This window comes from Olsenella sp. An188 (genome assembly GCF_002160255.1).
In the GTDB taxonomy this organism is placed as follows: domain Bacteria; phylum Actinomycetota; class Coriobacteriia; order Coriobacteriales; family Atopobiaceae; genus Thermophilibacter; species Thermophilibacter avistercoris.
In genome coordinates this window covers 1-113,904 of sequence record NZ_NFKF01000005.1, presented here as the reverse complement: position 1 = coordinate 113,904, position 113,904 = coordinate 1, and the positions used below count along the sequence as shown (strand labels likewise).

Annotated in this window: 92 protein-coding genes, 9 tRNA genes and 1 other RNA gene (1 of these 102 only partly in view); 21 read left to right on the top strand and 81 right to left on the bottom strand. The window is 70.7% G+C overall.

The features are described from left to right. From carB to B5F23_RS06780, 5 genes are all read right to left on the bottom strand, one after another. A protein-coding gene (gene carB, locus B5F23_RS06800; RefSeq protein WP_087353061.1) for a carbamoyl-phosphate synthase large subunit crosses the window boundary here: on the bottom strand, window positions 1-1,501 show its 5' end (the start). Its footprint begins 1,709 nt before the window's first position; 1,501 of the gene's 3,210 nt are visible here — the first part of the coding sequence; its start codon is at window positions 1,499-1,501; the stop codon falls past the left edge of the window. Beyond that, window positions 1,502-2,770, bottom strand: a complete 1,269-nt coding sequence (gene carA / locus B5F23_RS06795; protein ID WP_241145819.1) for a glutamine-hydrolyzing carbamoyl-phosphate synthase small subunit — start codon at window positions 2,768-2,770, stop codon at window positions 1,502-1,504. A 445-nt stretch (window positions 2,771-3,215) separates the two neighbouring features. Next, window positions 3,216-4,571 (bottom strand): NADP-specific glutamate dehydrogenase, encoded by a 1,356-nt coding sequence (gene gdhA, locus B5F23_RS06790; RefSeq protein ID WP_087353057.1) that lies wholly within the window; start codon window positions 4,569-4,571, stop codon window positions 3,216-3,218. 204 nt (window positions 4,572-4,775) lie between these two features. Further along, a tRNA-Gly gene (locus tag B5F23_RS06785) sits at window positions 4,776-4,849 on the bottom strand. A 6-nt stretch (window positions 4,850-4,855) separates the two neighbouring features. Then, window positions 4,856-4,932 (bottom strand) — tRNA-Pro (locus B5F23_RS06780). A gap of 133 nt (window positions 4,933-5,065) precedes the next feature. On the opposite strand from B5F23_RS06780, the gene B5F23_RS06775 reads away from it, so the two are divergent. Further along, window positions 5,066-5,995: a diacylglycerol/lipid kinase family protein gene (locus B5F23_RS06775; protein WP_087353056.1), complete on the top strand. Its 930-nt coding sequence runs from the start codon at window positions 5,066-5,068 to the stop codon at window positions 5,993-5,995. A gap of 167 nt (window positions 5,996-6,162) precedes the next feature. Here B5F23_RS06775 and ptsP read toward each other — a convergent pair whose 3' ends face one another. From ptsP to B5F23_RS06730, 10 genes are all read right to left on the bottom strand, one after another. Continuing rightward, window positions 6,163-7,866 carry a phosphoenolpyruvate--protein phosphotransferase gene (gene ptsP / locus B5F23_RS06770; RefSeq protein ID WP_087353054.1) on the bottom strand — a complete coding sequence of 568 codons (1,704 nt, stop codon included), beginning with the start codon at window positions 7,864-7,866 and terminating at the stop codon, window positions 6,163-6,165. A 76-nt stretch (window positions 7,867-7,942) separates the two neighbouring features. Continuing rightward, window positions 7,943-8,962 (bottom strand): 1-phosphofructokinase family hexose kinase, encoded by a 1,020-nt coding sequence (locus B5F23_RS06765; RefSeq protein ID WP_087353052.1) that lies wholly within the window; start codon window positions 8,960-8,962, stop codon window positions 7,943-7,945. 151 nt (window positions 8,963-9,113) lie between these two features. Then, a tRNA-Arg gene (locus tag B5F23_RS06760) sits at window positions 9,114-9,190 on the bottom strand. Between the two features lie 22 nt (window positions 9,191-9,212). After that, complete coding sequence (locus B5F23_RS06755; protein ID WP_087353049.1) at window positions 9,213-9,830, bottom strand: NUDIX hydrolase; 618 nt, start codon at window positions 9,828-9,830, stop codon at window positions 9,213-9,215. Next, entirely contained in the window at window positions 9,827-10,612 is a 786-nt protein-coding gene (locus tag B5F23_RS06750; protein ID WP_087353047.1) for a DNA/RNA non-specific endonuclease, read from the bottom strand. The genes B5F23_RS06755 and B5F23_RS06750 overlap by 4 nt, the downstream gene beginning before the upstream one ends. Window positions 10,613-10,940: 328 nt before the next feature. Further along, window positions 10,941-11,016: transfer RNA gene (locus B5F23_RS06745), tRNA-Lys, on the bottom strand. 6 nt (window positions 11,017-11,022) lie between these two features. Next, window positions 11,023-11,098: transfer RNA gene (locus B5F23_RS06740), tRNA-Lys, on the bottom strand. Window positions 11,099-11,111: 13 nt separating this feature from the next. Beyond that, window positions 11,112-11,187 (bottom strand) — tRNA-His (locus tag B5F23_RS06735). Between the two features lie 94 nt (window positions 11,188-11,281). Further along, window positions 11,282-11,431: a hypothetical protein gene (locus B5F23_RS09740; RefSeq protein WP_158096141.1), complete on the bottom strand. Its 150-nt coding sequence runs from the start codon at window positions 11,429-11,431 to the stop codon at window positions 11,282-11,284. 2 nt (window positions 11,432-11,433) lie between these two features. Continuing rightward, window positions 11,434-12,183, bottom strand: coding sequence for a Fic family protein (locus B5F23_RS06730; protein ID WP_087353044.1), 750 nt, complete (start codon window positions 12,181-12,183; stop codon window positions 11,434-11,436). A gap of 144 nt (window positions 12,184-12,327) precedes the next feature. On the opposite strand from B5F23_RS06730, the gene B5F23_RS06725 reads away from it, so the two are divergent. Next, complete coding sequence (locus B5F23_RS06725; protein WP_087353043.1) at window positions 12,328-13,401, top strand: M42 family metallopeptidase; 1,074 nt, start codon at window positions 12,328-12,330, stop codon at window positions 13,399-13,401. A 393-nt stretch (window positions 13,402-13,794) separates the two neighbouring features. Here the strand turns inward: B5F23_RS06725 and B5F23_RS06720 are convergent, their stop codons facing one another. The 3 genes from B5F23_RS06720 to B5F23_RS06710 are packed head-to-tail and all read right to left on the bottom strand — an operon-like array spanning window position 13,795 to window position 17,359. Beyond that, a complete protein-coding gene (locus tag B5F23_RS06720; protein WP_087353040.1) occupies window positions 13,795-14,805 on the bottom strand; it encodes an aspartate-semialdehyde dehydrogenase in 1,011 nt (336 codons plus the stop codon). 47 nt (window positions 14,806-14,852) lie between these two features. Further along, window positions 14,853-16,184: an aspartate kinase gene (locus B5F23_RS06715; protein WP_087353038.1), complete on the bottom strand. Its 1,332-nt coding sequence runs from the start codon at window positions 16,182-16,184 to the stop codon at window positions 14,853-14,855. Between the two features lie 8 nt (window positions 16,185-16,192). After that, window positions 16,193-17,359 (bottom strand): homoserine dehydrogenase, encoded by a 1,167-nt coding sequence (locus tag B5F23_RS06710; protein WP_087353036.1) that lies wholly within the window; start codon window positions 17,357-17,359, stop codon window positions 16,193-16,195. Between the two features lie 105 nt (window positions 17,360-17,464). On the opposite strand from B5F23_RS06710, the gene thrC reads away from it, so the two are divergent. Together thrC and thrB are read left to right on the top strand one after the other, a co-directional pair. Further along, window positions 17,465-18,949, top strand: coding sequence for a threonine synthase (gene thrC, locus B5F23_RS06705; protein WP_087353034.1), 1,485 nt, complete (start codon window positions 17,465-17,467; stop codon window positions 18,947-18,949). Beyond that, complete coding sequence (gene thrB / locus B5F23_RS06700) at window positions 18,946-19,854, top strand: homoserine kinase (protein WP_241145818.1); 909 nt, start codon at window positions 18,946-18,948, stop codon at window positions 19,852-19,854. Before thrC ends, thrB begins: the two co-directional genes overlap by 4 nt. Before the next feature lie 337 nt (window positions 19,855-20,191). Here thrB and B5F23_RS06695 read toward each other — a convergent pair whose 3' ends face one another. The 14 genes from B5F23_RS06695 to B5F23_RS06630 all read right to left on the bottom strand — a co-directional run bounded on the left by B5F23_RS06695 (window position 20,192) and on the right by B5F23_RS06630 (window position 37,563). Then, entirely contained in the window at window positions 20,192-21,259 is a 1,068-nt protein-coding gene (locus B5F23_RS06695) for a hypothetical protein (protein WP_087353031.1), read from the bottom strand. A 558-nt stretch (window positions 21,260-21,817) separates the two neighbouring features. Then, window positions 21,818-22,528 (bottom strand): ABC transporter ATP-binding protein, encoded by a 711-nt coding sequence (locus B5F23_RS06690; protein ID WP_087353029.1) that lies wholly within the window; start codon window positions 22,526-22,528, stop codon window positions 21,818-21,820. Continuing rightward, complete coding sequence (locus B5F23_RS06685) at window positions 22,529-23,383, bottom strand: ABC transporter ATP-binding protein (RefSeq protein WP_087353026.1); 855 nt, start codon at window positions 23,381-23,383, stop codon at window positions 22,529-22,531. Beyond that, window positions 23,370-24,542 carry a branched-chain amino acid ABC transporter permease gene (locus B5F23_RS06680; protein ID WP_087353164.1) on the bottom strand — a complete coding sequence of 391 codons (1,173 nt, stop codon included), beginning with the start codon at window positions 24,540-24,542 and terminating at the stop codon, window positions 23,370-23,372. The genes B5F23_RS06685 and B5F23_RS06680 overlap by 14 nt, the downstream gene beginning before the upstream one ends. An 11-nt stretch (window positions 24,543-24,553) precedes the next feature. After that, window positions 24,554-25,426: a branched-chain amino acid ABC transporter permease gene (locus tag B5F23_RS06675; protein WP_087353162.1), complete on the bottom strand. Its 873-nt coding sequence runs from the start codon at window positions 25,424-25,426 to the stop codon at window positions 24,554-24,556. Between the two features lie 124 nt (window positions 25,427-25,550). Then, window positions 25,551-26,741 carry an ABC transporter substrate-binding protein gene (locus B5F23_RS06670; RefSeq protein ID WP_087353024.1) on the bottom strand — a complete coding sequence of 397 codons (1,191 nt, stop codon included), beginning with the start codon at window positions 26,739-26,741 and terminating at the stop codon, window positions 25,551-25,553. Window positions 26,742-26,874: 133 nt separating this feature from the next. Continuing rightward, entirely contained in the window at window positions 26,875-27,354 is a 480-nt protein-coding gene (locus B5F23_RS09735) for a VanZ family protein (protein ID WP_158096140.1), read from the bottom strand. Further along, entirely contained in the window at window positions 27,351-28,481 is a 1,131-nt protein-coding gene (locus tag B5F23_RS09730) for a hypothetical protein (protein WP_158096139.1), read from the bottom strand. Before B5F23_RS09730 ends, B5F23_RS09735 begins: the two co-directional genes overlap by 4 nt. Window positions 28,482-29,192: 711 nt before the next feature. Beyond that, the gene (gene rho / locus B5F23_RS06660) at window positions 29,193-31,109 is read right to left on the bottom strand and encodes a transcription termination factor Rho (RefSeq protein ID WP_087353019.1); all 1,917 of its coding nucleotides are present in this window, start codon (window positions 31,107-31,109) and stop codon (window positions 29,193-29,195) included. A gap of 210 nt (window positions 31,110-31,319) precedes the next feature. After that, window positions 31,320-31,979: a MarR family transcriptional regulator gene (locus tag B5F23_RS06655; RefSeq protein ID WP_241145816.1), complete on the bottom strand. Its 660-nt coding sequence runs from the start codon at window positions 31,977-31,979 to the stop codon at window positions 31,320-31,322. Window positions 31,980-32,216: 237 nt separating this feature from the next. Beyond that, on the bottom strand, window positions 32,217-34,061 hold the full coding sequence (locus B5F23_RS06650) for an arginine--tRNA ligase (RefSeq protein WP_087353014.1): 1,845 nt from the start codon (window positions 34,059-34,061) through the stop codon (window positions 32,217-32,219). A gap of 532 nt (window positions 34,062-34,593) precedes the next feature. Further along, complete coding sequence (locus B5F23_RS06645) at window positions 34,594-36,384, bottom strand: ABC1 kinase family protein (protein ID WP_241145815.1); 1,791 nt, start codon at window positions 36,382-36,384, stop codon at window positions 34,594-34,596. A 39-nt stretch (window positions 36,385-36,423) separates the two neighbouring features. Next, window positions 36,424-36,768, bottom strand: coding sequence for a hypothetical protein (locus tag B5F23_RS06635; RefSeq protein ID WP_087353012.1), 345 nt, complete (start codon window positions 36,766-36,768; stop codon window positions 36,424-36,426). A gap of 120 nt (window positions 36,769-36,888) precedes the next feature. Beyond that, entirely contained in the window at window positions 36,889-37,563 is a 675-nt protein-coding gene (locus B5F23_RS06630) for an HAD family hydrolase (protein ID WP_087353011.1), read from the bottom strand. Window positions 37,564-37,697: 134 nt separating this feature from the next. Between B5F23_RS06630 and B5F23_RS06625 the strand changes: the two genes are divergently transcribed. The 3 genes from B5F23_RS06625 to B5F23_RS06615 are packed head-to-tail and all read left to right on the top strand — an operon-like array spanning window position 37,698 to window position 41,929. Beyond that, the gene (locus B5F23_RS06625) at window positions 37,698-38,951 is read left to right on the top strand and encodes a DUF1015 family protein (RefSeq protein ID WP_087353009.1); all 1,254 of its coding nucleotides are present in this window, start codon (window positions 37,698-37,700) and stop codon (window positions 38,949-38,951) included. 36 nt (window positions 38,952-38,987) lie between these two features. Beyond that, the gene (locus B5F23_RS06620) at window positions 38,988-41,255 is read left to right on the top strand and encodes a hypothetical protein (protein WP_087353007.1); all 2,268 of its coding nucleotides are present in this window, start codon (window positions 38,988-38,990) and stop codon (window positions 41,253-41,255) included. After that, a complete protein-coding gene (locus B5F23_RS06615; RefSeq protein WP_087353005.1) occupies window positions 41,252-41,929 on the top strand; it encodes an HAD family hydrolase in 678 nt (225 codons plus the stop codon). The genes B5F23_RS06620 and B5F23_RS06615 overlap by 4 nt, the downstream gene beginning before the upstream one ends. 185 nt (window positions 41,930-42,114) lie before the next feature. On the opposite strand, the gene B5F23_RS06610 is transcribed toward B5F23_RS06615, so the two are convergent. From B5F23_RS06610 to B5F23_RS06540, 15 genes are all read right to left on the bottom strand, one after another. Next, window positions 42,115-43,431: a transcription antitermination factor NusB gene (locus B5F23_RS06610; RefSeq protein WP_158096138.1), complete on the bottom strand. Its 1,317-nt coding sequence runs from the start codon at window positions 43,429-43,431 to the stop codon at window positions 42,115-42,117. Next, complete coding sequence (gene fmt, locus B5F23_RS06605; protein WP_087353159.1) at window positions 43,431-44,342, bottom strand: methionyl-tRNA formyltransferase; 912 nt, start codon at window positions 44,340-44,342, stop codon at window positions 43,431-43,433. Before fmt ends, B5F23_RS06610 begins: the two co-directional genes overlap by 1 nt. 37 nt (window positions 44,343-44,379) lie before the next feature. Next, window positions 44,380-44,931 carry a peptide deformylase gene (gene def, locus B5F23_RS06600; RefSeq protein WP_087353001.1) on the bottom strand — a complete coding sequence of 184 codons (552 nt, stop codon included), beginning with the start codon at window positions 44,929-44,931 and terminating at the stop codon, window positions 44,380-44,382. A gap of 50 nt (window positions 44,932-44,981) precedes the next feature. Further along, a complete protein-coding gene (gene priA / locus B5F23_RS06595; RefSeq protein ID WP_087352999.1) occupies window positions 44,982-47,285 on the bottom strand; it encodes a replication restart helicase PriA in 2,304 nt (767 codons plus the stop codon). A 101-nt stretch (window positions 47,286-47,386) separates the two neighbouring features. After that, window positions 47,387-48,250, bottom strand: a complete 864-nt coding sequence (locus tag B5F23_RS06590; RefSeq protein WP_087352997.1) for a protein phosphatase 2C domain-containing protein — start codon at window positions 48,248-48,250, stop codon at window positions 47,387-47,389. A gap of 24 nt (window positions 48,251-48,274) precedes the next feature. Continuing rightward, window positions 48,275-49,441: an LCP family protein gene (locus B5F23_RS10040; protein WP_087352995.1), complete on the bottom strand. Its 1,167-nt coding sequence runs from the start codon at window positions 49,439-49,441 to the stop codon at window positions 48,275-48,277. A 122-nt stretch (window positions 49,442-49,563) separates the two neighbouring features. After that, on the bottom strand, window positions 49,564-49,857 hold the full coding sequence (locus B5F23_RS06580) for a hypothetical protein (protein WP_087352992.1): 294 nt from the start codon (window positions 49,855-49,857) through the stop codon (window positions 49,564-49,566). A gap of 8 nt (window positions 49,858-49,865) precedes the next feature. After that, a complete protein-coding gene (locus B5F23_RS06575; RefSeq protein WP_206392307.1) occupies window positions 49,866-50,402 on the bottom strand; it encodes an InlB B-repeat-containing protein in 537 nt (178 codons plus the stop codon). Between the two features lie 182 nt (window positions 50,403-50,584). Then, a complete protein-coding gene (locus B5F23_RS06570) occupies window positions 50,585-51,214 on the bottom strand; it encodes a recombinase family protein (RefSeq protein WP_087352988.1) in 630 nt (209 codons plus the stop codon). Between the two features lie 137 nt (window positions 51,215-51,351). Next, the gene (metK, locus tag B5F23_RS06565; RefSeq protein WP_087352986.1) at window positions 51,352-52,638 is read right to left on the bottom strand and encodes a methionine adenosyltransferase; all 1,287 of its coding nucleotides are present in this window, start codon (window positions 52,636-52,638) and stop codon (window positions 51,352-51,354) included. Window positions 52,639-52,943: 305 nt separating this feature from the next. Further along, complete coding sequence (locus tag B5F23_RS06560) at window positions 52,944-53,993, bottom strand: ABC transporter permease (RefSeq protein WP_087352984.1); 1,050 nt, start codon at window positions 53,991-53,993, stop codon at window positions 52,944-52,946. Between the two features lie 12 nt (window positions 53,994-54,005). Next, window positions 54,006-55,517 carry a sugar ABC transporter ATP-binding protein gene (locus B5F23_RS06555; protein ID WP_087352982.1) on the bottom strand — a complete coding sequence of 504 codons (1,512 nt, stop codon included), beginning with the start codon at window positions 55,515-55,517 and terminating at the stop codon, window positions 54,006-54,008. Between the two features lie 151 nt (window positions 55,518-55,668). After that, on the bottom strand, window positions 55,669-56,775 hold the full coding sequence (locus B5F23_RS06550) for a substrate-binding domain-containing protein (RefSeq protein WP_087352980.1): 1,107 nt from the start codon (window positions 56,773-56,775) through the stop codon (window positions 55,669-55,671). 105 nt (window positions 56,776-56,880) lie between these two features. After that, the gene (locus B5F23_RS06545) at window positions 56,881-57,801 is read right to left on the bottom strand and encodes a sugar phosphate isomerase/epimerase family protein (RefSeq protein WP_087352978.1); all 921 of its coding nucleotides are present in this window, start codon (window positions 57,799-57,801) and stop codon (window positions 56,881-56,883) included. Between the two features lie 33 nt (window positions 57,802-57,834). Beyond that, window positions 57,835-58,875 (bottom strand): Gfo/Idh/MocA family protein, encoded by a 1,041-nt coding sequence (locus B5F23_RS06540; protein WP_087352977.1) that lies wholly within the window; start codon window positions 58,873-58,875, stop codon window positions 57,835-57,837. Window positions 58,876-59,189: 314 nt separating this feature from the next. Here B5F23_RS06540 and B5F23_RS06535 point away from each other — a divergent pair, with 314 nt between their 5' ends. Next, window positions 59,190-60,212 carry a LacI family DNA-binding transcriptional regulator gene (locus tag B5F23_RS06535; RefSeq protein ID WP_087352975.1) on the top strand — a complete coding sequence of 341 codons (1,023 nt, stop codon included), beginning with the start codon at window positions 59,190-59,192 and terminating at the stop codon, window positions 60,210-60,212. Here B5F23_RS06535 and B5F23_RS06530 read toward each other — a convergent pair. Beyond that, window positions 60,209-60,838: a TetR/AcrR family transcriptional regulator gene (locus B5F23_RS06530; RefSeq protein ID WP_087352973.1), complete on the bottom strand. Its 630-nt coding sequence runs from the start codon at window positions 60,836-60,838 to the stop codon at window positions 60,209-60,211. The genes B5F23_RS06535 and B5F23_RS06530 overlap by 4 nt on opposite strands. Before the next feature lie 181 nt (window positions 60,839-61,019). Between B5F23_RS06530 and B5F23_RS06525 the strand changes: the two genes are divergently transcribed. From B5F23_RS06525 to gltX, 3 genes are all read left to right on the top strand, one after another. Continuing rightward, window positions 61,020-63,614 carry a YhgE/Pip domain-containing protein gene (locus tag B5F23_RS06525; RefSeq protein WP_087352971.1) on the top strand — a complete coding sequence of 865 codons (2,595 nt, stop codon included), beginning with the start codon at window positions 61,020-61,022 and terminating at the stop codon, window positions 63,612-63,614. Continuing rightward, on the top strand, window positions 63,611-65,839 hold the full coding sequence (locus B5F23_RS06520; RefSeq protein ID WP_087352969.1) for a YhgE/Pip domain-containing protein: 2,229 nt from the start codon (window positions 63,611-63,613) through the stop codon (window positions 65,837-65,839). Before B5F23_RS06525 ends, B5F23_RS06520 begins: the two co-directional genes overlap by 4 nt. A gap of 336 nt (window positions 65,840-66,175) precedes the next feature. Then, on the top strand, window positions 66,176-67,660 hold the full coding sequence (gene gltX / locus B5F23_RS06515) for a glutamate--tRNA ligase (protein WP_087352967.1): 1,485 nt from the start codon (window positions 66,176-66,178) through the stop codon (window positions 67,658-67,660). 242 nt (window positions 67,661-67,902) lie between these two features. Here the strand turns inward: gltX and pcp are convergent, their stop codons facing one another. The 3 genes from pcp to B5F23_RS06500 are packed head-to-tail and all read right to left on the bottom strand — an operon-like array spanning window position 67,903 to window position 70,348. Beyond that, entirely contained in the window at window positions 67,903-68,547 is a 645-nt protein-coding gene (gene pcp, locus B5F23_RS06510; protein ID WP_087352965.1) for a pyroglutamyl-peptidase I, read from the bottom strand. Between the two features lie 50 nt (window positions 68,548-68,597). Next, complete coding sequence (locus B5F23_RS06505; protein ID WP_087352963.1) at window positions 68,598-69,557, bottom strand: DUF979 domain-containing protein; 960 nt, start codon at window positions 69,555-69,557, stop codon at window positions 68,598-68,600. Then, on the bottom strand, window positions 69,557-70,348 hold the full coding sequence (locus B5F23_RS06500) for a 5-oxoproline transporter, DUF969 family subunit (protein ID WP_087352961.1): 792 nt from the start codon (window positions 70,346-70,348) through the stop codon (window positions 69,557-69,559). Before B5F23_RS06500 ends, B5F23_RS06505 begins: the two co-directional genes overlap by 1 nt. 248 nt (window positions 70,349-70,596) lie before the next feature. Between B5F23_RS06500 and sdaAA the strand changes: the two genes are divergently transcribed. Beyond that, on the top strand, window positions 70,597-72,201 hold the full coding sequence (sdaAA, locus tag B5F23_RS06495; RefSeq protein ID WP_087352959.1) for an L-serine ammonia-lyase, iron-sulfur-dependent, subunit alpha: 1,605 nt from the start codon (window positions 70,597-70,599) through the stop codon (window positions 72,199-72,201). 484 nt (window positions 72,202-72,685) lie between these two features. Here the strand turns inward: sdaAA and B5F23_RS06490 are convergent. The 4 genes from B5F23_RS06490 to B5F23_RS06475 all read right to left on the bottom strand — a co-directional run bounded on the left by B5F23_RS06490 (window position 72,686) and on the right by B5F23_RS06475 (window position 74,633). Next, window positions 72,686-72,762 (bottom strand) — tRNA-Glu (locus tag B5F23_RS06490). A gap of 3 nt (window positions 72,763-72,765) precedes the next feature. Next, window positions 72,766-72,842: transfer RNA gene (locus B5F23_RS06485), tRNA-Glu, on the bottom strand. A 24-nt stretch (window positions 72,843-72,866) separates the two neighbouring features. Continuing rightward, window positions 72,867-72,940: transfer RNA gene (locus tag B5F23_RS06480), tRNA-Gln, on the bottom strand. A gap of 298 nt (window positions 72,941-73,238) precedes the next feature. Beyond that, complete coding sequence (locus B5F23_RS06475; protein WP_087352957.1) at window positions 73,239-74,633, bottom strand: CCA tRNA nucleotidyltransferase; 1,395 nt, start codon at window positions 74,631-74,633, stop codon at window positions 73,239-73,241. A 154-nt stretch (window positions 74,634-74,787) separates the two neighbouring features. On the opposite strand from B5F23_RS06475, the gene B5F23_RS06470 reads away from it, so the two are divergent. After that, window positions 74,788-76,146, top strand: coding sequence for an aminopeptidase C (locus B5F23_RS06470; protein WP_087352955.1), 1,359 nt, complete (start codon window positions 74,788-74,790; stop codon window positions 76,144-76,146). A gap of 10 nt (window positions 76,147-76,156) precedes the next feature. Further along, window positions 76,157-77,602 carry an aminopeptidase C gene (locus B5F23_RS06465; RefSeq protein WP_087352954.1) on the top strand — a complete coding sequence of 482 codons (1,446 nt, stop codon included), beginning with the start codon at window positions 76,157-76,159 and terminating at the stop codon, window positions 77,600-77,602. 349 nt (window positions 77,603-77,951) lie between these two features. Here the strand turns inward: B5F23_RS06465 and B5F23_RS06460 are convergent, their stop codons facing one another. Next, window positions 77,952-78,593, bottom strand: a complete 642-nt coding sequence (locus B5F23_RS06460; protein WP_087353157.1) for an IMPACT family protein — start codon at window positions 78,591-78,593, stop codon at window positions 77,952-77,954. Then, window positions 78,590-79,126 carry a PTS sugar transporter subunit IIA gene (locus B5F23_RS06455; protein ID WP_158096137.1) on the bottom strand — a complete coding sequence of 179 codons (537 nt, stop codon included), beginning with the start codon at window positions 79,124-79,126 and terminating at the stop codon, window positions 78,590-78,592. Before B5F23_RS06455 ends, B5F23_RS06460 begins: the two co-directional genes overlap by 4 nt. Before the next feature lie 117 nt (window positions 79,127-79,243). Between B5F23_RS06455 and rnpB the strand changes: the two genes are divergently transcribed. From rnpB to B5F23_RS06440, 3 genes are all read left to right on the top strand, one after another. Then, window positions 79,244-79,598: RNase P RNA component class A (gene rnpB / locus B5F23_RS06450), an RNA gene on the top strand. 109 nt (window positions 79,599-79,707) lie between these two features. Then, entirely contained in the window at window positions 79,708-81,138 is a 1,431-nt protein-coding gene (locus B5F23_RS06445) for a putative DNA modification/repair radical SAM protein (RefSeq protein WP_087352950.1), read from the top strand. Beyond that, window positions 81,110-82,090: a TIGR03915 family putative DNA repair protein gene (locus tag B5F23_RS06440; protein WP_158096136.1), complete on the top strand. Its 981-nt coding sequence runs from the start codon at window positions 81,110-81,112 to the stop codon at window positions 82,088-82,090. Before B5F23_RS06445 ends, B5F23_RS06440 begins: the two co-directional genes overlap by 29 nt. A 146-nt stretch (window positions 82,091-82,236) precedes the next feature. On the opposite strand, the gene B5F23_RS06435 is transcribed toward B5F23_RS06440, so the two are convergent. The 19 genes from B5F23_RS06435 to B5F23_RS06345 form a co-directional block, all read right to left on the bottom strand. Then, window positions 82,237-82,908, bottom strand: a complete 672-nt coding sequence (locus B5F23_RS06435; protein ID WP_087352945.1) for a DivIVA domain-containing protein — start codon at window positions 82,906-82,908, stop codon at window positions 82,237-82,239. Between the two features lie 57 nt (window positions 82,909-82,965). Beyond that, entirely contained in the window at window positions 82,966-83,229 is a 264-nt protein-coding gene (locus B5F23_RS06430; RefSeq protein WP_087352944.1) for a YggT family protein, read from the bottom strand. 22 nt (window positions 83,230-83,251) lie between these two features. Next, entirely contained in the window at window positions 83,252-84,067 is an 816-nt protein-coding gene (gene proC, locus B5F23_RS06425) for a pyrroline-5-carboxylate reductase (protein ID WP_087352942.1), read from the bottom strand. Between the two features lie 11 nt (window positions 84,068-84,078). Next, on the bottom strand, window positions 84,079-84,738 hold the full coding sequence (locus B5F23_RS06420; protein ID WP_087352941.1) for a cell division protein SepF: 660 nt from the start codon (window positions 84,736-84,738) through the stop codon (window positions 84,079-84,081). Between the two features lie 49 nt (window positions 84,739-84,787). Then, entirely contained in the window at window positions 84,788-85,513 is a 726-nt protein-coding gene (locus B5F23_RS06415) for a YggS family pyridoxal phosphate-dependent enzyme (RefSeq protein ID WP_087352938.1), read from the bottom strand. Continuing rightward, on the bottom strand, window positions 85,510-86,328 hold the full coding sequence (locus tag B5F23_RS06410; RefSeq protein WP_342586920.1) for a polyphenol oxidase family protein: 819 nt from the start codon (window positions 86,326-86,328) through the stop codon (window positions 85,510-85,512). Before B5F23_RS06410 ends, B5F23_RS06415 begins: the two co-directional genes overlap by 4 nt. A 25-nt stretch (window positions 86,329-86,353) precedes the next feature. Then, on the bottom strand, window positions 86,354-87,508 hold the full coding sequence (ftsZ, locus tag B5F23_RS06405) for a cell division protein FtsZ (protein ID WP_206392306.1): 1,155 nt from the start codon (window positions 87,506-87,508) through the stop codon (window positions 86,354-86,356). Window positions 87,509-87,708: 200 nt separating this feature from the next. Then, window positions 87,709-88,884 carry a cell division protein FtsQ/DivIB gene (locus tag B5F23_RS06400; protein WP_087352934.1) on the bottom strand — a complete coding sequence of 392 codons (1,176 nt, stop codon included), beginning with the start codon at window positions 88,882-88,884 and terminating at the stop codon, window positions 87,709-87,711. 13 nt (window positions 88,885-88,897) lie between these two features. Further along, on the bottom strand, window positions 88,898-89,809 hold the full coding sequence (murB, locus tag B5F23_RS06395) for a UDP-N-acetylmuramate dehydrogenase (RefSeq protein WP_087352932.1): 912 nt from the start codon (window positions 89,807-89,809) through the stop codon (window positions 88,898-88,900). After that, on the bottom strand, window positions 89,806-91,236 hold the full coding sequence (murC, locus tag B5F23_RS06390) for a UDP-N-acetylmuramate--L-alanine ligase (RefSeq protein WP_087352930.1): 1,431 nt from the start codon (window positions 91,234-91,236) through the stop codon (window positions 89,806-89,808). Before murC ends, murB begins: the two co-directional genes overlap by 4 nt. A gap of 421 nt (window positions 91,237-91,657) precedes the next feature. After that, window positions 91,658-92,785 (bottom strand): UDP-N-acetylglucosamine--N-acetylmuramyl-(pentapeptide) pyrophosphoryl-undecaprenol N-acetylglucosamine transferase, encoded by a 1,128-nt coding sequence (locus tag B5F23_RS06385; protein ID WP_087352927.1) that lies wholly within the window; start codon window positions 92,783-92,785, stop codon window positions 91,658-91,660. Between the two features lie 10 nt (window positions 92,786-92,795). Next, on the bottom strand, window positions 92,796-94,331 hold the full coding sequence (locus B5F23_RS06380; RefSeq protein WP_087352925.1) for an FtsW/RodA/SpoVE family cell cycle protein: 1,536 nt from the start codon (window positions 94,329-94,331) through the stop codon (window positions 92,796-92,798). Window positions 94,332-94,334: 3 nt separating this feature from the next. Then, window positions 94,335-95,747 (bottom strand): UDP-N-acetylmuramoyl-L-alanine--D-glutamate ligase, encoded by a 1,413-nt coding sequence (murD, locus tag B5F23_RS06375; RefSeq protein ID WP_087352923.1) that lies wholly within the window; start codon window positions 95,745-95,747, stop codon window positions 94,335-94,337. A 13-nt stretch (window positions 95,748-95,760) separates the two neighbouring features. Then, a complete protein-coding gene (gene mraY, locus B5F23_RS06370) occupies window positions 95,761-96,792 on the bottom strand; it encodes a phospho-N-acetylmuramoyl-pentapeptide-transferase (RefSeq protein WP_087352921.1) in 1,032 nt (343 codons plus the stop codon). Next, window positions 96,789-98,228 (bottom strand): UDP-N-acetylmuramoyl-tripeptide--D-alanyl-D-alanine ligase, encoded by a 1,440-nt coding sequence (locus B5F23_RS06365; protein WP_087352919.1) that lies wholly within the window; start codon window positions 98,226-98,228, stop codon window positions 96,789-96,791. Before B5F23_RS06365 ends, mraY begins: the two co-directional genes overlap by 4 nt. A 17-nt stretch (window positions 98,229-98,245) precedes the next feature. Continuing rightward, window positions 98,246-99,946, bottom strand: coding sequence for a peptidoglycan D,D-transpeptidase FtsI family protein (locus B5F23_RS06360; RefSeq protein ID WP_241145814.1), 1,701 nt, complete (start codon window positions 99,944-99,946; stop codon window positions 98,246-98,248). A gap of 98 nt (window positions 99,947-100,044) precedes the next feature. After that, window positions 100,045-100,536: a cell division protein FtsL gene (gene ftsL / locus B5F23_RS06355; RefSeq protein ID WP_087352915.1), complete on the bottom strand. Its 492-nt coding sequence runs from the start codon at window positions 100,534-100,536 to the stop codon at window positions 100,045-100,047. Between the two features lie 223 nt (window positions 100,537-100,759). Then, on the bottom strand, window positions 100,760-101,746 hold the full coding sequence (gene rsmH / locus B5F23_RS06350; RefSeq protein ID WP_087352913.1) for a 16S rRNA (cytosine(1402)-N(4))-methyltransferase RsmH: 987 nt from the start codon (window positions 101,744-101,746) through the stop codon (window positions 100,760-100,762). 12 nt (window positions 101,747-101,758) lie between these two features. After that, window positions 101,759-102,220: a division/cell wall cluster transcriptional repressor MraZ gene (locus tag B5F23_RS06345; RefSeq protein ID WP_087352911.1), complete on the bottom strand. Its 462-nt coding sequence runs from the start codon at window positions 102,218-102,220 to the stop codon at window positions 101,759-101,761. 452 nt (window positions 102,221-102,672) lie between these two features. On the opposite strand from B5F23_RS06345, the gene B5F23_RS06340 reads away from it, so the two are divergent. Then, window positions 102,673-103,284, top strand: coding sequence for a hypothetical protein (locus B5F23_RS06340; protein WP_087352910.1), 612 nt, complete (start codon window positions 102,673-102,675; stop codon window positions 103,282-103,284). Here B5F23_RS06340 and B5F23_RS06335 read toward each other — a convergent pair. The 5 genes from B5F23_RS06335 to B5F23_RS06315 form a co-directional block, all read right to left on the bottom strand. After that, window positions 103,281-105,698, bottom strand: a complete 2,418-nt coding sequence (locus B5F23_RS06335; RefSeq protein WP_087352908.1) for a tetratricopeptide repeat protein — start codon at window positions 105,696-105,698, stop codon at window positions 103,281-103,283. The two genes, B5F23_RS06340 and B5F23_RS06335, sit on opposite strands and share 4 nt — an antisense overlap. A 98-nt stretch (window positions 105,699-105,796) precedes the next feature. Further along, the gene (locus B5F23_RS06330; RefSeq protein WP_087352906.1) at window positions 105,797-106,696 is read right to left on the bottom strand and encodes a site-specific tyrosine recombinase; all 900 of its coding nucleotides are present in this window, start codon (window positions 106,694-106,696) and stop codon (window positions 105,797-105,799) included. A 40-nt stretch (window positions 106,697-106,736) separates the two neighbouring features. Beyond that, window positions 106,737-108,389 (bottom strand): CTP synthase, encoded by a 1,653-nt coding sequence (locus tag B5F23_RS06325; RefSeq protein ID WP_087352904.1) that lies wholly within the window; start codon window positions 108,387-108,389, stop codon window positions 106,737-106,739. Between the two features lie 247 nt (window positions 108,390-108,636). After that, window positions 108,637-109,281, bottom strand: a complete 645-nt coding sequence (locus B5F23_RS06320) for a response regulator (RefSeq protein ID WP_087352902.1) — start codon at window positions 109,279-109,281, stop codon at window positions 108,637-108,639. Next, entirely contained in the window at window positions 109,266-110,426 is a 1,161-nt protein-coding gene (locus B5F23_RS06315) for a sensor histidine kinase (RefSeq protein WP_143786379.1), read from the bottom strand. The genes B5F23_RS06320 and B5F23_RS06315 overlap by 16 nt, the downstream gene beginning before the upstream one ends. A gap of 89 nt (window positions 110,427-110,515) precedes the next feature. Between B5F23_RS06315 and B5F23_RS06310 the strand changes: the two genes are divergently transcribed. The 3 genes from B5F23_RS06310 to B5F23_RS06300 are packed head-to-tail and all read left to right on the top strand — an operon-like array spanning window position 110,516 to window position 113,826. Next, window positions 110,516-111,454, top strand: coding sequence for an ABC transporter ATP-binding protein (locus B5F23_RS06310; RefSeq protein ID WP_087352898.1), 939 nt, complete (start codon window positions 110,516-110,518; stop codon window positions 111,452-111,454). Window positions 111,455-111,464: 10 nt separating this feature from the next. Continuing rightward, window positions 111,465-112,649 (top strand): ABC transporter permease, encoded by a 1,185-nt coding sequence (locus B5F23_RS06305; protein ID WP_087352896.1) that lies wholly within the window; start codon window positions 111,465-111,467, stop codon window positions 112,647-112,649. Further along, window positions 112,636-113,826 (top strand): ABC transporter permease, encoded by a 1,191-nt coding sequence (locus tag B5F23_RS06300; protein ID WP_087352894.1) that lies wholly within the window; start codon window positions 112,636-112,638, stop codon window positions 113,824-113,826. The genes B5F23_RS06305 and B5F23_RS06300 overlap by 14 nt, the downstream gene beginning before the upstream one ends. Window positions 113,827-113,904: the final 78 nt, after the last annotated feature.

Genomic DNA, 113,904 nt, shown 5'->3' with positions numbered 1-113,904 from the left:
GTCCGATCTGCGCGTCCGAGAAGCCCAGCTGCTTGGCGGCCATCATGCGGTCGGCCGTGAGGCCGGCGAGGCCGAGCTCGGCGATGGCCTTCTCGGCGGTCACGACGTCGGCGATGCGGCTGAGGAACCAGCGGTCGATCTTGGTGAGCTCGAAGACGCGCTCGACGCCCCACCCGCGACGCAGCGCCTCGGCCACGTAGAGGATGCGGCCGGGCGTGGGCGTGGCCACGTGCTCCTCGAAGGCCTCCTCGTCGAAGTCGTCCGCGCCGTCAGCGCCCAGACCGGCGTGACCCTGCTCGAGCGAGCGCATGGCCTTCTGCATGGCCTCCTCGAAGGTGGCGCCGATGGACATGACCTCGCCGACGGCCTTCATGCGCGTGGTGAGGGTCTCGTCGGTGCCCTTGAACTTCTCGAAGGCGAAGCGCGGGACCTTGACCACGCAGTAGTCGATCGACGGCTCGAAGCACGCTGGGGTCTCGCGGGTGATGTCGTTCTCGATCTCGTCGAGCGTGTAGCCCACGGAGAGCAGGGCCGCCATCTTGGCAATCGGGAAGCCCGTGGCCTTGGAGGCGAGCGCCGAGGAGCGGGAGACGCGCGGGTTCATCTCGATGACGATGACGCGGCCGTCGTCGGGGTTCACGGCGAACTGCACGTTGGAGCCGCCGCAGGCCACGCCCACGCGCTCGAGGATGGCGATGGAGTAGTCCCTCAGGCGCTGGAGCTCGAAGTCGTTCAGCGTCTGGCACGGCGCCACGGTGATGGAGTCGCCGGTGTGCACGCCCATGGGGTCGAGGTTCTCGATGGAGCAGATGACGACGCCGTTGCCCGCGGAGTCGCGCATCACCTCCATCTCGATCTCCTTCCAGCCCTCGACGGACTGCTCCACGAGGACCTCGCTCTCCGGGGAGAGCGCGATGCCCTGCTCGGCAATGCGCAGCAGGTCGTCATGGGTGTAGGCCATGCCGCCGCCAGCGCCGCCGAGGGTGAAGGCCGGGCGGATCACCACGGGGTAGCCGAGCTCGTCGGCGATCTTCTCGCACTCCTCGACCGTGTGGGCGATGCCCGAGCGGGCCACCTCAAGGCCGATGTCGCGCATGGCGTTGGCGAAGAGCTCGCGGTCCTCGCCGGTCTCGATGGAGTCGATGTCGCAGCCGATGACCTCGACGCCGTACTTCTCGAGCACGCCGGCCTTGGCGAGCGCCACGGCGCAGTTGAGGCCCGTCTGGCCGCCCATGTTGGGCAGCAGCGCGTCCGGGCGCTCCTTCTCGATGACCTTGGCCACCGAGGCCGCGGTGATGGGCTCCACGTAGGTGCGGTCGGCGGTCTCCGGGTCGGTCATGATGGTGGCCGGGTTGGAGTTGACGAGCACGACCTCGTAGCCCTCCGAGCGCAGGGCCTTGCAGGCCTGGGTGCCGGAGTAGTCGAACTCGCAGGCCTGGCCGATGACGATGGGGCCGGAGCCGATGATAAGGATCTTCTTGATGTCGGTGCGCTTGGGCATCTAGAAGCGCCTCCCCTCGCGGACGTCGATGGCGAGGTAGTCGTCCTCGCCGCGCATGAGCTTGGCAAACGCCGAGAAGGCGTACGTGGAGTCGTTGGGGCCGGGCTTGGCCTCCGGGTGGTACTGCATGGAGAAGGCCGGCACGTCAAGGAACTGGATGCCCTCGGGGGTGCCGTCGTTGAGGTTCACGTGCGTGAGGCGGATGCGGCCGTAGCGCTCGTTCTGGACGACCGGGGCGATGCGGCGGGAGGACCAGAAGCGCAGGTCCTCGTCGGCCGGGTGCTCGGACACGCCGCCCGAGAGCTCGGGCACGAGCGGGCCGAAGGTCGAGAAGACCGGTCCGTAGTTGTGGTTCTGCGCCGTGATCTCCACCTTGCCCGTGAGCAGGTTCATCACCGGCTCGTTGCCGCCGTGGTGGCCGTACGGGAGCTTCTCGATGGTGGCGCCGGCCGCCATGGAGATGACCTGGTTGCCGAGGCAGATGCCAAAGACCGGCACGCGGCCCAGGCACGCGCGGACGGCCTCGGCCACGGACGGGACGCTCGACGGGTCGCCGGGGCCGTTGGAGAAGAACACGCCGTCGGGGTCCTTCGCGAGGGCCTCCTCCACCGGGGTGTCCCAGGGCACCACGGTGACCTCGCAGCCGGCCGCGGAGAGGCGCCGGGCGATGCCGCGCTTCTCGCCGCAGTCGTAGGCGACGACGGAGAGGCGGGGCTGGCCGTCGGCGTCCTGGCCGGGCACCACGTAGGGCTCGTCGCAGGAGACGTCGGCGACGTAGTTGTGGTCGGCGATCGGCGCGGAGGCGCGGACGCGCGCGACGAGGCTCTCCGGGTCGAGGTCGGTCGTGGAGATGGCCGCGCGCATGGCGCCGCCCTCGCGGATGGCGATGGTCAGGGCGCGGGTGTCCACGTCCTCGATGGCCACCACGCCGCGGCTCGCGAGGAAGTTGGGCAGGCTCTCGACGCTCTGCCAGTTGCTCGGCTCGTAGCACATGTCGTGCACGACGAGGCCGGCGAGGTGCAGGCGGTCGGCCTGCATGTCCTTCTCGTTGATGCCGTAGTTGCCCACCTGCGGGTAGGTGAGCGTCACGATCTGGCCCGCGTAGGACGGGTCCGAGACGATCTCCTGATAGCCCACCATCGAGGTGTTGAACACGACCTCGCCGAAGGTCTCCCCCTCGGCGCCGGCCGAGCGCCCAAAGAAGTGCATCCCGTTCTCAAGCGCGAGAAGCGCCCTCGGATGCCGGCCGCCATCCACCAACAGGTTCACAGCAACACCGCCCTTTCGTCCGCGCGCCCAGAGGCAGGCCGCAGCTACAAAAAACGGAGCCCGTGCAAGCGAGACTCCGACTAAGGCTGCGACATATGTTGTGGACGCCTTTTCGGTCTCTCGTACCGTCTTAAAGGTCTTGGATAGCATAGCAGTAAAGGCGTTGCTTGTGTCACGACATAACGGCTTCGCAAAAATCGCGCGCCGCGAGGGGCGCGCGCCCTTCTCGCCGGCCTGCGGTCCTGGCGATAGCCCCTCTTATACCTACGTTTTTGCTCGGGAAACGTAGGTTAGGGAGGGTTCAGGTTGCTTAATCCCTCCCACGCCAACACTTCTCACCTGATTCCGTAGGTTTGGGAGGGGTGAGCGAGAAGGACCTCAAGAAGAAAGTGGCCCCGGTCTCGCCACGAGACCGGGGCCACCCCCAGCTACAGGTTCTTCTCGCCTAGCAGACGCCCTGGGCCATCATGGCGTCGGCCACCTTGGTGAAGCCGGCGATGTTGGCGCCCATCACGAAGTTGCCCTCGTGGCCGTAGGCGCGGGCGGTGTCGTCCACGTTGTGGAACATGGAGCGCATGAGGTGCTCGAGCTTGCCGTCGACCTCCTCGAAGGTCCAGGACAGGTGCTCGGCGTTCTGGCTCATCTCGAGGCCCGAGACGAGCACGCCGCCGGCGTTGGCCGCCTTGCCGGGCATGAAGGCGACGCCGTTGTCCATGAGGTAGGCGGTGGCATCGGGCGTGGTGGGCATGTTGGCGCCCTCGCCCACGACCTTGCAGCCGTTTGCCACGAGCGCCTGGGCGTCCTCGAGGTGCAGCGTGTTCTCGCGGGCGCAGGGCAGCGCGATGTCGCAGGGGAGCTGCCAGACGCCGCGGCCGTCGCCCTCGTGCCAGGTGGCGCCGGGACGCTCGTCGACGTACATGGCCAGGCTCACGCCCTGGTCGTGGCCGGAGCGCTTCTTGTTGTAGATGTGCTCGAGGACCTGGTAGTCGATGCCCTCGGGGTCCTCAACCCAGCCCTTGGTGTCGGAGCAGGCGATCGTCTTGCCGCCGAGCTGGGCGACCTTCTGGATGGCGTAGATCGCCACGTTGCCGGAGCCGTGGACGACGACCTTCTTGCCCTCGAAGGAGTCGCCGTTGCTCTTGAGGTACTCGTCGACGAAGTAGACGAGGCCGTAGCCGGTGGCCTCGGTGCGGGCGAGCGAGCCGCCGAAGGTGAGGCCCTTGCCGGTGAGGACGCCGGTCCACTCGTTCTTGAGGCGCTTGTACTGGCCGAACATGTAGGCCACCTCGCGGCCGCCCACGCCCAGGTCGCCGGCGGGGACGTCGGTGTTGGGGCCGATGTGGCGGAAGAGCTCGGTCATGAACGACTGGCAGAAGGCCATGACCTCGCGGTTGGACTTGCCCTTGGGGTCGAAGTCGGAGCCGCCCTTGCCACCGCCCATCGGCAGCGTGGTCAGGCTGTTCTTGAAGATCTGCTCGAAGCCGAGGAACTTGAGCATGCCCACGGTGACGGTGGGGTTGAAGCGCAGGCCACCCTTGTAGGGGCCGATCGCGGAGTTGAACTCGACGCGGTAGCCGCGGTTGACCTGGACCTTGCCGGAGTCGTCGACCCACGGCACGCGGAACATGATCACGCGCTCGGGCTCGACGATGCGCTCGAGCAGGCTCGCCTCCTCGTACTCGGGGTGGGCGTCCAGCGCCGGCTGCAGGGTCTCGAGGACCTCCTTGGCAGCCTGGATGAACTCGGTCTGCTCGGGGTAGCGCCCCTCGAGCTCGGCGATGACCCTCTCGGAATACGTCATGTTCGCTCCAATCTCTGGACGGCACGAGGCCGGTTTAAGACGCCGTGAACAGGATACGTTCGGGAAACCAAAAGGCCCCGAAAGAGAATGCCACGTGTAACGGCATCGAACCGAGCGCGTAACGAGGTGTACACATGGGGCGAGAAGGACCTCGCGGACAAAAAAGCGGCCCGGGGAGCCATGTCCTCGGGCCGCGCGCTCTCATGGAGCGGGTGACGGGAATCGAACCCGCGTCATCAGCTTGGAAGGCTGAGGTTCTACCATTGAACCACACCCGCGTGCGGTGGTCGGGGCGACTGGATTCGAACCAGCGACCCTCTGCTCCCAAAGCAGATGCGCTACCAAGCTGCGCCACGCCCCGGTCGCAAGCTAGAAGTATAGGCGAGCGGGCCGCGCGGGGCAAGCGGGCACACAAAGCGCCCTTCCCAGGGCCGAGCCGCGGGCGACGCCTGGCGTAGAATGGTTGGGCGACAGACCACGCGAGAAAGGCCGCCATGTCCACATCGCCGCTCGGACGCACGCTCGTCATCGCCAACCCCGCCGCGCACAGCGGGCGCGGGGCCCAGGGCGCCACGTTCGCCGAGCGCTTCCTGGCAAGCTACTCCTCGGCCACGCGCGGCTACGAGCTGCGCCTCACCACCGCGCCCGGGGACGCCGAGCTCATGGCCGCGGAGGCAGACGGCTTCGACACCGTGGTGGCCCTCGGCGGCGACGGCGTGATCCACGAGGTGGCAAACGGCCTCATGCGGCGCCCGGCCGAGGGGCGCGCGCAGCTCGGCGTCATCCCGCTCGGGTCCGGCAACGACTACGCCCGCACGCTCGGCATGGCGAGAAACGACGTCGAGGCGGCGCTCGCCCAGCTCGTACGCGGCGTCTCGCGCCCGGTCGAGGTCGGGAGCGTGAACGGGACCCACTTCGTCCAGACGCTCTCCTTCGGCCTCGACGCGGCCATCGCGCTCGACACCACGGACCGCCGCGCACGAGACACCTCGCAGGAGGGCGAGGCGCTCTTCGTGACCTCGGGGATCAAGATCCTCTCCCAGGCGCGGGGAGGCTACGCCTGCGCGGCGCGCTTCGACGGCGAGCCGGCGCGCGAGCTCTCCACGCTCGTCTTTGCGATTCAGGTGGGGCCGAGCTACGGAGGGGGCTTCAGGATCTGCCCGGACGCGAGCCCGTGCGACGGGGCGCTCGACGTCTGCTACAACGTGCGCGTTCCGGCCCTCCCCCACCTGCTCGGCCTCTTCGGCCTTGCGCGCCGCGGGCTGCACGCGCGCTCGTCCGTAGTTCGGCTGCGCCGGATTCGCCGCGCCGAGCTGGACTTCGAGGTCGCGCCGCCCTGCCAGGTCGACGGGGAGCGGCTCGAGGGCTCGCACTTCTCGGTGGAGGTCGTCCCGCAGGCCCTGCGCGTCATCTTCCCCCGGTAGGCGCACGGTCTTCTCGCCCCTGAGCGCAAGCCCGGACCGCGCGCACGGTCCGGGCGCCTTTTCCGTGCGAAGGGCTCGGGCCATCCCCTCGCCGCACGCAAGACGGCGCCCCGGACCCTGAGGTGGGCCCGGGGCGCCGCAAGGGGTCTCTCAGCGAGACGCAGACGCTAGCGGGCGGCCGCCTGGAGCATGGCCTTGACCTCGGTCGCGGTCTTGAGCGCCATGACCTTCTCGGTGAGGGCGTCGGCGTCGGCCTTGGTCCACTCGGAGATGATGCGGCGCGTGCGCAGGATCGACGGGGCGCTCACGGAGAACTCGTTCAGGCCGAAGGAGATGAGCACCGGGATGAGCAGCGGGTCGGCCGCGGCCTCGCCGCACATGCCGACCATGATGCCGGCCTTGTTGCCCTCCTCGATGATGCGCTTGAGGGAGCGCAGGACGGCCGGCTGGTAGACGTCGTAGAGGTAGGCGACCTTGTCGTTGCCGCGGTCGGCGCACATGGTGTAGCCGATGAGGTCGTTGGTGCCGATGGAGAAGAAGTCGCACTCGGCGGCGAGGTCGTCGGCGATGAGCGAGGCGGCGGGGGTCTCGATCATCGTGCCGACCTCGATGTCCTTGTTGTAGGCGACGCCGCGGGCGTCAAGCTCGGACTTGCACTCCTCGACGAGGGCCCTGACCTGGCGAATCTCGTCGATGTTGGTCACGAGCGGCACCATGATCTTGATGTCGCCGAAGGCGGAGGCGCGCAGCAGGGCCGTGAGCTGGACCTTGTACTGGTCGGGGTTGGCGAGGCAGTAGCGGACCGCACGGTACCCCATGAAGGGGTTCTCCTCCTTCTGGAGGTTCATGTACGGGATCTCCTTGTCGCCGCCCACGTCGAGCGTGCGGATGATCACCGGCTGGTTCTTCATGCGCAGCGCGACCTTCTGGTACGCGGCGAACTGCTCGTCCTCGCTCGGGAGCTCCTTGGCGTCCATGAACAGGAACTCGGAGCGGAACAGGCCGACGCCCTCGCAGTCGTGCTCGGCCGCGACGTTGGCGTCGTCGGGGTTGCCGATGTTGGCGACGAGAAGGACCTTCTCGCCGTCGCCGGTCACCGTCTCCTTGCCGCGGTAGGCCTCGAGCGCGAGCTTCTCCTCGGCGTACTGCTTGGCCTTGGTGCGGTAGTGCTCGAGGTCGGCGTCGGAGGGGCTGGCGAGCACGCGGCCGCGCGAGCCGTCGACGATGACCATGTCGCCGCTCTTGATGTTCTTGGTGCAGTCGGCCACGGAGAGGACCGCGGGAATCTCGAGGGCGCGGGCGATGATGGCGGAGTGGGAGGTGCGGCCGCCCGTCTCGGTGACGATGCCGGCGACGTTGTCCTTGTCGATGTCCGCCGTCATGGACGGGGTGAGCTCGTGCACCACGACGATGGAGTTCTCCGGCAGGGTGGAGAGGTCGACGACCTCCTTGCCGAGAAGGTCGGCGAGAAGCCCCGTCTTGACGTCGGCGACGTCGGCGGCGCGCTCGCGGAACAGCTCGTCCTCCATGTTGGAGAACATGTTGTAGTACATGTCGTAGGCCTCGGAGACGGCCTGCTCGGCGCACATGCCGCTCTCGATGGAGCCGTTCACCATCTCCTGGATGCCCTCGTCCTCGGCGAACTCGATGTGGGCGCCCATGATGGCGGCGGCCTCCTCGCCCACCGTCACCTTCATGCGCTCGATCTGGGCGTTGGTCTGCTCGATGAACTTGGCGACCGCCGCGGCGTAGCGCTGCTTCTCGTCGCCGGCGTCCTCCGGCGCGTGCGGCGTGAAGCTGAGGTCCGGCTCGACGGCGACGCGAGCGACGCCGATGCCGATGCCGTCAGATGCGTTGACTCCCTCGTACATGTTCTCCCCCTACGTTCGGGCCGCGTCGCGGCCAGATCCCAACACGTTCACGCCTCCGTCGGAGGCGAGAAACACCTTATCGGGAGGACTCGCCCTTCTCGGACCCCTCCGCTGCCTCGGCCGCGGCGGCGCGGGCCTTGTTGTTCTCCATGTCCTGGGCGATGGTGCCGGGGATGGCCCTGCCCATCTTCTTGTAGAGCGCGGCGACCACGCGGTCGATCGTGGCGCGCTTGGCGATGCCCTTGCTCGCCGCGGTGGCGGTGCCGCACGCGGAGGCGAAGATCAGCGCCGTCTCGTAGTCGACGCCACGCGTGACCTGCGCGAGGAAGCCCGCGACCATCGAGTCGCCTGCGCCGGTGGCGTTGACGAGCTTGATCTTGGCCGTGGGGACCACGTGCTCCGCGCCGTTCTCGTCGAGCAGCAGCGAGCCGTGCCCGCCGCAGGAGATGATGACGTTGCGCGCGCCCGCCTCCTGGAGCTTGTGCGCGTAGGGCATGCACTCCTCGGGCTCCTCGATGTTGACGCCGTAGATGCGGCCGACCTCGTGGTTGTTGGGCTTGATGAGGAACGGGTGCATCTCGAGGGCCTCCATGAGCAGCTGGCCCGGGGCGTCGACCACGAACTGGATGCCGCGGCCGCCCAGGCGCTTCATGATCTGGGAGTACATGTCCTCGGGGAGGCTGTTGGGGATGGAGCCGGTGAGCACGAGCGTGTCCCCGGCGCCGACGATGTCCATGCGCTCGAGCAGCTCGTCGACCTTCTTCTCCGGGATCTTGGGGCCCATGCCGTTGACCATCGTCATGACGATGCCGTTGAGCTTGATGTTGATGCGGGTGTAGCCGCGGTCCAGGCACACGAAGTTGCTGGCGATGCCCTTCTCCTGGAGGCGCTTGAGCATGTAGTCGCCGGTGAAGCCGGCGGAGATGCCCATGGCGATGCTCGGGACGTCGAGCTCGTTCAGCAGCGTGGAGATGTTGATGCCGTTGCCGCCGCAGTGGAGCTCCTCGGAGGAGGACCGGTTTGTGAAGCCCATGTCGAGCGTCAGGGGGTGCATGACATAGTCGAGGGCGGGGTTCAACGTCATTGTGTAGATCAACGCGCGCTCCTTCCAACGGGCGGCCACACCTAGTTCAGTATGCCTCACGTCACAGCCGACTCGCGCAGAAATACGCGAGCGCGCGCGTCCTTGCGGCCAGAGGTGTCACAGGCCGGGTGCCCTGGGGGTACCCGGCCCGGTCCGAGTCCGCTGGTGCGCCCTGAGGGATTCGAACCCCCGACCTTGAGATTAGAAGTCTCCTGCTCTATCCAGCTGAGCTAAGGGCGCGTGGACGAGCGCGGCACACATTTTAGAGCATCCCAAACGCCTTCGCGGCGAGAATGCCCGTAACGGTCTTGGCATCATCGATCAGGCCGAGCCGTATGGCCTCGAGGGCGACGTCCGCCGGCACCCACACGACGTTCAAAAGCTCGCCCTCGTCCGGGCGCGCCGGCCCCTGGGAGAGCCCGTGGGCGAGGTAGACCGAGGTGTGCTCGTCGGTGAAGCCGGGCGCGCCGTACGACTCGGCGATAAGCTCGAGCTGCTCGGCGACAAGGCCCGTCTCCTCGGTGAGCTCGCGGGCCGCGCACGCCTCGCGCGGCTCGTCGGCGTCCACCTTGCCGGCGGGGATCTCGAGCGTCATGCGGCCGAGCGCCACGCGGTACTGCCGCACGAGGCAGACGCGCCCGCCCATCACCGCGAGCACCCCGGCACCGCCGTGGTGGCGCACGACCTCGCGCCACGAGCGGCTGCCGTCGGAGAGCTCGACCTCGAGGTGCTCGACCGAGAAGATCCTCCCCTCCCACTCGAGGTCACGCCGGGTCACCTCCTCCAGGAGGGCCGGGTCGGGCCCGAGGGCGCGGCGGACGAGCGCGAGGCCGTCGTCCTTCTCGCCGGGGCGTGCGTCGAGCGTAGTGCCTTCCGTCATGCCTGGTCACCTCCTGCGACCGAGAACTCGCCGGTCGCGTAGTCGATGTCGTATCCGCTCGCGGCGTTGAAGACCTCCACCTCGAGGTCGAGCGCCCCGTCGGAGGAGCGCACGTCCACGATGACGCTGCGCGCCACGAGCTCCGCGCCCGCGTAGACGGGAGTGGCGCTGTAGTAGACGGTGCCGTCGGGGTTCTCTCTCAGCCAGTCGCGGGCGAGGCCCTCCGTGTAGGCCATGCCGCCGTCCTGCCCGCGGTTGTCTCCCACGTTCTGCGTGCGCGTGCCGGTGACGAGGTTCTCGGCCGCGTCCGCCCCGCCGAGGGACTTGGCGAGCAGGTGGCTTCTGTTGTAGAGGTAGCCGTGGTAGGTGCTGCCGTCGGGCATGGCGATGTCGACCTCGGCGTTGTGCCCCCACCCGGAGGGCTCGACGTCCGAGATGTCCTCGCGCTCGCGCTCGCTGCCCGCGCGCGCCATCTCCGGCGTGACGAGCGCGGCCACGCGACCGGTGCGCCCGAGCTCGTCGAGGCCCTCGTAGCGAGCCTCGCCGGGGGCGAGGTCGACATCGACGACGGCCGTGCCGAGGACGCGGTAGTAGTCGGGGTAGGCCTGCGCGTCCCACTCCCCGAGGCCTGCCCGGGCCTCGGAGGGGACCGCGGGCTCGGACGGGGGCAGCCAGCCCCAAGGCGAGGGGGCTCCCACGACGGCCGAGACCGCGACGACAAGCGCGGCGAGAAGGGCGAGCGGCCCGCGAGACCGCGTCTTCCCGTGCCTCCTGCGTGCCATGCGTGCCCCCCTTCCGTCCTCCTTCTGGCAGGATACCACGGGGGCCGGACGGAGCGGGGCCCCTGGGCCGCGGTCGCCGCCGACGGCCGCAGGCCCTTCTCGCCCCGCACCTGCCGAGTGCGCGAAATTCGAAGGTTTCTCTTTGGCCCCGGGCCTACGCTCCTTGCCGCCAACTGGGAAAACTTCGGGTTTGTGTCGGTAAACTTGAAAAACTCACGCCGAATATCGCGCACTCGATAAAGGGCGGCCGAGAAACGCCCCGCACCTGCGGGCCCTCTCGGCACAGAAAAGCGGCCGGGCACCTAGGCGCCCGGCCGCGTGATTCCGATGGTGGATCGTCAGGGGTTCGAACCCTGGACCTTGGGATTAAGAGTCCCCTGCTCTACCAGCTGAGCTAACGATCCAAAGAATGGTGGATCGTCAGGGGTTCGAACCCTGGACCTTGGGATTAAGAGTCCCCTGCTCTACCAGCTGAGCTAACGATCCGTATTCTGTTGTATGGGGTGGGCGAAGGGGCTCGAACCCTCGACCTACGGGACCACAACCCGTCGCTCTTCCAACTGAGCTACGCCCACCATCCAGCGACCTCTTCAGGCAGCTCGACTATTTTGCACTACCGCGCCGGGCGATGCAAGGACTTTTTTCCCGGATTCCGGTTTCCTCCACGCCTCAGGGGCCGACGCAGCTCAGGAGCGCCCAGAGCACCGCGGCGAGCGCGACGAGAAGAACGAGCGTCGCCGCGCACCCTCCCAGGCACGACCCGCACCCGAGGCGCGGCCCGCGGCCGCTTCGGTCAAGGTCGGAGGAGCTTCTCGCCATGGCTAGCCGAGGACGCCTTCCCACGTGAGCAGCGTCTCGCTGCGCAGGAAGCGGCGGAAGGGGCCGATGTCGCCCTCGAGGTGGAAGACGTCGAGCCCCGCGTGGTACGCGCCGTGGTCCTGCGCGCGGATCACGATGGGCGGCATCCCCATGGCAAGCAGCACGCCGTTCATGAGCAGACGCGCCGTGCGCCCGTTGCCGTCGGCGAAGGGGTGGATCTCGAAGAGGCGCGCGTGAAGGTAGGCGGCTATGGTGAGGTGGCGGCTGCCCTCCTCCAGGTACGAGTTCACGTCGTCCGCGAGGACGCCCACCGCGTGAGGCACCTCGACCGCGGGGATGCCGACGCTTGCCGGGCCGCCCACGTAGTTCTCGAGCTTGAAGGTGCCCGGGCGCTCGCCCGCAAGCAGGAGCTTCTCCTTGTAGGTGCCCATGGTCACGAGGCCATGGGCCTCCTGGATGAGCTCCTCGCTGAGGCACGGATCCTCCGCGAGTCTGGCGCGGGCGAGGTCCCAGGAGATCTTGAGGTTGCGCGCCTCGACGAGCACCTGGACGTCACCCGTGTAGTCCTTGACGGCGTCACCCTTGACGATCTGGCTCACCGTGGCAAACGTGAGCTCCTCGTTCTCGATCTTCTCGGAGTTGTAGACGTAGTCGACCACAAAGTCACGCAGAAGCTCCTCGCGCCGCTCGTCGGAGAGCGCCACCCACGCGGCGACGAGCTGGTCGTAGCGGTCCTTCAACGAGTCTGCCATGGGCACCTCCCCGTCCGGGATAACCTTCCGAGCATTCTAGGGCCCCGCAGGCCGGTGGGCGGCGCCTCTTCCGTCAGAGGCGCTCGGGGCTCGGTGGAGGGGCGGCGGGATATACTGTCCGCGTAGCCGTGCGAAGGGATCGACATGAACATCAACGAAACCGAGGTCGCAGAACTTCTCGGCGCGCTCTCGGACGCGAAGGCGCCGTCCGGCTTTGAGGACGAGACGCTGGCCGTGGTCCGCGAGTTCTGCGAGGGCTGGGCGCGCGTGGACGAGAACACGCTGCGCGACGGCCTCATCACGCCGCGCAGCTTCACCGGCGAGAAGCCCGTGCTCATGCTGGACGCCCACGGCGACGAGGTCGGCGGCATGGTGCGCGCGATCCACGCCAACGGCACGATGAGCTTCGTCGAGCTGGGGCGCTTCTCGCCGGGCGCGCTGGATGGGCAGGACGTGTGGGTCCGCGCGACAGACGGCTCGTGGGTGCGCGGGGTCGTTGGCGTGAAGCCCCCGCACTTCTGGAGCGAGGCCGAGCGCGCCGTCGGGCGCGGATCGCTCGCGCTCGACGTGGGCGCGACGTCGCGCGAGGACGCGATCGGGCGCTTTGGCATGGGGATGGGCGAGCCGTTCGTGCCCGCGACCTCGTTCTCGTTTGACGGGCGCACGGGCGTCGCGCACGGCAAGGCCTTCGACTGCCGCGCGGGCGTGTGCGCGATGCTGCTGGCCCTGCGCGAGCTCTCCGGCCGCGACGACCTGCCGTTTGACGTCGTGGCGTCGGTCTCGGCCCAGGAGGAGGTCGGCGAGCGCGGGGTCGCCGCGGCCGTGCGGCACTTCTCGCCCGCCGTCGCGTTCATGTTCGAGGGCTGCCCGGCCGACGACACCTTTGCCCCCGCAGACGAGGTCCAGGCCGCCCTGCGCCGCGGGCCGATGTTCCGCTATTTTGACCGCTGCATGATCACCAACCCCCGCTACCAGCGCTTCGTTCTGCGAGCTGCAGCCGAGGCGGGGCTCTCCGTCCAGACCTCCGTCCGCGAGGGTGGCGGGACCGACGGCGGGCCCGTCCACCAGCTCGACGTCCCGTGCGTGGTGGCCGGCGTGCCGTGCCGCCACGTCCACGCGGGGACGGCCATCTGCGCGCTCGAGGACGTGCGGACGACGGCCGAGGTTGCCGTTGCGGTGGCGGAGCGCCTCACGCCGGAGGTCGTCGCGGGGTTCTAGGCGCAGGAGGCTCGGGCGACGGGCGATGCCGTGCCGCAAAAGCGGCCCGATTGTGCGTCTCCCCTCCCGCGCGTCGGCAGGACGGCCCCGTCTGCCAGAAACCGCGCGCGATTGGGTGGCATGTTTGATGGCGCTCGCTTGCCATGGCGTTCCGTGACAGCCGCCAACTGGGAAAACGCTGCCAGAGGGGCGAGAAGAACCTCGCGCCGCGAGGTCGCGTATCAAGGATGCCACCCAATCGCCGCGGCTTTACGTCGCGGCGGCCCAACCGAGGCCCGACCGCGGCCCCGCGCCGCAACCCAGGCCGCCGCCGCAAGGCCCGCGGGCACGACGACGGCGGGGCCGGCAACGCGCCGACCCCGCCGTTCTTCTCGCCAGGCCTGAGGAAGTGGCCTACGCCAGGTACTCCGCGATCTGCACGGCGTTGGTGGCCGCGCCCTTGCGGATCTGGTCGCCGCAGCACCAGAACGTGAGCGCGGAGACGCCCTCGGGGGCGGAGAGGTCGCGCCTCAGACGGCCAACGTAGATGAGGTCCTGGTCGGAGGTCTCGAGCGGCATCGGGTAGCGGCTCGCCGCGGGCTCGTCCACGACCTTCACGCCCGGCGCGGCCTCCAGGATCGCGCGCGCCTCCTCCACGGAGAGGGGACGCTCAAACTCGCAGGTGATGGACTCGGAGTGCGAGCGCACCACGGGCACGCGCACGCAGGTGCAGTTAACGCGCAGCTCGGGCAGGTGCATGATCTTGCGGCCCTCGTTCTGCATCTTCATCTCCTCGGAGGTGTAGCCCTCCTCGTTGAAGCCGCCGATCTGCGGAATGAGGTTCTCCGCGAGCTGGTACTGGAAGGGTTTGCTCTCCCCCACAGGCTCGCCGGCGGCCACGCAGCGAATCTCGCGCACGAGCTCGTCGAGGCCCGGCTTGCCCGCGCCGGAGGCGGCCTGATAGGTGGAGACGATCAGGCGCGTGAGGCCGGCGGCCTGGTGAAGCGGCCACACCGGAACAAGACCGATGATCGTGGCGCAGTTGGGGTTGGCGATGATGCCGTGGTGGCCGGCGATGTCCGCGGCGTTGACCTCGGGCACCACGAGGGGAACGTCGGGCTCCAGGCGGAAGGCGTGCGAGTTGTCCACGCACACGGCACCGCGCTTCACGGCCTCGGGGAGCAGCGCGCGGGCAGTGGCGTCGTCGGCGGCACCGAGCACGATGTCCACGCCCTCGAAGGCGTCCTCCTCGGCGAGCTGGCACGGAACCCCCTCGCCACGGAAGGTCACGGGCTTGCCCACGGAGCGCTCGGAGGCCAGCGGCACGAGGCGTCCCACAGGGAAGTCGCGCTCCTCGAGGCACTGGAGCATCTGCTGGCCAACAACGCCCGTGGCGCCCAGGATTGCAACGGTCTTCTCGCTCATTGGCGGGTCCTTTCTGCGGAATGATGAAAAGGGACTGTCTCTTTTCATCAGCTGGCGGTGACCATCTCGTCGCGGACGAAGCGGTCGTAGATCACCTGGATGGCGCGCTCGAAGTCGTCGTTCTCGACGCCCATGATGATCGAGATCTCCTGGGAGCTCTGCGTGATCATGCGGATGTTGACGCCCGCGTCGCCGAGCGCCCCGAAGATCTTGCCCGAGGTGCCGCTGCGCTTGGACATGTTGCGGCCGACCACGGAGACCAGCGCGAGCTTGTCGACCATCGTGATGTCGTCGGGCTCGAGCTCGCGGCGGATGTCGGTGATGATCGAGTAGATGGAGTCGCGCACGTCGGCGCCGTTGACCACCACGGAGAACGAGTCCACGCCCGTGGGGATGTGCTCGACCGAGACCCCGTAGCGCTCGAAGACGGAGAGCGCGCGGCGCACGAAGCCCACCTCGCCCGACATGTGGGCCTTCTTCACGTGCACGGAGATGAAGTCGCGCTTGCCGGCGATGCCGGTGATGAGGTGCTCGTCCTCGCCCGCACGGGCCTTCTCGCGGATGATGGTGCCCTCGTCGCCCGGGCGGTTGGTGTTCTTGATCTGGATGGGGATGTTGACCTCGCGCACCGGGAAGATGGCCTCCTCCTGCAGCACCGAGGCGCCCATGTAGGAGAGCTCGCGCATCTCGTCGAAGGTGATGCGGCGGATGGAGCGCGGGTTCTCGACGATGCGCGGGTCGGCCGACAGGAAGCCCGAGACGTCGGTCCAGTTCTCGTAGAGGCCCGCGTCGATGCAGCGGGCCAGGATGGCGCCCGTGATGTCGCCGCCGCCGCGCTGGAAGAGCTTGATCTGCCCGTCCACCGTGGCCCCGTAGAAGCCCGGCAGGACGAAGGAGCCCTCGCGCACCATCACGTCCTTGAGGCGCGCCGCGGTGCGCTCCATGTCCACGTCCCCGTTGTGGTGGAAGACCACCACGTCGGCGGCGTCGACGAAGGGCATCTGCAGGTACTCGGCCATGAGGTGGGCCGTGAACCACTCGCCGCGGCTGACGATGTACTCGGGAGAGTGCTTCTTGATGTTGTCTGCGAAGATCTGGAAGCGCTCGTGGACCGGCCACTTGAGCCCCAGCTCGTCGGCGATGTCCAGGAAGCGGCGCTCGATGTCGGCGAGAAGCGCGGTGCAGTCCACGTGGTACTGGATGTGCGCGTTCACGAGCAGCAGGAGGTCGGTGATCTTGTTGTCCGAGGAGTCGCGCTTGCCCACGGCCGACACGACCACGAAGCGACGGTCGGGGTCGGACTCGACGATGCCCTTGACCTTGCGGAACTGCTCGGCCGAGGCGACCGAGGAGCCGCCGAACTTTGCGATCTTGATCATGCGGGAACCTAGCCTTCCTGGGTGGGTTCGGCCGTGCGGCCCTCGCCCGTCGGGGGGAGCGCGGCCATAAACGTGGTCGGGTCGGTCGCGAGCGCCTCGGCGAGAAGCGCGCGGGCGGCCTCGGCGGTGAGGCCGCGCACGACCACGGCGCCCTCCCCGAAGGGCTCGGCGTCGCCGAGAAGCGCCTCGGTGCGGTAGACGTAGTCGCCGCGCAGGAGCGCGGGGTCGTAGGCGAGCGGGCGCGAGAAGTCGTAGGTCGGGCGGCGCGCCCCGGTGGCGCAGTCGAGCACGTCCTGGACGATCGCGTTGCCGGTGGGCAGGCTGCCGGCACCCTGGCCGTAAAACTTGAGCTCGCCCACCGTCGTGGCGTCGAGCGTCACGAGGTTGAAGTTTGAGGGCACGCTGGCCTCGAGTGAGCCCGCCGCCACGGCGACCGGCTCCACCGCCGCCGCGTAGCGCTGCGCCTCGCGCACGCCGCGGCCCAAGAGCTTGACCGTGCGCCCGTGCGCGGCGAACAGGGCCAGGTCGGAGGCGCGCAGGTTGCGGATGCCGCTCGTGGGGAGGTTCTTCTCGCACGCCACGCCAAAGGCGACGGAGGCGGAGATGATGGTCTTGTTGAGCACGTCGAGACCGTCGACGTCGGCGGAGGGGTCGCGCTCGGCGTAGCCCAGGCGCTGCGCCTCGGCGAGCACCTCGGCGAAGTCCGCGCCGTCGCGGCGCATGGCGTCGACGATGTAGTTGGTCGTCCCGTTCATGATGCCCGAGAAGGACGTGACCTCGTCGACGCGACGGACCTTCTCGACGCCCGCGATCCACGGGATGCCGCCGCCGACCGCCGCCTCGAGGTACAGGCCCACGCCGTGCGCCGCGGCGGCGCGCGCGAGCTCGCCGAAGTGGGCCGCCACCACGGCCTTGTTGGAGGTCACGACGTGGCGGCCGGACTCGAGCGCGGCCATGAGGTAGGTATGCGCGGGCTCGATGCCGCCCATGCACTCCACCACGAGCTCGACCTGCTCGTCGGCCAGGATGTCGTCGAAGCTCGCGGTCATGCGGGGGTCGGTGAGGCGGTCGGGGAGCTCGAGGATGCGGGCGACCTCAAGCGAGGGAACGCGCGCAGAGATGATCTCGTCCACGCCGCGGCCCACCGTGCCGTAGCCGAGAAGGGCGATCTTCATGTGCGTCCAATCTTTCGAGTGTGTGTCCGGCGCGCGCTCGGGCGCGGGCGGCGGCTATGATTGCATCAGAGATCAGCATACCTGCCCCGGACGCAAGGAGCTACCGTGACCACGTTCTACCACAGCACGCGCTCTTCGGAGGATTCCGTAACAAGCAAGCAAGCAATTCTCGCCGGCATCGCGCCGGACGGGGGCCTCTACGTCTGCGACGCGCTCGGCGAGAAGCCCCTCGACCTCGCCGGCGTGTGCGCCCAGGGCTTCCACGACACGGCGCGCCTCGTGCTGGGCACGCTGCTGGGCGACTACGCAGACGACGAGGTCGCCGCCTGCGTGGAGGGGGCCTATGGGGCGCAGTGGGACACCCCGGCCGTGTGCCCGCTCACCCCGCTCGGGACCGACTGGCTGCTCGAGCTCTACCACGGCCCCACCTGCGCCTTCAAGGACGTGGCCCTGCAGATGCTCCCGCGCCTCATGAGCGTCGCGCGCGGCGGCGACGGCCGCAAGATCATGATCGTCACCGCGACCTCGGGCGACACCGGCAAGGCGGCGCTCGACGGCTTCGCGGGCGTGGAGGGCACGGGCGTCACCGTCTTCTACCCGCACGGCAAGGTCTCCGACATCCAGCGCCTCCAGATGGTGACCCAGCTCGGCGGCAACGTCGCGGTGTGCGCGGTGCGCGGCACCTTCGACGACTGCCAGGGCGAGGTCAAGCGCATCTTCGCCGACCGCGCGCTCGCGGAGCGGCTCGCGGGCCGCGGCGTTGCGCTCTCGAGCGCCAACTCCATCAACGTCGGCCGGCTCGCCCCGCAGGTCACCTACTACTTCGACGCCTACGCCCAGCTCGTGCGGCGCTCCGCGGTCAGGCTCGGCGACGAGGTGACGTTCTGCGTCCCCACGGGCAACTTCGGCGACGTCCTCGCCGGCTACTTCGCCAAGAGGCTCGGCCTGCCCGTGCGCCGGCTCGTGGTGGCCTCCAACGCAAACGACGTGCTCACGGACTTCCTCACCACCGGGACCTACGACCGCCGCCGCGACTTCCACAAGACCATCTCGCCCTCGATGGACATCCTCGTCTCCTCCAACCTCGAGCGGCTGCTGTACTACGCCTCCGACGGGGACTGCGAGCTCGTCTCCTCGCTCATGCGCGACCTCGCCGAGAAGGGCGTCTACACGGTGCCCCCGCGCGTCATGGACGAGATCCGCTCGACCTTCTCCTGCGGACGCGCCGACGACGCCCAGACCCGCGAGACCATCCGCCAGACGTGGGAGGAGCTCGACGTGGTCATCGACCCGCACACCGCGGTCGCGAAGCACGTGCTCGACGGCGTGGAGCCGGACGGCACGGAGCGCGTGTGCCTCTCCACCGCGAGCCCCTACAAGTTCTCCGCCGACGTGCTGCAGGCGCTCGGCGAGGTCACCGACGGCATGAACGGCTTCGCCTGCATGGACGCGCTCGAGCGGCTCTCGGGCACGGCCGCCCCGGAGCAGCTCTCCGGCCTGCGCGCGGGCGAGGTCGTCCACGACGACGTCTGCGACCGCGAGCGCATGGGCGCCTTCGTCGAGGGCGCGTGCGCGCGGGTGTTCCTGTGATCGGCGCCGACGGGCGCGAGCGCCCCATGGTCATCGTGCGCGTGCCGGCCACGAGCGCAAACGTGGGCGTGGGCTTCGACTGCCTGGGGCTCGCGCTCGACCTCACCGCGACCTTCCTCGTGACGCCCGCGGAGCGCCTCGAGGTGGTGGGGTGCGAGGAGCGCTTCCGCGGCGAGGACAACCTCGTGTGGACGAGCTACCTCGACGCCTGCCGCGAGCTCGGGACGGACCCGGTGCCGCTGCACATCACGATCCTCTCCCCCATCCCGCTCTCGGGCGGCCTGGGCTCGAGCTCGGCCTGCGTGATCGCGGGCATCGGTGCGGCGATGGCGCTCAGCCCCGAGGGGTTCGACCGCACGCGCGCGCTCGAGCTCGCCGTGCGCCTCGAGGGACACCCCGACAACGTGGCGCCGGCCCTTCTCGGCGGGCTCGTGAGCTCGTTCGTGGACGGGGGCACGACCACCTCGACGCGCATGGACGTGGCGGGCAACCTGCGCTTCGTCGCGGTGGCGCCCCCCTACGAGGTGCGCACCGCCGACGCGCGGCGCGTGCTGCCGACCGAGGTGTCCCGCGAGACGGCCGTGTGGCAGATGGGCCGCTGCGTGGCCGTGGTGCGCGCGCTCGAGACCGGCGACGCCGCGCTTCTCGCCGCCGCGTGCCACGACCGGCTGCACGAGCCGTACCGCGCCCCGCTCATCGCCGACTACGACGCCCTACGCGAGGCGGCCGTCGATGCCGGGGCCTGCGCGTTCATGATCTCCGGGTCCGGCTCCACGATGCTCGCCGTCGCCGACGGCGACGAGGCGGCCGCGCGCGTGGCGGCCGCGCTCGGGAGGACGTGCCCCGGCTACTGGCTGCAGACCCTCCCCGCCAACACCCTCGGCACGACCGTCGAGGTCCACTAGCCGCCGCGCTTCTCGCCCGCGCTTCTCCCCCGCGCGCGGTCGGGACGGCATCCCTGTCGCGACAGCGCCCCACCCCGGCGCAAACCGGGTGCGGTTGGGTGCCATCCTTGATGTGCGATCGTCCTTCGCATCAAGGATGGCACCCAACCGGGCCGCTTTTGTGGCAGAAGCGCCCCCGGAAAGCCGATGCGGGCCCATCCCCTGGCAAGGGGCATCAAGGATGCCACCCAACCGCGCGGGGTTCGTGACGGATTCGCGCCGGCGAGAAGCGCGACGGGGGCGAGACGCCCAATCGCCCCGGTTTCGCGGCATCCGCCCCACCGGCGCCGCGCCGGCCCTAGCGTCCCTCGAGCTCGAGCAGCAGCTTGCGGCGCAGACGCATCTGACGGGTCCGCACGTCTGCGTCCGGCTCGCGCCAGCGCAGCCCGAGCGTCCGGTAGAGGGACTTCGCCACCTCCTCCATGAGGTCCTGGCGTCCGAGCATCGTGCGGTCCACCCTGACCACGACCCGGTCGTCGGCACCGAGCACGTTTCCCTTGCGCAGGTCGTACGTGTGGCGCGTGCGTAGCTTGTGCTGGGAGCCCTGGTACTCGAGGGCCACGCGCGCCCCGTCCCAGCTCACGTCGCAGACGAATGAGCCCATGCCAAAGAGGTCGGCTGCAGTCCGGCTCAGCCGGACGACGGCGTTGAGCCGGCCGGGCGGCAGCCCGAACCCGCCCAGCCTCCTCGGCGAGAAGAGCACCTCGGAGACGACCGCCTCCTCGGGCGAGGCCGCGCCGTCACGCACGCGCTCCAGGGCCCGGCGCGCGCGACGAAGCCCCGGGGGCATCCCCTCCCCCCGCTCCCGGCGCACCCGCTCGAGGCGGTCGAGGTAGTCCGCGATCCGGGCGCGCGAGGTGAGCGCGGGGCAGTTGCAGAAACCCGGGCCGGCCGCGTCGCGCGCGAAGAGGCCGCAGACCTCGTACCCGTAGGCGACGAGCAGGTCCTCGTCAAGCGAGCGCGCGAGCTGCAGGAACGTGAGCTCGGGCGAGGCCAGCTGGACCCCCTCGCCCAGGAGGCGAAACGAGCCGGCGGGATAGCTCCCCGTCACGAGATGCAGCCGGGCGCCCCGGACGCAATGGCGGCCCGACTGCCGCGACACGCACGCGTCGACCTCGGGCCCCAGCCCCGGGTAGGCGTCACGCAGGGCGAGAAGCGCGCGGGCGCGCACGCTCCCCGGAACCGAGGTGATCCTCGTGCGCGAGGGAAGCGACCTCAGGTCGATGCCCGCGCCGTCCTCGAAAAGGATTCTCACGAGCAGCGGGGCCCGGCCCTCCGACGCCTCGTTGTCCCCCGCGACCGCATGACCCACCTCCCGCCACAGGGCACGTGCGCTCTCGAATCCCACACACAGCCTCTCGCCCACGTCCGGCTCCTCTCCCTCGGTTGCGCGAACGATAGGGCCTTTTGCCGATCCGCGCGGACGGAGTCAGCCGATAGATTCGTGCAAGCGTGCTGGAAGATTGCGTCTTGGCAGCTCAAGGGCCGCGCGCCCGTCACTTGCGCATCATTGTCTCAATCTCTATTTTGATGTCTCTAACTTCTTCACGATAAGAACACGACGAGGGGCGGGTCGGCCGCGCGCCACGAAACCGGGGCGATTGGGCGTCTTGCCCCCGTCGCGCTTCTCGCCGGAGCGAATCCGTCACGAACCCCGCGCGGTTGGGTGGCATCCTTGATGCCCGTCACGGCCCCAAATCCCCTCGCGGCGGCAGCGCGACCGTTCCTGCCACGAAACGGCCGCGACTGGGTGGCATCCTTGATGCGGGGAACGGCCGCATATCAAGGATGCCACCCAACCGCACCCGGTTTGCGCCGGGACACGCACGCCCGGACCGGCGAGAAGAACCTCGCGCACAAAAGAGGCGGCGGACCCGGGAGGAGGTCCGCCGCCAACGACGAGGGGGCTGCCGCGCCGCGGCGGCTAGCCGCCCAGGTACGCCTTCCTCACGTCGTCGTCCACGAGCAGGTCGGCGCCCGTGCCCGTCTTCTTGATCGTGCCGATCTCGAGCACGTAGGCGCGGTCGGCCACGGAGAGCGCCATGTTGGCGTTCTGCTCCACGAGCAGGATCGTGGTCCCCGAGGCGTTGAGCTGCTTGACGATCTCGAAGATCTCCTGGACCAGGATTGGCGCGAGGCCCATCGAGGGCTCGTCGAGCATGAGCAGCCGCGGCCGACTCATGAGGGCGCGCCCCATCGCGAGCATCTGCTGCTCGCCGCCGGAGAGCGTGCCGGCGATCTGGCCGCGGCGCTCCTTGAGCCGCGGGAAGTGCGCGTAGACCCGCTCGAGCGTCTCGCGGTTCTCGGCGTCCGAGCGCGTGTAGCCGCCCATCTCGAGGTTCTCGGCCACGGTCATCTGCGTGAAGACGCGCCTACCCTCGGGACAGAGCGCCAGGCCGCGCTGGAGGACCTTGTGCGCGGGCACGCCCACCAGCGAGGTGCCCTCGAGCTCGACCGAGCCCGACTCGGGCTTGATGAGCCCCGCGACGGTGTTGAGCGTCGTGGACTTTCCCGCGCCGTTGGCGCCGATGAGCGTCACGATCTCGCCCTCGTTGATGTCGAACGAGATGCCGCGCACCGCCTTGATTGCCCCGTAGGAGACGTGCAGGTCGCGCACGGAGAGCAGCGCCGCCATCTACTTCACCTCCTGTTTGCCGAGATAGGCCTCGATCACGCGCGGGTCGTTCTGGATCTGCTCGGGCGTCCCCTTGGCGATGATCTTGCCGTAGTCGAGCACGCCCACGACCTCGCACACGCCCATAACGAGCGACATGTCGTGCTCGATGAGCAGAATCGCGATCTGGAACTCATCGCGGATCTTCTGGATGTTCTCCATGAGCTCCTCGGTCTCGGCCGGGTTCATGCCGGCCGCTGGCTCGTCGAGCAGCAGCACCTTCGGGCTCGTGGCGAGCGCGCGCAGGATCTCGAGGCGGCGCTGGGCGCCGTAGGGAAGGTTGCCCGCCATCGTGTCCGCGTAGCGGCGCATCCCGAAGATGTCGAGAAGCTCGAGGGCGCGCTCGCGGTACTCCGCCTCCTGCCGCCAGTGGCTCGGCAGGCGCAGCATGTCGGCCAGGAGGTGCGTCCTCATCGAGTTGCCAAACCCCACGAGCACGTTCTGCTCGACCGTCATCTTGGAGAAGAGGCGGATGTTCTGGAACGTGCGGGCGATGCCCATGCGGTTGACCTCAGCCACGGACTTGCCCGCCGTGTCGTAGCCGTCGACGAGCACGGTGCCGCGCGTGGGCTTGTAGACGTTGGTGAGCAGGTTGAAGATCGTGGTCTTGCCCGCCCCGTTGGGGCCGATGAGGCCGGAGATCTCGGTCCTGCCCATGGCGATGTTGAAGTCGTCCACGGCGGTAAGGCCGCCGAAGTCGATGCCCAGGTGCTCGGCCTGGAGCACCGGGATGGTACCGAGGTCGCGCTCGGGAATCAGGTTGGGCGTCTCGACCTGTACGAGCACGCTGCGGCGCTTCTTCTTATCGGCCGGCATCGGCGCTCACCCCCTCTGCTTCCGCGTCCTTCTCGGCGTCCCCGCCCCTGCCCTTCCCCCACGGGAAGTCACGGTTCATCACGCGCTCGATGACGCGCGACAGCGAGAAGTCGTAGCTGCCGAGAAGGCCCTGCGGCCGGAAGATCATCACGAGGACGAGCACGACGGCGTAGGCGATCATGCGGTAGTCCGAGAACGCGCGCAGGGCCTCGGGCAGGATCGTGAGGACGGTGGCGGAGAGCACCGAGCCGAGCATCGAGCCCATGCCGCCGAGGACCACCATGACGAGAATCTCGATCGACTGCATGAAGCCGAAGTTGGCCGGCTGGAGGACGCCCACGCACCCCGCGTAGAGCCCGCCGGCGACGCCGGCGAAAAACGCCGAGACGACGAAGGCGAGCGTCTTGTAGTAGGTCGTGTTGACGCCCGTCGCCTCGGCTGCGATCTCGTTGTCGCGGATGGCCAGGATCGCGCGGCCGTGACGCGACTTCATCATCGTATGGACGAGGAAGCACACGACCGCCACGGCGAGAAACACGTTCAGGAAGTTAGAGTAGCTGGGTATGCCCGTGAGGCCGGCGGCGCCGCGCGTGAGCTCGAAGCCGAGCACGTCGTCGATGTTGAGCATGACCACGCGGATGATCTCGGCGAAGGCGAGCGTGATGATAGCGAGGTAGTCGCCCTTGAGGCGCAGCGCGGGGATGCCGATGATGACGCCCGCGACCGCGGCGCAGATGCCGCCGAAGACCACGCCGGCGAAGACGACGAGCGCGACCATGGGTCCCCCGGCGACGATGTCGCGCGCGCCGATGCCGAGCGCCTCGCTCAGGTGCATGACGAAGATCGCGCAGCCGTACGCGCCGACCGACATGAAGCCCGCGTGCCCGAGGGGAAGCTGCCCCAGGTAGCCCGTGGCGATGTTGAGCGAGACGGCCATGATGATGTAGACGCCGACCTGCTGGAGGACGGAGGTCTGGTAGCGCGTGATGGCGCCGCCGTCGACCATGAGCTCCCCCACCACGAGAACCACGAGCACGAGCAGCGCGTTGATGGCGTAGCGCACGGGCATGGGCAGGGTCCGCCTCTTCCCGTCCTGGGCGCCACCGCGCCCTCCCATGGAGATGATGGGGCGCCTCTTGGCCATGAGCTCCTCTTCCATGCTCACACCCCCTAGACCTTCTCGCTCATGGTGCGGCCGAAGATGCCGGTGGGTCGCACGATGAGGACGACGATGAGCAGCAGGAACACGACCGCGTCACGCCAGACGGACAGGCCGATGGCCGAGACGAAGACCTCGGCGAAGCCCACCAGCATGGCGCCGACCACGGCTCCGGGAATCGACCCGATGCCGCCGAGCACCGCCGCGACGAAGGCCTTGGTGCCGAGCATCATTCCCATCGTGGGCGTTGCCTGTGGGTACGCCATGACGTAGAGCACGGCACCGATGCCGGCGAGGGCGGAGCCGACGGCGAAGGTGAAGGTGATTGTGTTGTTGACGTTGACCCCCATGAGGCGCGCAGCGCCCATGTCCTCCGACACCGCGCGCATGGCCTTGCCGAGCTTGGTCTTCTGGACGAGGAACGTCAGGACGATCGTGGACGCCGCGGTGACGAGCACCGTGACGAGCGCGACGAAGGAGAGGGAGAGCCCCCCGACCTGAATGTTCGAGACCGGCGCGAACGAGGGGACCACCTTGGCGTCGGCCCCGAAGACGAGCTGGGCGCCGTTCTCGAGGAAGTAGGAGACGCCGATGGCGGTGATGAGCACCGAGAGTCGCGGGGCGTTTCTCAGCGGGGCGTAGGCGACCTTGTCGATGAGAACGCCGAGCGCCGTGCACCCGAGCACGGCGAGCAGCATCGCGATCACCGGGTTGAGCCCGAGCTGCGCGAGAATGATCCACAGAATGTAGGCACCAGCCATGATGATGTCGCCGTGGGCGAAGTTGAGCAGCAAGATGATGCCGTACACCATCGTGTAGCCCAGGGCGACGAGTGCGTAGATGCTACCGAGCTGCAGGCCGTTCAGGACCTGCGAGACTATCAGCGCGACGCCGTCCACAACATCACTCCTCTCGTGAACGGGGGCGTGCGCGGAGACACGCCCCCTAAGACTGCGAAAAGGGGCACCGAGCACGAGCCCGGTGCCCCGGACGAGGCTGGATGGCGCGTTACGCGGACGCGTCGATGGTCTCGAAGACCTCCTCGGAGCCATCCTCGGCGAAGGTGAGGACCAGGGAGGACTTGACCGGGTCGCCGGTGCCGTCGTAGGCGATCGTGCCGGTGACGCCCTCGACCGAGCCGGAGGCGATGCCGTCGATCACGGCCTGGAGGTACTCGTCGGAGCCGGCCTCGAGCCCGGCTTCCTCGGCGGCCGCGATGCCGCCGGCGAGGACCATGGCGGCGTCATAGCCGAGCGCGCAGAAGTTGGTCGGCGTCTCGCCGTAGGCCTCCTCGTAGTCGGCCGTGAATTGCGCCGCAAGACCCTCGGTATTGGCCGAGGAGAACGCGCAGCAGTAGTAGCAGTTCTGCAGGTCCTCGGCGGAGGCGTAGTCGGCGACGCCCGACCAGCCGTCGACGCCCAGGATCACGCCGGTGTAGCCCTGCTGGCGGGCCTGGGTGACGATGAGGCCGTCGTCCTCGTAGTAGTTGGGGGCGAGAATCGCATCGGGGTTCGTGGCGATGATGGTGGTGAGCTGGGAGTTGAAGTCAACGTCGCCGGCGGAGTAGGACTGCTCGGTGGTGATGGTGATGCCGAGCGCCTGGGCCTCCTCGACGAAGGCGTTGTTGACGCCCTCGTTGTAGTCGTCGCCCTTGAGGTAGAGGGTGCCGACGTTCTTGTAACCCTGCTCGTTGGCAAAGGCGGCCATGATGCGGCCCTGCTCGGGGTCGGTGACGCAGGCGCGGAACGTGTTGTCGCCGTAGGTGACGATCTCGGCCGCCGTGGCGGACGGGGTCACGCAGGGCATGTTGTCGTTCACGGACTGCTGGGCGACGGCGGTGGTGGGGCCGGTGGTGACGTCACCGACGATGCCCACGACACCCTGCTCGACGAGCAGGTTGTAGGCGGTCACGGCCTGGGTGGGGTCGCCCTGCTCGTCCTCGACGAGGTACTCGACCTGCTTGCCGTTGATGCCGCCGTCGGCGTTGAGCTGGTCGAAGTAAAGCTGGGCACCGTTGCGGCAGGCGATGCCGTAGTTGGCGACGTCGCCGGTGTGCGGGCCGAGGATGCCCACCTTGATGGTGCTGCCGTCGCTGGAGGCGTCGCCGCCGCCGTCGCCGCTGCAGCCCGCGAGGCCAAGGCCCGCCGCGAGCACCGCAGAGCCCTGCAGGAAGTTGCGCCTCGATACGTTCTCGAACATGATTGACTCCTCCCGTCGCTTTTCTCGGTTCTCGGTGAAAGCGTGTGGCTACCGTACGCCCTCGGGCAGGCGCGGGTAAGCGATGTGGAGGATTTGTTAACCGAGCCGTGACGCTGCTAACAGCCCAGAAACATTAGCGCGCCCGCAGGCGGGCCACCGCGCGCGTGAGCGCCCATGCGGCCAGGGCGCCGGCGAGCAGCCCGCAGAGGTCTATGAGGACGTCGGTCGGCTGCCCGGAGCGACCGGGAACGCGCAGCTGGATGCACTCGTCCGCCACGGGAACGAGCGCGACGAGAAGAGCGCGGGGCAGCGGCGCCTCGCCCTTCTCGCGCAGGCGCGCGCGGAAGAGGCCGTGCGCCAGGACGCCGAGGACCGCGTACTCCGAGAAGTGTGCGCACTTGCGCACGATGAGCGACATGAGGTCGACGTCGGTGACGCCGAGGGCCTCGAACAGGGGCCGCAGCAGGGCGACGACCGCCCCGCTCTCCAGCGATGAGGCCGGCCCCTGGACGAGGGAGTGCCCCCAGACGAGGGCCACCCAGCACAGGAGCGCCACGAGCCAGCGTCGCGAGGCGCCGCCGCGCGCCGGGGCGCACGCCCTCGGGGACCTCACGCCTCGGCCGCCTCGACGCCGGAGAAGTGCCTGCCCACGTAGCCGCGACGGCTGGGCGCGGAGGGGTCGGCGAGGTGGCGCGAGGTCGCCTGCGTGCCACCCTCCAGCACGCGCAGGAAGCGGCGCGAGCTGCGGCGGGCGGCCGTCGAGGAGTTCTTGGAGAACTCGTCCTCGATGAGGTAGTCGACGTAGGAGTCGGTGTCGACGACCTCGGGGTGGCCGGCCGGCGTCTTGAACGGGATGAAGGAGGTGTCGGGCTCGAGGTTGTCGGGCTCGTCGAGCGTGTCCGCGTCGCCCACGCTGTCGAGGAAGGGGGTCTGGACGGGCGCCTCGGCGGCGATCTTCTCGTCGAGCGAGCGCAGCGCGGCCTCCCAGTCGTCCCTCACGTCGAGGTCGTCGACGGTGCGCCGCTCGGGGTAGGCGCCCTCGTCGACGAGCGCGACGCGCCTCGATATGCCCTCGGCGCGGCGGGCGGCCGCGGCGAGGCGCTCCTCATCGGTGGCGGAGAAGTCCGAGGGGATGGCGACGGTGCCCTCCTCGGCGAAGCCGGAGTCCCTGATGATGGCGTCGGCGCCCACGGCGCGCGTCCACCACGATGTGCCGACGTCGCCCACGGAGCCGTCGGCACGCTCGATCACGGGGACGCCCTCCATCATGGAGGCCCCCATGCGCTCGCGCAGCGTCGCGGCCACGCCCTCGGCGCGGCGCGCCATCCGCGCGCGGAAGCTCGCGCGGCGCGCGTAGTTCTCGGCGATCTGCTCGTAGCTGCTCGCGGCGTGGCTGGGACCGTGCGGCTCCTGGCCCCCACCCCCCTGCCCGTCCTGGGGCTCGGCCTGCTCGCGCAGGTGGCGCGGGCGGTACGCGGGCGCGGGCGGGTCGCCCGCCGGGCCGGACCCGCCGCGGCGCTCGGCACGCTCCGAGGCGCGGTGCGCGACGGCGAAGGTCGTCGCGGCGAAGGCGGTGGCGAGCACGCCCCCGGCGACGCCGGCGGCGAAAGCGAGGGAGGGAGACTCGAAGGTCGCGTCGATGGCCTCCGCGAGGGAGGCTGCGCGCGCGGTGACCGGCACGAGGAGCGTGGAGACGCCCAGCAGCCCGGCGCGCACGGCGGGGTTCCTTCTCTGCATCATATGTCCCGCTCCTCCCAGAGCCAGGAAGACGAGACGAGCTTCAAACCACGAGATTGCGCCCCCGGGAAGGGGACGGATTCGGCGTCAACGGCTTGGGCTTCGTTTCATCTTCGTGTACCGTGACCTGTCCATGTGCGGACAGCTTTGAATATAACCGCTTTGTACCCGGGCGCGCAAGTGAGTACGACCCCAATCGGCACCCGTTCTCGGCGCCCGGCCGCCCGGTCCCGCCGTTCTTCTCGCCGCGCCGTTCTTCTCGCCCCGGTCGCCCGGGCTGTCGCGTCCGCGCGTCGGCCCGCGTGCGCCGCGTGGTCCGCGTCCGCCGCGTGGTCCGTTTTGGCACAAACCCCCTGCGATTGGGTGTCAAGTTTGATGCGAAAGTAAGATGGGGACCACGATTACGTTCGATTGAACGTAATCTGTCGCTATTTAGCTTCGATTGACTATAAATCAATTTCTCATATAAAGAGACGCACCCAATCGCAGGGATTTTGCGCGGCCACGGGGGTTAGCGCGGCCGCGGGGGTTGGCGCAGCCACGGGGCTTTGAGTGACCACGGGGTCTTGCGCGACCACGGGGCCGAGGGATCGGGAGGGCCGCCCAGCCGCAGGGGGTTAGCGCGGCGAGAAGAACCTCGCGGCGCGCCTCTCACACAAGAGGCCCGCCGCGTCACGGGACGCGGCGGGCTCGGACGCGCGATGGCGGGCGGCGCTAGGCGATGTAGCCCGTCTGCGAGGCCTTCTTGGCGCTCTTGATGAGGAAGTCGGTGTTGGAGTCGGTCTCCTTGAGGCCGCGCACGAGCGCGTTCGCGGCGCGCTCGACGTTGTTCATGTTGGCAAGCACGCGCCTCAGGCCCCAGACGAGCGGCTGGAACTCCGCGGAGATGAGCAGGTCCTCGTTTCTCGTGCCCGAGGAGACCGGGTCGATGGCCGGGAAGATGCGCTTGTCGGCCAGGTCGCGGTCGAGCTTGAGCTCCATGTTGCCGGTACCCTTGAACTCCTCGAAGATGACCTCGTCCATCTTGGAGCCGGTGTCGACGAGCGCGGAGGCGATGATCGTGAGGGAGCCGCCGTTCTCGATGTTGCGCGCGGCGCCGAGGAACTTCTTCGGCGGGTAGAGCGCGGCGGAGTCGACGCCGCCCGAGAGGATGCGCCCGCTCGCGGGCTGCGCGAGGTTGTAGGCGCGCGCGAGGCGCGTGATGGAGTCGAGAACCACCACGACGTCCTCGCCGAGCTCCACGAGGCGCTTGGCGTGCTCGATCACGAGCTCGGCGACGTGGGTGTGGTTGTCGGCCGGCATGTCGAAGGTCGAGGCGACGACCTCGCCGCGGATGGAACGCTCCATGTCGGTGACCTCCTCGGGGCGCTCGTCGACGAGCAGGCAGAAGAGGTGCACCTCGGGGTTGTTGGCGGCGATGGACTGGCAGATCTTCTTGAGGACCGTGGTCTTGCCCGCCTTGGGCGGAGAGACGATGAGTCCGCGCTGGCCCTTGCCGATCGGGGACACCAGGTCGATGGCCCGACCGGTGATGGAGCCCTTGCCGCACTCCATGACCAGGCGCTCGTTGGGATAGACCGGGGTGAGGTCGCGGAAGCGCGGGCGGGCCTTGAGGTTCTCGGGCGGCCTCCCGTTGACGGAGGTCACGCTCTGGAGGGGCGGGTACTTGCTGCCCGCGCGGCCCGGCCCCACGGTGCCCGCCACGCGGTCTCCCGGCCGCAGGCCGAGCGAGCGGATGAGCTGCTGGTGCACGAAGGCGTCGTCGTCGCCCTCCATGTAGTTGCCGGTCCGGACCCAGCCGTAGCCCTCGTTGCCGATCTCGAGGATGCCGTCGGCGGTCCTGAAGCCCTCGGCCCGGGCCGCGGCCTCGAAGACAGCCTCGACGAGGTCGCCCTTGCGCACGCCGGCGTAGTCGATGCCGAGCTCGGAGGCCTTGGCCCTCAGCTCCGCGACCTTCATCGCGGAGAGCTCGTCGCGGGAGAGCGTGGGCTCGGCGACGACGTCCTGCCGGCGGTTGCGGCGACGGTCGCGACCGTTCTGGCGACGGCCCTGCCCCTGCTGCTGCCCCGCCGCGCCGCTCGCGTGGTCACCGGGGTGGCGGCGCTTGCGCCCGGGGCGCTGCTCGCCCTTCTCGCCCTTGTCGCCCTGCTCGCCGAGCTGATCGCGCTCCTGCTCGGCGGGGGCGGGCTCGGGGGCGAGCGTCTGCGCGGGGGCGTCACCGGGCTCGGAGCTCGCCACGGTCGCCTCCTGCGTCATGCGCGTCATCTCATCTTGGGCGTCGGCTGCCTTGCGCGAGCGGCCGCGACGGCGACGGGGCGCGGCCTCCTGCGGCGCGGCCTCTGCCGCCGGGGCGTCGGGGTGCGCAGGGGTCGCCTCGACGGCGGGCGCTACGGCCTCGGGCGCGGCGACCTCGGCGGCGACGGCCTCGGACTTGCGCGGGCGGCCGCGACGGCGCTTGGGCGGCCAGGGCTCGCCCGCCGCCTCCGCGGCGGCGCGGGCGGCGGCCTCGGCGGCGCGGGCGGCCTCCATCTCGGCCTTCGTGCGGCGCTTGCGGCGCGGCTTGGGCTGGGCCTCTGCCTCGGGCGCGCTGGCTGCCTCGGCGGCGGGTGCGGAAGTCACATCATCCGACATATGTCTACCTCTCGTTTGTCCTTGCCGCGCACGCGCTCACGACCGCTCTCCCGCGAGGCGGGAGGGGCGTTTTGTGGCACGGCATGAGGGAGCAAAGGTGCTCATATAAGAACATAGGCAGTCTCGCCGGGACCCGCCCGCGAGACTGCCTATGCATTCTACCACGTATCTGGCCCGGCTGCAGCCGGGAGGGCCGCCGCGGGAGGCGAGCTAGCTCGTCGCGCGAAGCTTGCGACGGACGACGAGCGCCTCGATCTTCTCGGCAAGCTCCTTGGCGCACTCGACGCCCTCCGGGGTGAGCGAGACGCTCGTGGTGTGGCTGCCGTCCGCCTCGTGGCTGCGCTCGACCAGGCCGCGCTCGCCGAGGGAGGCCACGGACATGGAGACCGTGGGCTGCAGCAGGCCGAGCGCGTCGACGATCTGCATGATGGTGAGCGCGTCGGCCTCGGCCGCGTACAGGCCGAGCAGCACGAGGTCGCCCGCCTTGCAGAAGAGGGCGCCCATGGCGTCGGCGTACTTCACGATGCGCTCGGGCGAGGTGCGGGAGAGCGCCTTGCCCGTGGGGATCTGGGCGCGCGTGAGCGACGCGAGCTCGGCGACGCGCTCGCGACCGGCCTCGGAGATGGAGCAGACCACGTTGCGGCGGTCGACCTCGCCCTCGGCGCGCTCGATGAGGCCGAGGCCGGAGAGGTGGTTGGTGCGGTGCGTCATCGTCGGCCGCAGGGCGCCCTGGTACTCGGCGATGGCCGACGTCTTAATCGGCTCCTCCGCCTCGGAGAGACGGCAGAGGATGGCGAACTCCTCGAAGGTCAGGCGGTCCTTAGCCTCAACCATCTGACGCACCGTGTTGTATGCCCTTCTGACGGACATGAATTCCTTGAGGTCCACTGCCCCTGCCCCTGTCTATTGTCTGAGTGAATGAGCTCCAGCAAGCCAGCCCCGTAAGGCTGCTTCCTTTATAGGCCCGCAGTATACACAAGTTGAACTGTTGCGAGACCGCGATTTGAGGAGGTCTCAAATCTTTTTTAAAGAACGAACACAGTTGGCCGGAACCCGTGGGCCCCACGTCGCCGCGCGGGGGCCGCTCGGCCCCCGGCGGCGCGAGGACTACATGCTCTGGGGGGCGGAGACGCCGACGAGCCCGAGCGTGAGGGCGAGCACGCGGCGCGTGGCGTCGCACGCGGCGAGGCGCGCGCGGGAGAGGGCTTCGTCCATCGGGCGGCCCTTGCCGGGGAGCACCTGGCAGGCGGCGTAGAACGAGTGGAACTCGCCAGCGAGCTCCTCGGCGTAGTGCGTGAGGCGGAACGGCGCGCGGTCGCGTGCGCAGCTCTCCACCAGGCCCGGGAGCTCGGAGAGCTTGCGGGCGAGCGCGGCCTCGGAGGCGTCGGTGAGCAGGCCCAGGTCGTAGCCCTCGCCCACGGCGCGCGCGGCCACCTCGTCCATGCCGAGCGCCTCGGCCTCCTCGAGCGTGACGCCCGCGCCGCGGCGCAGGATCGAGCAGATGCGCGCGTGCGCGTACTGCACGTAGTAGACAGGGTTGGTGTTGTCCTGGCGCTTGGCCTGCTCGATGTCGAAGTCGATCATCTGGTTGGAGCTCTTGGAGATGAGCGTGTAGCGCGTGGCGTCGGCGCCCACCTCGGCGAGGAGCTCGTCGAAGGTGACCATCGTGCCCTTGCGCTTGGACATGCGCACCGGCGCCCCGTCGCGCAGCAGGTTCACGAGCTGGCCGAGAAGGACCTCGAACTGCGTGGGGTAGCCCAGGGCGTCGCAGGCGGACTGCACGCGCTGGATGTAGCCGTGGTGGTCTGCGCCCCAGATGTCGATCACGTGGTCGACGCGCTGGAACTTGTTCCAGTGGTAGGCCACGTCGGAGGCGAAGTAGGTGTACTCGCCGTTGGTCTTGATGAGCACGCGGTCCTTGTCGTCGCCGAACGCGGTGGAGCGGAACCACAGCGCGCCCGCCTCGTCGCGGTAGAGGTGGCCGAGCTCGTCGAGCTTGGCCAGGGCGCGGTCGACCGCGGAGGTGCCGGACTCGTCCTTCTCGTAGAGGCTGCGCTCGGAGAACCACACGTCGAAGTCGCAGCGGGCCTCGTGGCAGGTGTCGCGGATGGAGTCGAGCATCCAGAGGTAGGCGCGCTCGCGGAAGGTGGCCATGCGCTCCTCCTCGGCCTCGCCGGCGTGGGCGTCGCCGTCCTCCTCCACGAAGCGCACGGCGAGGTCGACGATGTAGTCACCGCCGTAGGCGTTGCCGCCCAGCGCCTCGTTGAAGGCGTCGGTGAGCGGGTGAGTCTCGGGGCGGCAGTCGCCCTCGTCGGCCACGAACGCCTCGCGGTCGGCGAGAAGCACCTCGCGCGCGGCGGGCAGCTCGCAGCCGCGCTCGGCCATCACGGCGAGCAGCTGCTGGTAGCGCATGGAGATGGAGTGCCCGAAGACGTCCATCTGCGAGCCGTGGTCGTTGATGTAGTACTCGCGCTCGACCTCGTAGCCCGCGTGCTCCATCACGCGGCACAGCGAGTCGCCGAGCGCCGCCCAGCGGCCGTGGCCGATGTGCAGCGGGCCCACGGGGTTGGCGGAGACGAACTCCACCTGGACCTTCTCGCCGGCGCCGAAGTCCGAGCGGGCGTAGTCGGCGCCCTGCTCGCGCACCGTGCGGAAGACCTCGTTTGCCGAGGCGGTGGCGAGGTAGAAGTTGATGAAGCCCGGGCCGGCGATCTCGACGCGCTCGACCGAGGGGTCATCGGCGAGGTGCGCGGCGATGGCCTCGGCGATCTGGCGCGGCGCGCGGCGGGCGAGCTTGGCCGAGCGCAGGGCGACCGTGGAGCTCCAGTCGCCGTTCGCCGGGTCGGCGGGACGCTCGAAGCCGAGGTCGCCGACCTCAAAGGGAGGCAGCTCACCGGCCTCCTGTGCGGCGGCGATGGCGGCGCGGACGAGCTCGGCGATCTTCTCGGGCATGGTCTCTCCTTCTGCGCGCCCCGCGCGGCGGCAGGCGCGACGTCTGGCTGATCTTGGTGGTGGTGACCAAAGAAGTGTAGCAAATGGCGCGCGCCACCACCCCCGACGTCAGGTTCTTCTCGCCACGCGCACGGACGCGGGCCCCTCTCGCCGCGCGGCGCCACCCCGGATGCAGGTCCTTCTCGCCGCGCACGGGCGCGGGCCCCTTTCGCCACGAAGTCCGGGCGATTGGGCGGCATGTTTGATGCTCTCGAATCGCAAGGAGTATTTTTACGTTTGAATGGTCATTAGATGGTTCGTTTTATGAACGAATGGTGAGTAAATCAGTTTCTTACATAAAGGATGCCACCCAATCGCGGGCGTTTTGCGCGCCGAGAAGGACATCGGGCCCACGCGGCGAGAAGGACGTCGGGCTCGCACGGCGAGAAGGACGTCGGGCCCGCACTGCGATGGGAACGTCGGGCCCGCACGACGAGAAGGACGTCAGCCCCGCACGCCGAGAAGGGCATCGGGCCCGTGCGCCGGGGGGGCGCTACCTGCGGCGGCGTCGGCGGCTCTCGCGGATGATGTCGACCGCGACCCAGACGCCGAGCACGAAGGCGGCGAGGTAGCCGAGGAAGCCGATGATCGGGATGCCGAAGATGACCGGCTGGATGCGCGCGTAGTAGACGACCGAAGAGCCGATGAACAGGCCGGCCACGATGACGCTCATCGTGAGGCGGTTGGCGATGCGCGCGAGGTCCTCGAGCGGGTCGGCCGTCCCGGCGAGGTCGAGATTGACGCGCAGCTGGCCGCGCGTGAGCATGCGCATCGCGAGCCCCGCGTCGCTCGCGGCCCCGAGCAGGCCGTGCGTGGCGGCGACGGCCTCGCGCGCGAGCCGCTCGCCCTCGCGCCGCGCGAGGTCCCCGGCGCTGCCGTGGGCGCGCAGGTGGGCGTGGATGATCTCGACGATCGACGTTCCCGGCAGCAGGGAGTGCACGGTCCCCTCGAGCGTCACGAGCGACCGCGCGAGCATCGTCACCGAGCTCGGCAGCTCGATGCCGTCCTTCTGCGCCATCGAGATGAGCGAGTTGAGAAACGCGCCCACGTCGAGATCCGAGAGGTCGGCCAGGCCGTAGTCGGCCACGATCGCGTCGAGGTCGGCGAGCAGGTGCGCGTGGTCGACCTCGCCCATGTCGGAGACGGAGAAGCGCTTGAGCCCCTCGGCGAGTCCCGCCGAGTCGCAGGCGGCCACGGCCGTCACCATGTCGCGCATGGCGCTGCGGTCGTGGCTCGAGAGCCTCCCCATGATGCCGAGGTCAAGGTAGACGATCTTGCCCCCGTGGACCACGAGGTTGCCGGGGTGGGGGTCGGCGTGGAAGAAGCCGTCGTCGAGCATCTGGGAGGTGTAGTTGTCGGCGAGCTTGGTGCCGATCTCGGCGAGGTCGTATCCCTCGGCCACGAGCCGCGCGGAGTCGTTGATCGGGATGCCCTCGACGTAGTCCATGACCACCACGTGGCGCGTGCAGAGCGCCGGGTAGGGCTTGGGGCAGTCGACGAAGGCGCACCTGGCGTTGTTGCGCCTGAACTCCTCGAGGCTGCGGGCCTCGACGAGGAAGTCGGTCTCCTCCCGGAAGGACTGCCAGAGCTCGTCGACGACCGACTGCAGGTCGAGGAACTGCTCGTCGCCCATGAAGCGGCTCGCGTAGCGCGCGAGCGAGCGCATGATGGAGATGTCCTGCGCCATGATCTCCTGGACGTGCGGGCGCTGGATCTTCACGGCGACGAGCTCTCCGGTGATGAGGCGCGCCTTGTGGACCTGCGCCACCGACGCCGACCCGAGCGGCCGGTCGTCTATGGCGTCGAAGATGTCCTCGATGGGCCGGTCGTACTCGGCGCGCAGGGCGGACAGGACCGTGTCGCGCCCCATCGGCTCGACCTCGGTCCGCAGCCGACCGAGCTCGCGCATGAAGCTCTCGGGCAGGATCTCCGAGCGCATCGAGAGGATCTGGCCGGCCTTGACGAAGGTCGGCCCCAGCTCCTCGAGCATGCGGCGCAGCCCCTTGGGCGTGAGCCCGTGGAAGATGTCGTAGCGCCGCACGATCGAGACGATCTCCCCGATGCGCGCCAGCCGCGACGCGCGGCTGAGGGAGTAGTCCCCGTCGGGGCGCCCGCCAAAGATCCCGATCGTCTGCCGGTCGTAGACCGAGTCGGCGCGCACGCTCTCGTACCAGGCGTCGAGAAGGTCCTGGGCGCTGCGGCGCGCGGCGGCGAAGCCGCCCGCCCCCTCGGCGTCCGCCCCGCCGGCGGCACCGTCGGCGGGGCGCTCCTCCCTCTCGGGCACGTCGTTTTTCTCGTCCGCTTCCGCCATGCGAGCGCGGGCCTACTCCGCCGCGCCCTCGTCGGCCGCGTCCTCGACCTCGACCTTGACGGCCGCGGCGTCGATGTCGGCGGACATCTGGGCCACCTTGGCGGCGTAGGCGGCGCGCTCCTCGGGCGTCATGGCCTCGAGGCGGGCGCGCAGGGCGCTGTCGGCGGTCCCGTCGATGACCTCCTTGGCCTTGCGGGTGAGCTCCTGGTTGAGGGTCTTGCCCTGCTCGACCGTCAGCTCGCCCTTCTTGACCAGGTCCTCGACGACCTCCTGGGACTTCTCGGCCCCCATGGCCACGGCGCCCACGCTGGCGAGGAAGAGCTTGCGGAGGCCCTCGGTCACGTCAAAGTCTGCCATGTCTGCTCCCATCTCACGTCCGGGCGCGGCGCGCCCCCCTTCATGCTCACCCTTCTACCCCAAACGGCCGACGCCTTTCCCGGCGAGCGGGCCGAGCGGTCGGCGGGCGCGACGCGGGGGCTACGAGCCGAGAAGAACGCGGCGCAGCTCGTCGACCGTGGCCGCGACGGCGCAGGCCCCCGCGCCCTCGAGCTCGCCGGGCGCCGCGGCGCCGCCGTAGGTCACGCCCACGCACGGCATCCCGCAGGCGCTCGCCGCCTCGACGTCGTGGTAGCGGTCCCCCACCATGACGGCGTCTGCCGCCGAGAGCCCGAGGTCGTCGAGCACCTGGGCGATGGTCGTCGCCTTGGCGACCTCCCCGTCGGAGGGCTTGCCGCGGCGCACGTCGAACAGCGCGCTCACGCCGTTGTCCTCGAGGGCGCGCTCGACCATGAAGCCGCGCTTGGACGAGGCGACCGCCGTGAGGCGCCCCGCCGCGCGCAGGTCCTCAAGGAGCTCCCGCACCCCGTCGAAGAGCGGCCATGCCGCGACGCCGAGGCCGTGGTAGATCTCCCGGTACTCCCTCGTTATCTGCATGGCCTCCTCGGGCGAGAACCCGTAGACGAGGCTGTAGGCCTGCGGGAACGGGGGTCCCACCAGGCGCAGGAGGTCCCCGAGCTCGTCCTCGGCGAGCCCGTGGCCGAGAAGAACCGTGCGTGCCGTTGCCGTGATGGCCGGGATCGTGTCGGCGAGCGTCCCGTCGAAGTCGAAGATCACGAGCCTTCTGCCCGTGACGTCCACGCCCGTGAGCGCCATGTCCCTCCCCTTTCGTCGTCGTCCGTCTCAGGGTAGCACCGCCGAGGCGCGCGCAGGCGCCAGAAAGGGGCGTCGCCCTCCGCAGCCGGCACGGGGTATCATGGCACTATGTGGCCACAGACCGAGGAGATGCCATGCACGTCGAGCCCATCACCTGCTACCGGCCCCGCCCCGACGCGGCGGCCGCGTTCTCCGTCCCCCACCGCGTCTCTGACGACCCGGCCGAGGCGCGCGCCTGGGCCGAGGCCAGGGAGGCCTCGTTCGCGGCGATCGCGTGCCCGGGCGCGGCGGGGCCCGACGGCGGCGACGAGGGAGCCGCCCTCGAGCGCGCGCACGACCTTCTCGCCGAGCGCGTCGCCGACGGGACGCTGCTGCGCGACGGGACGCCGTGCTACTACCTCTACCGCCTGCGGCGCTCGGGACGCGAGCTGACCGGCATCGTGGCGGCGTGCTCCGTCGACGACTGCAACAACGGGGTGGTGCGCAGGGTCGAGGCGACCTCGCGCGACCTCGAGGACGCGCACGTCCGCCACATCGCGGCGACGGGCTGCCAGAGCGCGCCGGTCCTTCTCGCCTACCGCGACAACCCGGTGCTCGAGGCGCTCGTCGAGGCCGCCAAGACGGCCGACCCCCTCTACGACTTCACCGACGAAGAGGCCACGCGCCACAGCGTGTGGCGCGTGGCGCGCCCGGCCGCCGTCGAGTCGCTGCGACTCATGCTCGAGCACGTGGGACGCGCCTACGTCGTCGGCGCCCACCATCGCGCCGCCGCGGCCGCGCGCGTCTGCCAGGCGATGCGCACCGAGGGCGGCGAGCGGTCGAGCGGGGCGGAGGCCTACAACTACCTGCTGTGCGCCCTCTTCCCGGCAAGCCAGGTCCGCCTGCTGCCCCGCCACGTCGTGGTGGCGGACACGGCGGGGCTCGACGAGGGGGAGCTCGTGGCCGCGCTCGAGCGCGCCGGGCTCGTCGTGGGCCCACGCCGCGAGGAGCCGGTCGCGCCCGCCGAGCGCGGGCGGATGGGGATGTACGCGTTCGGCGCCTGGCGCGAGCTCTCCCGCGGCGGCGTGGGTGCGGGAGAGGAGACCGACGCCTCCGTCGCGTGGGACAGGGTGGTCGCCGACGTGCTCGGGGCCCGCGAGGACGGGCGCGCGCGGAGCGCCTCGCCCCTGGCCAGCCCCGCCGAGCTCGAGCGGGCCGCGGGCGAGGGCGGCGTGGCGCTCGCCCTCTTCCCGCCCTCGACGGGAGAGGCCATGGCCGTCGCCGACGCCGGGCGCACGCTGCCTGCGGGCTCCACGTGGCTCGAGCCCGCCCCGCGCGACGGGCTCTTCGTCCGACGCGTCAGCCACCGCGCCTCGCTGATCGACGGGGCGCGGCCGCGCAGGGCCTAGGGGCCGTGAGGCCGCAGGAAGCCGAGGGGAGGTGCCATGCCAGGACCTGACGAGCGCGGGGACGAGACGAGGGGCGAGGCGGCCGAGCGCCGCGACCAGGCGCCCGAGGCGCAGCGCGGGCGCCTGGGGAGGCTCTTCGCCGCCCTCGTGAACAGCGAGGGGGAGGACGCCGAGCCGGAGGGAGACGCTGGGTCGCCCCCCGGGGAGACCTCCTCGCTCGACCTCGAGGCGCTCTCCCGCTCCCTCGTGGGCTCCCCCGACCCGATGGGCGCCCTGCGCGGCGTGGTCGCCGACGTGCGGGCCCGCTCCGAGGCGCCCGCCGACGGGGAGCCGGGGCGGGCTGCGCCGAGCGGCTTCGAGCTCTACCTCGCCATGCGCCTCGACGAGGCCGGGCTGCTCGAGCGCGACGTGGCGATGCCGACCGTGAGCGTGGTGCGCCCGCGCACCTCCGACCTCTTCTACCTGCGCGTCATGGAGGAGAGCCTGCCGTGGCTCGCCAAGGTCAAGGTCCTGCGCGTCGAGACCGCCCTCAACTGCGCCCTTCTCGTCGGGCGCGCCCTGGACGACCCCAACGCCGCGAGCCTCGAGGAGCTCGTCCGCTGCGAGCAGCGCGTCTGCCGCTCGATCGTCTCGCAGGCCCCGCGCGCCGCCGCGCGCCTGGGGTCGGAGGCGCGCGGGGAGTGGGCGGTGAGAAGCGCCCTGTCCGCCGGCATCGAGGCCCTCCAGCTGCCCCACCGGCTGACGGCGCGCTTCCGCACGAACGTGCGCACCGGCGTCGCCGCGATCGAGGTCGACCTCGTGCCGCCGCGCGCGTGGGCGTCCTCGGCCTACGTCGACGGCCTCGGCATCGTTGCCGCCACCTCTGAGATGCGCCGGCGCGCGGCGAGCGACTACAACCTCAGGCTCGCGGTCCTTCTCGCCGCCTACGCGCTCGCCGTGGCGCCGCAGCTCTCTCAGGTGTGGGTGGCCGGTGTGGTCGACGGGCCCGCCGGGCACGCGTGCTACTACTCCGCGCGGCTCGACCGCGACCTCGTGGAGGGGATCGACCCCGACGCGCCGGTCGACCCGTGGGCCGTGATGGCGGCGGCGGGCGCGACCATCGAGGAGCGCGACCGCACGCTCCGGGCCGTGCGCCAGGGTTTCACGCTCGACGAGGAGCGCTTCTGCCCGGCACGGCGCTACGACGCCGTCGAGCTCTCCGACCGGGAGCTCTCCGGCGCGCAGGCCGCCGCGCTCGGGTGCGACCGCGCCGACGGGCTCGGCATAGACGAGGCGGCGCGGCGACGCGCGCTGCTGGGCGAGCTGTGCCGGCAGGTCGGCGACTCCACCGCCCAGAGCGTCCGCGCCCTTCTCGCCCACGCGGGGGACGACGAGCCGCGCGACGTCCGCTCCGCCGCGCTGCGCTGCGTCCGCGCCCTCATCGACGGGACGCTCGAGGACGACCCCCTCGCCGTCACCGAGGAGTTCGTGGACGGCGGGGAGCTCGCGCGCGGGACCGACCGGGCCCGGGAGCTCCTCGCGCGTCAGGACTTCGCCGGGGCCGAGCGCGCCGCGCTCGAGGCCCTGGAGTCGCTCGAGCGGGAGGGCGCCCTGCGAGACGAGGGCGACGTCGCCTGGCGCTCGTTTGCCACCTACGCCGACCGGGCGCTCTACAACCGCCTCGTCGCGCCCGCGCACGAGCGCTGCCTCCTCGCCCCCGCCCCCTGCCTGGAGGCCCTGCTCGTGGCGTCCGCCGCCGCGCTCGCCCAGGACCGCCCCGACGACGCGCTCGAGCGGGCCCGGCGCGCCGCGCGCCTGGCGCCGATGTCGGTCCAGGCGAGCCTGCACCTCGCGCAGTGCCTCGAGGCGGCCGACGACGCGAGGGGCGCCTGCGAGGAGCTCTGCCGGGCCCTGTCGGTGGCGCACGACCAGGAGTCGGTTGGGCTCGCCTACCTCATGATGTCGCAGCTCCAGTGGAGGGACGGCCACGTGCTCGCCGCCCAGGCGTGCTACCAGCGCGCCTGTCGCAACCTGCCCGCGCCCGCGCTCGTGGCGGGCATCGCGGTGGTGGCGCTTCTCGGCCAGGTGGGCGAGGCCACGGGAGCGGCCACCGAGGACGCCGCTGAGTCCGCGCTGAGGGGCGCCCAGATCCCCCTCTCCCCCACGCCCGAGACGGGAGAGGCGCTGCTCGAGGCCACGCGCGCCGCCGTCGACGCCGAGCTCTTCGCCCCGGCGCGCGACCTGCTGCGCTCCCTGTGCTCGGTCTTCAGGGACGACGTGCTCTTCGGCGTGCTCCGCTCGATCGAGGCGGAGCCCGACCGATGACGGGGCGCGCCCCCGCGCTGTGGCCGCCGTCCTTCACCGCAGCCGTGTTCGACTTCGACGGGACCCTCGCCGAGACCTGGCACCTCTGGAGGCGCGTGGACGAGATCTTCTTCTCCTCCCGCGGGCTGGAGTTCGACGAGGACGCCTCCGTCACGCTGGCCACCCTCGGGTTCGCCGCCGGGGCGCGATGGTGCCGCGAGCGCTACCGCCTGCGCGACGACGTCCAGGACATCGTGGACGAGTGGAACCGCCTCGGAGCCGCGCTCTACGAGACGCGCGTCACCCTGCGGCCCGGGGCCGGAGAGTACCTCGCGGCCCTGCGCGGCGCGGGCGTGCGCCTGGCGCTCGCCACCACGAACGACCCGCACGTCCTGGGCTCGATGCGCAACGTGGACGTCTACGCGCTCTTCGACGAGGTCGTCTGCGGGAGGGAGGTCGCGCGCGGCAAGGACCACCCCGACATCTACCTCGAGGCGGCGCGGCGCCTGGGGGCGCTCCCGGGGGACTGCGTCGTCTTCGAGGACATCCTCGCGGGGGTGCTCTCCGCGCGGCGCGCCGGGATGGCCGCGGTCGCCGTGCGCTGCGATGACCCGCGCCAGCCCGCGCTCGAGCTCAGGCGCGCCGCGGACCTGTGGATCGACGGCTGGGAGGGGCTGCTCGCGCAGCAGGTGTAGGCGCGGGTGGCCGGTTCTTCTCGGCAGAGTTGCCGGGGGCGCCCGCGGGTCTGGTCTGTAGGCGCGGGGCGTCACTTTGGCGGCGCGCAGTGTCGGCAAGCGCCTACGGCTTGGGACTGTAGGCGCCAACCGACACTTTTCCGATGCAGACTGTCGGCAAGCGCCTACAACGGAGTCGAGAAGGGCTAGCGGCGCCGCAGGGTCGCGCAAAAGTGCGTGTCCGTGCCGGGGCGCGCCTCGGTGAGCCCGGCGTCCTCCAAGACAAACCCCGCGCCCGCGGGACCGGCGAGAAACGCCTCGACCACGCGCCCGTTCTCCTCGGCGAGCACCGAGCAGGTGGCGTAGGCGAGCCGCCCGCCCTCCCCCACGCGCGCGGCCGCGGAGGCGAGAAGCTCCCCCTGGAGGCGCGCGAGCTCGGCCGGGGCCTCCGGAGCGAGCGACCAGGCGATCTCCGGATGGCGCGCGAGCGTGCCCGTTCCGGTGCACGGAGCGTCAACGAAGACCAGGTCAAAGCTACCGTACGAGTCGTCAAGCTCGCGTCCGTCCGCGGAGGCGCAGCGCACGTGGTCAGCCACGCCGGCGGCCGCCATGCGCGCGGCGGCGCGCTCGGAGCGGCGTGCGTCGGCCTCCACGGCCACGATCCGGCACGTCCCGCCTGCAGCCACCGCGGCCCCCTCGAGCAGCACCGTCTTGGTGCCGCGCCCGGAGCCGACCTCGAGCACGCGCTCCCCCGGCGCGGGCGCGCACGCGAGCGCCACCTCCTGCGCCGCGAGGTCGCACGGCAGCACGTCGACGCGCTCCACCAGCCCGGACGGCACGAGCGCCGACGGACGGCCGAGCGAGAAGGACCCCGCCACCGGACCCGGCGCGGGCGCGCAGCCGGCCCCCTCGAGCAGCGCGGCGACCTCGTCGGTCGTGTGGCGCACGCGGTTGGCGGCCACCCAGGCTCCGGCCGGCTCGAGCGCCGCGAGCGCCCACGCGGCGGCACGTCCCGCACCCGTCGACTCGAGCACGCGGACGCACAGCCATTCCGGCAGCGCGCCAACGAGGGCCAGGTCGGCGGCATCAAACGCACCCGCCTCAACACGGCGGCGCGCCTCGGCGAGCGCGGGCACGTCCCTCTCGGCAACGCGGTGCAGGACGGCGTTGGCAAGGCCCGCCGCCCGCGGGGCCACCCCGCGCACGAGCTCCACCCCCTGGCTCACGCAGACGTCCTCGCGACCACCGAGGTAGAGCAGCTCGAAGCTGGCCAGGCGCAGCGCGTCGCGCACGCGCGGCTCCAGGCGGGCGCCGCGGCGCAGGTGCGCGCCTATCGCACGGTCGAGCGCGCCCTCGGCGGCCGTGACGCCCATGACGAGGCGCATGGCGAAGCCGCGGTCGCGCTCGGAGAGGGCGTTCGCCGCCTCGGAGCCGCGCAGCAGGTCGCGCGCCCGCGCCCCGCGGCGCCGGCGCTCGCCCAGAAGCGAGAGCGCCACCCGGCGCGCCTGAGTCGCGCGCGCCACTAGGCACGCTCCCAGGCCAGGCCGTCGCCGCGCAGGCCGGCGGCCCAGGCCGCGACCTCCATCTCGCGCTTGCCGTCCGGCTTCACGCGCACGAGCTCGAGCGCCCCGTCGGCGCACCCCAGCCACACGCGACCGCGCCCCACGGCGACCGCGCCGGGCGCCACGTCCCTCCCAGCACCCACGCGCGCAGCGCAGACGCGCACGCCGCGGCCGGCGACCACGCAGCGCGCCGGGGCAGTGTCGCCGGAGGCCTGCACGCGCAGGGCGTTGACGCGCGCGCCGTCGGCCGGGTCGAGCATGAGCTCGGCCTTCTCGATCTTGGCGGCGTGCGTGACGAGCGCCTCGTCCTGCTCGACCCACTCGACCGTGCCGCCCGCCACCGCCGGCAGCGTCTCCACCAGCAGCTCCGCGCCCATGCGCGCGAGCTCGGCGGTGAGCTCCGCGGTGTCCTTCTCGCCAATCTCCGTGGATGCCTGCGCGCAGTAGGCGCCCGTGTCCACGCCGTGGCCGATCTGCATGATGGAGACGCCCGTGCGCTCGTCACCGGCGAGGATCGAGCGCTGGATTGGGGCGGCGCCGCGCCAGCGCGGCAGCAGGGAGGCGTGCACGTTCACGCAGGGCGCGAGCTCGAGCACCTCGTCGGGCAGGATGCACCCGAAGGCCGCCACGCAGACCACGTCCGGCGAGGCGTCGCGCAGGCGGTCCATGACCTCGGGCGTGATGCGCGAGGTCTCGACCACGGCAATCCCCAGCTCGAGCGCGCGCGCCTTGACCGGCGAGGGCACGAGCGCCCGTCCGCGGCCGCGGACGGCGTCCGGGCGCGTGAGCACGAGCGACACGTCATGGCGCTCGGCGAGAAGCTCGAGGGACGGCACGGCGAAGTCCGGCGTGCCCATGAAGACGACGCGCAGCCGCGCGCCCTGCCTCTGATCTGCCACGACGCGCCCCCTACTCCGCGACCTCGGTCTCGCCCGGGCGCGCGCCGGCGGCAAGCGCCGCCTGGTAGTCGCGCTCGGCCTGGGCGCGCGCAATCGGGGCGAGGTGGTCGAACATCGTCACGCCGTTGACGTGGTCGATCTCGTGCTGGAGGCACACGGCCATGAGGTTGTCGGCCGCCTCGTACTGCATGAGGTCGCCGTCGAGGTTGCGGGCCTGGACCACCACGTGGCTCGGGCGGCTCACCTGGACGCTTACGCCCGGGAACGACAGGCAGCCCTCCGAGCCCTCCTTCTCCGGGCCGTCGGCCGTGACGACGCGCGGGTTGATGAGCACGTAGGGGTTCTTCTTGGTGCCCTTGCCCGCGTAGTCCACGTCGATGACCACGATCTGGCGCATCTCGCCGATCTGCGGTCCCGCCAGGCCGCAGCCGTCCGCGGCGTACATGACCTTGAGCATGCGCTTGGCCAGCGAGCGCACCTCGTCGTCGATGGTCTCGATGGGGGCGCACTCCTGCGAGAGGCGCGGGTCGGGCGAGAGCACGATCTCGCTGAGCTCGTTCATGTGACGGTCCTCCTTCTGCCTGCCGCGGGCGCGCCGCGGCGGCTCCTGGCCTACATCAGGTCGTAGGCGTCTATGTCCACTGCAATGTTAATACCCGCGCGCCTCGGAAGCGATGCGACGAGCGGGGCGAGAAGCGCGCCGAGGTCCGCGCCCGCCGGCGCCTTCACCATGAGGTGGCGGCGGAAGCGGTCCTTCACCCGCGCCTTCACGCAGTCCGCCGGCCCGAGCACCTCCCAGCCGCTCGCGTCGCCCGCGCGCTCGCGAACGGCCGCCGCGAGCGCGTCGAGCGCGGAGCGCACGTCCTTCTCGCCGCGCCCCCACGCCACGACGTTGGCGAGGCGCGCGTAGGGCGGGTAGTGGGCCTCGGCGCGCTCGGCGAGCTCCGCGTCCAGGAAGACGCGCCGGTCGTGGGCGGCCACGGCGCGCATGGCGGGGTGCGTGGCCCAGTAGGTCTGCACGATCACGCGGCCGGGCCGCTCCCCCCTGCCCGCGCGGCCCGCCACCTGCTCGAGCAGGTCGTAGGTTCGCTCGGCGGCGCGAAAGTCCGGCAGCTTGAGCATGGTGTCGGCGTTGATGACCCCCACGAGCGTGACCTCGGGGAAGTCGAGCCCCTTGGCGATCATCTGCGTGCCCACGAGCACCGCGCACTCCGCGGCGTCGAACCGCTCGAGCAGGCTCTGGTGGGCGCCCTTGGCGCGCGTGGTGTCCGCGTCCATGCGGATCACCTCCACGTGCGGGGGCAGCAGCATCGCGAGCTCGTCCTCCACGCGCTGGGTGCCCACGCCAAAGGCCGCCAGGTAGCGGCTGCCGCAGTTGGGGCAGCGCGTGGAGGGGTCGGGGAAGGCGCGCACGGGCCAGGTGCGCCCGCAGCTGTGGCACGCCAGGAGGTGCCCGCGCTCGTGGTAGGTGAGCGCCGTGGAGCAGTGCGGGCACTCGGGGACGCAGCCGCACTCGCGGCACATGAGGAAGTTCGCGAACCCGCGGCGGTTGAGCATGAGCACGGCCTTCTCGCGCCGCTCCGCGACCTCGCGCAGGGCGTCGACGAGCGGGCCCGAGAAGACCGAGCGGCCCCCGGAGCGGAACTGCTCGGCCATGTCCACCACCGTGACGTCGGGCAGGACGGAGGCGCCCGGCCGCTCCGGCATCTCCACGCGCGTCCACGACACGCCGCGGCAGCGCCCCTCGCGGCAGCGCTCGAGGCTCTCGAGCGAGGGGGTTGCCGACCCGAGCACGAGCGCCGCGCCGCGCGCGCGGGCGAGCTCGGCGGCGACCTCGCGGGCGTGGTAGCGCGGGGACTTGTCCTGCTTGTAGGAGAACTCGTGCTCCTCGTCGATGATGACGAGCCCGACCTGGGCGAGCGGGGCGAAGAGGGCCGAGCGCGCGCCGACCACCACCCGGGCCCGCCCGGAGCGCACGAGGTCCCACTGGTCGAAGCGCTCGCCGGCGGACAGGCGCGAGTGGAGCACGGCCACGTCGTCGCCGAAGCGGCTGCGGAAGCGGCCCACGGTCTGCGCCGTGAGCGAGATCTCGGGGACGAGGACGAGGGCGCCGCGGCCGACCGCCAGCGAGCGCTCGATGGCGGCGAGGTAGACCTCGGTCTTGCCCGAGCCGGTCACGCCGTCGACGAGAACCACGTCGCCGCGGGCGGCCTCGCGCGCCGCGTCGATGGCGGCGAGGGCGGCGCGCTGGCCGGCGGTGAGGGCCTCGGGACGGGGGGCCGCGGCCGTCGAGAGCGTGGTGTCCCCTCCCCCGCGCAGCTCCCTGAGGCTCCTCACGGCGACCACCCCGCGCCTCTCCAGGGCCGTCACGGCCGCGCGGGCGCCGGGGATGGTGGCCGAGAGCTCCGAGACGCGCTGGGGTCCCTGGCGCAGCGCCTCGATGACGGCACGCTGGCGGCTTGCGGAGCGCGCGGGCACGAAGTCGTTGGCGGCGGGGGTGAGGGCGGCCCAGCGGGCGTCGACGGCGCCCGTGCGCTCGCAGGCGAGCTCCCAGGGGGCGTCCGGGGCGGCGCGCGTGACCCTGACCTTCTGGCCGGGCGCGAGGAACGGGCGGACGGCGTCGGGCAGCGGGCAGGCGTACTCGCGGGCCATCCAGGCCGCGAGCCCGGCGGCGACGTCGTCGAAGGCGCTCGGGGCGAGGACCTGCGCTATCGGCTGGATCTTCTCGGCGGGCACGCCGGCCGGGGGCTCGTCGGAGGTGCCCACCACGTACCCCACGGCCATGCGGTGCGAGAAGGACACGAGCACGGTGGCGCCCGTCACGGCCTCGCCCTCGAGCGCGGGCGGTATGGCGTAGTCGAAGGCGGCGTCGAGCGCCCGCGTGGGTATGTCGAGCACGACGCTCGCGTAGCGCATGTCGCCTCCGTCTCCTGCGGCGCCGGCGCGCTTGGCCGGCGCGTTCTTCTCGGCAGACCATTGTACCCGGGCAGGCGGGCGAGGGAGCGGCGCGCGTGGCCCTACGGGGCGATCCAGAACATGCTCGCGTCGTCGCCGACCTTGAGGCGCGGGAAGCGCTCCAGGAGCGGGTCGGACGCCTCGAGCTCGCGCATCCTTGCCACGAGCCGGCGGACCGAGCGGGGCGTGAGGCCCGCGAGCTCGTCCTCGAGCCGCGCCATCCCGTACTGGCCGAACGCGCGGAAGAGCCCGTCGCTCATGCCGGCGACCGCCACCACCTCGCGACGCGGCAGCGTGAGGCGGCGGGCGTGCGCGAGCCCGGAGCCGGTGGGGTCGAGGCACCAGTAGCCGCCCTCGGAGTTGCGCAGGCGCCTGTTGGCGAGAACCACGTCGGATACGAGCGAGCGCTTCTCGGGGGCCGTGAGGTCGCGTCCCGCGGCGCGCTCGGCCATGAGCGCGACCGCGCGGCCGTCAAGCTCCTCGAGCGTCTCGTCGGTGGAGACCGCGAGCGAGCCGTCGCGGCGAAGCACCGCGAGCGGCGAGTCGCCGAGGCCCCAGAGCTCCACGTCGTCCTCCCCCACGACCGCGAGGGCGAGCGTGGCGGACGGCACGGCGTCCGGGTCCGCCAGCTCCACGGGGCGCCCGAGCGCGGCCTCGTACTCCGCCCGCGCGGCGAGAACGGCGCGGGAGAGCGCGTCTGCCGCCGACGCGCCCGCCTCGAGCGCGCGGCACGTCTCGCCTCCCACCGTCTGCGCGAGCCACTGTGCGTTGGTGGCGAAGCGCCCCGGGAAGAGCGGCTCGCCGGAGAGCCCCGTGGCGCCGTCGATCACGACGCCGTAGGCGCGTCCGCCCGGCAGCGCCCCCGCGCGGGCGAAGTCCTCGTTGGTCGCGTTGCCGCGGTCCGTGAAGTCGAAGTGCCGGGCCATGCCGCCTCCCCGCGCCCCGGCGGCCTACTCCGCCGAGGGGAGCTGGGACGTCTCGGAGGCGTCGTCCCCCTCGTCCGCGGCGGCCACGTCGTCGGTCGTGAGGGCGGAGGTCTCGGCGAGGTAGGCGTAGTCGCGCGGGCCGGCCGCGTTCGTCGCCGCGCCGAGGCGCTCGTCCGCGAGTTGCTCGGCGGGGATCACGGCGTCCTCGTCGGCCGGGTCGAGCCCGGCGTCCATGCGCTGCATCATGGCGCGCCACTCGTCGTACATGGTCGCGACGTAGGACACGCCGCCCTCGTCGTAGGCGTAGCTCGGGGCGGTGGCGGAGTAGACGTCGAGGGAGCCCTCGAGGCCCTGCAGGCCGAGCGCGTAGGAGACGATGTCCGCGACGCTGAGGTCGGTCTTGACGGACTCGGCCAGCTCCGCGATCACGCCCGGGAGCTCCATCGGGCTGCTCGCCAGGACCTCGCGCGCGATGGCCTCGGCCACCTGGCGCTGCGCCTGGGCGCGCCCGAAGTCCCCGCCCGTCACGCTGTAGCGCGCGCGGGCGTACTTGAGCGCGGTCGCTCCGTCGAGGACCTGCTCGCCTGCCGAGATCGTGAGCTTCGCCTTGGCGTCGTCTATGTCCTCGGGGATGTCCACCGTGATGCCCCCGAGCGCGTCGACCACGTCCTTGAGCCCCTCGAAGTTGATCTCGATGTAGTGGGCGATGTCCACGCCGGCGAACTCGGAGACGGCGCGCACGGTGGCCGCGGGCCCGTAGTTGTACTCGGCGTTGATCTTCTCGACGTAGCCGGACTCGCTGTAGATCATCGTGTCGCGCGGGATGGAGACGAGGCTGACGGCGCCCCCGGCGATGTCCACGCGGGCGAGCATGATCGTGTCGGAGCGGGAGACGGTGTCCCCCTTGCGGGCGTCCGAGCCGATCAGGAGGACGTAGAAGGGCTCCGGGGCGTCGGTGAGCGCCGGCTCGGGGCTGGAGAGGGCCTCGTCGAGCTCCGCCTGCTGCTCCTCGTCGACGCGCATGGAGCGCTCGACGCCGGACAGCCACGCCCAGCCCGCAAGGGCGGCGACCGCCAGGACCGCGACAAGCGCGACGAGCACCTTGGCCGCAAGCGGCACGCGGCGAGGTTGCTCGGCGAGGTGGCGGGCGTTGCCGGCTGCGTTCTTCTCGTCCTCGGGAGGCTGCGTCATGTCTGGGATCCCCTCTGCGCGGTTCTGCTCTTTATAGCACAAGGGGAAGGGCGAGAAGAACCGTGCAGGGGGCGCGGGACGAGAAGGGGGCGCGGCCCTCTGCGGGCCGCGCCCCCGGCGCGTCAGGACGTCGTGCGGTAGACGTTGGCGAGCTGGCCTCCGCTCTCGTCGAAGCGCGGGGCCGAGACTATGGCCCCCTCGCGCCTCAGGCGCTTTATGGCACCGTCGACGGAGCTGACGTCGCAGCCCAGGAGCTCGGCAAGATCGCGCTTGGTGGCGCTGAGGCCGCCCGAGCGCTCGGTCTCGCGCGCGACCAGGGCCAGCACGCGCTCGCGCACGAACGCGTGCCGGCCGCCGACGGTCGAGGCGACGCCGTCCAGGGTGAGGGCGCCGGGCGCCCCGGCCGTGGCGGTCACGCCGGCCCCTAGCGGCGACGCTTCAGCAGCGCGCCCGCGCCGGCGAGGGCAGCGCCGACAAGGGCGATGCCGGAGACCGCGATGGAGGCGTCACCGGTGTTCGGGACGACGTCCTCGGTCTCGTCAGTGGCGTCGGTGGAGTCGTCCTCGGACGGGGTGCTCGGGGTCTCGACGTCCTCGCCCGGGTCGACGGCGTCGGCGTTCTTCTCCCACTTGGCCCAGAGCGTCATGTCCTCGGTCACGGGCGTGGAGAAGTCCCACTCCTGCGTGAGCTCGGTGTCAGAGAACCAGCCGACGAAGGCGTAGCCCTCGCAGGTCGGATCTGCCGGCTTGGCGACGGCCTGCCCGTCCTCAACCACGACAACCTGGTTCTCGGTGCTCTCGAGGCAGTCGTCGAAGGTGACCTTGTGGGTCTCGGCGACGGGGTCGACGACCTTCTCGTAGGAGGCGTAGACATTTGCGAAAGGGAGTGTTGGTCTCTGAAAAGGTGTTGAAGTGAGTCCGTGGAAGCGTCCCCCAACAGGGGTTTCTCGCCAGGGACCCAAAGAGGGGCGACCCCAGGACCAACCCGGGGCCGCCATGCGCAGCCAGTCAGAAAGGTCTACTTTTCTGACAGCTTTCTTTCCGGCTCCTTCACTTTTTCTAGCCTTCGGAGCAGGGAATTATCTTTTTTTAATAACTTGCCAGGATGCACGAAAAGTCGCTCAGGCCATCGAGCCGGACCCTCTCAGCGGCCCGACCCTCCCCCCGCCAGACACTCCCGGTCCTGCGCAAGCCACTTGTCGAAGGTCGCCCGGCTCACGCCGAGGGTCTCGGCGGCCTTGGACTTGGAGAGCTCGCCGCCCGCGTAGAGCCCGACCACCGTCGAGTAGTGCCGCGGGCGCTCCTTGCTCGGTCGCCCAAACTTGATCCCGCGACGGCGCGCCGCCGCTATCCCCTCGGCCTGCCGCTGGCGGATGTTCTCGCGCTCGACCTGAGCCACGTAGGAGAGCACCTGAAGCACGAGGTCCGCGATGAACACCCCCGTCACGCCGCGGGCGGCGTCGCCCACGGCACGCGTGTCCAGCAGAGGCATGTCCAGGACGACTATGTCCACGCCCTTCCGGCGGACGAGGTAGCGCCACTGCTCCAGAATCTCCTCGTAGCTCCTGCCAAGCCGGTCGATGCTCTTCACCACAAGCACGTCCCCCGTCGAGAAGCGCTCCACGAGCTCCTGGTAGCGCGGGCGCTCAAACGTCGCGCCAGAGCAGCGGTCCGCGTAGATGCACTGCTCGGCGACGGGAAACGCTCGAAGGGCGTCCAGCTGTCGATCGAGGTTCTGGTCCTTGCTTGACACCCGAGCATACCCATACTCCATCGGGGCTCCTCCTCGTTTGCTTCGATTGTCTGGTCACGGCGCGACGCCACACAAAAAGGGGCCGAGAAGAACCCGCGCACGCAGGTTCTTCTCGGCCCCTCTTGTTTATTGTCCCGCGCTCTGCGGGGCGTGAAGGCCTAGCCCAGCTCCTCCACAGCCGCGCGGAGCTCCTCCACGCGGTCCGTGCGCTCCCAGGTGAACTCGGGGAGCTCGCGGCCGAAGTGGCCGTACGCGGCGGTCTTCTCGTAGATGGGGCGACGCAGGTCCAGGTCACGGATGATGGCACCCGGGCGCAGGTCAAAGACCTGCTCGACGGCCTTCTTGATCTTCTCGTCCTCCACCGCGCCTGTGCCGAAGGTGTCCACCATGATGGAGAGCGGGTGGGACACGCCGATGGCGTAGGCAAGCTCGATCTCGCAGCGGTGCGCAAGGCCGGCGGCCACCACGTTCTTGGCAACCCAGCGCGCGGCGTAGGCAGCCGAGCGGTCAACCTTGGTGCAGTCCTTGCCGGAGAAGCAGCCGCCCCCGTGGCGACCCATGCCGCCGTAGGTGTCCACGATGATCTTGCGGCCGGTGAGGCCGGTGTCGCCCATGGGGCCGCCCACAACAAAGCGACCGGTGGGGTTCACGTAGATGACGGCGTTGTCCCAGGCGATGCCCACGGCGTCCAGGACCGGGGCGATCACGTGCTCGACCATGTCCTCGCGCACGGTGTCCATGCTGGCGATGGCAGCGTCGTGCTGGGTGGAGACCACGATGGCCGTGACCTCGACGGGACGGTCGTCCTCGTAGCGGACGGTCACCTGGGTCTTGCCGTCCGGGCGAAGGTAGGGCACCGTGCCGTCCTTGCGCACGGCAGCCAGGCGCTCGGCCATGCGGGAGGCCAGGTAGTGCGGCATGGGCATGTAGACGTCGGTCTCGTCGGTGGCGTAGCCAAACATCATGCCCTGGTCGCCCGCACCAATGAGGTCGAGCGGGTCGGTCGTGCGGCCGGCCTGGGCGTCAAAGGACTCGTCGACGCCCTGCGCGATGTCGGGGCTCTGTTCGTGGATCATGTTGATGACGCCGCAGGTCTCGGCGTCAAAGCCGTACTTGGCGCGGTCGTAGCCAATGCGGCGGATGACGTTGCGGGCGATGCTTTGGACGTCGAGGTAGGCCTCGGTGCGGACCTCGCCGGCAACGACGACGGTTCCCGTGGTCACAAAGGTCTCGCAGGCGCAGCGCACGTTGTCGACGTTGGCGGGGGTGCCGTTGGGCGCGATGTAGCCCTCGGCCTGGAGCTGCGCCTCCTTTGTCAGGAGCGCGTCCAGGATGGCGTCGGAGACCTGGTCGCAGATCTTGTCCGGGTGCCCCTCGGTCACGCTCTCCGAGGTGAAGAGGTAGCTGCGAGGCGCAGCGTTGGTGGAACGAGAGGTGTCTTGCATGTGGGTCACTCCTTAGGCGGTTTCCCCGACGGCCGTTACCATTCCGTCGGGCATGCGACAAAGCCCTCTTATCCTACCCGCACCGGCCGAGCGTAACGGGTCAAAGGCCATTCCCCACAAAGTCCCTCGCATTCGCCCGCGCACGGCGCGCGGCGGGCTGCAGGCGGTGGGGAGGCGAGGCGAGACGATCAGTCAAAGGGCACCCCTCCCCCGGCAAAGCCAAGGGAGGGGCGGGAGGAAGGAGACATCGGTCCGCGCTTCGAGCTCTTGAAGCAGCCCGCGGAGCACATGGGAATCACGCGAGGCTACTTTGCCCCGGACCCCTTGTGGCGGCCAAAGAACTCCTTGAGCTGGGGACCTGCCACCTGAATCATGATGACGATGATGAGGATGATGCCCTTGATGGTGTCCTGGATGAGCGCGTCCATCTTGAGCGCGATGATGATCTTGTCGATGACGTCATAGGACATCGCGCCAAACAGCACACCGATCATGCGGCCGCGTCCGCCGCTCATGCTGATGCCGCCGAGCACCACCGAGGCGATGGCGTACATCTCGTAGCTCGTGCCCGTGGTCGCCGGGTCGGCGGAGGCGTTCATCGCCACCCACACAAAGGCGGAGAGGCCAACGAGCGCGCCGGCGATGGTGAAGACGAGGGTCTTCATGAGCGGCACGGAGATACCCGCGAGGTGGGCGGCCTTGGCGTTGGAGCCCACGGCGTAGATCTTCTTGCCAAACTTGGTGGACGAGCACAGGTAAACAAAGACCACCACCATGAGCACCATCACGATGCCCACGATCGGCACGCCCGCCACGCGCGCGTTGCCAAAGGTGTAGAGCGCGTCATAGGACGCGATCTCGTTGGACATGCGGTACACCGAGCTGCCGTTGCCGATGAGCTCGCCGGGCAGGTGCTGGCAGGCGTACTGCGCAACGGAGCGGTAGATGAGCATCGTCGCGAGCGTCACGATGAAGGCCGGCATCTGCACGACGCCCACCAGAAAGCCGTTGACAAGTCCGCACAGCGCGCCGAACACGAGCGCGAACAGCAGCGTCAGCGGAATCGAGCCCGTCATGTTGAACACCACGACGGAGAAGCCCGCCACGAGCGCGAGCATCGAGCCCACGGAGAGGTCGATCTCGCCGGTGAGGCACACGATGCCCATGCCAATGGCAATCGTGCCGATGACGGCGCTGTGGCGCAGGACGTTCATGGCGGCGTTCAGCGTGAGGCCGCCGTTGGCAATCGCGTACACGACCAGGATGGCGAGAAACACCAGCACGAAGCTGTAGCGCTTCACGATGCCAAGCGCGCTCGCCAGGCCCGCCGGCTTAGTTGTCGAGTTCTCGTTCACTATGGATGCACCTCACTCATTCGTCTCAGGAGAAACGTCGTCGCTCACGGAGTTCGTGGAGTAGAGCATGACCGTCTGCTCGTCGATCTGGTCGTGGTCCAGGCGCTTGACGACGCGGCCCTCGTAGAGCACGTAGCACACGTCGGCGACCTCGCGCAGCTCCGGAATCTCGAGCGTGTTGATGATCACGGTCTTGCCCCCGCGCGCAAGCTCGAGGATCAGGTGGTAGATCTCCGCCTTGGCGCCCACGTCGATGCCCTGCGTAGGGTTGTCAAAGAGCAGCAGCTCGGCATCGGTGTTGAGCCAGCGCGCCATGAAGACCTTCTGCTGGTTGCCGCCAGAAAGGGACAGCACGCTGTCGGCGCTCGAGTTTGCCTTGATGCTCAGCAGCTTCTTGTAGTGGTCGAAGCGCTCCTCTTCCTTGCTCTTGCTGATCGCAAAGCTCCTCGCGGAGAGCACGTGCTCGGAGAGGTACATGTTCTCGAGAAGGGACATGTCCGGCACGACGGAGTTCTCCTTGCGGTCGGAGGGCAGCATGGCAACGCCCGCCTTCATGGCCTCGTGGATCGAGCCGCCATGAAGCCTCTTGCCGAGCACCTCGGCCGTGCCTCCCGTGGCGTGCGTGATGCCAAAGAGGCACTGCATGAGCTCGGTGCTGCCGCAGCCCATGAGGCCCGTGAGGCCAATGACCTGGCCGCGGCGCACCTCGAGGGAGACGTCGTCAAAGCCGGGCCCGCTGTAGTGGTCGAGCGAGAGCACGACCTCGCCCGTCTCACGCGGCTCCCAGGCTCCGCGCTCGGAGATCGTGGCGCCCACCATCAGGCCCGTGACCTCGCGCGGCGTGGTTTCGGCGATGCGGCCCTGACCCACGAAGGAGCCGTTGCGCAGCACCGTGTAGGTGTCGCAGAGCTCAAAGATCTCGGGCATCTTGTGCGAGATGAAGATGAACGACGTCCCCTGGTCGCGCAGGTTGCGCACGATCTCAAAGAGGTGCTCCACCTCGGCGGTGTTGAGCGCCGTGGTGGGCTCGTCGAGGATGAGCAGCTTGGCGTTGAAGAAGAGCGCGCGGCTGATCTCAAGGAGCTGCTTTTGGCTCTGCTTGAGGTCCGCAACGAGCGCGGTGGGGTCGATGTCCACGCCCAGGCGCTCAAAGAGCTCGCGCGCCTTGGCGATCATGCTCTTCTTCTTGAGCGAGAAGACGGGACCCGTCTCCTCCTGGCCCAAGAAGATGTTCTCGTAGGCGAGAAGGTCGTTGAAGAGGTTGAGCTCCTGGTGAACAAAGGCGATGCCGGCCTTCTCGACCGCCTTGATCGACGCGCCCGTGATGTCGACGCCGTCAAAGGTGACGGTGCCGGCGTCAGCGGTGTACGACCCGGTGAGGATGTTCATGAGCGTGGACTTGCCGGCGCCGTTCTCGCCGAGAAGGGCGTGGACCTCGCCGCGCCCTACGCGCAGGTCGACGCCTCTCAAAACGGGAACGCCGCTGAACGCCTTGCTGATGCCGCTCATGGTGAGAAGATCCATGGCGATCCTTTCTTGACGCGGCGGTGTGACTTTCAAGGGGCGGGACGTCGCCCGCCAAAGGCATGTGCGCTCGCCAGGTGCGGCAGACCTGGCGAGCGCACACAAGGGGCGTCCGCCCGCACGGGGACCGCGGGCGGACGCCGGGAAAGGCCTACTCGAAGCCGACGTAGTCGGCGACGTTCTCGGCAGTGACGTTCTCGCAGGCGATGACGTGGTCCTGCGGGACCTCCTTGCCGTCGAGGTGATCGACCATGTCCTGAATGGCGGTCTGGATCATGGACGGCGAGTAGGTGGTGGACATGACGCCACCGAGGTTGGCGGTGATGTCGGTGTAGGACTCGCCGGAGATGACGTCGTAGTACTCCTGCAGGCCGCCGCAGCCGGTGATGAAGGGCTTGGTGGCGTAGAAGGCCTCCTTGGCGGAGTCGGAGATGCCACCGCCGTTGAGGGCCTCGAGGATGCCCATGGCAAGCTCGTCGTCCTCGGCGTACCACCACTTGATGGAGGCGTTGGCCTCGTCACCGAGAAGGGCCTCGAAGGCGGCCTTGGTGTCGGAGCGGCTCCAGTTCATGGCACCGGACTTTGTGATGGCGGAGTCGATCTGCTCCTGGGTCCACTTGGCGTCCTCGGGGACGGTGGCGCCGTCAAACTCGAGGTTGCCGAGCAGGTAGTCGGTGAAGCCGTTGTCGCGCAGGGTGGTGACGGAGGAGGTGTCGCCCTGGTAGATGTAGACGGCGTCGCCCGGCTTCATGCCGTTCTCGACGAAGTAGGCGGCGGAGCCGGCGCCGATGCCGGAGTTGTCGCCCTTGACGTTGGCGACGGCGGAGTCCTGGACGGCCTCGATGATGCGGTCGAACGCGACGTAGGCAACGCCGGCGTCGACGATCTGCTGGATGGCGGACTGGACGGTGTCGTCGAGCGGCTGGATGACGATGCCCGCGACGCCGGAGAGGTCGCCGGCGAGGATGTCCTCGACCTGGGCAATCTGGTCGGCGGCAGCACCGGCGGTCTGAAGCTCGGCGGTGTAGACGCCAGCCTCGTTGACCTCGTCGACCTTCTCCTGGGCAAACACGCCGACCTGGCCGGTCCAGCCGTGGTCGGGCGAAGCGGTCAGCACGTAGATGTGGCCGCCGGCAGCGGCCTCGGTGCCCTCACCCTCGGCCGCGGGCTCGTTGGAGCCGGTGCAGCCGCCCAGAAAGACCGCGAGCAGCGAGGCACTCGAGCCTGCCAGGAACGTGCGACGCGAAATGTTGGACATAGCTGTTCCTTCCTCTTGTTCCCAATAGCTTCCCTATCGGTACCCGCCCATCCCCTGTTAGGGCGGGACGTTCCCTCTCTCCTGGCGCGCAGGCGCCCGCTCTTGCTAGATCACAAACTGGTCCATGTAGCGCTTGGCGAGCTCGACGCTCTGGACCAGGCGCTCGCGGCTGCCCTCGAAGAAGCGGTCCTCGATCTCGAGGCAGCAGTCGCCGTCGTAGCCCACCATCGAGAGCTGCGAGACAAACTCGGACCAGTCGACGTCACCGTATCCCGGGATCTTGGGGTCCATGATGTCGAGCGGGTAGGCCATGATGCCGCGGCGGGCCAGCTCCTCGCGCTTGAGCTTGATGTCCTTGAAGTGCACGTGGAAAATCTTGTCGGCAAACTCGCGGATGGCAGCCGAGCAGTCGATCATCTGCCAGACAAAGTGGCTCGGGTCGAGGGCGAGGCCGAGGTTCTTGCTCGGCAGCACCTCGAAGACGCGCTCCCAGTTGGCGGGCGTGGTCATGATGTTCTGTCCGCCGGGCCAGTTGGAGGCGTCAAAGAGCATCGGGCAGTTCTCGATGCAGACGAGGATGCCCTCGTCCTCGGCGACCTTGAGGATGGGCGTCCAGACCTCGCGGGCGATCTCGAGGTTCTCCTCGAAGGTCTTGTTTGTCACGCGGCCGATGAAGGTCGTCACCTTGGGGACGCCGAGCTTGGCAGCTGCGTGGATGCAGGCGACGAGATGGTCGTTGAAGGCGCGACGGCGCTCGAGGTCAGGGTCGAGGTTGTTGGGGTAGTAGGCGATGGCGCAGATGCGCACGTTCTTCTCGGCAGCGTAGTCGAGCAGGTGACGGGCGTAGGCGTCGTCCTCGAGCACGCGCTCGGCCTCGATGTGGGTCACGCCGGCGTACTTGCGCTCGGCCTTGCCCTTGGGCCAGGACGCGACCTCGACGCACTCGATGCCCATGCGGGCGACCTCGTCGATCATCTCCTCGTAGGTCCAGCCGTCGAACAGCGACGTGATGAATCCCATCTTCATGGTCTTGCTCCTTGTCTCTTGCGGCGGCAGGGCCTAGTCCTGCGCGATCTGAATCGTCGTTCCCGTCTTGCTGGACTCCACGCTGGCAAAGACCGCGCGCATGGCGGCGAGCACGCTCTCGCCGGAGACCGCAGGCTCGACATCGCGCTCGAGGCAGTCGACGAACGCGTCGATCACGCCCGAGGCGGTCTGGTTGTCGTTGGTCTGGATGGCCTCGACGTCGTAGTACTCGGTCTCGCCGCACTTGAGGTCGACCTCGATCGAGTGGGCCGGGTCGGCGTAGATGCGCATGATGCCCTTGGTGCCGTAGAGGACCGTGGAGTTGTCCTCGGGGCCGTAGTAGGTCCAGCTCGCGGTCATGGTGCCCATGGCGCCGCCGTCCATCGTGTAGATGACCAGGGCGTTGTCGTCGACGCCCACGAGGTTGCCCTCGGCGTCGCGCTTGTCAAGCGTGGCAACCCTGGCCGTGGCGGAGACGACCCTCTGGCCGATGAGCCACTGCACGAGGTCGGTCTTGTGAACACCGAGGTCGGCCATCGCGCCCATCGCGGCGCGCTTGGGGTCAAAGAACCACGAGCCGGTGCCGGGGTCGACGCTCCAGGTCTCGGGGCCGCCGTGGCCAAAGGTGGTGCGGAAGGTGAGCACGTCGCCGATCTTGCCGGCGTCAAGAAGCTCCTTGGCGCGGACGTGCGCGCGGGCGAAGCGCTGGTTCTGGTCGATCATGAGCTTGAGGCCGGCCTCGCGCGCGGCGGCGACCATGGCCTCGCACTCCTCGATCGTGATGGCCATGGGCTTCTCGCACAGCACGTGCTTGCCGGCCTTGAGCGCGGCGATCGTGCTCTCGGCGTGCGTGGCGTTGGAGGTGCAGACACTCACGGCGTCGATCTTGGGGTCGGCGAGAAGATCCTCGAGGGTGTCGTAGGCACGGCAGCCGTGCTCGGCCGCAAGGGCGCGGGCGCGCTCGACGTTCACGTCAAAGAGGCCGACGAGCTGGGCGTTGGGGTTTGCCTCGTACTCGGGGATGTGGCGGACCTGAGAGATCTTTCCGCAGCCGATGACGCCGATCCTGACCATTGCGACCTCCTCGTCTGGGGCGCCGGGCGCCCCGTCCCGCTGGCTGAAACGAGTTTTCATTCGTAATGCCGCATATCTTTCAGCACCGATGCTATGAGGTTTTCATTCTTCGCGTCGCGGATATTCCCCGAACGTTAGGTTTTTACCGGTGAAATTGCATTTGCTACCGCTTGCCGACGTATGCTCGCGCTCACCCGCTGTTATGAAAGATTCTTTCATTGAGGCTGTTTTAGGAACGCTTCAGCACGGCCCGTTCATAATATACTGATGAGAAGGACCGGCGGGAGCGCCCGCGAGCACGTGGAAGGGGCCCCATGGCCGTCAACAGAAGGGTCACCATCGCGCAGATCGCCGAGAGCGCCGGGGTCTCCCCCGCCACGGTGTCGCGCGCGCTCAACCATCCCGAGCTCGTCAACGACCGCACGCTCGGACGCATCAACTCAAGCATCCGCAACCTTGGCTACGGCGGCCCGGTCGATCAGTATCGCGAGGGGTCCCCGGACTGCCGCGGGCTCGTGGTGGTCAACCTCCCCTGGCTCGACAACCCCTTCTACAGCGAGATCGTCCACGGCGTGCGCGTGGCCGCGAACAACGCCGGCTACGACACGCTCATCTCCTGGGACAACATCACCAACGAGACCGCCCGCTCGTTTTGCTCGATGCTGCGCCGCTGCGGCGCGAGCGGCGTCATCACCACCTCTCCCCTCTCGGCGAGGGCCATCCAGGCGGTCGAGGCCGTGGTGCCGCTCGTGCAGTGCGCGGAGAGCCGCCCGGACGTTGACGCGCCCTACGTCACCATCGACGACCACCTGGCGGCGAGCAGGGCGACGGAGCACCTCATCTCCTGCGGGTGCAAGCGGCTCGCCATCGTGGCGGGCTCCAACGAGTTCAAGTTCTCGCGCGAGCGCCTCGAGGGGTTTCTCGACACCACGGCAAGAAGCGACGTGCGCGTGCTTCCCGGCTGGATCCTGCAGATCCCGGACAACAGCTACGCGCTCGCCTACTCCGCGCTCACGCACCTCTTTGACTCCGGCGAGGTCCCCGACGGCATCTTTGCCGTCTCGGACACCTTTGGCGCGGCGGTTGTTCGCGCGGCCCACACCACCGGCATAGAGATCCCGCGCGACCTCAAGGTCGTGGGCTTTGACAACGCCGAGCTCTCCACGATGCTCACGCCCACGCTCACCACGGTCAACCAGCCGCGCTACCGCATGGGCTACTCCGCCTGCAGGATTCTCATCGACCTTCTCGCCGGATACGAGCTGGGGTCGCGCTCGATGGTCCTCGAGACGGAGCTGATCGTTCGCGAGTCCACCGCGGGCGAGGCGGTCGCCTAGGCGTCAGGGCCTGCCGCCGCGGTCGAGCCCGCGCCCGCAAACCTCTCCCGCCCTGCATTGGTCCCGATCCCGCAGAGCGCGAGGCCCAGGACGTCCTCGGCGGTTGCCCGCACGTCCACCCGCTCAAAGACCAGGAAGGCACCCGCGACCGCCGCCGCGGCGAGGCGCGCGTTGACCTCGGGGCGCACGAGCCCCTCCGCCTTTGCGCGCTCGATCTGGGCCTCCAGCACGTCCACTATGCGCGCGAGGCGCGGCCCCTCGACCGGAGCGGAGCCGGCACCCGCCCCGGCAACGGCCAGCATGAGCGGGCCTCCCGGGCGGGTGGCCTCGGCGAGGGCGTCGAGCAGGCCGGCGATGGAGTCCGCCGCCGAGGGGGCCGTGGAGACGATCCTCTCGACGCTTGCCACCAGGTCGTCCACCGCGCGGTCGAGCACCGCGCGAACGAGCTCAGCGCGGTCGGAGAAGTAGTAGTAGAGCGAGCCCTTGGACATGCCGCAGCGGGCGGAGACCTCCGCCATCTGAAAGTCCGCCGAGCCGCGCTCCGCCATGAGGGAGGTCGCGGCCGCCATGATCTTCTCGCGCGTGGCCGCGCTCTTGGGCGTTGCCGTGCCGGGCCTTGCCGCCATGTCCTTCTCCGTTCCCTCGTGCCGCGCCGCCAGGCGCCGTCGTGCCAACGCTTCAATCTTAGCATCTGTTCAGATGTTTTGAACTTGGCTCAAAATTATTGGACTCCTGAATAAAACTCGCCCCGCGGGGTACCTCTTGAGCCATTGAACGCGTAACACGTCTCGCTCAAGGGAGCCTCTCATGGGAACCATCGCGCGCATCCTCGGCCGCGACCTCAAGCGCCTGGCGGCAAGCCCCGTCGCCCTGGTGGTGGCGGTTGGGGTCTGCCTCGTCCCCGCGCTCTACGCGTGGGTGAACATCCTTGCCAACTGGGACCCGTACCAGAGCACCTCCACCGTGCCCGTGGCCGTGGTCGTGGAGGACAAAGGCGCCGAGGTCCCCGGCATGGGAGAGGTCAACGCCGGCGACATGGTAAGGGAGAGGCTCGAGGAGAACCACCAGCTCGGCTGGACCTTCGTGGACCAGGACGAGGCGCTCGAAGGCGTCCGCGCCGGCCGCTACTACGCCGCCTTTGTCATACCGCCCGACTTCACCTCGACCCTCGCGGGCGTGCTGGACGGCCACCCCACGCAGGCCCGCATTGGCTACTACGTCAACGAGAAGGCCAACGCGGTGGCGCCCAAGGTGACGGACACGGGGGCGACCACGCTCGAGGACCAGATCGCCGGGCAGTTTGTGTCGCTCGCCGGGGAGACCGTCACGCAGAGGCTCCAGGGCGCGGTGGGGTCCGCCGCGGGGGACGTCGACGGGGCGAGGTCGTCCGCGCTGAGGAGCCTCCGCGCCACGCAGGGGCGCCTCGACGACCTGGCGGACTCCCTCGAGGACGCGGGCGGGACCGTGGGTGCGGCCCGCGAGGCCGTGGGCCGCGCGCGTGAGACGCTCTCCGCCACGGCGGACGCGGCGGGAGGGCTCGCCTCGTCGATGGACTCCGCGCTCGGGTCGCTCGCCGGCGCGCGCGAGGGGCTGCGCTCCTTTGCCCGCGGCCTCGACGACAGGCTGGGCGAGGGCGCCTCCGCGATCTCCGGACTGTCCTCGACGGCGAGCCAGGACATCGGCCGCATCGCCGGGGACGTGGGCTGGGCGCAGGGGCGCCTCGACGCGGCGCTCTCGCGCCTGCGGGCGGCAAACGACGACGTGACGGGCATGGCGGAGTCGCTCGGGGCGGCGCGCGACGAGGTCGCCTCCCTAGAGCCTGCCGACGACGCGCAGCGCGCCCTCCAGCAGCAGGTGGTCTCCGCGCTCGACGAGCAGGTGTCGCTTCTCGAGGGGCTTGCCAGCGGACAGGCCTCCGCCCTCGACGAGCTCCAGGGGATAAGCAACGAGGTGAGCGACGGGGCCAAGAGCGTGGACGGGCTCGCCACCTCGGTGAACGACGCCGTCCAGGCGGGCACGGGCTCGATCGACGCCCTGCGGACGGACCTCGCCACGGGCGCGGCGCCCGAGCTCTCCTCCGCGCTCGACGCCCTCGCGGACGCGGGCGGTCGCCTTGCCGGCGGAACCGGCTCGCTCGTGCCGATGATCGAGCAGGCGGACGCCGGGCTGGCCCAGCTCGACGCGCTTCTCGCCCAGAGCCAGTCAACCCTGGCGGACACCGCCGACTCCCTGAGGGGCTCCGCCGATCGCATGGGCGCGCTGGCAGACGACCTCGCCGCCGTGCAGAGCGCACGGGCCCTGCCCGCCGTGGGCGACGTCCTCTCCCTCGACCCCGCCTCCACGGGCGCGGCGCTGGGCTCGCCGGTCCAGATGGTCGACGAGCCGGTGTTCCCCGTTGCCAACTACGGCTCCGGGGTGGCGCCGTTCTACACCAACCTCGCGCTGTGGGTGGGCGGCTTCGTGCTCGTGGCCATCTACAAGCTGGAGGTGGACCGCGAGGGGCTGGGCGACGTCGAGGTCACGCCCACGCAGGCCTTCTTTGGGCGCTGGCTCCTGCTCGCCCTCCTCGGCCAGGTGCAGGCCCTGACGTGCTGCGTGGGCGACCTGGCGCTTGGCGTCCAGTGCGTCTCCCCCGTTGCGTTTGTGCTCGCGGGCATGGAGGCGTCGCTGGTCTACGTGCTCGTGGTCTACTCGCTCGCCGTGGCGCTCAAGCACGTTGGCAAGGCGCTCGCGGTGCTGCTGGTGGTGCTGCAGATCCCCGGGGCGTCCGGCCTCTACCCCATCCAGATGCAGCCCGCCTTCTTCCGAGCGTTGGGGCCGTGGCTCCCCTTCACCTACGGGATCGGCGCCATGCGCGAGGCGGTGGCGGGCTTCTATGGCACAAACTACGCGCGCGACCTCGCCGTCCTTGCGCTCTTTGCCGTTCCCGCGCTGCTTCTGGGCGTGGCTGCCAGAAGGAGGCTCCTCGGGGCAAACGCGCTCTTTGACCGCAAGATGGCCCAGACGGACCTCCTTGTGACCGAGCGTGACGGCGAGAAGGACGCCGGGCGCCTGGCGCTCCTGGTGGACGCGCTCGCCTCCTCCCCCGCCCACCGCGAGGCGTTCCTGGCACGGGCCGCGCGCTTTGAGCTGGCGTACCCGCGCCGCGTGCGGCGCGGCGTCGTGGCGCTGCTGGCCGTGCCGCTGGCCCTTCTCGCCCTGCTCTTTGCCCATCCGGCAAAGCTGTTGCTGCTGAGCCTGTGGGTGGTCTCCCTGGTTGCCGCGAGCGCGTACCTCATCTGGCTGGAGTACGTGCACGAGCGGCTGGCGGAGCGCGCCGGGCTGGCACGGATGGACAGAGACGAGCTGGTCGCGCTGGCCGAGGACGCCGCGCGGGCCGAGAAGGGAGGCGAGGCGCGATGAGAGGGGTCTGGGAGCTTGTGCGCCGCGACGCGCGTCACGTGCGGGCCAACGCCATCGCACTAGTGGTCTTTGTGGGAATCGTCGCCGTGCCGTCCTTCTACGCGTGGTTCAACATCGCGGGCAGCTGGGACCCGTACGGCAACACGGGCAACATCCGCGTGGCCGTTGCCAACGAGGACGAGGGCTACTCCGGGGAGCTGGTGCCCCTGACCGTCAACATGGGCGAGCGCGTGGTGGCCGAGCTGCAGGGTTCCGACTCCATTGGGTACGTGGTCACCTCGGAGGCCGACGCCGTCGAGGGCGTGCGCTCGGGCGAGTACTACGCGGCCGTGGTGATTCCGCCGGACTTCTCGCGCGACATGATGACCACCTTCTCCGCCGATCCCGTCCGTGCCGAGGTGCGCTTCTACCAGAACGAGAAGGCAAACGCCATCGCCACCATAGTCACCGACAAGGCGTCCTCGGCCGTGATGGCGCAGATCGACTCCGGATTTGCCGAGGCGGTGAGCGCCGTTGGCGCGGGCGCCCTCAAGGAGCTGGGCTCCGCGCTCGACGACGACGCGGTGACGGGCCTCGCGGCGCGCCTCGACGCCGCGGTGACGGACTCCGCCGACGCGCTCTCCGGAACGGCGGGCTCCGTGAGGGACTTCGCGGACCTGCTCGAGTCGACGCGCGGGCTTCTGGGCAGCGGCGCGGGGGTGGCCGACGCGGCGCTCTCCCCCACGGCGGACGCCGGCGAGGTGCTCGGCGAGACGGCGTCGGGCCTTGCGGGGGCCGGGTCGGCGATAGACGACGCAGAGACGTCCGTGGCCGGCGCGCTCGAGTCCGCGGGCGCGGGGCTCGACGGAGTGGACGCAGCGATAGACGATGCACTCGACGTCGCGGGCGCGCAGGAGGCAAGGATCCAGAAGGGCCTCTCCGCCGCGCGGGACGCCGTAGGCGAGCAGATCGATGCGCTCGAGCGGCTGGACGGCGCGCTTGGGGAGCAGCTCGACCTCATGCGCGAGCTCGAGGGGACGCTTCCCGAGGGCAGCCCCGTGCGCGAGGGGCTCGGCAGCGCGATTGCGGGCGTGGGCGGTCTGCGCGACCGCGTTGACCGGGCGCTCGTTGAGCTGCGCGACCTCTCTGACGGGCTGGGCCAGACGATGGGCGACCTCGACGCCGGGGCAGCGGACGCCGAGGAGGCGCGCGAGCGGCTTAAGGGCCTCGTGGACGAGGCGCGCACGGCGGTGGGCGGCGCGGGGCAGCTCTACGACGACGAGGTGCGCGGCAGCCTCGGGAACCTTGCTGGGCAGGTGGCCGAGGCCGCCGAGCAGGCGGACGCGATCGAGGGAAACCTCGCCGGGACCCTTGCGGCCGTGGGCTCCGCGGCAAAGGACGCGAGCGACGGGCTCGCCGGGGCGCGCGACGACCTCGACGAGACCGCGGACAGCCTGGACGCGGCGGCCGAGAAGCTCGATGGCCTGCACGAGCGGCTGCGCTCCGCGCTTGACTCGGGCGACGCGCGGCAAGTGAGGGAGGTTCTGGCGTCTGGCCCGGAGGGGCTCGCCGAGTTTGTGGCGGCGCCGGTCTCGGTCGAGCGCACGGCGGTGTTTCCCGTTGAGAACAACGGCTCGGCCATGGCGCCCTTCTACACGACGCTTGCCATCTGGATCGGCGGGGTGGTGCTCGCGGCGCTGGTGCGCGCGAAGCCCTCCGAGGCCGCGCTCGAGGAGACGGGCTGCTCGCACGCGCAGGCCTACGTGGGACGCCTTGCGCTCTTTGTTGTCGTGGGGCTGGCCCAGGCGGCGCTCATCTGCGGCGGAGACCTCTTCTACCTGGGAGTTCAGTGCGAGCACCCGTGGCTCATGCTGCTTGCGTGCCTGGCGTCGTCGCTCGTCTACGTCAACTTGATCTTCTCGCTCACGGCGTCCTTTGGCGACGTGGGCAAGGCCGTTGCCGTGGTGCTCATGGTGGTCCAGGTGGCCGGCTCGGGCGGCACGTTCCCGCCCGAGATGCTGCCCGCTCCGTTCCAGGCGGTCTACTCGTGGCTGCCGTTTGTGCACAGCGAGGCGGCGCTGCGGGCGGCGATGTTTGGGGTCTGGGACGGAGACTTCTGGCGCGAGCTGGGCGTTCTTCTCGCCTACCTGGTGCCGGCGCTGCTCCTGGGCCTGGTGCTGCGCCGTCCCGTGATCCGCCTGAACGAGTGGTTTGAGCACCGCCTGGAGCGCACGCGCCTCATGTGAGGCCGCGCGGGCGACGCGCGGTGCCGGTGGAGCCGAGAAACCCGCTCGGTTGCGACGGACTCGCCGGGCGCGAGCCCAAAATCGGCCATGGTTGCGACGGACTCGCCGGGCGCGAGCCCAAAATCGGCCATGGTTGCGACGAAATCAGGGCGATCGCGTCGCAGCCACGGCGGATTCCAGGCTCATCACGGGCCACGACTGGGCATCACCGTCGCAGTCGCCGCCGATTCCGGGCTCGCGGTTGCCGTGCGGACATCGTCGGGACGTCGCCGTCCTTCTCGCCGGCGCTGTATACTAGGTGCGTATGTGACGATAAGAACCACGGAGAGGAACCTCATGTCCGAGACCCCCGTTCGCGTGCGCTTTGCGCCCTCGCCCACCGGCAAGCTCCACGTTGGCGGCGCGCGCACCGCAATCTACAACTGGGCGTTTGCCCGCGCCAACCACGGCACCTTCATCCTGCGCATCGACGATACCGACCCCGAGCGCTCCACCGAGGAGAACACCCAGATCATCCTGCGCGCCATGCGCTGGCTGGGTCTCGACTGGGACGAGGGCCCGGAGGTGGGCGGCGACTTTGGCCCCTACAAGCAGACCGAGCGCGCCCAGATGTATCGCGACGCCGCGCAGCGCCTCTGGGATGAGGGCAAGGCCTACCCGTGCTTCTGCACGCCCGAGCAGCTGGCCGCCGACCGCGAGGCCGCGCAGGCGCGCAAGGACCCCTTCCAGGGCTACCAGCGCCGCTGCCGCGACCTCGACCCCGAGGAGGCGCGCGCCCGTATTGCCGCCGGCGAGCCCTACGTCCTGCGCATCAAGGTGCCCGAGGACCGCGGCGACGTGGTGGTGCGCGACGCGGTCCACGGCGAGGTGACCTTCAACGCGCGCGAGCTCGACGACTTCGTGATCTTCCGCTCGGACGGCACGCCCACCTACAACTTCGCGACCGTGGTCGACGACGCCGCCATGCAGATCTCCCACGTCATCCGCGGCGACGACCACCTCTCCAACACCCCGCGCCAGGTCATCGTCTACGAGGCGCTCGGCGCGCCGGTGCCCACCTTCGCGCACATCTCCATGATCCTGGGCGCCGACGGCAAGAAGCTCTCCAAGCGCCACGGCGCCACCAACGTGGAGGAGTACCGCGACGCGGGCTACCTCTCGGACGCCTTCGTCAACTACCTGGCGCTTCTCGGCTGGTCGCTCGACGGCGAGACCACCATCGTGCCGCGCGACGTGCTGGCACGCGAGTTCAGCCTCGACCACGTGTCCAAGAACCCGGCCACCTTCGACCCCAAGAAGCTCGACTGGATCCAGGCCGAGTACATCCGCTCCATGTCCGACGCGGACTTTGCCGACAAGATCATGCTGCCGGAGCTCGTGGAGGCCGGGCTCGTCGGCGAGGGCGCCGAGTTCGACGAGGCCTGGGTGGACGCGCTGGCCGCCATCGTGAAGCCGCGCACCAAGATGCCCGCCGACGTGGTGGGCGTGTGCGCGCCCGTCTTTGCCACGGCCGACACGCTGGAGTATGACGAGAAGTCCGTGGCCAAGGGGCTTGCCAAGGAGGGCATGGGCGCTGTGTTGGACGCCGCCCGCGAGGCACTTGAGGCGCTGCCCGCAGAGGATTGGACCCCCACGGCGATCGACGCCGCGCTGGAGGCCCTGCCCGAGCAGCTCGACGTGAAGAAGCGCCTGGTGTTCCAGGCCGTGCGCGTGGCCGTCTGCGGCAACCTGGTGAGCCCGCCCCTCGGTGAGACGATGGCGCTCGTGGGCCGCGCCGACTGCCTGCCGCGCCTCGAGCGCGCTCGCGCCATGGCACTGTAGGAGGCGCAAGCGGCAGGTTCTTCTCGCCCAAACGCAGCCGGCCGGCCCCCGCCCCTGGGAGCCGGCCGCCTTTTGTAGGCGCCTGCCGACAGTTTGCGAGCCCAAAACGTCGTTTGGCTCCTACAAGCCGCAACCTGTAGGAGCCAAACGACACTTCCGGAGGCAAAACTGTCGGCACGCGCCTACGGTCTCTCCGCGGGCGCCGTCGCCTCGGCCCACGCAGGCCCGCGCGGCGAGAAGGACTACTGCTCGGTGCCCTCGCCGGCGCGCAGGCCGTCGTCGGAGCCCGAGACCGCGGCCTCGATCATGGCGGTGAGGCCGGCGACCATCATCTCGACGCTCATCGACGCCGTGCCCTCGCCCATGCCCGTGACCTGCTCGGTGGCAAACGGCACGTGGACGAAGCCGCCCCGCACGCCGGGATGGCGCGTCGCGAGGCAGTGGAGCAGCTCGTAGAGCACCTCGTTGCAGCAGAACGTGCCGGCCGTGTAGGAGACGGCCGCCGGGACGCCGGCCGCGCGGGCGGCGTCCACCATGGCGAAGACGGGCAGTGTGGCGAAGTAGGCGTCCGGGCCGTCTTCCTCGAGGCGGCCCACCGGCTGGTTGCCCTCGTTGTCCGGGATGCGCGCGTTGGCGAAGTTGATGCCCACGAACTCGGGCGTGATGTGGCTGCGCCCGCCGGCCTGGCCCACGCACAGGACCACGTCGGGCCGCTCGGCCTCGATGGCCGCCTCGACGGCCGCCGCGTCCTTGCCAAAGACCACCGGGATCTGCGTGACGGCGACCTCGGCGCCGGCGATCTGGCGCGGCAGGCGGCTCACGGCCTCCCAGGCGGGGTTGACCGTCGCGCCGTCAAAGGGCTCGAAGCCCGTGACCAGTACCTTCATGCGAAACCTCCCTCGTGCGACGGGCGCCGTGCCCGCTGTCCCCTCGTGTCCTACAGGCCGAACGCGATCATGTAGGCGATCTGTCCCACCAGCATGATGAGCGCGATGGGGACCTGCTTCTTGATGACGCCGTAGTCGTCCTTCATCTCGAGGATGGCGACGGGCAGGATGTTGAAGTTCGCCGCCATCGGAGTCATGAGCGTGCCGCAGAAGCCGCAGGTCAGCGCAACCGAGCCCACGAGCGCCGGGTCGGCGCCGAGCGAGAGCACGAAGGGCGCGCCGATGCCCACCGTGAGCACCGTGATGGCGCCGTAGGCGTTGCCCATGACCATCGTGAAGACGGCCATGCCCACGGCGTAGACGACGAGGCCCACCACGACGTTGTCCTGCGGGATGACGCCCGAGACGATGTGGGAGATCACGTCGCCCACGCCCGCGGCGGTGAAGATCGAGCCGAGCGCCGCCAGCAGGATCGGCAGCATGGAGAGCGGGCCCACCGCGTCGAGCATGCGGCGCGTGTCGTTGAGAAAGACGCGCGGGGTGTTCTTGTGCGAGTAGGCGAAGAGCAGCAGGCCGCCCACCACCACGCCGAAGGTGAGGCCCACGAGCGAGCTGATGTTGGTGAACAGGGCAAACACGAGCGCCATGACGCCGAGCGAGAGAGCCGGGATGAAGAGCTTCATGCCGATCTTCTCGAAGTTGCCCTGCATCTCCTCGGCGGTGGGCTCGTCGCCGGTGCCGCGGCCCACCTGCTTGCAGATGGCCGGGATCACCATGATGACCACGAGGGCGCCCGCCACGGTGGTCGGCACCCAGCGGCCCACCACGAAGAGCATGCCGCACACCACCCAGAAGATGGCGGTGCCCAGGCGCTTGGGGTTGGTGCGGTCGGTGGCGTTGCGGATGCCCGCGTAGACCGCGATGAGGCCCATCACGATGTAGGCGACCTCGAGGAGCTTGTCGGAGAGCGTGACGTCGGCGCTCTGGAAGAACTGGACGAACTCGGCCATCAGCGCTCACCGCCCTTCTCGGCGTCCGTGGGCGCGTCGGGCTCGGACGCTGCGACGGGCTCGGCGCCCTTCTCGCCCGCGGCGTCCTTCTCGCCCGCGGCGGCCGCCAGGACGCGCTCGCGGCGACGCATGAGCCTGCGGTCGATCAGGTTGTAGTAGACGATGGCGACGAGCATGGCGACGACGGCCACCGGCACCTGCACGGCGGCGAGGTCCACGAGGCTCACGTCGTAGCCGAGGCCCGCGAGGGTCCCCTGCACGAGCAGGCCGCCCGAGCCGCCCACGAAGAGCACCTGGCCGAAGAACCACGCCACGTTGTCCATGCCGGCCGAGATGCCCTTAAGCTCCTCGAGGTGCTTGTCGGAGATCTTGTTCCCGTCGCGCTCCACCGCCGCCTGCGCCATGGGCATGATGACCGGGCGGATGAAGCCGGCCACGCCGCCGAAGTTGATGTTGAACGCGGCGAAGGCCACGCGCACCAGGCCGTAGGCGGAGACGATGATGCCCGACGTGGCGTTCCTGAGCTTGCGGATGAGCGCCGCGGCGGCCTGGCGCAGGCCGTTTCGCTCCAGCGTGCCCGTGAGCACAAACGTCATGATGAAGATGCACATGCTTCGGTTGGAGACAAAGCTCTCGCCGAGCGTGTCGAGGAATCCCACCGGGTCCATCCCGCCCACCACGGCAGTTGCGACGGCAGCCACCATGATGATGAGGATGGAGTCGAGCTTGAGGGCAAACCCGACCACCACGATGACGATTCCGAGGAGCTTGACGAGCTCTGTGGGATCCATCGGTCCTCCTTCTTGCCAGATGATGCGACTTGGGTATCTTATCCACCCCGGTCGCGGGCGTCCGGCACGGCGAGAAGAACGTGCGCAAACGGAAACATCGCATGCGCGCCCGCGGTCCTTCTCGCCGGCACGCGCGACCCTTACACACGGCACGGCGCACTTGACGTAAGCTAGGGCGAGAAGAACCCGCGGCGCGGCCACGCCGACGCGCCCCGGGGCGCCGCCCGCGCGACCGCAAAGGAGCAGCCATGCCCTCCCGCCCGCAGACCCTCGCCACCACCTCGGCCTTCGAGGTCCTCGGCCCCGTGATGGTCGGCCCCTCCTCCTCGCACACCGCGGGCGCCCTGCGCTGCGCGCGCGTGGCCGCCTCGCTTCTGGAGGGGCGGATCGTGCGCGTTCGCTTCACGCTGTGGAACAGCTTCGCCCACACCTACCGCGGGCACGGCACCGACCGCGCCCTGGTGGCCGGGATCCTCGGCCTCGACACCGACGACGAGCGCATCCGCGACGCCTTCGACCTGGCGCGCGAGGCCGGGCTGGACTTCTCCTTCGAGGAGGCGCCCGACGACTCGTCGGTCCACCCCAACACCGTGGACATCGACATGGCGGACGAGTCCGGCGCGCGCTGCCAGGTCCGCGGCGAGAGCCTCGGCGGCGGCAAGATGCGCATCAGCAGGATAGACGGCGTGGGCGTGGACATCACCGGCGCCTACGCGACGCTGTTCGTGGCGCACCGCGACGCGCCGGGCATCCTGGCGTCCCTCACGCACCTGCTCGCCATGGCCGAGGTCAACATCGCCTTCTGCCGCACCTACCGCACCGAGCAGGGCGGGCGCGCCTACTCGGTCTTCGAGACCGACGGCGCCCCGGCCGACGGCGTGCTGCCCATGGTCCGCAACCTGCGCGACGTTGACTTCGCGACCTTCATCTCCGTCCCGGGCTCGGCCTCGGCGACGGCGCCGGGCGTGACGGCGGCCGAGCTCTTCGACGACGGCGCGCAGCTGCTCGCGGCCTGCGGGGAGCGCGGCCTGTCCATCGGCGGCGTGATGGAGCTGCGCGAGGAGGGCCTGTCCGGCGCCGGGCGCGCCGAGGCGTCGATGCGGCGCGTGATCGAGGTCATGCGCGAGGAGACCACCGCGCCGATCGAGCGCCCCGCGCGGTCGCTGGGCGGCTTCATCGGCGGCGAGGCGCGGCTCGTAGACGCGGGCAAGGGGCGCTGGGGCCACGCGCTTCTCGGCGACACGCAGACCGACGCCGTGGCGCGCGCGATGGCGGTGCTGGAGCGCTCGGCCGCCATGGGCGTGATCGTTGCGGCCCCGACGGCGGGCTCGGCCGGCGTGGTGCCGGGCTGCGTGCTCGCCGTGGCCGACGCCGTGGGCGCCGGCGAGAAGGACGTGGCCTCGGCGCTGTGGTGCGCCGCGGCGGTGGGCCTCAACATCCAGACGCACGCCTGCGTGGCCGGCGCCGAGGGGGGCTGCCAGGCCGAGGTGGGCTCGGCGGCGGCCATGGCGGCAGCGGCGCTCGTGGAGCTGCTCGGCGGCACGCCGGAGCAGGCGCTCACGGCGAGCTCGCTTGCGATCTCCAACCTGCTGGGCCTGGTGTGCGACCCGGTGGGCGGCCTCGTCGAGGTCCCCTGCCAGGCGAGAAACGCCATCGGCGTGGCGGCGGCGTTCTCGAGCGCGCAGCTCGCGCTCTCGGGCGTGCGCTCCCTCGTGCCCTTCGACGAGGTCGTCCACGCCATGGCCGAGGTGGGCCACTCGCTGCCGTCGAGGCTGCGCGAGACCGCGCGCGGCGGGCTCGCCGTGACGCCGAGCGCCCAGGCCGCCTGCGCGCGCTGTGGGGCGTGCGGGTAGGACGCGGCCGGCCGCGCGGGGCGACCGTGACGCCACACGGGGCGACCGCGCCGAGCCGCGAGGCGACTGCGCTGCTACACGGGGTGACCGTGACGCCACACGGGGTGACCGCGCTGCCATAAACAGGGCCCGATTGGGTGTTTGGCCTCCCCCGCGCTTCCGGAGACGCACAAGCTGGCAGAACCAGCGTGCGATTGGGTGGCATGCTTGATGCCCTCCCCCGAGCTGCATCAAGCATGACGCCCAATCGCGTCGAAAAGGTGGTATCTCGCCCCGCCGGGAGGGCACTCGGGGCAGGAGCGCGGCTCTGGACATCAAGGATGCCACCCAATCGCGCGGGGTTGCCGCCAGATGGGCCGACGAACAGACGCGCCCGGGTGCAGATTCCGTGGAGAGCTGGTTCGGACAGGCTCGGCTTTGGGCCAAATTTGGACAAAAAAATCGGCGAAACCGCAGGTAAAACGGTGTTCGCCGAAGTCTGTTTTGGTAGCCCGTACCAGATTCGAACTGGTGATCTCCGCCTTGAGAGGGCGGCGTCCTGAACCGCTAGACGAACGGGCCAAATGGTAGCCCGTACCAGATTCGAACTGGTGATCTCCGCCTTGAGAGGGCGGCGTCCTGAACCGCTAGACGAACGGGCCACATATGCAATTGAGAAGGCAAAATGGCTGGGACTGAGAGAGTCGAACTCCCGTTGACGGAACCAGAATCCGCTGTCCTACCACTAGACGAAGTCCCAATTTGCCATTTCGTGCGCCTCTCAGCGCGAGGAAGTACTATACGGCATTCCGTCGCGGCATGCAACCGAGAATTTTGGAGAGATTGTGCCCGCGGGGCGCCGCGGACGCCACGGCCGCCTCCCCGCACGCCCGAACTCCGACTTATGCTCGAGCAAAACTCGGACTTTGGTGATTCAATATCGTATAAGTGCAGGTAAACGAGTTGCATGGTTCTTCTCGCCAGGCGAGAAGCGACTTTTGCTCGTGCATAAGTCAGAGCTCGGAGCGCCGCCAAGCCAAGACGGGCGCGACGGCCCCCTACCAGCGCAGCCAGGCGAGAAGCGCCGCGCGCTCGTTGGGGACCTCGCCCTCCATGACGGCCGCGAGCAGCTGGGCGAGCACCATGCCCACGCCCGGTCCCGGCTCAACGCCGCGCTCGGCGATCACGTCGGCGCCGCCCACCGCCAGGTCGCGCACCCGCCACACGCCGCCGGCCGCGAGCTCCTCGCGAAGCGCCGCGCCCATGCGGTCGAGCTCCACGGCGTAGCCCCTGCACGCGGGCGCCTTGGACAGCGCGTCGGCGCGCTTGAGGTCGAGAAGCGCAAACGCGAGCGGCCGGGCCTGCCCCGGCGCCGCGGCCTCCAGCTCGGCGAGCATCCGTCGCATGGACGCACGCGTCGGCCTGACCTCCAGGTCGTGCAGGAGGACGAGCGCGGAGGCCGCCCGCGTCACCTCGCCCGGAACGGCGAGCCTCCCCATCACCTCGCGCGCCACGCGCGCGCCGGCCTCCGGGTGCCCGAAGAAGTGCCCCCGCCCGGAGACGTCCTCGCTCCAGCAGGCCGGCTTGGCGACGTCGTGCAGCAAGGCCGCCCACCTCAGGGCCGCGGGAGCCATCCCGCCGGCGAACTCCTCCACGCCCGCGCACACGCGCGCCGTGTGCTCGAGCACGTCGTAGGCGTGGTAGGGGCTCCTCTGGTCGAAGCCGGCCATCGGCGCGAGCTCCGGCACCGCGGCCGCCATCACGACGAACTCGCTGCGCAGCGCCCAGGCCGCGCGCCCCGTGGAGAGGATCCCGTCCAGCTCCTGGCCGATCCGCTCGCTCGCGATGTCCGCCAGACCACCCGCGCACGTCTCGAGCGCGGCCTGCGTGGCCGGCTCGATGGTCGCGCCCAGCCGGCACGCAAAGCGCACCGCGCGCAGCACCCGCAGCGCGTCCTCGCCAAAGCGCCGCTCGGGCTCCCCCACCGCACGGATCACGCGCGCCGCCAGGTCCTTCTCGCCGCCAAAGGGGTCGAGAAGGCCTCGCTCGGGGTGGAAGGCCATGGCGTTGACGGTGAAGTCGCGCCGCGCGAGGTCCTCGCGCACGTCCGTGACGAAGCGCACCTCGTCGGGGTGGCGGTGGTCGGAGTAGCCCCCCTCGACGCGGTAGGTGGTCGTCTCAACAGGACGTCCGTCCGCCACGGCCGTGACGGTACCGTGGGCCGTGCCCGTCTCGTGCACGGCGATCCCGGCCGCGCGCAGCACGCGGGCGGTCTCGGGCCACGGCGCCGAGGTGGTCACGTCCACGTCGTGGCCGGGCCGGCCGAGCAGCGCGTCGCGCACCCAGCCGCCCACGACCCAGGCCTCGTACCCGGCCGCCTCGAGCGCGCCCACCACGCGACGGGCGTATCCGGGCAGCTCGCGCGCCAGGCGCGCCTCGAGCGACGTAGCCATGCCAGACCTCTCCCCTGCCGCGACCTCGTTCTTCTCGCCAGATTCTAGCAGGTCGGCCGGGACGGGAGCCCCCGGGGAGCGCGGCGAGAAAAACGTCCGGCCCGAGTGCTATGCTCGAACGCGTTCAAAGCCAACCACGGAACAGGAGGGACCCATGGACGAGATGACGTCCGTCACCGCCGACGACCTGGCGGCCGCCCGTGCCGACTTCTTCGCCGAGCGCGCCAACGTCGTCGCCAAGAACGCCGTGAGCGCAAGCGGCATCCGCGCCGCCGCGCGCGTTCCCGAGGGCGTGGCGAGAAACGCCATGACCTTTGACGTCGAGGTCAGCCAGGGCGAGCGCTGCAACCAGGAGCGCTCCGGCCGCTGCTGGATGTTCGCGAGCCTCAACACCATGCGCTACCGCGTCATCAAGAGGTACAACCTCAAGACCTTCGAGCTCTCCCAGGCCTACCCGCTGTTCTGGGACAAGCTCGAGAAGAGCAACTGGTTCTTCGAGAACGTCCTGGACACGCTGGGCGAGCCGCTCGACGGCCGCCTCGTGAGCTACCTGCTCGCCGACCCCATCGGCGACGGCGGCCAGTGGGACATGTTCCGCAGCCTCGTCAGGAAGTACGGCGTGGTGCCCAAGGAGGCCATGCCGGAGACCGCCTGCTCGCGCAACACCCACGAGATGGACAGCTACCTCACGCGCTACCTGCGCGGGGCCGCCAAGAGGCTTCGCCAGAGCGCCGAGGCCGGCGTGGGCCGCGAGGACCTCGCCGAGATGAAGAAGGAGATGATGGGCGACGTCTACCACCTGCTGGTGACCTGCCTCGGCGAGCCGCCCGCGTCCTTCGAGGTGCGCCTGCGCGACAAGGACGACAAGCTCGCCCTCTCCGGAACCTTCACGCCTGCCGAGTTCTTCGCGCAGGCCGTGGGCATGAACGTGGACGACTACGTGAGCCTCATCTCCGCCCCCACCGCCGACAAGCCCTTCGGACGCACCTACACCGTGAGCCGCCTGGGCAACGTGGTGGAGGACGGCGGCGTGCGCTACCTCAACCTCCCGATCGAGCGCCTCAAGGAGTGCGCGGTGGCGCAGCTGCGCGATGACCTGCCCGTCTGGTTTGGCTGCGACGTGGGCCAGAGCTACCTGCGCGAGGAGGGCATCATGGACACGGCCGCGCTGGACGTGGACGCGCTCTTCGGCTTTGAGGTCGAGGCCTGCATGGACCGTGCCGAGCGCCTGGACTACGGCGAGTCCCTCATGACCCACGCGATGGTGCTCGAGGGCGTGAACCTCGACGAGGCCGGCCACCCCACGCTCTGGAAGGTCGAGAACAGCTGGGGCGCCGACCACGGCCGCAACGGCTTCGACACCCTCTCCGACGCCTGGTTCGACGAGTACGTCTACCAGGTCGTGGTTGACAAGAAGTACCTGACCGACGAGGAGCGCGCAACCTACGAGGCCGAGGAGCCCACCGTGCTCGCTCCGTGGGACCCGATGGGCTCGCTCGCCCGCACGCGCTAGGGAGGACCGCATGACCGACTACTCCGCCGGCGCCATCGCGCCGAAGACCGCAAACGAGCTCACCGCGTCCTTCTCGGCCGACCGCGCCAACCGCGTGGCGAGAAACGCCGTGACCTCGATGAACGTCCACGCCGCCGCCCGCGACGTGGCGCGCCTGCGCACCTACCACGACACCTTCGGCGTCTCGCGCAAGCGCACGGGCAAGGTCACCAACCAGCGCCACTCCGGCCGCTGCTGGATGTTCTCGGCCTTCAACGTGGCGCGCGCGACCACGATGGAGCTGCTCGACGTCGACGACTTCGAGTTCTCGCAGGCCTACGGCTTCTTCTACGACAAGCTCGAGAAGTTCAACGTGGGCCTCGAGTACGTCATCGAGACGGCCGACCTGCCCTGCGACTCGCGCGAGGTGGCCGCCCTGCTGGAGCACTCGATGGGCGACGGCAACTACTACCCCGCCGCGATGAACATCATCAGGAAGTGGGGCCTCGTGCCCAAGGACGCCATGCCCGAGAGCGCCTGCACCAAGGACGCCGACCAGATGAACGCCCAGCTCGAGCGCCTGTTCCGCAAGAGCGCGATGGAGCTGCGCCGCCTGGTGGCGAGCGGCGCGGACATGGGCGCGGTGCGCGCGGCCAAGGACTCGATGGTGGCGCAGTGCCACCAGGTGCTCGCCGTGTGCCTGGGCGAGCCGCCGCTGACGATCGACGTCGAGATCCCCGTGGGCAAGGCGTGCAAGGTGGACCCGGAGCGCCTCGTCGTGCAGGAGGGCGCCGAGGTGGACGAGAAGGACGGCCCGCGCCGCCTGCTCGTGGACCGCGGCATCACGCCGCAGGAGTTCGCCGCGCGCTACGTGCCGTTTGACCCGAGCGACTACGTGCAGCTCGAGCACCTCCCCGGCGCGAGCCGCCCGTTTGGCACCGTCTACCACCGGCGCTTCTCGGACACGATGGCCGGCGGCGTGCCGGTGAAGTTCCTCAACGTGCCCTTCGAGGTGCTGGAGGACGCGGCGGTGGCGTCGCTCAGGGCCGGCGTGCCGTGCGAGATGGCCTGCGACGTGAGCCAGCAGTTCCCGCGCCGCATCGAGGACTTCCCCGGCGTGCTGGCCTGCGACACCATGGACTTCGAGGGCCTCTTCGGCGTGGACCTCTCCATGAGCCGCGAGGACATGCTCGACGCCCACGAGACGCGCAACACCCACGCGATGACCTTCCAGGGCGTACAGCTCGGCGATGACGGCCGCCCGGTGGCCTGGCGCATCGAGAATAGCTGGGGCGAGGACTCCTGCAAGGACGGCTACCTCGTGGCGAGCGCGGAGTGGTACCGCACCTACGGCGGCGAGGTCGTGGTGAGGCGCGAGTTCGTGCCGGCCGAGTACCTCGAGCTGTGGGACAGCGCCCCCGTCGTGGAGGTCGAGCCCTGGACCAACGTGGGCTGCGCCCTGGCCCCGCGCTCGTGATACAAAGGGACAACCCCCTCCGGACCATTCGGGCCCGGGACCGGCTGCGGTCCCGGGCCCTTCTCGTCGTCTGAGCCGGCCGCGCTCGCGCATCGCACCCCCGCGCGGAAAACCGGGGCGATTGGGTGGCATCCTTGATATCAGGCCGCCCAATCGCCCCCCCTCTTGCCAAAAGCGGCGCGGCGGGCAAAAGGCCTGGCGAGAAATACCTGCTCACGGGCTCGTCACACGGGCGCGGCCTCAAGCGGGCATCAAACATGCCACCCAATCACACGGCATTTCGGCACGGGAGGGACCGACGGCCGACGCGGCGCGGCCCGCACGCACAATCACCCCCGATTCGTGGCGCCTAGAACTCCGAGAAGCGCGCCTCGCCGGCGCGGGCGAGCTCCTCGCCGCCCGCGAGCTCGCGCACGGCCGCCACGAAGCGCCCCTCGTCGCCCGCGCGAAACGCGCACGAGAGCTGCACGTCCTCGGCAAAGAGCGAGTCGCACACCTTGCCGCCCGCGTCCGCGCACAGGCGCGTCACGCGGTCGTAGAGCGCATAGGGCAGCTGGACCGTCACCGGGACCACGAGCGTCATCTCCACGACGTCGCCGTCCCCCTCGGCCGCAGCCACCGCCTCCTGGGCCGCCGCCGTGTAGGCACGCACAAGGCCCCCAGGCCCGAGCAGCGTGCCACCGAAGTAGCGCGTGACCACGCAGCAGACGTCCGCCAGACCCGCCCCGCGCAGCACCTCGAGCACGGGCATCCCGCTCGTTCTGCTCGGCTCGCCGTCGTCGGAGCAGCGCTCGCGGCCGTCCGCGAGGATCCACGCGGGTACGTTGTGGCGCGCGTCGTGGTGGCGCGCCCGCACTGCGGCGAGAAACGCGTCCGCCTCCGCCTCGGTCCCCACGTGCGTGAGCTGCGCTATGAAGCGGCTGCGCCGGTCCTCGAACTCTCCGGTCGCCTCGTGGCCCGCCCTCAGCGTGCGGTAGCCCCCCGCGCTCACCGCGCGCACCGCATCACGACCGAGCCGGCGTCGACCTCGCCCTCGGCGCGCACGCTCTCGACGGCGGAGAAGTCGTCTGCGTTGGTCACCGTGAGCATCACGGTGTCGTCAAGCCCGCGCTCGGCCATGAGGGCGCGGTCGAAGCTCATCACCGGGGCTCCCGCGCTCACGCGCTCGCCCTTCCTCACGAACGTCCTGAACCCAGCGCCGTGCAGGGCCACCGAGTCCAGCCCCACGTGAAGCAGGACCTCGGCGCCGTTGTCGGCGCGGAAGAGCAGCGCGTGCTTCGTCTTGACGTCCGCCGCGACGACGCCCGAGACAGGCGCGTAGGCGACGTCCCCCTCCGCGCGGATGCCCACGCCACGCCCGAGCATCCCCTGCGCGAAGGCGGGGTCGGCCACCTCGTCGAGCGCGACGAGCCTGCCCGTGACGGGGGCGAGCACTGCCTGGGGGTCCTCGGGGGTGGGCACAGGCTTGAGCGTCGGCTTGGCCCGTCCCGGGAGCGGGAGGACCAGCTTGTCGAACAGACCCACGTACCAACCTTTCCAGCGAACGGGCCGTCGGGGGCGGCCTCTCGTTTCCTCTGTTCGTATTGTAGTCCAAGGAGGCGCGCGGGGGCGCGCCGCGCTTCATGGTAGAATCGTCTGCGCGAGGTGGGCCAGGCGACCGCGGGGCGCTTCTGCGCCATGAGGAAAGTCCGGGCTCCACAGGGCAGGAAGCCGGCTAACGGCCGGGCGGGGTAACCCGACGGAAAGCGCCGCAGAAAAGAAGACTCCCGCTGGCGGGCACGTCCCGTTGAGGGAAAAGCTGAAACGGTGGTGTAAGAGACCACCAGCGTCGTGGCAACACGGCGGCTTGGCAAGCCCCTTCCGGAGCAAACGCAAATAGGAGCGCCATGGTGTGGCCCGCACCGCGCTCGGGTTGCGCGCTCGAGGCGACCGGAGACGGTCGTCCTAGATAAATGGCCGCCCACGACAGAACCCGGCTTACAGGCCCACCTCGCGCCTTCCCGCACATCGCACCCCCCTCCAGCCCTTCTCGCCACGTCGAGAAGAACATGTGTCCGTTCACTGTGCTACCCTCCCATCAAACACCCGTTCGATGGGAGGCGCTCATGGACACGCTCGACAGGCTGGGGATCCTCGCGGAGGCGGCGCGCTACGACGCCGCGTGCACCTCGTCCGGCTCCGCCCGGGGGCCGCGCGCCGGCGGCCTCGGCGCCGCCACGCCGGCGGGGTGCTGCCACGCCTTCACCCCGGACGGCCGCTGCGTCACGCTGCTCAAGGTGCTCATGTCAAACGCCTGCACGCACGACTGCGCCTACTGCGTCAACCGCAGCTCGGCCTCCTGCGAGCGCGCCACCTTCGCGCCGCGCGAGCTCGCCGAGCTCACGGTGGACTTCTACCGGCGCAACTACGTCGAGGGGCTCTTCCTCTCCTCCGGGGTCCTCGGCACGGCCGACGCCACCACCGAGCGCATGATCTCGTGCCTGCGCATCCTGCGGGAGGACCTCCGCTTCAACGGCTACGTGCACGCCAAGGTCATCCCGGGCACCTCGCCCGAGCTCGTGTACGAGCTCGGGCTTCTGGCGGACCGCCTCTCCGTGAACATCGAGCTGCCGAGCGCGCCCTCCCTCGAGCGCCTGTGCCCCGAGAAGACCCGCGAGCAGGTGCTCGCCCCGATGGCGCAGATCAGCTCGGGGCGCTCCCGCGAGGAGGGCCGCCTGCTCGAGGAGCGCGGGAGGCGAGGCGGGAGGCTCGCCCCGGCCGGGAGGGGCGCGGGCGGCGCGGCGGCGCCCCGCACCGGAGCCGCAGGCGGTCCCGCCGCCCCGATGCCGCTCTTCGCGGCCGGGAGGGGCTCGGCGCTCGGCCTCACCCTGCGCGGCCGCTCGCGCGTGGGCCCGCGTGGCCGCGCCTTCGCCCCGGCCGGCCAGTCCACGCAGCTCATCGTCGGCGCCACCCCCGAGGACGACAACCGCATCCTCACGCTCTCCAAGGCGCTCTACGACCGCTTCCACCTCAAGCGCGTGTTCTTCTCGGCCTACATGCCGATGCTGGACGACGAGCGCCTGCCCGAGGTGGGGACGCCCGTGCCGCTGCGACGGGAGCACCGCCTCTACCAGGCGGACTGGCTCATGCGCTACTACGCCTTCGAGCCCGGCGAGCTCGTCACGCCCGAGGAGCCGTGGCTGGACCTCGAGGTGGACCCCAAGCTGGCATGGGCGCTGCGCAACCTCGACCGCTTCCCGGTGGAGGTCATGGACGCGCCCCTGGAGCTGCTGCTTCGCGTCCCGGGCGTGGGGCCGGTGGGGGCACGGCGCATCGTGGCCGCCCGCGAGCGCGGGCCCGTCACCTTCGACGACCTGCGCGCGCTGCGCGTCACGCTCAGGCGTGCCCGGCACTTCCTCACGTGCGGGGGGAAGAGGGACGACAAGAGCCCGCTCGACGCGGGGCTCATACGGCAGAGGGTGGTGAGCGATGCCAGGTCAAGCGCGTACAACCGCAGGAGGTCGGAGCTTGAGGGAGGCCAGCTCAGGCTGTTCTGAGGTCGCGGGGACGCCCGGCGAGGTCGGGCGCGCCGTCACGCTCATCCGCGGGGCGGCGGGCGGGGCGGGCGTCCTGCTCCCCTGCCGCCCGAGCGCGGAGGGCGTCGTGGCCTCCGTGGGAGCGGGCTACCTCGCGCACGTGCGGGAGGGCGACCTCGAGCTCTGCCGCCTGGACCGGTGCCAGCCGAGGATCGGCCAGGTCGTGGTCGGGGCGCTCGACGACGCGAGCGACGAGGTGGTCGCGCTCTCGCGGCGCGTGCTGGGCGCCTTCGCGCGCACCACGGGGAGGGAGTGCGCACGGCGGGCGCTGCTCGCCTGCGCCTCGGACGACCCGGAGGCGCCCGAGGCGGTCCACCGCTACCTGCGCCTGGGCTTCTCGCTGCCGCGGGAGCTTCACGCGCGCGCCACCGACGCGCGGGTGCTCGCCGTGGACGAGCTTGCCCGGAGGGTGCTGGGCGAGGTCGAGCGCACCAGGCAGTTCGCCCGCTTCTCGCACCTCGCGGACGGGTCGTGGCTCGCCGTCGTGGGGCCGGCGGCCGACACCGTCCCGCTCGTGGCGCGCCACTTCGCGCGGCGCATGGGCCCCGAGCGGTTCTGCCTCGTGGACCCCCGCCACCGCAGCGCCGCCTTCCACGAGGCGCACGCGGGCGACTGCGCCGTCGTCAGGCTCGACGAGGGGCTCGCGCGGCGGCTCGTCGAGCGCGAGGCGGAGGACCTCGCGGCGGACGAGCGCTACGTCCGCGCGCTCTGGGGGCGCTTCTACGACCGCGTGAGCCTACCGGGCCGCGGGGCCCACGAGCGCGGCTACGACCTGCGCAGCGTCCACGTGCCGGCCCGCCACCGCGCGCGCCTGCCCGAGCTCGACCCGCGCACGCGCGAGGCCCCGGGCCCCGCGCCGAGGCGCTACGGCCCCGCCACCCCTTCGGGCGCCGGGCTCGGGGCGCCCTCGTGAGGCCGAGGCAGGGGCCTCACGCAAGCTGGCCCCGGGCCAAGACCCGGGGCCAGCAGTCGTACGCGAGGCACGAGAGGTGACTGTGCGGGAGGCCCGGGCGAGGCCGGGCCCAAACGCCGCGCCTAGGCGCGGCGGGGTCGGGGAGCCTAGTCCAGGTCCCCGAAGTCGGCGGCGTTCACCGCAGGCGCGGGCGTGGGGATGGGCGCCACGGGCGCGGGGGCGGCGACGGGCACCTCGGGCCTGGTGGCACCGGCGGAGCCGTTGGGCGCGGAGGCAAGGCTCACCTGCGCGGGGAACATCGCCTCGGCGTCGTCCATGAAGTGCTGCAGGAGACGCTTGTACTCGGCGCGGAACTCCTCGCGGGAGGTCTTGAGGCGGTCGATCTCGTCGAGCTCGTTCTGCTTCTCGGCGAGTGCCTGGCGGATGACCTCGCGCGCCTTGGCGTCGGCCTCGTTGCGGATGCGCTCGGCGTTGTCGCGCGCGTCGGCGACGAGCTTGTCGGCGGACTGCTGCGCCACGATGAGCACCTGGGAGATCTGGCGCTCGGAGGCGCTGATGGTGTCGGACGCGGGCGCGGGCGCGGGGACGGCGGGAGCCGGGGCGCTGCCGCGCTCCTCGAGGTTGGCGATCTGCGCCTGGGCGGCAGCAAGCTGCTGCTCGGTGGAGGTCAGGCGGCCCTTGAGGTCGGCGATCTTCTGGAGCATCGCGTCGACCTCGCTGGAGAGCTGCTCGAGGAAGGCGTCGACCTCCTCGGTGTCGTAGCCGTGCTTGGAGGGAGAGAAGGTCTGCTGTTCGATGTCTGCGGGTGTGATTGCCATTCCTGTTCCCTTTCGTTCGCGGTGACGCGGCGCTGCCGCGCTCCTACCCTATCGATTCTACAGAATGAGCGAGAAGAGCACCCGCTCGATGATGCCTAGGGCCAATATCGCCACAACTGGCGAGAAGTCGATGCCTCCCAGCGGCGGGATGAAGCGGCGGAAGATCGCGAGGTAGGGCTCCACGAGCATGCCGAGCGCGCCGCGGATGTCGTCGGCGAGGCCGCCGGGGCGCATCGGGAACCACGACATGACGCACCACACGAGGATGAGCGCCTCGTAGACGTTGAAGAGCCGCTGGATGAGATAGACGAGGTTGAGCAATCGAGGGCCTTTCGCTTGTCCTTTACCGGTCGCCCGCGAGCTCGCGCGTGCGGGCGAGGGCCGCGTCGACGGCCGCGAACGTCCCCTCGGCGAGCGCGGGCTCGAGCTCGCGCAGGGCCGCGGCGGTGGTGCCGCCCGGGGAGGTCACGCGCTCCATATATTCCCTCGGATGCACCCCCTCATTCAGGAGCTGCTCGGCACAGCCGCGCATCGTGGCCTCGACCATCGGGCGCGCGTCCGCGGCCGGCAGGCCGCGCAGCACCGCCGCGCGCGTCAGCTCGTCCACGAACAGCGAGAAGAACGCAGGGGCGGTGCCCACGACGGCACCGGCGACGTCGAGCTGGTCCTCGCGCATGACCGCGACCGACCCCAGGGCCGAGAAGAGCCCGCGGGCGAGCTCGACGTCCTCGGGCGTGGCGAGCGAGCCCGCCGTGAGCGCCGTCGCGCCGGAGCGCACCTGGACGGGCAGGTTGGGCATGACGCGCACCACGCGCGCGCCCGGCATCGCGTCCTCGAGCGCGGAGAGCGGCACGCCCGCGGCGATCGAGATCGCGAGCCGACCCCTCACGTGCGGGGCCGCCTGCTCCATGACGCCGGGGAGCACCTGCGGCTTGACCGCGAGCACCACCACGTCGGGACCCTCCGCCAGGAGCGCCTCGGCGCCGTCGAAGGCCCGCATGCCGAGCGCCGAGAGCGCCGCGCGCTTCTCGGCGTCGAAGTCGGCCACGAGCACGCGCGCCGCCTCGAGCGTCCCAGACGCCACCAGGCCGCGCGCGATCGCGCCGCCCATGGAGCCCGCCCCGACGATGCCGACCGTGAGGTCGAGCGCGCCCGTCATCCCGACCACCCCTACCGGACCAGGTCGCCGTCGGCGACGAGCTTGTCGATGTCGGTCGCGGTGAGGGAGATGCCGGCGGGCAGCACCGCGAAGACGCGGTCGCCCAGCTCCTCGATCTCTCCGTTCACGCCGTAGGAGAAGCCGAAGCAGAAGTCGAGGATGCGCTTGGCCGTCTCGATGTTGGTGTTGCGGAACACGATGACCACGGGCTGGTTGGTGCGCACGCGGCGCACGACGGTCTGCACGTCGTCGTAGGAGACGGGCTTGAGCACGTAGGGCGGAAGCTGGCCGGAGGCCACGCGAGAGATGGTGCGCGGCCCGAGGTCGCCGGGCGTCGGCGCGGGGGCGGGGGCGTCGTAGGGGTTCGGGCGAGCCTCGACCGGTGCCGGCGCGGCGTAGGTCGAGGGCGTCACCGGGCGCGTCTGCTGCGTGCGGTCCGCCGCGAGCGGGCGGCCGGAGCGCGTGTAGACCGAGACGCTCTCGGCCTCGGGGCGCGGCGTGGTGCCGAGCAGGCGCGGGCTGGAGCCGGTGTCGCGGCGGTGCGTGGCGCGCTGATCGCGCTCGTAGCCGCCGTCGTCATCGTAGCCCTCGTCGTAGTAGTCGTCCTCGTCGTAGTAGTCGTCGCCCTGCTGGCCGAGGACCTTCTCCTTGATCGTGTCGAGGAAGCCCATATCTCCTCCTTCTTTTCGCCGCGCGCCCTCCGCGCGCGAGAACCCACGCTTACCTCAGGGCGTAGCCCTGGTCGAACACGCACCTGCCCAGCCTGACGAGGGTCGAGCCCTCCTCGACCGCGAGCTCGAAGTCGTCGCTCATCCCGCAGGAGAGCACCTCGAGCGAAAGCCCCGTCCGCGCGCGCAGCTCCTCGGCGAGCTCGCGCAGGCCGCAGAACGTCCTGCGTGCGGCGTCGGCGTCCCCCGCCGGCGCCATCGTCATCAGGCCGCGCACGCGTATCCCCGGGAGCCCGACCACGCGCTCGACCTCGGCGCGCAGGTCGTCGGGGGCAAAGCCGGACTTCGACGCCTCGCCGGAGACGTTGACCTCGAGCAGCACGTCGCTCACGAGCGAGCGCGCGGCGCTTCGGGTGGACACCGCCTCGGCGAGGTGCGAGGACGAGATCGAGTGGATGAGGTCCGCCCGGCCGAGCACCTGGTTGATCTTGTTCTTCTGGAGGTTGCCGATCATGTCAAAGCGCACGCCCGCCATCTCCGGCTCGCCCGAGAGCGCCTCCGTCTTGCGCACCAGCTCCTGCGGGCGGTTCTCGCCAAAGGCGTCCCATCCCGCCCTCCTGGCGAGAAGGACCTCCCGCTCGGAGACCGTCTTTGAGACCGCGATCGCGCCGACCTCCCCCGCGTCGCGCCCGGCGCGCGCCGCGGCCGCCCCGATCCGCTCGAGGATCTCCTCGCGCCGCCGCACGAGGAAGCGGGCGTAGTCAGCCTCGTCGATCATCGAAGAGTCGCCTCCCCCTCGTCGTCGGCGGACACCTCGCGCGTCCGCTCCCCAAGAAACGCGAGCGCCCCGTGGCGCCCGCACGTGCCGCGCTGGGCACGGTACGAGAAGAACCTCCCGCCCGAGCTCGCCGTCGACGTCTCGCTCACCGCCACGCTCCGCTCGGGGACGCCCGCCTCGGCGAGCGCCGCGAGCACGGCGCGGGAGAGGTCGAGCTGGCGACCGCTCACGACCGACGGGCCGAACTCGTCCGTGAAGCGCCCCGCGAGCTCCTCGGACACCTCGTAGTCCCGCGCGCGGATGTGCGGGCCGACGTAGGCGCGAAGCTCCGAGGCGTCCGCGCCGGCGGCACGCGCCAGCTCCCGGGCCGCCTTGCCGGCGATGCGCGCGATCGTGCCGCGCCACCCGGAGTGGACGACGGCGAAGCCGCCCTCGCAGGCGAGCACCACCGGCACGCAGTCGGCGAAGCACATGAGGACGGGGACCCCCGGCGCCACGCACACGACGGCGTCGCAGCCTGCCTCCGCCTCCACTCGGGCGGCGGCGAGCGCCGATGCCTCGGCGGAGCGCACGGTCACGACGTGGTCGCCGTGGACCTGGTGCGGGCAGACGAGGCGCGCGGAGAGCTCCCCCGCGCCGACGGCGGCGAGGGCGCGCCTGCGGTTCTCGGCCACGGCCGCCGGGTCGTCGCCGCAGCGCGTCCCGAGGTTGAGGCTCGCGTAGGGCCCCTCGGACACGCCGCCGGAGCGCTCGGTGAACGCGAACGTGACCCCGCCCCCGACGTGCTCGTCGGTGAGCAGGGTCACGCCTCCCACGTGATGTCTCTCGAGGGAGGGCATCCTAGAGGCGGCTGCGCTTGAGGAAGTCGGGGATGTCGAACTCCTTGTCGTTGGAGGACGAGGAGGACTGCGGGCGGCTCACGTTGATCGGCATGGACGCCGGCTGCTGCGCAGGGCTCGGCGCGGCGGAGCGACGCTCGCGCTCGGCCGGGCGGGAGACGGGCATCGTCATGGACGGCAGCGTCTGCTGAACGTTGGAGTCTGAGAAGCCCGTGGCGATGACGGTCACGCGGACCTGGTCGCCGAGGGACTCGTCGACCACGGTGCCGAAGATGATGTTGGCCTCGGGGTCGACGTTCTTGGCCACGAGGTCGGCCGCGTCGTTGATCTCCTGGATGCCGAGGTCCTTGTTGCCTGCGATGGAGAGCAGCACGCGGGTGGCGCCGTCGATGGAGCTCTCGAGCAGGCGGCTCGAGATGGCCTCCTCCGCGGCGTCAGTGGCGCGGTTGTCGCCAGAGGCGATGCCGATGCCCATCATGGCCGTGCCGGCGCCCTTCATGATGGTGCAGACGTCGGCGAAGTCGAGGTTGATGAGGCCGGGGACGGTGATGAGGTCCGTGATGCCCTGGGTGCCCTGGCACAGCACGTCGTCGGCCATGCGGAAGGCCTCGAGCATGGTGGTCTTCTTCTCGGAGAGGTCGAGCAGGCGGTCGTTGGGGATCACGATGAGCGTGTCGACGTTCTCGGAGAGGTTGCGGATGCCCTCGGCGGCGGAGTTGTAGCGCTTGCGGCCCTCGAAGGTGAAGGGCTTGGTGACGACGCCCACCGTGAGCGCGCCCACGTCGTTCTTGGCGATGTCGGCCACGACCGGCGCGGCGCCGGTGCCGGTGCCGCCGCCCTCGCCCGCGGTGATGAAGACCATGTCGGAGCCGGCGAGGGCCTGCTTGATCTCGTCGCGGGAGTCCTCGGCGGCCTCCTTGCCGACCTCGGGGTTGGCGCCCGCGCCGAGGCCCTTGGTGATGTCGGTGCCGATGTGGACCTTGATGTCGGCGTCGGAGATGGCGAGGGCCTGCGCGTCGGTGTTGACGGCGACGAACTCGACACCGCGGATGCCCTCCTCGATCATGCGGTTCACGGCGTTGGTGCCGCCGCCGCCCACGCCAACGACCTTGATCACGGCGAGATAGTTGCTGAGGGTGTCGGTGTCCTTGATCATCGTGTCCTCCTTGGTACCTACGTGCGTCGTTCGGAGCGTACAACTCTCTTGCGTTTTTTCCGCCCATCCCGTCGTAGGCAAAACCCTAAAGGTCAAGTTAAGCCCGATGCTTGGGATAAAGCGATGTATATTGGCACACTTGAGGGTCAGGAGTCAAACACTTTGTGCAAACTGTGGAGTCCGCAGGCAGACGGGGTCGACTAACCCTCACCCGAGGCCTGCTCCCCGTCCGTCGAGGCCTCGCCCTCGGACCCTCCGGGGGCTGACGAGGAGTCCGCGCCCTCCGTGCCCTGGTCCGTCGAGCCCTCGCCCTCGGTCGTCGAGAAGACGCCGGAGCCGGACTGGACGTTGTCTGACTTCACGTCGCGAAGCGTGTAGTTGGACGGCACGCGCACGTTGAGGTACCACGTGGAGGGGTGCTCGGCCAGGACGCTCTCGACGACGGCCTCCTTCGTGGAGATGTCCGTCGCGGACCCGAGCGACACCTCGACGCCGCTCTCGAGGATGCAGGAGACGTCGTCGTCCGAGGGGGCCACGTAGCACACGACCTTCGAGGCGAAGTCCTCCGAGAAGCCCTCGCGGAAGCTCCGCACCGCGTCGAGCACCTCGTCGGTCGCCTCGGACCCGGCCACGGGGTCGACGGTCGAGGGGACCCCGGTGACGAGCAGGCAGCCCTCGGAGCGCGCGAGCGCGAGGGCGGCATCGTCGGTCGACTGGCCCTCGGCCGCCTCGATCTTGGTCGGCTCGATCCACACCCCGGCGTCGCCGAGGTACCACGCGACCGAGCCGGAGCTCATGACCACGAGCATGTCGGCGCTCTGCTCGGTGATGACGATCCTCAGCGTGTTGGGAAAGGAGCGCTCGAAGCTCACCGAGCCCACCCAAGGGTTCTTCCTGAGGGAGACCTCGATGGCGGAGGTGTCCACGTCGAGCAGCGTGGAGCCCGACGGCACCTGGACGAGGCTCGAGATGTCCTCGGCGGAGAGGTGCTCGGTGGGCTCGACCTCGACCGAGGTGATCTCGAAGACGGGGGAGCTCCTCAGGGCGAGAAACGCCACGACGCCCACGAGCGCGAGGGCGAGGGCCGCCCCGGCGACGAGCGCGACGAGGCGGGCGGCCTGGCCGCGCTGGTGGCGCTCGCGCGCCTGGCGCGTCCCTGCCGCGACGCCGCCGGGCGCGACGGCGGCGCCCCTGCGGGAGGGCCCCAGGAAGTCGGGTGTGGCGGAGCGGGCCGGGCGCGCGGCGCGGGGGGTGGGCGCGGGTGCCTTCCTCGGGCGGCGCGCAGGGCCCGAGGCGGCGCGCGGGGCCTGGGACGGGCGCCGCTCGCGCTGCTGCTTTGCTCGCGGCGTGGGCCGCCTGCTCGCGTCTCTTGCCATGGGGGTGCCCGCCCTAGAACCCGAGGAGCTTGACCTCGCAGGCGAGGTCGACGCCAAAGCGCCCGAGGACCGCGTCGTGGGCGCGCCTGATCAGGAAGAGGACGTCGGCGGCCGTCGCGCCGCCGCGGTTGACGATGAAGTTGCAGTGCTCGCGGGAGATCTCGGCTCCCCCGCGGCGCTCGCCGGCCAGCCCGCAGAGCTCGATGAGGGCGCCGGCGGAGCGGTCGGGCGGGTTGCGGAAGACCGAGCCGCAGCTCGGGGCCGAGAGCGGCTGGGAGCCGCGGCGACGGCGCAGGCGTGCGTCCATGTCCTGCGCGATGTCGGCGCGCGGGGCGCCCTCGAGCGCGAGCGTCGCCTCGAGGATGATCTCGTTGGTGGGGACGGAGGTCGAGCGGTAGCCCCACTCGACCTCGTCTCCGGAGTAGCGCGCCAGCCCACAGCCCGGGCGCAGGACCACGAGGTCGCGGACGCGGCGCCCGATCCACTCGCGGCGGGTGCCCGCGTTCATCGAGAGCGCGCCGCCCACCGTCCCGGGGATGCCGACGCAGCACTCGAGCCCGGAGAGCTCGGACTTGAGCGCCTCGTTCACCACCCGCGCGAGCGGGCAGCCCGCGCCCACGGTGATCGTGGCCCCCTCGCGGTCCACGGACATGCGGGCGAACTCGTCGTCGAGCACGACCACGCAGCCGTCGTAGCCGGCGTCGGAGGCGAGCACGTTGGAGCCCTTGCCGAGGATGACCCACTCGACGCGCTCCTCCGTGAGCGTCGCCAGGACGCGCACGAGCGCCTCGTAGCTGTGGACGCGCGCGAGCAGGGCGGCGGGGCCCCCGATGCGGTAGCTCGTGTGCCGCGAGAGGCGCTCGTCGCGCAGCACCTCCGCGTCGACCGCGCCCGACAGGCTCATGTAGGCGTTGAACAGGCTCACGAGTCGCGCCCCTCGCGCTCGCGCATCGCCTCGACGAAGGCGGGGCCGACGCTCGTCACGTCGCCGGCCCCCTGCGTGATGAGCAGGTCGCCGGGACGGCAGATGTCGCAAAGCTCGTCGATGAGGGCGCGGCGGTTGGGGACGAAGGCCACGTCGGCCACGCTCCCGCGCTCGCGCACCGAGCTCACGACCGTCTTGCCCGAGACCCCCGGGATCGGCATCTCGCCGGCGGAGAACACGTCCATGACGCGCAGGACGTCGGCGCTGTCGAAGGCGGTGCCGAACTCCTCGGCGAGCGCCTGGGTGCGGCTGTAGCGGTGCGGCTGGAAGACGCAGACGATGCGCTCGAAGGGCAGGTCGGCCGCCGCGGCGAGCGTGACGGAGATCTCGGTGGGGTGGTGGCCGTAGTCGTCCACCACGGTGACGCCCGCGACGTCGCCCACGTGGGTGAAGCGGCGGCGGGCGCCCTTGAACTGCGAGAGCGCGGCCGCGGCGGCGTCGAGGTCGAGGCCGAGCACGTCGGCCACGGCGACGGCGGCGGTCGCGTTGGCCATGTTGTGGCGGCCGGGGTTGGCGGCGATGGTCACGTGCACGCTCCTCTCGCCGGCGCCCGGGCGGCAGGTGACCGAGAAGTTGCTGGCGAGGGCGTGGTGGGCGTCCTCGGGCAGGCACACGTAGTCGCACGAGGGGTCAAAGCCGTAGGTGACGACGCGGCGCCCCGTGGAGCGCGCGAGCTCGACCACGTGCGGCACGTCGCCGTTCACGACGACCGTGCCCTTCTCGCCGACGAGGCCCATGAAGGTGCAGAAGGTCCTCTCGATGTTCTCGAGCGTGCCGTAGTGGTCGAGGTGGTCGGCCTCGATGTTGGTGACGACCACCACGCTCGGGTTGAGGTAGAGGAAGGAGCCGTCGGACTCGTCCGCCTCGCAGACGAAGTGCTCGCCCGACCCGTTGCGGCCGTTGGTGTCGTAGCCCTCCACCACGCCGCCGATGAGGAAGGAGGGGTCGAGGCCCATCTTGTCGAGCATCGTGGCCACCATCGAGGACGTGGTGGTCTTGCCGTGCGTGCCGGCCACCGCCACGGTGCGCTGCGAGCCCGAGAGGTAGCTGAGCATCTTGGCGCGCGGCCAGATGGGGATGCCGAGCTCGCGGGCCCGCACGACCTCGGGGTTGGTCTCGGGGATGGCGGTGGAGGTCACCACGACCTGCGGAGAGGCGGCGTCTATCGTCGCCGCGTCGTGGCCCACGGTGACGTCGATGCCCGCCGCCTCGAGCTCGCGCACGTAGTGGGAGCTCTTGAGGTCGCTTCCGGTGACGTGGCAGCCGCGCTCGTGCAGGACCAGGGCGATGCCGCTCATGCCGGCGCCGCCGATGCCAATGAAGTGGGCGCTTGTGACGTTCGCTATCTCGGTGCTCTTGTCAGGCATGGGAGCCGCTTTCGACGGGGTTTTCCGTGACACCCTACTCTATCCCAATTGGGCGCGGTGGGCACGGACTCCCCAAAACCCCCGCGAGCCGTGGGCGGTCCGGGGCCGAGGGCGTCCGGAGGCCACATGGGCGAGAAGAACGTGCAGGTTGCGGACGTTCTTCTCGACCAAAGCAACCGGAAGCTGCACGTGAGCCCGGCACGTGCAGGTTGCGGACGGTTTCGGGACGCGGACCGACCAGAAGCTGCACGCATTCCGGGCACGTGCAGGTTACGGACGTTCTGGCGGGTCAATCCGACCGGAACCTGCGCGTTCTTCTCGAACATGCAGGTTGCGGACGTTCTTCTCGGCCAAACCGTCCAGAAACTGCACGTGAATCCGAAGTGTGCAGGTTGCGGACGTTCTGGCGGCCGGAGCGCCCCTACCGGCGGGCGGCGGCCTCCACCTCGTCGGCGAGCGCGGCGGCGGCGTCGCTGCCGCCGAGCCCGCGGGCGGCGGCGCGCATCTCGTCGCGGCGGGCGGGGTCGTCGAGCAGGCCGAGCAGGGCGTCCTCGAACTCGGGGGAATCGATCCTGTCGTCGGGCACGAGCACGGCGGCGCCGGCGTCGGTGAGGAAGCGCGCGTTGGTGGTCTGGTGGTCCGCCGTGGCGTGGGGGTACGGGACGAGCAGGCTCGGCACCGCGAGGGCGGCGATCTCTGCGATCGAGGAGGCCCCGGCGCGGCTCACCACGAGGTCGGCGGCCGCGAGCGCCTCCCCCATCCCCGAGATGTAGGGCAGCACCTTCCAGCGGCGCTCCTGCTCTGGCGTGAGCGCGAGGGCCGCCACGGCCTCGTCGAACCCCTCGGCGCCCGTGGACTGGACCACGACGAGCCCCTCGCGCGAGAGCAGCTCCCCCTTCAGGCGCGCGACTCCCTCGTTGATGTGGGCCGCCCCGAGCGAGCCGCCGAAGACGAGCAGCACCGTCTGCCCCTCGCCCACGCCGAGCGCGGCGCGGCCCGCCTCGCGGCTCGCCGTGACGACGCTCCTGCGCACGGGGTTGCCGGTGAGCTCCACCCGGGGCGCGGGCCGCCCCTCGCGCTCGAAGACGGCGCGGGCGGCCGGCACCGAGATGCACACGGCGGCGGCGTGGGGCGCGAGCGCCTTGTTGGCCAGGCCCGGCACCGAGTTCTGCTCGTGGAGCACGTAGGGCACGCCGAGGCGGTGGCAGCAGTTGAGCAGAGCCATCTCCACGTAGGCGCCGAAGCCCACGGCAACGTCGGGGGCGCCCTCGCGCGAGAAGAGCGCGCGGATCTCGCCCTGCGCGCGCCGCATGCGCACGAGCGAGCTCGCGAGCGTCCAGGGACGCGAGCGGTCGAAGCCGCTCACGACGACCGGGACCAGCTCGAAGCCGGCCTCGGGGACGAGGCGCCCCTCGAGCTTGGCCGTCTGCCCGAAGAAGCGCACGTGGTGACCGCGCTCGCGCAGCTCCTCCGCGAGGGCGAGCGCGGGGTTGATGTGGCCGGCGGTTCCGCCGGCAGCGATGGCGACCTCGAGGTTCCTCTCGGCCATGTCCTGCCTCCTATCGCCTGGTCCTCGGGCCCGAGCCGCGCGACGTGCGCAGGCGCTCGGCCGCGCTCGGCCCGAGGTCTATCCTCTTCCTCCCGGACGTCCCCGCGCCGCGCCGGCCCTCGGACGCCCCGCGCGGCGCCCGGGCGCCGCGACGCTCCCCGCCGCCCAGGCGGGCACCGCCCTCGACCACGGTGAAGCCGCGCGACGCCCGGCGTCCGCCGTCCGCGGGCCCGGTCGCGCGCTGCGAGCGCGCCGTGGGCTCGCCCACGAACGAGAGGGCCGGCCCCGCGCCCTCGTCATCTCCCTCCTGGAGCTGCCAGGAGCGGCGCATGCCGTCGTGGGCGGTCTCGGGCAGGCGCGAGTGGCGCGAGACCGACAGGACGAGCCCCAGCAGCACGAAGCTGCCGAGCGTGGACGAGCCGCCGTAGGAGATGAACGGGATCGGCTTGCCCGACATCGGGAACAGGCCGAGCACGCCGCAGACGTTGAGCAGCAGCTGGATGATCACGATCGAGGTGCAGCCCGCGGCCACGAGGCGCCCGGCGAGGTCGGGGGCGTAGCGGGCCACCTGGAAGCCCGCCCACAGGAAGACGGAGAACCCCACGAGCAACCCGATGGTGCCGAGCAGGCCGCACTCCTCGCCTATGACGGCGAAGATGAAGTCGTTGTGGGCCATCGGCAGGTAGGAGTACTTCTGGCGCGAGAAGCCGACGCCCACGCCGAGGAGCCCGCCCGTGCCGAAGGCGTAGAAGCCCTGGACGAGCTGCCAGCCCGCGCCGTAGCGAAACTCGCTGGACTCGGGGTTGAACATGACTATCAGGCGCTGGCGGGAGTAGTCGTCCCTGAGGGATAAGGCCAAGAACCCGACGACGCCGACGACGAGGAGGACGAGCAGCAGGCGCTTGGGCATGCCCGCGAGGTAGCCCATCACCACGAGGGTGAGCGCGACGACCATCGTGGAGCCCTTGTCGGGCTGGATGAGGATGAGCGCGAGCGGCACACCGACTCCGGCGACGAGCAGCTTGACGAACGAGCCCCAGTCGAGCGAGCCCTCGTCGAAGTAGCGCTCCGCGAGGTTGGCCGCCGTCAGGATGATGGCCGCCTTGGCGAGCTCGGACGGCTGCAGGTCAAAGAAGCCGAGGTCGATCCAGCGCGTGGCGCCCATGTCGTTGTCGGTGCCGAGGAAGATGACCGCCACGAGCATGCCCACGGTGACGAGCCAGACGGGCATGAGCAGGCGGCGCACCCACACGTGGTAGTCGACGAAGGCCAGGAAGGCCGCGATGGCCGTGCAGCCCGCGACGAAGATGAGCTGGCGCTTGAGGTAGTAGGCGGCGTCGCCGGTGTCGGAGAGCGCCGAGACGGACGAGGCGGAGTAGACCATGAGCAGGCCGAACCCCACCAGCACGGCGACGGCGGCGAGAAGGACGAGCCGCGGGCGCATGAAGCGCTCCGGCACGCCGAAGATCGTCCGCTCCCCGCGTCCGGCGCGGCCGGGACGGCCCGCGCGGCGCGCGACCGCGCCCTGTGCGCCGAGGCCCCCCATCCGCTAGGCCCCCTCGCCCAGGCGCCTGACGAGCTCCTTGAAGAGCCGCCCGCGCTCGGCCATGTTGGCAAACTCGTCGAACGACGAGCACGCCGGGGAGAGCAGGACCGTCTCGCCCGGGCGCGCCGCGCGCACGGCGGCGTCGAAGGCCTCGCGCAGGTGGGGCGCCCGCAGGACCTCGAGGCGCGCCCCGGAGGCGTCGCGCGCCCGCTCGAGGGCGCAGGCGATGCGCGGCCCCGCCTCGCCGAAGCACACCGCCACGCGGCAGCGCGCGCAGGCGGCGTCGGCGAGCGAGGACAGGTCGGTCATCTTGTCGTGCCCGCCGAGCAGGACCACGACGGTTCCGGCGTCGAAGGCCGTGAGCGCCTTCTCGACCGAGTCGGTGTTGGTGGCCTTGGAGTCGTTCACGTAGCGCACCCCGCCCACCTCGCCGGCCGGCTCGATCCTGTGCTCGATCGGCGAGAAGGACGCGAGGCCGTCGCGGACGCGCTCGGGCGAGGCGCCGAGCTCAAGGGCAACCGACGCGGCGGCGAGCGCGTTCTGGGCGTTGTGCAGGCCGAAGATCTTGAGGTCGGACCTGTCGAGGAGGGCGTGCTCGACGCCGTCGAGGCGCACCACGAGCGTGTCCCGCCGCAGGAAGGCGGCGCAGGCGGAGTCGGGCTCGCGCTCCACGGAGAGCTCGCAGGTGCGCAGGCCCCGCCCCTCGCAGCGCGCGGCGACCGAGCGGCACCACGCGTCGTCGACGGAGACGACGGCGAGGTCGCCCGCGCCCATGTTGGCGAAGGCCCGCTCCTTGGCGGCGGCGTACGCCTCCATCGTGTGGTGCCACTCGAGGTGGTCGGGGGTGACGTTGAGCAGCACCGCCGCACGCGGGCGCAGGCGCTCGGTCGTGGCGAGCTGGAAGCTCGAGAGCTCCGCGACGAACCACTCGCCCTCCCCGCGGTCGGCGAGGGCCTCGGTCGGCGGGGTGCCGATGTTGCCGACGGAGCGCGCCGCCATGCCGGCCTCGCGCATGAGGTGCGTCGTGAGCGAGGTCGTGGTCGTCTTGCCGTTGGTGCCCGTGATCGCGACCCAGCGCCCGGGGCTCTCGCGGAAGGCGAGCTCCACCTCGCCGACCAGCTCGCGCGAGCAGGCGGCCGCCGAGCGCAGGAAGGCCGAGTCGAGCGGGATCCCCGGCGAGGCGACCGCGAGGTCGTAGCTCCCCTCCACCGCCTCGGTCCCGGTGACGACCGAGACGCCCGCGAGCTCGAGCGCGCGCGAGCGCTCGCCGGGGCGTGAGTCGGCACCCCCGTAGAGGGTCACCGAGCTCACCCGGGAGGGCACGAGCGACGCGAGGTGGCGCGCCGCCGACTCGCCGGTGCGGCCGAGCCCGAGCACGAGCACGTCGCCGAGCTGACTGTGCGAGGTCGAGGTCATTCTCGTCACTCCCCTAGCCGAGCTGGAAGTACAGGGCGAAGCCGAGCGCCGCGAAGGCGGCCGACACGATCCAGAAGCGCACCACGACCTTGTTCTCGGCCCAGCCGATCTTCTCGAAGCTGTGGTGGATGGGGGTCATGGGGAAGACGCGCCTGCCCGTGAGCTTGAAGCTCACGACCTGGATGATGACGGAGAGGGCCTCGCAGATGAAAAGGCCGCCCATGACGAGCGAGGTGACCTCGGTCTTGGTGAGCACGGCAAGCGCGGCGAAGGCGGCGCCGAGGGCCAGCGAGCCCGTGTCGCCCATAAAGATCGAGGCGGGGTAGCAGTTGTGCCAGAGAAAGCCCACGCAGGCGCCCGCGATCGCGCCGGCGAAGATGGCGAGGTCGAGCTCGTCGTAGCGGTAGGCGACCATGGCCATGAACAGCATGACGACCATCGTGCAGCCTCCGGCGAGGCCGTCGAGGCCGTCGGTGAGGTTAACGGCGTTGGAGAGGCCCGCCATGAGCAGGAAGACGAAGACGAGGTAGAGCCAGGGGACGGACACCGTGGCGTCGCCGAGCTCGAAGGTGCTCGTGAGCACGCCGAGGTCGACGGCGAGCCCGCCGGGGAAGCTCACGACCGGCGAGATGCCGCAGGCGTTGACCGCCACGAGGCAAAATCCCACCGAGACGAGGATGAGCCCGGCCATCTTCTGCGAGGGGGTGAGGCCGAGCGAGCGGCCGTGCGCGACCGACTCGACGTCGTCGAGCAGGCCAAGCGAGCCGGTGAGCAGCGTGACCGCCACCGCGAGGATGAGCGCGGGCGTCCAGCTCGCGACGAGCGCGGTGGCCACGAGGACGCCCACGAGGATGACGATGCCGCCCATGGTGGGGGTGCCCTGCTTGACGAGGTGGCGCTGCGGGCCGTCGGCGCGGACCTGCTGGCCCACGCCCTCGTGGCGCATGAGGCGGATGAACAGCGGCATCACGAGCCCCGTCACGGCCGCGGCTATCGCGATGGCGAGAAACACCTGGTAGGTGGGATAGGCGGGTATTCCGATCATCGGGCGAGCACTCCCCTCACAAACGCGTCGAGGCCCGCCGCGCGCGAGGCCTTGACGAGCACGACATCACCATCTCCGAGCACGGGCGCCATGACCTCCGTCGCCCTCTCCACGCTGGGGAAGCACTCTATGGCGTCCTCCGAGAGCCCCATCGTGCGCGCGGCCTCGGCCATCTCGCCCGCGAGCTCGCCGCCGACCAGCACGAGCAGGTCGACGCCCTTGGCGGCGGCGTAGGCGCCCACGTAGCCGTGCAGGCGCGCCGCCTCGTCGCCGAGCTCGCCCATCTCGCCGAGGACCGCCACGCGCCGGGTGGCGCCGGGCAGGTCGCACAGCACGTCGAGCGAGGAGGCCATCGAGGCCGGGGCGGCGTTGTAGGAGTCGTCGATCAAGCGCGCACCGCAGGGCGCCTCCACGACCTCGAGGCGCATGTGGGTGGCCGCCATGCGCTCGACGGCGTCCATGGCGACGTCGCGGTCGAGGCCGAGGCGCCAGACGAGCGCGAGGGCGAGCAGCATGTCGTCGACGGCCTTCCTGCCGGGCACGGACGGGGTGACGTGGCGACTCCAGCCGTCCGAGCAGCTCACGAGCGCGCGGAAGCGGCCGTCGCCCACGGCCTCCGCCTCGACGGCGCGCACGTCGTCGCCCTCGGCCGACCCCGCCCACAGCACGTCGACGCCGGCGGGCCCGGCGAAGCCCTCGGCGATGAAGGGGCTGAGGTCCCCCGAGCTCATGAGCGCGAGCGTGGGCGCGAGCTCGCCGTGGGCGCGCATCCCGGAGACGATCTCGGCCTTTGCCCGGGCGATGTTCTCGCGGCTGCCGAGAAGCCCGATGTGGCTCGTGCCGACGTTGGTGACGCAGGCGAGCGTGGGCGTGCAGCAAGCCGCCATGCGCTCGATCTCGTGGAAGTGGTTCATGCCGAGCTCGCAGACGAGCACCTCGCTGTCCTCGGGCGCGGAGAGCACCGTGAGGGGCAGGCCGATGAGGTTGTTGAGGTTGCCGGCCGTGGCGTGGCAGCGGCGCTGCGAGCCGATGGCCGCGGCGAGCATGTCCTTGGTGGTGGTCTTGCCGACCGACCCCGTCACGCCCACGACGACCCACTCGCCGTGGCGCTCGCGCCAGGCGCGCGCCAGGCGAAGGAGGAACTCCTCGCAGTCGCCTCCCTCCGCGCGCAGCAGGGCGCACCCGGCCTCGCGCGCGGCGCTGACGGCCTCGGGGGCGGGCTCAGCGGAGGCCACGACGGCCGCGGCCCCGGAGCGCGCGGCGCCGGCAAGGTAGGCGTTTCCGTCGACGCGCTCCCCGGCGAAGGCGACGAACACGCCCCCCTCGCCCACGGCGCGCGAGTCGATGACGACCTCGCCCGAGACGTCGCGCGTCCCCTCGACGAGAAGCTCCGCGCCCGTGACGCGCGCGATGTCTGGTACGGACATGCTCAGCATGTGGCTACTCCCTGCTCTCACGAAACGGGCTTGACGCCCATGATGCTGACGGTCTGGGCCATGACGTCGTGGAACACCTTCGCCGCCGAGGCCGAGGCGAGGTGCGGAAGGTGGTTCAGACCCACGTAGACGAGCGCCTCGGGGGAGTCGGCGTTGACGAAGCCGCACAGCGACGCAGTGAAGTCGTACGCGCCGTAGCCGCCCTCCTCGGACGCCTGCTCGCCCGTGCCCGTCTTGCCCGCAACGTCGTAGCCCTCCACCTGGCCGTTGCGGCCGGTTCCCTCCTCCATGACGGTGCGCATGACGCTCGTCTCCATGTCGGCCGCCTCGGCGGAGATGACCGGGTCGCCGAGGGGCCAGGAGGCCTCCTCCCCGCCCTTGGAGACGAGGAAGTGGGGCGTCGACGGGACGCCGTCGTTGGCCACCGCGCTGTAGGCGCGCACGAGCTGGACCATCGGGATGGAGACCGCCTGGCCGAAGGCCATCGAGCCCGCCGTCGCGCCGTCGTACTCGTCGAGGGACTTGACGATGCCGGCGGTCTCGCCGGGGAAGTCGATCCCGGTCGCGCTCCCGATCCCGTAGCGCGCCACGCCCTCGGAGAAGCGCTGCGCGCCGATCACGTCCTGGACCAGGAGCGACATGGCCGTGTTGGAGGAGCGCCGCATCATCTCGCGGACGTCCATGTCCTCGGTGTAGTCGCGGTTGTCGTCGTCGGTGACGTAGTCGTCGCCCACCAGGACCGCGGCGGGGACGGTGTAGACGGAGTCGGGGTTGAACAGCCCCAGGTCAAAGCCGATGGAGGTCGTGAGCACCTTGAAGACCGAGCCGGGCTCGTAGGCGCTCGAGACGAGCTTGAGGCTGAGCTCCTCCATGGTGTCGGAGATGTTGGAGAAGTCGGGCAGCGGGGTCGAGCACGCGGCGAGGATCTCGCCGGTCCGCGGGTCGGTGACCATGACCGACCCCGACGCCGCGTCGTAGGTCTCGGGCGCCTCGCGGATGATCTCCTCGCAGGCCTGCTGGAGGTCGATGTCGATCGAGATGACGAGGTCGGTGCCGTCCTTGGCCTCGGTGACGCTCGAGGCCCCTCCCGCGATGGGGGTGCCGTCGGCGCCGGTCTCCATGATCATCTCGCCGTCGGTGCCGGTGAGGACGTCGTCGTAGTAGAGCTCGAGGCCCGAGAGGCCCTTCCCCTCGGTGCCCACGTAGCCGAGCACCTGCGCCCCCACGTTGCCGTAGGGGTAGACGCGCTTCGTGTCGTCGAGGTAGTAGACCCCCTCGAGCTCGAGCTCGGAGAGCCGCTCGGAGATCCTGGACGCCACGTCGGTGTCGACCTGGCGCTTGAGGTAGACGAAGGTGGTCTCCTTGGTGAGGAGCTCCATGAAGGCGCTCTTCTCGCCGCCGAGCTCGTCCACGAGCACGTCTGCGACGCCCGAGGGGTCCGTCACGACGCTGGGGTTGGCGTAGACGGTCTTGCAGTCCTCGCTCATGGCGATGACGTTGCCGTTGCGGTCGTAGATGGTGCCGCGGCGGGCGCGCAGGGTCGCGACGTTGGTGGTCTGCTCCGCCGCAGCGGCGGCGAGGCGGGGCCCGTCGATGAGCTGGAGCCACACGAGGCGCGCCGCCACGATGCCGAGAAGCGCGGTGAAGGCGCGCCGGGTCACGGCGAGGCCGTGGTCGGCGCCCCCGCTGCCGGAGCCGCCGGGCCTCGAGGCCCTCACGCGATATCGCGCACGAGAGGCCTCGTCGTACGAGGCCTCCGGATGGTTGCTCCGCCTGGGGCGGCTCTGTCTGTCCCTTGTGCTCACGAGGAACCAGTCTACGACACGTCAGAGGGCGCGCCCGCATCTTCGCCCGTCTGCGCAGCTTCCCCATCAGGGGCCGCCGCGTCGGCCGAATCGTCCTGGAGCGTGACGCGCACGGACTCGGTGGGCAGCACCATCCCGTAGTTCTGGGTGGCGATGCGGCTGATGCGCGCGTTGCTCGAGAGGACGGAGCGCTCGATCCTGAGCTGCTCGTTCAGGGTCTGCGCCTCGCTGATCTGCTCGCTGAGGGAGGCGTTTGAGGTGAGCAGCGCCACCGTGGCGGAGGTGATGGCGACGCGCGCCATGCCCAGGACGACGAGGACCGCCGCGAGGGCCACCACGGCGCGGACGCGGGCCACGAAGCGCGGGGAGACGCCGGCGCGGGCGCGGGCGTCAAGCCCGCCGCCGGTGACGACCTCGAAGGACGGGCGCTGCTCCACCTGGGTGCGCTCGCGCCTGACCTCGGTCGCGCTCATGTTGTATGCCTCGGATCCCTGGTACCTCATTGCGATTCCTCGCTCTTGGGCGGCTTGGCCGCGCGTGCTGACGATACGGCAGGTACGCTGGGAACTTGAGGGTTACTTGATGCTTAGTCTCAAGTTGTTCTTAAGCGACCTTAAGGGTTGGTTCAGACTGTGGTTTCCTACGTTCGTTGCGTGTTGGTGGTGCGTTTAGGGTGCGTTGGTGGTGCGGTGGTGCCTCGTTTGCTATGTAGACGGCTCTCGCCGGCTACCTCCTCCTTGCCCCCTGGGGCGCGCCGGGGTCGTCGAGCCTGACCGCCACGCGCATGAGGGCGCTGCGCGACCTCGGGTTGGCCGCGACCTCCTCGTCGGAGGCGACGAGGGGCCTCTTGGTCCTGACCCTGACTATCGGCACGTGGCCGCACACGCAGACCGGAAGGTCCGGCGGGCAGGTGCACCCCTGCGAGAGCTCCGAGAAGACGTGCTTCACGATGCGGTCCTCGAGGGAGTGGTAGGAGATGACGCAGATCCTCCCGCCCGGGTTGGCCCATCGGACCGCAGCGCGAAGGCCACGGTCGAGGACGTCGAGCTCGTGGTTGACCTCGATGCGCAGCGCCTGGAAGGTGCGTCGGGCGGGGTGCCCGCCGGTCCTTCTCGCCGCCGCGGGAATCGCGGCCTTCACGACCTCTACCAGCTGGAGCGTGGTCTCGATCGGCGCCTTGGCGCGGGTCTCGACGATGCGACGCGCGATGCGGGACGCAAAGCGCTCGTCGCCGTATACGCGAAGGATTCGGGCGAGGTCTGCTTCGTTGTAGGTGTTCACGACCTCTGCTGCGGTTAGGGTGTTGTTACCCGAACTCATTCGCATGTCCAAGGGCGCGTCCTCGTGGTACGAGAAGCCGCGCTCCGGGATGTCGAGCTGGGGGGACGATACGCCGAGGTCGAACAGGAAGCAGTCGACCCCGGGCACCTCCGCCTCGACGAGAAGATCGTCGAGGTCCCCGAAGTTGCCCCTGAGGGTGCGGACGCTCGCCTCGGGCACCTCGCGCGCGATGCGCTCGGTGGCCGCCGCGAGGGCCATGTCGTCCTGGTCGATGCCAAGCGACAGGCCGTCCGGGGCCACGCGGCGCGCGAGCTCGACGGTGTGTCCCGCGCCTCCAAGCGTGCAGTCGCAGGTCACCTCCCCCGGCTGGGGGTCGAGCTCGGCGAGGACCTCGGCGAGCATCACGGGTACGTGCCGATATTCTGCTGTCAAGACCCTCACCCCCTAGTCGTGGTAGAGCAGAGCGTCGAGCTCGTCCTCGAAGCTCTCCTGCGTCGCGTTCCACCTCTCGGTGTTCCACACCTCGAAGTGGTCCCCGGCGCCCGCGACCGTGACGTCGGCCGTGAGCCCGAGCCGCTCGCGCGTGCCAGCCTTGGCGACATCGAGCTTGCCGAGGGCGACGCGGCCGGCGGAGTCGATGTCGACCTCCACGGCGCTCGCCCACAGGCGGGACTTCAGCTGAACGTCCTTGCGGCTGCGGGAGTCGAAGCGGTCCACGCCGTTCTCGATGAAGAGGCCGTCGATGAACTTCTCGAGACCCGCTGGGGTGAAGCCGTTCACGCACTCCTTCATCGGGAGAAGGTATATCGTCTTCTTGTCGCCCTCAACGAGCTGCTTGCGAAAGACGGCGGGCAGGGTGACGCGAGCCTTGGCATCCACGGTCATCGGATACGACCCGGCAAGCATGCCACCCTCCCTTCGAGACGAAGAACCAGCCCCGACCGGAGCGTGGGAATACTATAGCGCAGGCGACACACTTCGGGACACTAAAAAACACTTTGCTGCACTTTGTGGTTGAAATACGGGTCTGAGCGGTTTTCTGACTCGGTGAGACCCCAGATGTTGCGGCTTGACGCCTCCTGAGGCACAAGTGCGGGGGCGACGTTCGACTTTCTGGGAAACGTATTGTGTGAGTGACGTGAATCCCCAGCTCACAGGCCAAATGGGTCAGCTGCTGGCGAGAGAAGCGCAGCTCAGGAGGCTCCCATGCGCCGTCCCAGGCACCGCGGTGGGGCGTCGTCCCAAGCGCGGTGGGGCGCCGTCCCCGCCCCCCGCGGCGATCGCCCCTCCGGCCACCGACGCCAGGAGGGGCGCGCCTCCGGAGGTGGTAGGCTTCCAGCATACTGAAAGGAGCCACCATGACATCCCGACGCGCCTTCGTCCTTCTGTCCGCCGCGCTGTGCGCGGGGCTCTGCTCGTGCTCCACCCCACCCGCAGCCGAGCCCGCAGCAGACCTCGACCCCCCGGAGGAGGCGACCGTGCACGTGCTCTTCCCGGAGACGTTCCTTGCGTTTTGCGGACTCGAGGCGGATGAGGTCGTCGAGGACTTCCGCGGGGGCGACATCCCGGCGGCCGTGGACGCCGTCGAGCAGGACGGCGCCGTCCTGCTCACCCTCACCGACGATCAGCTTCTAGAGCAGGTCGCGACCTGGGAGGACGAGATCGAGGAGCGCCTCGACTCGCTGCGCTCCAGCCAGAGCGTCATCTCGGCAGAGGTGGGCGACGACCTGCGGAGCGTGCGCGTCACGGCGCTTCCCTCCCTCGTTGACGACACCCAGGCCGGCGTCGACATCTACATGATCATCGGGGGCTGTGGCTATCTGCAGATCTTTGACGGCCGGCAGGACTGGAGCGTGGAGCTTGCCATCGTGGACTCCGACACGGGGGCCGAGGTCGCGTGCGGGACGCTCCCCGAGGAGGGGGTTACCATCAGCGCGGAGATCTGGGAGCAGGCCACGGGAGGCGCCTAGCACCTCTCGAGGGAGTCAGCCACGTCCATGAGGGCGTCGTCGCGCCTGAGCTCCGCCACGCACGCCACGAGCTCGCGAGCCGGGCGGAAGAGCCCCGCGTCGACGCACGCGCCCGTGGCCGCGGCAAGGCGCGAGAGCATCGCGTCGGCCGAGACCTCCGGAAGGCCGGCGGCACGAAGCTCGCGCACGACCGCCTCCCCCGAGAAGGCCGACGGGTTGATTCGGCGCGCCGCGAGCGTCTCGTGGGCCGCCCCGGCCAGCCTCCCGTACTCGCTCCTCGCCGCCGCCACCATGGGCCCGCCGAGCTCGATGGAGCGTCGGTAGCAGGCGAGCGCGGCGACCTCCAGGCCGAGGCGGCGCTCGACCGAGGCGAGCCGGTACAGGTACAGACCGGCGTCCGAGGCGCACGCGCAGCGCGCGCAGGCGTCGGACAGCAGGCGGGCGGCCTCGTCGAGCCGCGAGAGGGCAACGAGGCAGTCCGCCCGCACGATCTGGGCGGGAGGGCGCAGCGGGCCGAGCTCGCAGGCGCGCTCGGCGTGGGCGAGCGCCTCGGCGGGACGCGCGAGCTCGAGCAGGATCCGGGCCGAGGCCATGTGCGCCTGGTAGCAGGCCTCCGGGGCGAGCCGGACGACCCGACCGTCCGCGAGGCCGAGGTTGTAGGCGACGCGCTCGGCACGGGACCCGAAGGAGCGCCAGACGGTGCCCTCGTCGTCGCGGCAGCGGGCGTCGACGGCCTCGAGCTCGCGCTCGAGCGCGGCGAGGGCGAGTTCGAGGTCGTCGGGGTCTGCCCCCTCCCCGTCTCGTGCGGAGAGCGCCGAGCGCGAGCGGCTCACGGCAGCCTCGAGCGGCGTTCCGGCCACGAAGACCTCCATGACCCCCTCGGCGTCCGAGGCGTCGAGGGCCCCGGAGACGAGCGAGCGCGCCGTACGGTCGCACGCGTCGGCCACCGTCTCGTCCTGGGTCTGCCCGCGTAGCGAGACAAGCTCCGAGACGAGGTCCTCGGTCGTGCCGCCAAGGTGGCCGGCGACGCGGCCCCACGCCTCGAGGCGCGGCGCGTCCTCCTCGACGCCGAGGTCGCAGACGCGCGAGACTCCGCAAGCGCGCACGAGGGGCTCGGGAGCGGGCGCGCCGTCGAGCTCGACGGCGCGATAGCGCCCGGAGGGGCAGAGGGACTCGTCGTCGAGGGACACGACGGGCTCGACCTCGCCGAGCCAGCCGTCCTCGCGGGGGGCCACCCTGAGCGAGGCCCCCGGGCTCGGGATCCCGCGGTCGCGCTCCGCCGCCGCCATGCGCCCGAGCGTCGAGCGAGAGAGCTCCAGGGAGAGCACGACCTCGTCCCCGCCGAACTCGCCGCAGTTCACGACCACGCGCCGGACGCGCGGCACGGCCTCGAGCGCCGTGCGGCCGATCAGCAGGGCCAGGTCGTAGGCGTAGGCGCGCCCCGCGTCCACGCGCCCCTCGGCGGGAAGGAACGAGAAGGCCCCCGGGCGCGGGACGTGCGCCTCCGCGACGAGGACGGCCTCGTCGACGCAGAGCCTGAAGGACACCTCGGTCCGAAACGGAGTGGGGAGGTTCTCGAGGGCGTCCGCGAAGGCGAGGCGGGAGACCCACTCCCCGTCCGGGTCAGCGCCCGCGGAGAGGTCCGTCACGAAGCGGCTGCCGAGGTGCTCGACGGGAGACGCGTCCGCCACCGCCGCGAGCAGCGCCCCCACGCGCTCGTCGGTCGACGAGACGCCCTCAGGCCACGCGGCGCGCGCCGCGTCGGCCCCGAGGTTGAGCGCCGCCTCTACGGCGAGCGTGCGGTCGAGGTCCTCGCGAGAGGGCCATGGGTCCTCGGAGGCGAGCCACCAGCGCCCGTTGCGCGCGAGCTTGCGCGCCGAGAGGCGAGGCCCGGACTCCCCCGAGCAGGTGCGGCGGACGAGCTCAAGCTGGTCGTCGCCGAACGCCTCCGGGGTCTCGCGCACGAGGTAGGCAAGGGTCGAGAGGACGTTCTCGGCTCGTGGGAGCACCTGGTCGAGGGCGGAGACGCCGCCCGGGCGCGGAGAGGGCGTCGCAGACGGGGCGGGGCGGGTCTCGGGCCGCGGGCTGGGCTCGGGCTGCGGGCGGGACTCGGGCTGCGGGCGCGCCTCGGGACGGACGCGCGCCGGACCGGCGGGGGCGCCCGGGCGAGCCTCGACCCCGGACGCGCCGCGGCGCCGTCCGGCAATCTCGAACACGCCGTACGCCACGAGCGCGGCCCCGACGATGATTCCCGAGGCGACCGTGCGCATGTCCCTGCGGTCGGACAGGTCCAGCGTGTCATAGCTTCCCGTGAGCGAGGCGAAGAGGAGCGCCGAGGCTCCCAGTACGAGCGCTCCGAGCGCGACGGCGGCCGGCCCGAGCCACGCGGGGGCGCGCCCCTCCCTTTTCCCCATCTGGTCTCCTCCACCTCGAGGCGTGCACGTGCCCAGAGTCTACACCACCCCCACGCCCCGGGCCCGACGCCCGTGCCCCCTTCGGGCGGGCGGCATGCTCAGGCCCGCCGAGCGCGCGGGTGGGCCTCGAGGTACACGCGCCGTATGTGGCTGCGGTCCACGTGGGTGTAGAGCTGGGTCGTCGCTATGTTGGCGTGCCCGAGGAGCTCCTGCACGGCCCGCAGGTCGGCCCCGCCCTCGAGCAGGTGGGTCGCGAAGCTGTGGCGCAGCGTGTGTGGGTGCAGGCCGGGGAGGCCCGCGACGCGACCGTACTTCTCGACGATCGAGTGCACGCTCTGGCGAGAGAGCCGCCCCCCGCGGACGTTGAGGAAGACCGCCTCGCAGGGACGGCGGCCGGCGAGCGCGCCGCGGCCGCGGTCGAGGTAGGAGGAGAGCGCCGAGGCCGCCGCGCCGAGGACGGGGACCACGCGCTCCTTCTCCCCCTTGCCGACCACGCGGAGCAGCCCCTCGTCGAGCAGGGTCGCGCGCAGGTCGAGCCCCGTGAGCTCGCTCACGCGCAGCCCGCAGCCGTAGAGGACCTCGAGGATCGCGTGGTCGCGAAGGCCCGTCGGCGTGGAGGGGAACGGCTGGTCGAGAAGGCGCGCCGCCTGCTCCACGGAGAGCACCTCCGGGAGGCGCTCCGGCTTGGCGGGAAGCGGCAGGTCGGAGGTCGGGAAGGCGGAGCAGATCTCGTCGGCCACCATGAAGCGGTGGAACCCCTTCACGGCCGAGACCGCGCGCTCGACCGACGCCGGCGCGAGGCCCGCCTCGACAAGGGCCGCCACGTGCCCCTCCACGAGGGGGCGGGTCACGTCCTCGGGGTCGCCCACGCCGCGCTCGGCAAGCCAGGCCACGTAGCGCTCGAGGTCGCGCCCGTAGGCCGCCACGGTGTTGTCCGAGCTCCCACGCTCCACGGCGAGATATCCCAGGTACTCCTCGCGCGCGCGGGCGAGGTCCATGCGCGCGCCCCCGTGCCCGGGGGTCCGCCCCTCCCCCACGCTAGTCGACTACGGGCGTCACGTCGTGCCGGTCCACGCCCTCGTGGCGCGCGATCGCGGCGCGCACGAACTCGCGGAACAGCGGCGCCGGGCGGTCCGGGCGACTCTTGAACTCGGGGTGCGCCTGGCTCGCCACGAACCACGGGTGCACGTCCTCGGGAAGCTCGACCATCTCCACGAGCCGCTCGTCCGGCGAGAGGCCCGATATCACGAGGCCCGCCTCGGTGAGCTGGTCGCGGAAGGCGTTGTTGACCTCGTAGCGGTGACGGTGGCGCTCGTAGATGAGCGGCTCGCCGTAGGCCTCGGCCGCGAGCGTGCCGGCGGCCACCTTGCACGGGTAGGCTCCCAGGCGCATGGTGCCGCCCTTGTCGGTAACGTCCTCCTGGTCAGGCATGAGGTCGATCACGGGGTAGGCGCAGTCGGGCACGAACTCGCGCGAGCTCGCCCCCTCCAGTCCGCAGACGTCGCGGGCGAACTCGCACACGGCCACCTGCAGGCCCAGGCAGACGCCCAGGTAGGGCACCTTGAGCGTGCGGGCTCGGTGCGCCGCGCAGATCTTGCCCTCGATGCCGCGCAGGCCAAAGCCGCCCGGCACCAGGATGCCGTCGGCGTCGCCCAGGACCTCCTCGACGTTGTCCTCGCCGAGCGCCTCGCCGTCCACGAGCCTGATGTCCACGTGGCGGCCGAACATCACGCCGGAGTGGTGCAGCGCCTCGATGATGGAGAGGTAGGCGTCCGGCAGCTGGGTGTACTTGCCCACCACGCGGATGCGCGTGACGTCGTCCTTCTCGTTTGCCTCGTGCATGGCGCTCGTGAAGCGGTACCAGCCCTCCATGTGGCTCTCGCGCGGCTCCAGGCCCAGGCGCTCGCAGACCTTGAGGTCAAAGCCCTGCTCGGCGAGAAGCGCCGGCACGTCGTAGATCGAGGCGCAGTCGGTGTTCTCGAAGACGCAGTCGGCCTCGACGTCGCAGAAGCTCGCGATCTTGGCGCGGATGTCGGCGCCCACCTCGTGGTCGGAGCGGCAGACGATGAAGTCCGGCTGGATGCCCATGGAGCGCAGCTCGCGCACGGAGTGCTGGGTGGGCTTGGTCTTGACCTCGTGGGCGGCGGCGATGTAGGGCACGAGGCTCACGTGGATGAGGCAGAAGTCGGCCTCGCCCTTCTCCTTGCGGAACTGCCGGATGGCCTCCACGAAGGCCTGGCCCTCGATGTCGCCGATGGTGCCGCCGAGCTCGGTGATCACCACGTCGGCGCCGGTCTGCTCCTCGATGCGGCGGAAGCGCTCCTTGATGGCGCCCGTGACGTGCGGGATCACCTGCACGGTGCCGCCGAGGAAGTCGCCCGCGCGCTCGCGGCGGATGAGGCTCTGGTAGATGGCGCCGGTGGTGAAGTTGGAGTTGCGCGTGAGGTTCTCGTCGATGAAGCGCTCGTAGTGGCCGAGGTCGAGGTCGGACTCGTAGCCGTCCTCGGTGACGAAGACCTCGCCGTGCTGGAACGGGCTCATCGTGCCCGGGTCCACGTTGAGGTAGGGGTCGGCCTTCTGCATCATGACCTTGTAGCCGCGTGCCTTGAGGAGGCGCCCGAGCGAGGCAGCCGTGATTCCCTTGCCCAGGGACGAGACGACGCCGCCGGTGACGAAGATGTGCTTTGACATGAGGTGACCTTCCCGTGAGAGTTCGTTTCCACGGGCCTCCATGATAGTGCGGCGCGCCCCGCGCGGCTCCGCTGCCCGCCGATTCTGACGCAGACGCGAAACATTGGCTTACGGGCGAGAAACACGTGCAGGTTGCGGACGGTTTCGCGGGCCGAAGCGACCGGAAGCCGCACGTTCTTCTCGCACGTGCAGGTTGCGGACGGTTCAGCCGAGAAGAACGACCGGAAGCCGCACGTCCCGCGGCGCGCTACCGCAGGGCGCGCCAGTAGGCAACCGCGATCTGCGTGCGGTTGCGAAGCCCCAGCTTGGCGAGGATCTGGCTGATGTGGTTGCGCACCGTCCCCTCGCCCATGTAGGCCGCCGCGGCAACCTCCCGGTTGTCGAGGCCCTCCGCCACGAGGCGCACGACCTCGCGCTCGCGCGCCGTGAGCTGCGGGAACATCGCGGCGAGGTCAGGCTCCTCCGCGCCCTTCTCGCCGGACGACGCGCCGAGGGCCACCGCGCGCTCCAGGACCTCGCCCTCCAGCACGCTGCGGCCGGCCATGACCGCGCGTAGGGCCGGCGCCACCCCGCCCACGTCCTGCTTGATGAGGTAACCCGAGGCGCCGAGCGCCAGCGCGCGCACGATGTACTCGTCATCGGAGAACGTGGTGAGGAAGACCACGCGCGGGGGGTGCGGGGCCGCCAGGATCTTCTCGGCCGCGGCGAGGCCGTCCGTGCCCGGCATCTGGATGTCGAGAAGGACCACGTCGGGCGCGAGCTCGGACGCCAGGCGCGCGGCCTCAGCGCCGTCGGCGGCAAGGCCCACGACCTCGATGTCCTGCTGGGCGCCGAGCACGATCTCAAGCGACGACGTGATGACCGCGTCGTCGTCGGCTATGACAACCCGCATCCTGGCTCCTCTCGCCGCGGGACGCTTGCGAAGACCACCCAGCCGCCGCGCTCCCCCGGGCCGGCCCGGAAGGCGCCGCCGAGCGCACGGACGCGCTCCTCCATCGAGGCGAGCCCCATCCCCGCGCCCGCCGACGCTCCCGCGACCGACGCGGTCCCGTCGTCGGCCACCCGCAGCCGCCAGAGCCCCGGGTGCTCCGCGAGCTCCACGCTCACGTGACGGGCGTCGGAGTGGCGCAGGGTGTTCGAGAGGGCCTCGCGCACCACCGCCAGCAGGCAGCTCGTCACCGCCGGCGGCGCGTCGGCCGCCTCCGCCCGGCAGCTCACCTCGACCCCCGACCCCGCGCAGGCGGCCTCCGCCGCCGCGCGCACCTGGACGGAGAGGTCGCAGCTGTCGTCGCGCAGGTCGTGCACGCTCGCGCGCACCTCGTCGAGCGCCTCGCGCAGCGTGGCCGCCACCGCCGCGAAGCCCCCCTCGCACGGCTCCCCCGCGTGGACCACGCGCTGCGCCTCCGCCTGCACGACCGCGCGCGTGAGCAGGTGCCCCACGCTGTCGTGGATCTCCCGGGCGATGCGCGCCCGCTCGGAGAGCGTGGCGAGGCGCACCTCGTAGTCCTGCGCGTCTATGAGGTCGCGGTTGCGCGCCTCGAGGGCAAGCTCGCGCTCGCGCAGGGCGTCGGCCGCGCGCAGGTTCTCCGCACGGCTCTCGAGCGCGCGACGCGTGCGCTCGGACAGGAGCGCGGCAACGAGCACGGCGAGAAGCGCGACGAGGGCCGCGGGCGCCACGAGCCCGCCACGCCAGGTCGCGACGAGCGGCAGGAGCGCGCACGCGGCGGCGAGCCGGCGGGTGCGGAGGTCGGCGGCGAGGTCGTAGGCGACCGGCGCCACGAAGGCGCTGGCAACCGGCACCGCGAGCGAAAGCGCCGCGTAGGCCACGGCTGGCGCCACCCTCCAGCGCCCCGGCACCAGCTCGGCGACAAACGCGCAGGCCAGCGCCACGAGCAAGGCGGCCACGACGTCGGCGCCCGTCCCCGTGAGCGCCAGCGCCCCCGCGCAGCACGCCACCACCACGAACTTGTCGACGATTCTCTCCATGCGGGCGATTCTAGCAGGCGCGGCGCGGGCGGCACCCGTGACATCTGTCACGCCCCGCCCGCCCTTCTCGTGACATACGTCACTTCCGGGCGCGCGGCCGTCGGCGCACACTTGGGCCACCGACCGCATAAGGAGGAGACATGACCGACATCGTGCGCGTGGAGGGGCTCGTGAAGCGCTACGGCCAGACGCTGGCGCTCGACCACCTCGACCTCGCCGTGGCCCGGGGGGAGATCTTCGGCCTGCTGGGCCCCAACGGCTGCGGCAAGACCACGGCCATCAACTGCATACTGCAGCTGCTCACCTACGACCGCGGCACCATCGAGCTCTTCGGCGAGCCGATGGCGCCCTCCCGCCACGACCTCAAGCGGCGCATCGGCGTGGTCCCGCAGCAGGTGGCCGTGCTCGACGAGCTCACCGTGCGCGAGAACGTGGACGCCTTCTGCGCGCTCTACGTGCCTGCGCGCGCCGAGCGCCGCCGTCTGGTGGACGAGGCGCTCGACTTCGTGGGCCTGACCGAGCACGCGGACAAGCGCCCGCGCAGGCTCTCGGGCGGCCTGGCGCGCCGGCTCAACATAGCCTGCGGCATCGCGCACCGGCCCGAGCTGCTCTTCCTCGACGAGCCCACCGTGGCCGTTGACCCGCAGAGCAGAAGCGCCATCCTCGACGGCATCTGCCGCCTGCGCGACGAGGGCGCCACCGTGGTCTACACGAGCCACTACATGGAGGAGGTCGAGCAGATCTGCGGGCGAGTCATGATCATGGACGCCGGGCGCGCCATCGCGCAGGGTACCTGCGACGAGCTCAAGCGCCTCATAGACGCCGGCGAGAAGATCGTGGCGCAGACGGGGCCCCTCGCCCCCGAGACGCTCGCGCGCCTGGAGGCGCTGCCGTGCGTGAACCGCGCCTCCTACGCCGACGGCGAGCTGCGCGTGGACTGCGCGCCGGCCGCCCACGCGCTCGTGGACGTGCTCGAGGAGCTGCGCGCGGCCGGGGTGAGCTGCGGGCGCGTCTGGAGCGAGCCGCCCACCCTAAACGACGTCTTCCTCGAGCTCTGCGGCCGCGAGCTGCGCGACTAGGGGGTGTGCCGTGAAAGACGTGCTCTCGCTCCTGCGCTTCGACCTCGCCCAGGCGCTGCGCAACCGCGGCGTGGTCATCTGGGTGCTGCTGTTCCCGCTGCTTCTGGCCACGGTCTTCGTGTTCATGTTCGACGGCTACGCCTCCGGGAACGTGGACCACGCGGCGCGCGTGGGCGTGGTCTCGGACGGCTCGGCGGCCGCCGACGAGCTCACCGCCGTGCTGGACGAGCTCGCCTCCGGCGAGGACGCGGTCCTCGAGGTCGTGACCTACCCCGACGAGGCCAGCGCCGCGGCGGGGGCGGAGGCCGAGGAGGTCTGCGCCTACGTGGTGGCCTCGGCGGACGCCGCGCCGCGCATGGAGGTGCCCGCCCGCTCCACCGGGACCGTGGACCAGGCGGTGGTGCAGCTCGCGCTCGAGCGCTACCTGCAGGTCTCCGCGACGATGGCCGCGGTGGCCGAGGCCGACCCGGCAGCCCTCTCCTCCGCGGACGCCGCGACCCGCCTCGCCGAGGCCCTCGCCGGAGACGATGTGCTCACCGAGCGCCTCTCCGTCCTGCGCACCGAGTCGAGCGAGTTCGCGCGCTACTACTACGCGATGCTCGGCTTCTCGAGCCTCATGGGCGCGCAGGTGGCGCTGCTGCTCGTGGTCACCAAGCGCGCGGACGGCTCCCCGGAGGGCGCCCGGCGCCAGCTCGGCGCGCTGAGCCCGGTCCGCCAGCTCGCAGCCGCGCTTCTCGCCGCGTGGATCGTGGTCTTTGCGTGCCTTGTGGTGGCGTTCGTCTACATCCGGCTCGTCGCGGACGTCTCCTTCGGCGGGCGAGAAGGGCTTGCCGTGGCGGCCTGCGCCGCGTGCGCGCTCGTGAGCTGCGCCATCGGCACCCTCATCGGCTCGATCCCGCGCCTGTCCACATCTGCCAAGGACGTCATCTGCACCATCGCCACGATGGGCCTCTCGCTTCCGGCGGGCCTCTTCGGCACGCCGTCGCTGGAGCTTGCCGACTGGCTCTCCCTCCACCTGCCCTGGGCGCAGGCGATAAACCCGGCGGTGCAGGTCGGCGAGGCCTTCTACCGCCTGGCGTTCTACGACTCGCTCGCACCGTTCGCCCAGTCCGTGGGCACGCTCCTGGCCATCTCCGCCGCGCTCTTCGCCGTGGCGGCGCTCTTCATGAGGAGGCAGCGCTATGCAGCTCTTTAGACTCGCCGGGCGCGTGGTCCTGCGTCACCGCGCCCTTCTCGCCCTGTACGTGGTCATGCTCGGGGCCTTTGGCTGGCTCATGGCGTCCTACGTGGGCACGGGATCGAGCTCATACGAGGCCGCTCGGCCCACCATCGCCGTGATCGACCGGGACGGCTCCGCGGTGTCGGAGGCGCTCTCCGACTACGCCGCCGAGGCGGGCGAGCTCGTGGAGCTGCCCGACACCGCATACGCGCTGCAGGACGCGGCCGCCAAGGACCTGGCCAACTACGTGCTCGTCATTCCGGAAGGCTATGGGGAGGCCCTCGAGGCGGCGGCCCGCGGGGGCGCCGAGATGCCCGCGCTCGAGTGCGTGGTGAGCTACAGCGACGCGCGCGGCTCGCTCGCCGGCCAGCGCGTGCGCGCCTACGCCCAGCAGCTCTACGCGCTTCTCGCCGAAACGGGGCTCTCCGTCGAGCAGGCCGTGGCCTGCGCCGAGGAGGCGCGGGCGTCGGAGGGGGCACGGCTGGAGGTGGGCGTCATCGCGTCCGGCGACTCCGGGGCGCTGCCGACGAACTACCTCGTCTTCATGCAGTTCTCGACGTACGCCCTCTTTGGCGGGACGGCCATCCTCATCGCGTGCGGGCTGCGCTCGCTCGGGCGCGACCAGCCGGTCACGGCGCGCCTGCTCGCGGCCCCGGTATCCGACGCGGCGCGCGGGACCCAGCTCGCGCTCGCCTGCCTCGTCGTGGGCCTCGCGGTCTGGGCGGCGATGGGCGTGCTCGGAACGCTCTGGTGCGCAGGTTCGCTGGCGGGCACGGACGTGCGGCTCGTGCTGCTCGCGCAGGTGCCGCTCCTGGCCCTGGCCTGCGTGGGCGCCGCGTACGGCTACCTGCTCTGGGGCCTCGGGGCCACCGGCGACCTCGCGCACGCGGCGGGCAACATGGGCTCGATGGTGCTCACGTTCCTGGGCGGCACCTGGGTCCAGCAGGCCAACATGGCAGCGGCGGTGACGGCCGTGGCGCGGCTCACCCCCATCTGGTGGGTCATCCACGCCATGAGCGCGGTGTACGCGGCCGACGGCCTCACCGGCGAGCTCGTGGAGAGCGTGCTCGCGCAGTCCGCGATCGTGGCCCTCTTCGCCGTGGCGATCGCGGCGGCCGGGACCGCGCTGGCTCGCACCCGGGCGCGGTCCTAGGCGGCGAGAAGAGCGTTCTTCTCGCCAGACGGCGAGGTGCGTGCAGGTTGCGGACGGTTCGGCCGAGAAAAGCGTCCG

What these genes read in the sequence shown, in the direction of transcription:
- gdhA (WP_087353057.1), bottom strand. Translation starts at nt 4,571, where the DNA reads ATGACGTATTCCGAGAGGGTCATCGCCGAGCTCGAGGGGCGCTACCCC.
- B5F23_RS06775 (WP_087353056.1), top strand. Translation starts at nt 5,066, where the DNA reads ATGTCCACATCGCCGCTCGGACGCACGCTCGTCATCGCCAACCCCGCC.
- ptsP (WP_087353054.1), bottom strand. Translation starts at nt 7,866, where the DNA reads ATGTACGAGGGAGTCAACGCATCTGACGGCATCGGCATCGGCGTCGCT.
- B5F23_RS06755 (WP_087353049.1), bottom strand. Translation starts at nt 9,830, where the DNA reads ATGACGGAAGGCACTACGCTCGACGCACGCCCCGGCGAGAAGGACGAC.
- B5F23_RS06750 (WP_087353047.1), bottom strand. Translation starts at nt 10,612, where the DNA reads ATGGCACGCAGGAGGCACGGGAAGACGCGGTCTCGCGGGCCGCTCGCC.
- B5F23_RS09740 (WP_158096141.1), bottom strand. Translation starts at nt 11,431, where the DNA reads ATGGCGAGAAGCTCCTCCGACCTTGACCGAAGCGGCCGCGGGCCGCGC.
- B5F23_RS06730 (WP_087353044.1), bottom strand. Translation starts at nt 12,183, where the DNA reads ATGGCAGACTCGTTGAAGGACCGCTACGACCAGCTCGTCGCCGCGTGG.
- B5F23_RS06725 (WP_087353043.1), top strand. Translation starts at nt 12,328, where the DNA reads ATGAACATCAACGAAACCGAGGTCGCAGAACTTCTCGGCGCGCTCTCG.
- B5F23_RS06720 (WP_087353040.1), bottom strand. Translation starts at nt 14,805, where the DNA reads ATGAGCGAGAAGACCGTTGCAATCCTGGGCGCCACGGGCGTTGTTGGC.
- B5F23_RS06715 (WP_087353038.1), bottom strand. Translation starts at nt 16,184, where the DNA reads ATGATCAAGATCGCAAAGTTCGGCGGCTCCTCGGTCGCCTCGGCCGAG.
- B5F23_RS06710 (WP_087353036.1), bottom strand. Translation starts at nt 17,359, where the DNA reads ATGAAGATCGCCCTTCTCGGCTACGGCACGGTGGGCCGCGGCGTGGAC.
- B5F23_RS06690 (WP_087353029.1), bottom strand. Translation starts at nt 22,528, where the DNA reads ATGGCGGCGCTGCTCTCCGTGCGCGACCTGCACGTCTCCTACGGGGCA.
- B5F23_RS06685 (WP_087353026.1), bottom strand. Translation starts at nt 23,383, where the DNA reads ATGCCGGCCGATAAGAAGAAGCGCCGCAGCGTGCTCGTACAGGTCGAG.
- B5F23_RS06680 (WP_087353164.1), bottom strand. Translation starts at nt 24,542, where the DNA reads ATGGAAGAGGAGCTCATGGCCAAGAGGCGCCCCATCATCTCCATGGGA.
- B5F23_RS06670 (WP_087353024.1), bottom strand. Translation starts at nt 26,741, where the DNA reads ATGTTCGAGAACGTATCGAGGCGCAACTTCCTGCAGGGCTCTGCGGTG.
- B5F23_RS09730 (WP_158096139.1), bottom strand. Translation starts at nt 28,481, where the DNA reads ATGATGCAGAGAAGGAACCCCGCCGTGCGCGCCGGGCTGCTGGGCGTC.
- rho (WP_087353019.1), bottom strand. Translation starts at nt 31,109, where the DNA reads ATGTCGGATGATGTGACTTCCGCACCCGCCGCCGAGGCAGCCAGCGCG.
- B5F23_RS06655 (WP_241145816.1), bottom strand. Translation starts at nt 31,979, where the DNA reads ATGTCCGTCAGAAGGGCATACAACACGGTGCGTCAGATGGTTGAGGCT.
- B5F23_RS06650 (WP_087353014.1), bottom strand. Translation starts at nt 34,061, where the DNA reads ATGCCCGAGAAGATCGCCGAGCTCGTCCGCGCCGCCATCGCCGCCGCA.
- B5F23_RS06635 (WP_087353012.1), bottom strand. Translation starts at nt 36,768, where the DNA reads ATGGCAGACTTTGACGTGACCGAGGGCCTCCGCAAGCTCTTCCTCGCC.
- B5F23_RS06630 (WP_087353011.1), bottom strand. Translation starts at nt 37,563, where the DNA reads ATGGCGCTCACGGGCGTGGACGTCACGGGCAGAAGGCTCGTGATCTTC.
- B5F23_RS06625 (WP_087353009.1), top strand. Translation starts at nt 37,698, where the DNA reads ATGCACGTCGAGCCCATCACCTGCTACCGGCCCCGCCCCGACGCGGCG.
- B5F23_RS06620 (WP_087353007.1), top strand. Translation starts at nt 38,988, where the DNA reads ATGCCAGGACCTGACGAGCGCGGGGACGAGACGAGGGGCGAGGCGGCC.
- B5F23_RS06615 (WP_087353005.1), top strand. Translation starts at nt 41,252, where the DNA reads ATGACGGGGCGCGCCCCCGCGCTGTGGCCGCCGTCCTTCACCGCAGCC.
- def (WP_087353001.1), bottom strand. Translation starts at nt 44,931, where the DNA reads ATGAACGAGCTCAGCGAGATCGTGCTCTCGCCCGACCCGCGCCTCTCG.
- priA (WP_087352999.1), bottom strand. Translation starts at nt 47,285, where the DNA reads ATGCGCTACGCGAGCGTCGTGCTCGACATACCCACGCGGGCGCTCGAC.
- B5F23_RS06590 (WP_087352997.1), bottom strand. Translation starts at nt 48,250, where the DNA reads ATGGCCCGGCACTTCGACTTCACGGACCGCGGCAACGCGACCAACGAG.
- B5F23_RS10040 (WP_087352995.1), bottom strand. Translation starts at nt 49,441, where the DNA reads ATGACGCAGCCTCCCGAGGACGAGAAGAACGCAGCCGGCAACGCCCGC.
- B5F23_RS06570 (WP_087352988.1), bottom strand. Translation starts at nt 51,214, where the DNA reads ATGGAGTATGGGTATGCTCGGGTGTCAAGCAAGGACCAGAACCTCGAT.
- metK (WP_087352986.1), bottom strand. Translation starts at nt 52,638, where the DNA reads ATGCAAGACACCTCTCGTTCCACCAACGCTGCGCCTCGCAGCTACCTC.
- B5F23_RS06555 (WP_087352982.1), bottom strand. Translation starts at nt 55,517, where the DNA reads ATGGATCTTCTCACCATGAGCGGCATCAGCAAGGCGTTCAGCGGCGTT.
- B5F23_RS06550 (WP_087352980.1), bottom strand. Translation starts at nt 56,775, where the DNA reads ATGTCCAACATTTCGCGTCGCACGTTCCTGGCAGGCTCGAGTGCCTCG.
- B5F23_RS06545 (WP_087352978.1), bottom strand. Translation starts at nt 57,801, where the DNA reads ATGAAGATGGGATTCATCACGTCGCTGTTCGACGGCTGGACCTACGAG.
- B5F23_RS06540 (WP_087352977.1), bottom strand. Translation starts at nt 58,875, where the DNA reads ATGGTCAGGATCGGCGTCATCGGCTGCGGAAAGATCTCTCAGGTCCGC.
- B5F23_RS06535 (WP_087352975.1), top strand. Translation starts at nt 59,190, where the DNA reads ATGGCCGTCAACAGAAGGGTCACCATCGCGCAGATCGCCGAGAGCGCC.
- B5F23_RS06530 (WP_087352973.1), bottom strand. Translation starts at nt 60,838, where the DNA reads ATGGCGGCAAGGCCCGGCACGGCAACGCCCAAGAGCGCGGCCACGCGC.
- B5F23_RS06525 (WP_087352971.1), top strand. Translation starts at nt 61,020, where the DNA reads ATGGGAACCATCGCGCGCATCCTCGGCCGCGACCTCAAGCGCCTGGCG.
- B5F23_RS06520 (WP_087352969.1), top strand. Translation starts at nt 63,611, where the DNA reads ATGAGAGGGGTCTGGGAGCTTGTGCGCCGCGACGCGCGTCACGTGCGG.
- gltX (WP_087352967.1), top strand. Translation starts at nt 66,176, where the DNA reads ATGTCCGAGACCCCCGTTCGCGTGCGCTTTGCGCCCTCGCCCACCGGC.
- pcp (WP_087352965.1), bottom strand. Translation starts at nt 68,547, where the DNA reads ATGAAGGTACTGGTCACGGGCTTCGAGCCCTTTGACGGCGCGACGGTC.
- B5F23_RS06505 (WP_087352963.1), bottom strand. Translation starts at nt 69,557, where the DNA reads ATGGCCGAGTTCGTCCAGTTCTTCCAGAGCGCCGACGTCACGCTCTCC.
- B5F23_RS06500 (WP_087352961.1), bottom strand. Translation starts at nt 70,348, where the DNA reads ATGGATCCCACAGAGCTCGTCAAGCTCCTCGGAATCGTCATCGTGGTG.
- sdaAA (WP_087352959.1), top strand. Translation starts at nt 70,597, where the DNA reads ATGCCCTCCCGCCCGCAGACCCTCGCCACCACCTCGGCCTTCGAGGTC.
- B5F23_RS06475 (WP_087352957.1), bottom strand. Translation starts at nt 74,633, where the DNA reads ATGGCTACGTCGCTCGAGGCGCGCCTGGCGCGCGAGCTGCCCGGATAC.
- B5F23_RS06470 (WP_087352955.1), top strand. Translation starts at nt 74,788, where the DNA reads ATGGACGAGATGACGTCCGTCACCGCCGACGACCTGGCGGCCGCCCGT.
- B5F23_RS06465 (WP_087352954.1), top strand. Translation starts at nt 76,157, where the DNA reads ATGACCGACTACTCCGCCGGCGCCATCGCGCCGAAGACCGCAAACGAG.
- B5F23_RS06445 (WP_087352950.1), top strand. Translation starts at nt 79,708, where the DNA reads ATGGACACGCTCGACAGGCTGGGGATCCTCGCGGAGGCGGCGCGCTAC.
- B5F23_RS06435 (WP_087352945.1), bottom strand. Translation starts at nt 82,908, where the DNA reads ATGGCAATCACACCCGCAGACATCGAACAGCAGACCTTCTCTCCCTCC.
- proC (WP_087352942.1), bottom strand. Translation starts at nt 84,067, where the DNA reads ATGACGGGCGCGCTCGACCTCACGGTCGGCATCGTCGGGGCGGGCTCC.
- B5F23_RS06420 (WP_087352941.1), bottom strand. Translation starts at nt 84,738, where the DNA reads ATGGGCTTCCTCGACACGATCAAGGAGAAGGTCCTCGGCCAGCAGGGC.
- B5F23_RS06415 (WP_087352938.1), bottom strand. Translation starts at nt 85,513, where the DNA reads ATGATCGACGAGGCTGACTACGCCCGCTTCCTCGTGCGGCGGCGCGAG.
- ftsZ (WP_206392306.1), bottom strand. Translation starts at nt 87,508, where the DNA reads ATGATCAAGGACACCGACACCCTCAGCAACTATCTCGCCGTGATCAAG.
- B5F23_RS06400 (WP_087352934.1), bottom strand. Translation starts at nt 88,884, where the DNA reads ATGGCAAGAGACGCGAGCAGGCGGCCCACGCCGCGAGCAAAGCAGCAG.
- murC (WP_087352930.1), bottom strand. Translation starts at nt 91,236, where the DNA reads ATGCCTGACAAGAGCACCGAGATAGCGAACGTCACAAGCGCCCACTTC.
- B5F23_RS06385 (WP_087352927.1), bottom strand. Translation starts at nt 92,785, where the DNA reads ATGGCCGAGAGGAACCTCGAGGTCGCCATCGCTGCCGGCGGAACCGCC.
- B5F23_RS06380 (WP_087352925.1), bottom strand. Translation starts at nt 94,331, where the DNA reads ATGGGGGGCCTCGGCGCACAGGGCGCGGTCGCGCGCCGCGCGGGCCGT.
- murD (WP_087352923.1), bottom strand. Translation starts at nt 95,747, where the DNA reads ATGACCTCGACCTCGCACAGTCAGCTCGGCGACGTGCTCGTGCTCGGG.
- mraY (WP_087352921.1), bottom strand. Translation starts at nt 96,792, where the DNA reads ATGATCGGAATACCCGCCTATCCCACCTACCAGGTGTTTCTCGCCATC.
- B5F23_RS06365 (WP_087352919.1), bottom strand. Translation starts at nt 98,228, where the DNA reads ATGCTGAGCATGTCCGTACCAGACATCGCGCGCGTCACGGGCGCGGAG.
- ftsL (WP_087352915.1), bottom strand. Translation starts at nt 100,536, where the DNA reads ATGAGGTACCAGGGATCCGAGGCATACAACATGAGCGCGACCGAGGTC.
- B5F23_RS06345 (WP_087352911.1), bottom strand. Translation starts at nt 102,220, where the DNA reads ATGCTTGCCGGGTCGTATCCGATGACCGTGGATGCCAAGGCTCGCGTC.
- B5F23_RS06340 (WP_087352910.1), top strand. Translation starts at nt 102,673, where the DNA reads ATGACATCCCGACGCGCCTTCGTCCTTCTGTCCGCCGCGCTGTGCGCG.
- B5F23_RS06335 (WP_087352908.1), bottom strand. Translation starts at nt 105,698, where the DNA reads ATGGGGAAAAGGGAGGGGCGCGCCCCCGCGTGGCTCGGGCCGGCCGCC.
- B5F23_RS06330 (WP_087352906.1), bottom strand. Translation starts at nt 106,696, where the DNA reads ATGGACCTCGCCCGCGCGCGCGAGGAGTACCTGGGATATCTCGCCGTG.
- B5F23_RS06325 (WP_087352904.1), bottom strand. Translation starts at nt 108,389, where the DNA reads ATGTCAAAGCACATCTTCGTCACCGGCGGCGTCGTCTCGTCCCTGGGC.
- B5F23_RS06320 (WP_087352902.1), bottom strand. Translation starts at nt 109,281, where the DNA reads ATGCGGGTTGTCATAGCCGACGACGACGCGGTCATCACGTCGTCGCTT.
- B5F23_RS06310 (WP_087352898.1), top strand. Translation starts at nt 110,516, where the DNA reads ATGACCGACATCGTGCGCGTGGAGGGGCTCGTGAAGCGCTACGGCCAG.
- B5F23_RS06300 (WP_087352894.1), top strand. Translation starts at nt 112,636, where the DNA reads ATGCAGCTCTTTAGACTCGCCGGGCGCGTGGTCCTGCGTCACCGCGCC.